General features: G+C 61.7%; 105 protein-coding genes, 4 tRNA genes and 3 rRNA genes (2 of these 112 only partly in view). 72 read left to right on the top strand and 40 right to left on the bottom strand.

All coding sequences use genetic code 11. From position 1 onward, the window contains the following. Positions 1-1063, top strand: the 3' portion of a protein-coding gene (locus tag QEN71_RS24255; protein WP_233471980.1) for a sugar ABC transporter ATP-binding protein. The gene continues 503 nt to the left of window position 1, outside the view; the window shows 1063 of its 1566 coding nt (coding positions 504-1566); its start codon lies beyond the left edge, outside the window; its stop codon occupies positions 1061-1063. 19 nt (positions 1064-1082) lie between these two features. After that, entirely contained in the window at positions 1083-2387 is a 1305-nt protein-coding gene (locus QEN71_RS24250) for an ABC transporter permease (protein WP_201654178.1), read from the top strand. A gap of 631 nt (positions 2388-3018) precedes the next feature. Here the strand turns inward: QEN71_RS24250 and QEN71_RS24245 are convergent. Genes QEN71_RS24245 through QEN71_RS24230 form a run of 4 tightly spaced genes read right to left on the bottom strand, consistent with a single transcriptional unit; the run spans position 3019 to position 5377 of the window. After that, complete coding sequence (locus QEN71_RS24245; protein WP_201654181.1) at positions 3019-3552, bottom strand: RDD family protein; 534 nt, start codon at positions 3550-3552, stop codon at positions 3019-3021. Between the two features lie 57 nt (positions 3553-3609). Next, the gene (locus tag QEN71_RS24240) at positions 3610-4368 is read right to left on the bottom strand and encodes a DUF3106 domain-containing protein (protein WP_201654184.1); all 759 of its coding nucleotides are present in this window, start codon (positions 4366-4368) and stop codon (positions 3610-3612) included. Between the two features lie 17 nt (positions 4369-4385). Continuing rightward, the gene (locus QEN71_RS24235) at positions 4386-4817 is read right to left on the bottom strand and encodes a DUF3619 family protein (protein ID WP_201654187.1); all 432 of its coding nucleotides are present in this window, start codon (positions 4815-4817) and stop codon (positions 4386-4388) included. Then, positions 4814-5377: an RNA polymerase sigma factor gene (locus QEN71_RS24230; RefSeq protein WP_028371308.1), complete on the bottom strand. Its 564-nt coding sequence runs from the start codon at positions 5375-5377 to the stop codon at positions 4814-4816. The genes QEN71_RS24235 and QEN71_RS24230 overlap by 4 nt, the downstream gene beginning before the upstream one ends. A 408-nt stretch (positions 5378-5785) precedes the next feature. Here QEN71_RS24230 and QEN71_RS24225 point away from each other — a divergent pair, with 408 nt between their 5' ends. The 7 genes from QEN71_RS24225 to QEN71_RS24195 all read left to right on the top strand — a co-directional run bounded on the left by QEN71_RS24225 (position 5786) and on the right by QEN71_RS24195 (position 14628). After that, a complete protein-coding gene (locus tag QEN71_RS24225; protein ID WP_201654190.1) occupies positions 5786-7549 on the top strand; it encodes an acetolactate synthase 3 catalytic subunit in 1764 nt (587 codons plus the stop codon). Between the two features lie 111 nt (positions 7550-7660). Continuing rightward, on the top strand, positions 7661-8152 hold the full coding sequence (gene ilvN, locus QEN71_RS24220; RefSeq protein ID WP_007588180.1) for an acetolactate synthase small subunit: 492 nt from the start codon (positions 7661-7663) through the stop codon (positions 8150-8152). A gap of 99 nt (positions 8153-8251) precedes the next feature. Continuing rightward, a complete protein-coding gene (ilvC, locus tag QEN71_RS24215; RefSeq protein ID WP_201654192.1) occupies positions 8252-9268 on the top strand; it encodes a ketol-acid reductoisomerase in 1017 nt (338 codons plus the stop codon). A 124-nt stretch (positions 9269-9392) separates the two neighbouring features. Then, complete coding sequence (locus QEN71_RS24210; RefSeq protein ID WP_201654195.1) at positions 9393-10031, top strand: phosphatidylserine decarboxylase; 639 nt, start codon at positions 9393-9395, stop codon at positions 10029-10031. 20 nt (positions 10032-10051) lie between these two features. Continuing rightward, positions 10052-10924, top strand: coding sequence for a CDP-diacylglycerol--serine O-phosphatidyltransferase (pssA, locus tag QEN71_RS24205; RefSeq protein WP_201654198.1), 873 nt, complete (start codon positions 10052-10054; stop codon positions 10922-10924). A gap of 573 nt (positions 10925-11497) precedes the next feature. Continuing rightward, entirely contained in the window at positions 11498-12637 is a 1140-nt protein-coding gene (locus tag QEN71_RS24200; protein WP_201654201.1) for an IS481 family transposase, read from the top strand. A gap of 440 nt (positions 12638-13077) precedes the next feature. Then, positions 13078-14628 (top strand): 2-isopropylmalate synthase, encoded by a 1551-nt coding sequence (locus QEN71_RS24195; protein WP_201654204.1) that lies wholly within the window; start codon positions 13078-13080, stop codon positions 14626-14628. A 121-nt stretch (positions 14629-14749) separates the two neighbouring features. On the opposite strand, the gene QEN71_RS24190 is transcribed toward QEN71_RS24195, so the two are convergent. Beyond that, positions 14750-15283: a hypothetical protein gene (locus QEN71_RS24190; RefSeq protein WP_201654207.1), complete on the bottom strand. Its 534-nt coding sequence runs from the start codon at positions 15281-15283 to the stop codon at positions 14750-14752. A 182-nt stretch (positions 15284-15465) separates the two neighbouring features. Between QEN71_RS24190 and QEN71_RS24185 the strand changes: the two genes are divergently transcribed. The 28 genes from QEN71_RS24185 (at position 15466) to QEN71_RS24050 (ending at position 42563) form a co-directional block, all read left to right on the top strand. Continuing rightward, a complete protein-coding gene (locus tag QEN71_RS24185) occupies positions 15466-16737 on the top strand; it encodes a branched-chain amino acid ABC transporter substrate-binding protein (RefSeq protein ID WP_201654210.1) in 1272 nt (423 codons plus the stop codon). Between the two features lie 159 nt (positions 16738-16896). Continuing rightward, positions 16897-17166 carry a 30S ribosomal protein S15 gene (gene rpsO, locus QEN71_RS24180; RefSeq protein WP_028369579.1) on the top strand — a complete coding sequence of 90 codons (270 nt, stop codon included), beginning with the start codon at positions 16897-16899 and terminating at the stop codon, positions 17164-17166. A 331-nt stretch (positions 17167-17497) separates the two neighbouring features. Further along, the gene (gene pnp / locus QEN71_RS24175; protein ID WP_201654213.1) at positions 17498-19636 is read left to right on the top strand and encodes a polyribonucleotide nucleotidyltransferase; all 2139 of its coding nucleotides are present in this window, start codon (positions 17498-17500) and stop codon (positions 19634-19636) included. Between the two features lie 127 nt (positions 19637-19763). Further along, complete coding sequence (locus QEN71_RS24170; RefSeq protein WP_201654216.1) at positions 19764-20780, top strand: NAD(P)H-quinone oxidoreductase; 1017 nt, start codon at positions 19764-19766, stop codon at positions 20778-20780. Between the two features lie 154 nt (positions 20781-20934). Then, positions 20935-21714, top strand: coding sequence for a triose-phosphate isomerase (tpiA, locus tag QEN71_RS24165; RefSeq protein WP_201654219.1), 780 nt, complete (start codon positions 20935-20937; stop codon positions 21712-21714). Positions 21715-21801: 87 nt separating this feature from the next. Next, entirely contained in the window at positions 21802-22194 is a 393-nt protein-coding gene (gene secG, locus QEN71_RS24160; protein WP_201654223.1) for a preprotein translocase subunit SecG, read from the top strand. Positions 22195-22306: 112 nt separating this feature from the next. Beyond that, a tRNA-Leu gene (locus tag QEN71_RS24155) sits at positions 22307-22391 on the top strand. 172 nt (positions 22392-22563) lie between these two features. Further along, positions 22564-22923 (top strand): NADH-quinone oxidoreductase subunit A, encoded by a 360-nt coding sequence (locus QEN71_RS24150; protein WP_028369574.1) that lies wholly within the window; start codon positions 22564-22566, stop codon positions 22921-22923. Between the two features lie 62 nt (positions 22924-22985). Beyond that, positions 22986-23465: a NuoB/complex I 20 kDa subunit family protein gene (locus QEN71_RS24145; RefSeq protein ID WP_006052903.1), complete on the top strand. Its 480-nt coding sequence runs from the start codon at positions 22986-22988 to the stop codon at positions 23463-23465. Positions 23466-23485: 20 nt separating this feature from the next. After that, positions 23486-24088, top strand: coding sequence for an NADH-quinone oxidoreductase subunit C (locus QEN71_RS24140; protein WP_201654226.1), 603 nt, complete (start codon positions 23486-23488; stop codon positions 24086-24088). A 9-nt stretch (positions 24089-24097) separates the two neighbouring features. Beyond that, positions 24098-25351, top strand: coding sequence for an NADH-quinone oxidoreductase subunit D (locus tag QEN71_RS24135; protein WP_201654228.1), 1254 nt, complete (start codon positions 24098-24100; stop codon positions 25349-25351). Between the two features lie 169 nt (positions 25352-25520). Next, the gene (gene nuoE / locus QEN71_RS24130; RefSeq protein ID WP_201654231.1) at positions 25521-26006 is read left to right on the top strand and encodes an NADH-quinone oxidoreductase subunit NuoE; all 486 of its coding nucleotides are present in this window, start codon (positions 25521-25523) and stop codon (positions 26004-26006) included. After that, the gene (gene nuoF, locus QEN71_RS24125; protein WP_201654233.1) at positions 26003-27331 is read left to right on the top strand and encodes an NADH-quinone oxidoreductase subunit NuoF; all 1329 of its coding nucleotides are present in this window, start codon (positions 26003-26005) and stop codon (positions 27329-27331) included. The genes nuoE and nuoF overlap by 4 nt, the downstream gene beginning before the upstream one ends. A gap of 95 nt (positions 27332-27426) precedes the next feature. Continuing rightward, positions 27427-29760 (top strand): NADH-quinone oxidoreductase subunit NuoG, encoded by a 2334-nt coding sequence (gene nuoG / locus QEN71_RS24120; protein ID WP_201654236.1) that lies wholly within the window; start codon positions 27427-27429, stop codon positions 29758-29760. After that, on the top strand, positions 29761-30825 hold the full coding sequence (nuoH, locus tag QEN71_RS24115; RefSeq protein WP_201654239.1) for an NADH-quinone oxidoreductase subunit NuoH: 1065 nt from the start codon (positions 29761-29763) through the stop codon (positions 30823-30825). It abuts the gene before it with no gap. A gap of 14 nt (positions 30826-30839) precedes the next feature. Next, complete coding sequence (gene nuoI, locus QEN71_RS24110) at positions 30840-31328, top strand: NADH-quinone oxidoreductase subunit NuoI (protein WP_012401389.1); 489 nt, start codon at positions 30840-30842, stop codon at positions 31326-31328. A gap of 174 nt (positions 31329-31502) precedes the next feature. Further along, positions 31503-32171, top strand: a complete 669-nt coding sequence (locus tag QEN71_RS24105) for an NADH-quinone oxidoreductase subunit J (RefSeq protein ID WP_201654242.1) — start codon at positions 31503-31505, stop codon at positions 32169-32171. 18 nt (positions 32172-32189) lie between these two features. Then, positions 32190-32495 (top strand): NADH-quinone oxidoreductase subunit NuoK, encoded by a 306-nt coding sequence (nuoK, locus tag QEN71_RS24100; RefSeq protein WP_007588140.1) that lies wholly within the window; start codon positions 32190-32192, stop codon positions 32493-32495. An 18-nt stretch (positions 32496-32513) separates the two neighbouring features. Next, positions 32514-34583 carry an NADH-quinone oxidoreductase subunit L gene (nuoL, locus tag QEN71_RS24095; RefSeq protein WP_201654245.1) on the top strand — a complete coding sequence of 690 codons (2070 nt, stop codon included), beginning with the start codon at positions 32514-32516 and terminating at the stop codon, positions 34581-34583. Positions 34584-34605: 22 nt separating this feature from the next. Then, complete coding sequence (locus QEN71_RS24090) at positions 34606-36099, top strand: NADH-quinone oxidoreductase subunit M (RefSeq protein WP_201654248.1); 1494 nt, start codon at positions 34606-34608, stop codon at positions 36097-36099. Positions 36100-36124: 25 nt separating this feature from the next. Further along, positions 36125-37603 carry an NADH-quinone oxidoreductase subunit NuoN gene (nuoN, locus tag QEN71_RS24085; RefSeq protein ID WP_201654251.1) on the top strand — a complete coding sequence of 493 codons (1479 nt, stop codon included), beginning with the start codon at positions 36125-36127 and terminating at the stop codon, positions 37601-37603. Beyond that, a complete protein-coding gene (locus QEN71_RS24080) occupies positions 37603-37899 on the top strand; it encodes a DUF2818 family protein (RefSeq protein WP_201654254.1) in 297 nt (98 codons plus the stop codon). The genes nuoN and QEN71_RS24080 overlap by 1 nt, the downstream gene beginning before the upstream one ends. Before the next feature lie 41 nt (positions 37900-37940). Next, positions 37941-38531: an NUDIX domain-containing protein gene (locus QEN71_RS24075; protein WP_201654257.1), complete on the top strand. Its 591-nt coding sequence runs from the start codon at positions 37941-37943 to the stop codon at positions 38529-38531. A gap of 246 nt (positions 38532-38777) precedes the next feature. Beyond that, positions 38778-39221 (top strand): DUF1178 family protein, encoded by a 444-nt coding sequence (locus tag QEN71_RS24070; RefSeq protein WP_201654260.1) that lies wholly within the window; start codon positions 38778-38780, stop codon positions 39219-39221. 55 nt (positions 39222-39276) lie between these two features. Next, positions 39277-40473 carry an acyl-CoA dehydrogenase family protein gene (locus QEN71_RS24065; RefSeq protein WP_201654263.1) on the top strand — a complete coding sequence of 399 codons (1197 nt, stop codon included), beginning with the start codon at positions 39277-39279 and terminating at the stop codon, positions 40471-40473. Positions 40474-40483: 10 nt separating this feature from the next. Then, positions 40484-41611: an acyl-CoA dehydrogenase family protein gene (locus QEN71_RS24060; RefSeq protein WP_201654266.1), complete on the top strand. Its 1128-nt coding sequence runs from the start codon at positions 40484-40486 to the stop codon at positions 41609-41611. A 32-nt stretch (positions 41612-41643) separates the two neighbouring features. Next, entirely contained in the window at positions 41644-42102 is a 459-nt protein-coding gene (locus QEN71_RS24055) for a MaoC family dehydratase (protein ID WP_201654269.1), read from the top strand. Further along, the gene (locus tag QEN71_RS24050) at positions 42099-42563 is read left to right on the top strand and encodes a MaoC family dehydratase (protein ID WP_201654272.1); all 465 of its coding nucleotides are present in this window, start codon (positions 42099-42101) and stop codon (positions 42561-42563) included. Before QEN71_RS24055 ends, QEN71_RS24050 begins: the two co-directional genes overlap by 4 nt. Before the next feature lie 24 nt (positions 42564-42587). Here QEN71_RS24050 and QEN71_RS24045 read toward each other — a convergent pair whose 3' ends face one another. From QEN71_RS24045 to QEN71_RS24020, 6 genes are all read right to left on the bottom strand, one after another. Then, positions 42588-43289 (bottom strand): glutathione binding-like protein, encoded by a 702-nt coding sequence (locus tag QEN71_RS24045; protein ID WP_201654344.1) that lies wholly within the window; start codon positions 43287-43289, stop codon positions 42588-42590. Positions 43290-43997: 708 nt separating this feature from the next. Next, on the bottom strand, positions 43998-45227 hold the full coding sequence (locus tag QEN71_RS24040) for an acyl-CoA dehydrogenase family protein (protein WP_201654275.1): 1230 nt from the start codon (positions 45225-45227) through the stop codon (positions 43998-44000). Positions 45228-45285: 58 nt separating this feature from the next. Then, positions 45286-46392, bottom strand: coding sequence for a phosphotransferase (locus QEN71_RS24035; RefSeq protein ID WP_201654278.1), 1107 nt, complete (start codon positions 46390-46392; stop codon positions 45286-45288). Positions 46393-46424: 32 nt separating this feature from the next. After that, on the bottom strand, positions 46425-47147 hold the full coding sequence (locus tag QEN71_RS24030; RefSeq protein ID WP_201654281.1) for a histidine phosphatase family protein: 723 nt from the start codon (positions 47145-47147) through the stop codon (positions 46425-46427). Continuing rightward, positions 47144-47932: an oxepin-CoA hydrolase, alternative type gene (locus QEN71_RS24025; RefSeq protein ID WP_201654284.1), complete on the bottom strand. Its 789-nt coding sequence runs from the start codon at positions 47930-47932 to the stop codon at positions 47144-47146. Before QEN71_RS24025 ends, QEN71_RS24030 begins: the two co-directional genes overlap by 4 nt. Then, positions 47932-49506 (bottom strand): 3-hydroxyacyl-CoA dehydrogenase, encoded by a 1575-nt coding sequence (locus QEN71_RS24020; protein WP_201654287.1) that lies wholly within the window; start codon positions 49504-49506, stop codon positions 47932-47934. Before QEN71_RS24020 ends, QEN71_RS24025 begins: the two co-directional genes overlap by 1 nt. A gap of 126 nt (positions 49507-49632) precedes the next feature. Between QEN71_RS24020 and QEN71_RS24015 the strand changes: the two genes are divergently transcribed. Continuing rightward, positions 49633-50280, top strand: coding sequence for a glutathione S-transferase family protein (locus tag QEN71_RS24015; RefSeq protein WP_201654291.1), 648 nt, complete (start codon positions 49633-49635; stop codon positions 50278-50280). Positions 50281-50386: 106 nt separating this feature from the next. Here the strand turns inward: QEN71_RS24015 and QEN71_RS24010 are convergent, their stop codons facing one another. Both QEN71_RS24010 and QEN71_RS24005 read right to left on the bottom strand, forming a co-directional pair. Next, a complete protein-coding gene (locus tag QEN71_RS24010) occupies positions 50387-51577 on the bottom strand; it encodes a pyridoxal phosphate-dependent aminotransferase (protein ID WP_201654294.1) in 1191 nt (396 codons plus the stop codon). Positions 51578-51651: 74 nt separating this feature from the next. Next, the gene (locus QEN71_RS24005) at positions 51652-52170 is read right to left on the bottom strand and encodes a putative toxin-antitoxin system toxin component, PIN family (RefSeq protein ID WP_201654297.1); all 519 of its coding nucleotides are present in this window, start codon (positions 52168-52170) and stop codon (positions 51652-51654) included. A gap of 57 nt (positions 52171-52227) precedes the next feature. On the opposite strand from QEN71_RS24005, the gene yaaA reads away from it, so the two are divergent. Further along, positions 52228-53010, top strand: a complete 783-nt coding sequence (gene yaaA, locus QEN71_RS24000) for a peroxide stress protein YaaA (protein ID WP_201654300.1) — start codon at positions 52228-52230, stop codon at positions 53008-53010. Positions 53011-53039: 29 nt separating this feature from the next. Then, positions 53040-54206: a M14 family metallopeptidase gene (locus QEN71_RS23995; protein WP_201654303.1), complete on the top strand. Its 1167-nt coding sequence runs from the start codon at positions 53040-53042 to the stop codon at positions 54204-54206. A gap of 141 nt (positions 54207-54347) precedes the next feature. Here the strand turns inward: QEN71_RS23995 and QEN71_RS23990 are convergent, their stop codons facing one another. The 4 genes from QEN71_RS23990 to QEN71_RS23975 all read right to left on the bottom strand — a co-directional run bounded on the left by QEN71_RS23990 (position 54348) and on the right by QEN71_RS23975 (position 58271). After that, the gene (locus QEN71_RS23990) at positions 54348-54989 is read right to left on the bottom strand and encodes a BspC domain-containing protein (RefSeq protein WP_201654306.1); all 642 of its coding nucleotides are present in this window, start codon (positions 54987-54989) and stop codon (positions 54348-54350) included. 210 nt (positions 54990-55199) lie between these two features. Further along, positions 55200-55874 (bottom strand): energy-coupling factor ABC transporter permease, encoded by a 675-nt coding sequence (locus QEN71_RS23985; RefSeq protein WP_201654309.1) that lies wholly within the window; start codon positions 55872-55874, stop codon positions 55200-55202. A gap of 93 nt (positions 55875-55967) precedes the next feature. Beyond that, a complete protein-coding gene (locus QEN71_RS23980) occupies positions 55968-56858 on the bottom strand; it encodes a LuxR family transcriptional regulator (protein WP_201654312.1) in 891 nt (296 codons plus the stop codon). A 198-nt stretch (positions 56859-57056) separates the two neighbouring features. Beyond that, entirely contained in the window at positions 57057-58271 is a 1215-nt protein-coding gene (locus QEN71_RS23975; protein WP_201654315.1) for a DUF2863 family protein, read from the bottom strand. Positions 58272-58489: 218 nt separating this feature from the next. Between QEN71_RS23975 and QEN71_RS23970 the strand changes: the two genes are divergently transcribed. The 9 genes from QEN71_RS23970 to QEN71_RS23930 all read left to right on the top strand — a co-directional run bounded on the left by QEN71_RS23970 (position 58490) and on the right by QEN71_RS23930 (position 71116). Further along, positions 58490-59611, top strand: coding sequence for an AI-2E family transporter (locus QEN71_RS23970; protein WP_223957915.1), 1122 nt, complete (start codon positions 58490-58492; stop codon positions 59609-59611). Between the two features lie 460 nt (positions 59612-60071). Then, positions 60072-61602: ribosomal RNA gene (locus QEN71_RS23965) — 16S ribosomal RNA — on the top strand. Between the two features lie 64 nt (positions 61603-61666). Then, a tRNA-Ile gene (locus QEN71_RS23960) sits at positions 61667-61743 on the top strand. A 59-nt stretch (positions 61744-61802) separates the two neighbouring features. Further along, positions 61803-61878 (top strand) — tRNA-Ala (locus QEN71_RS23955). 305 nt (positions 61879-62183) lie between these two features. After that, positions 62184-65064: ribosomal RNA gene (locus tag QEN71_RS23950) — 23S ribosomal RNA — on the top strand. A gap of 206 nt (positions 65065-65270) precedes the next feature. Further along, a 5S ribosomal RNA gene (gene rrf, locus QEN71_RS23945) occupies positions 65271-65384 on the top strand. The 16S, 23S and 5S rRNA genes sit together here with 2 tRNA genes alongside, the layout of an rRNA operon. Positions 65385-65853: 469 nt before the next feature. After that, positions 65854-66561: a translesion DNA synthesis-associated protein ImuA gene (gene imuA / locus QEN71_RS23940; RefSeq protein ID WP_201660006.1), complete on the top strand. Its 708-nt coding sequence runs from the start codon at positions 65854-65856 to the stop codon at positions 66559-66561. Next, entirely contained in the window at positions 66491-67960 is a 1470-nt protein-coding gene (locus tag QEN71_RS23935; RefSeq protein ID WP_201660008.1) for a Y-family DNA polymerase, read from the top strand. The genes imuA and QEN71_RS23935 overlap by 71 nt, the downstream gene beginning before the upstream one ends. Before the next feature lie 6 nt (positions 67961-67966). After that, positions 67967-71116: an error-prone DNA polymerase gene (locus QEN71_RS23930; protein WP_201660011.1), complete on the top strand. Its 3150-nt coding sequence runs from the start codon at positions 67967-67969 to the stop codon at positions 71114-71116. Positions 71117-71130: 14 nt separating this feature from the next. On the opposite strand, the gene QEN71_RS23925 is transcribed toward QEN71_RS23930, so the two are convergent. Together QEN71_RS23925 and QEN71_RS23920 are read right to left on the bottom strand one after the other, a co-directional pair. Then, entirely contained in the window at positions 71131-72045 is a 915-nt protein-coding gene (locus QEN71_RS23925) for a dTDP-4-dehydrorhamnose reductase family protein (protein ID WP_201660015.1), read from the bottom strand. 14 nt (positions 72046-72059) lie between these two features. After that, complete coding sequence (locus tag QEN71_RS23920) at positions 72060-72269, bottom strand: heavy-metal-associated domain-containing protein (RefSeq protein WP_201660018.1); 210 nt, start codon at positions 72267-72269, stop codon at positions 72060-72062. 134 nt (positions 72270-72403) lie between these two features. On the opposite strand from QEN71_RS23920, the gene cueR reads away from it, so the two are divergent. From cueR to QEN71_RS23900, 4 genes are all read left to right on the top strand, one after another. Then, on the top strand, positions 72404-72850 hold the full coding sequence (gene cueR / locus QEN71_RS23915; RefSeq protein WP_201660020.1) for a Cu(I)-responsive transcriptional regulator: 447 nt from the start codon (positions 72404-72406) through the stop codon (positions 72848-72850). Positions 72851-73111: 261 nt separating this feature from the next. Then, on the top strand, positions 73112-73258 hold the full coding sequence (locus QEN71_RS23910; protein WP_201660023.1) for a DUF3563 family protein: 147 nt from the start codon (positions 73112-73114) through the stop codon (positions 73256-73258). Positions 73259-73458: 200 nt separating this feature from the next. Then, positions 73459-73809 (top strand): hypothetical protein, encoded by a 351-nt coding sequence (locus QEN71_RS23905; protein WP_201660026.1) that lies wholly within the window; start codon positions 73459-73461, stop codon positions 73807-73809. 170 nt (positions 73810-73979) lie between these two features. Then, positions 73980-75014, top strand: a complete 1035-nt coding sequence (locus tag QEN71_RS23900) for an ABC transporter substrate-binding protein (RefSeq protein ID WP_201660029.1) — start codon at positions 73980-73982, stop codon at positions 75012-75014. Between the two features lie 9 nt (positions 75015-75023). Here the strand turns inward: QEN71_RS23900 and QEN71_RS23895 are convergent, their stop codons facing one another. Both QEN71_RS23895 and QEN71_RS23890 read right to left on the bottom strand, forming a co-directional pair. Then, the gene (locus tag QEN71_RS23895) at positions 75024-75869 is read right to left on the bottom strand and encodes a 23S rRNA (adenine(2030)-N(6))-methyltransferase RlmJ (protein WP_201660032.1); all 846 of its coding nucleotides are present in this window, start codon (positions 75867-75869) and stop codon (positions 75024-75026) included. 112 nt (positions 75870-75981) lie between these two features. After that, positions 75982-76953: a potassium channel beta subunit family protein gene (locus QEN71_RS23890; RefSeq protein ID WP_201660035.1), complete on the bottom strand. Its 972-nt coding sequence runs from the start codon at positions 76951-76953 to the stop codon at positions 75982-75984. Between the two features lie 215 nt (positions 76954-77168). Here QEN71_RS23890 and QEN71_RS23885 point away from each other — a divergent pair, with 215 nt between their 5' ends. Next, positions 77169-77966, top strand: coding sequence for a 3-hydroxybutyrate dehydrogenase (locus QEN71_RS23885; protein WP_201660037.1), 798 nt, complete (start codon positions 77169-77171; stop codon positions 77964-77966). Between the two features lie 26 nt (positions 77967-77992). Next, positions 77993-79246 (top strand): DUF3734 domain-containing protein, encoded by a 1254-nt coding sequence (locus tag QEN71_RS23880; protein WP_201660197.1) that lies wholly within the window; start codon positions 77993-77995, stop codon positions 79244-79246. Between the two features lie 96 nt (positions 79247-79342). Here QEN71_RS23880 and QEN71_RS23875 read toward each other — a convergent pair whose 3' ends face one another. Next, positions 79343-80542, bottom strand: coding sequence for an amino acid aminotransferase (locus QEN71_RS23875; RefSeq protein WP_201660040.1), 1200 nt, complete (start codon positions 80540-80542; stop codon positions 79343-79345). Positions 80543-80920: 378 nt separating this feature from the next. On the opposite strand from QEN71_RS23875, the gene uvrB reads away from it, so the two are divergent. The 6 genes from uvrB to QEN71_RS23845 all read left to right on the top strand — a co-directional run bounded on the left by uvrB (position 80921) and on the right by QEN71_RS23845 (position 87080). Continuing rightward, positions 80921-83014: an excinuclease ABC subunit UvrB gene (gene uvrB / locus QEN71_RS23870; protein ID WP_201660043.1), complete on the top strand. Its 2094-nt coding sequence runs from the start codon at positions 80921-80923 to the stop codon at positions 83012-83014. A 352-nt stretch (positions 83015-83366) separates the two neighbouring features. Next, a complete protein-coding gene (locus QEN71_RS23865; RefSeq protein WP_201660046.1) occupies positions 83367-83915 on the top strand; it encodes an iron transporter in 549 nt (182 codons plus the stop codon). Positions 83916-83984: 69 nt separating this feature from the next. Continuing rightward, the gene (locus QEN71_RS23860) at positions 83985-84320 is read left to right on the top strand and encodes a cupredoxin domain-containing protein (protein WP_201660049.1); all 336 of its coding nucleotides are present in this window, start codon (positions 83985-83987) and stop codon (positions 84318-84320) included. Between the two features lie 63 nt (positions 84321-84383). Then, positions 84384-85229 carry an FTR1 family iron permease gene (locus QEN71_RS23855; RefSeq protein WP_201660052.1) on the top strand — a complete coding sequence of 282 codons (846 nt, stop codon included), beginning with the start codon at positions 84384-84386 and terminating at the stop codon, positions 85227-85229. Beyond that, complete coding sequence (locus tag QEN71_RS23850; protein ID WP_201660055.1) at positions 85226-86635, top strand: 4Fe-4S binding protein; 1410 nt, start codon at positions 85226-85228, stop codon at positions 86633-86635. Before QEN71_RS23855 ends, QEN71_RS23850 begins: the two co-directional genes overlap by 4 nt. A gap of 37 nt (positions 86636-86672) precedes the next feature. Continuing rightward, complete coding sequence (locus QEN71_RS23845; RefSeq protein WP_201660058.1) at positions 86673-87080, top strand: GlcG/HbpS family heme-binding protein; 408 nt, start codon at positions 86673-86675, stop codon at positions 87078-87080. A gap of 276 nt (positions 87081-87356) precedes the next feature. Here QEN71_RS23845 and hemP read toward each other — a convergent pair whose 3' ends face one another. From hemP to QEN71_RS23825, 4 genes are all read right to left on the bottom strand, one after another. After that, complete coding sequence (hemP, locus tag QEN71_RS23840) at positions 87357-87629, bottom strand: hemin uptake protein HemP (RefSeq protein WP_201660061.1); 273 nt, start codon at positions 87627-87629, stop codon at positions 87357-87359. 142 nt (positions 87630-87771) lie between these two features. After that, entirely contained in the window at positions 87772-88263 is a 492-nt protein-coding gene (locus tag QEN71_RS23835) for an SRPBCC family protein (RefSeq protein WP_201660064.1), read from the bottom strand. Between the two features lie 63 nt (positions 88264-88326). Next, positions 88327-88725, bottom strand: coding sequence for an OsmC family protein (locus QEN71_RS23830; RefSeq protein WP_012401339.1), 399 nt, complete (start codon positions 88723-88725; stop codon positions 88327-88329). A 140-nt stretch (positions 88726-88865) separates the two neighbouring features. Further along, positions 88866-89738, bottom strand: a complete 873-nt coding sequence (locus QEN71_RS23825) for a pirin family protein (protein ID WP_201660066.1) — start codon at positions 89736-89738, stop codon at positions 88866-88868. Positions 89739-89859: 121 nt separating this feature from the next. On the opposite strand from QEN71_RS23825, the gene QEN71_RS23820 reads away from it, so the two are divergent. Next, positions 89860-90840: a LysR family transcriptional regulator gene (locus tag QEN71_RS23820; RefSeq protein WP_201660069.1), complete on the top strand. Its 981-nt coding sequence runs from the start codon at positions 89860-89862 to the stop codon at positions 90838-90840. 382 nt (positions 90841-91222) lie between these two features. On the opposite strand, the gene QEN71_RS23815 is transcribed toward QEN71_RS23820, so the two are convergent. Genes QEN71_RS23815 through QEN71_RS23805 form a run of 3 tightly spaced genes read right to left on the bottom strand, consistent with a single transcriptional unit; the run spans position 91223 to position 93159 of the window. Further along, the gene (locus QEN71_RS23815) at positions 91223-91642 is read right to left on the bottom strand and encodes an ExbD/TolR family protein (RefSeq protein ID WP_201660071.1); all 420 of its coding nucleotides are present in this window, start codon (positions 91640-91642) and stop codon (positions 91223-91225) included. 16 nt (positions 91643-91658) lie between these two features. Next, positions 91659-92390 carry a MotA/TolQ/ExbB proton channel family protein gene (locus tag QEN71_RS23810; protein WP_201660074.1) on the bottom strand — a complete coding sequence of 244 codons (732 nt, stop codon included), beginning with the start codon at positions 92388-92390 and terminating at the stop codon, positions 91659-91661. Between the two features lie 37 nt (positions 92391-92427). Next, positions 92428-93159 (bottom strand): energy transducer TonB, encoded by a 732-nt coding sequence (locus QEN71_RS23805; protein WP_201660077.1) that lies wholly within the window; start codon positions 93157-93159, stop codon positions 92428-92430. On the opposite strand from QEN71_RS23805, the gene QEN71_RS23800 reads away from it, so the two are divergent. Beyond that, on the top strand, positions 93068-93385 hold the full coding sequence (locus tag QEN71_RS23800) for a hypothetical protein (RefSeq protein ID WP_201660208.1): 318 nt from the start codon (positions 93068-93070) through the stop codon (positions 93383-93385). The genes QEN71_RS23805 and QEN71_RS23800 overlap by 92 nt on opposite strands. Before the next feature lie 35 nt (positions 93386-93420). Here the strand turns inward: QEN71_RS23800 and QEN71_RS23795 are convergent, their stop codons facing one another. The 6 genes from QEN71_RS23795 to QEN71_RS23770 form a co-directional block, all read right to left on the bottom strand. Then, positions 93421-93657, bottom strand: coding sequence for a (2Fe-2S)-binding protein (locus QEN71_RS23795; protein WP_201660080.1), 237 nt, complete (start codon positions 93655-93657; stop codon positions 93421-93423). 229 nt (positions 93658-93886) lie between these two features. Continuing rightward, on the bottom strand, positions 93887-94771 hold the full coding sequence (gene murI / locus QEN71_RS23790) for a glutamate racemase (protein WP_201660200.1): 885 nt from the start codon (positions 94769-94771) through the stop codon (positions 93887-93889). 111 nt (positions 94772-94882) lie between these two features. Then, complete coding sequence (gene bfr, locus QEN71_RS23785; protein ID WP_201660083.1) at positions 94883-95362, bottom strand: bacterioferritin; 480 nt, start codon at positions 95360-95362, stop codon at positions 94883-94885. A 170-nt stretch (positions 95363-95532) separates the two neighbouring features. Next, on the bottom strand, positions 95533-97056 hold the full coding sequence (locus tag QEN71_RS23780; RefSeq protein WP_201660087.1) for a fumarate hydratase: 1524 nt from the start codon (positions 97054-97056) through the stop codon (positions 95533-95535). Positions 97057-97116: 60 nt separating this feature from the next. Next, the gene (locus QEN71_RS23775) at positions 97117-97719 is read right to left on the bottom strand and encodes a TIGR00645 family protein (RefSeq protein ID WP_201660089.1); all 603 of its coding nucleotides are present in this window, start codon (positions 97717-97719) and stop codon (positions 97117-97119) included. 233 nt (positions 97720-97952) lie between these two features. Continuing rightward, a complete protein-coding gene (locus QEN71_RS23770) occupies positions 97953-98852 on the bottom strand; it encodes a DMT family transporter (RefSeq protein WP_201660092.1) in 900 nt (299 codons plus the stop codon). A 365-nt stretch (positions 98853-99217) separates the two neighbouring features. Here QEN71_RS23770 and acs point away from each other — a divergent pair, with 365 nt between their 5' ends. From acs to QEN71_RS23745, 5 genes are all read left to right on the top strand, one after another. Beyond that, entirely contained in the window at positions 99218-101200 is a 1983-nt protein-coding gene (acs, locus tag QEN71_RS23765) for an acetate--CoA ligase (RefSeq protein ID WP_201660095.1), read from the top strand. A gap of 147 nt (positions 101201-101347) precedes the next feature. After that, positions 101348-101713 carry a DUF4212 domain-containing protein gene (locus QEN71_RS23760; protein WP_201660098.1) on the top strand — a complete coding sequence of 122 codons (366 nt, stop codon included), beginning with the start codon at positions 101348-101350 and terminating at the stop codon, positions 101711-101713. Further along, the gene (locus tag QEN71_RS23755) at positions 101710-103728 is read left to right on the top strand and encodes a sodium:solute symporter family protein (RefSeq protein WP_201660101.1); all 2019 of its coding nucleotides are present in this window, start codon (positions 101710-101712) and stop codon (positions 103726-103728) included. The genes QEN71_RS23760 and QEN71_RS23755 overlap by 4 nt, the downstream gene beginning before the upstream one ends. A gap of 164 nt (positions 103729-103892) precedes the next feature. Further along, complete coding sequence (locus QEN71_RS23750) at positions 103893-104651, top strand: hypothetical protein (RefSeq protein ID WP_201660104.1); 759 nt, start codon at positions 103893-103895, stop codon at positions 104649-104651. Continuing rightward, positions 104644-105126 carry a hypothetical protein gene (locus QEN71_RS23745; protein ID WP_201660107.1) on the top strand — a complete coding sequence of 161 codons (483 nt, stop codon included), beginning with the start codon at positions 104644-104646 and terminating at the stop codon, positions 105124-105126. Before QEN71_RS23750 ends, QEN71_RS23745 begins: the two co-directional genes overlap by 8 nt. A gap of 163 nt (positions 105127-105289) precedes the next feature. Here the strand turns inward: QEN71_RS23745 and QEN71_RS23740 are convergent. Then, positions 105290-105380: transfer RNA gene (locus QEN71_RS23740), tRNA-Ser, on the bottom strand. Positions 105381-105438: 58 nt separating this feature from the next. After that, entirely contained in the window at positions 105439-105624 is a 186-nt protein-coding gene (locus tag QEN71_RS23735; RefSeq protein ID WP_201660110.1) for a hypothetical protein, read from the bottom strand. Between the two features lie 398 nt (positions 105625-106022). On the opposite strand from QEN71_RS23735, the gene QEN71_RS23730 reads away from it, so the two are divergent. After that, positions 106023-106310 carry a PAAR domain-containing protein gene (locus QEN71_RS23730; RefSeq protein WP_201660113.1) on the top strand — a complete coding sequence of 96 codons (288 nt, stop codon included), beginning with the start codon at positions 106023-106025 and terminating at the stop codon, positions 106308-106310. 26 nt (positions 106311-106336) lie between these two features. Here the strand turns inward: QEN71_RS23730 and QEN71_RS23725 are convergent, their stop codons facing one another. Next, a complete protein-coding gene (locus QEN71_RS23725; protein ID WP_233472120.1) occupies positions 106337-107251 on the bottom strand; it encodes an SGNH/GDSL hydrolase family protein in 915 nt (304 codons plus the stop codon). Positions 107252-107276: 25 nt separating this feature from the next. On the opposite strand from QEN71_RS23725, the gene QEN71_RS23720 reads away from it, so the two are divergent. Continuing rightward, complete coding sequence (locus QEN71_RS23720; protein WP_201660116.1) at positions 107277-107654, top strand: DUF2591 domain-containing protein; 378 nt, start codon at positions 107277-107279, stop codon at positions 107652-107654. A 21-nt stretch (positions 107655-107675) separates the two neighbouring features. Here QEN71_RS23720 and QEN71_RS23715 read toward each other — a convergent pair whose 3' ends face one another. Further along, positions 107676-107948, bottom strand: coding sequence for a hypothetical protein (locus tag QEN71_RS23715; RefSeq protein ID WP_201660119.1), 273 nt, complete (start codon positions 107946-107948; stop codon positions 107676-107678). A 225-nt stretch (positions 107949-108173) separates the two neighbouring features. Between QEN71_RS23715 and QEN71_RS23710 the strand changes: the two genes are divergently transcribed. After that, positions 108174-109811: an acyl-CoA synthetase gene (locus QEN71_RS23710; RefSeq protein ID WP_201660122.1), complete on the top strand. Its 1638-nt coding sequence runs from the start codon at positions 108174-108176 to the stop codon at positions 109809-109811. Between the two features lies 1 nt (position 109812). Here QEN71_RS23710 and QEN71_RS23705 read toward each other — a convergent pair whose 3' ends face one another. Continuing rightward, on the bottom strand, positions 109813-110358 hold the full coding sequence (locus QEN71_RS23705) for an Lrp/AsnC family transcriptional regulator (protein ID WP_201660125.1): 546 nt from the start codon (positions 110356-110358) through the stop codon (positions 109813-109815). A 158-nt stretch (positions 110359-110516) separates the two neighbouring features. Between QEN71_RS23705 and mdeB the strand changes: the two genes are divergently transcribed. Beyond that, positions 110517-112631, top strand: partial view of an alpha-ketoglutarate dehydrogenase gene (gene mdeB / locus QEN71_RS23700; RefSeq protein ID WP_201660128.1) — the 5' portion only. It continues 609 nt past the right edge of the window; only the first 2115 of its 2724 coding nucleotides appear in the window; its start codon is at positions 110517-110519; its stop codon lies beyond the right edge, outside the window.

Here is a 112631-nt window from a genome sequence, read left to right as displayed (position 1 = left end):
GTTGATCGAAATCGCGAAAGCGCTGCTTGCCGACGCGCGCGTGCTCATCATGGACGAGCCCACGTCCGCGCTATCCGACACGGAAACACAGGCGCTTTCGGTGCTGGTGCGCGCGCTGCGCGAACGCGGGATGGGCATCGTGCTGATCAGCCATCGCTTGCAGGAAGTGTTCGATCTCGCCGATCGCGTGACGGTGCTGCGCGACGGACGCCATATCGCAACGCTGCCGATGAGCCGCGTCGAATCGGCGGAACAGCTGGTGTCGATGATGATCGGCAAGAACTTCGTCGCGCCGCATCGCGAGTCCGGCGAAGTGCGTGCTGCGGCAGACCATTTGATTAGCGTGCGCGATCTGACGCTGCATGGCGAGCATCGTCCCGTGGTGGACGGCGTGTCGTTCGATGTGCGGCGCGGCGAGGTGTTCGGTCTTTCCGGACTGCTCGGCGCGGGCAAGACCGAGATACTCGAAACGCTGTATGGCGTGTCGCCGTATCGCGTGTCGGGCTCGATCGAAATCGGCGCGGGACGGCGCGCGTTTCGCACGCCTGCCCAAGCCGTCGAGGCAGGCGTCGCGTTCGTCACCGAAGACCGCAAGAAAGACGGGCTGATCGTCGATCAGTCGGTAGAGGCGAACTTCGTGCTGCCGAGTCTCGCGCATATCGACGGTTTTCCGTTCTATCGCCGACGCGCGATTGCAAAGCGCGTGGCTGCGCGAGCGTTGACGTCGAACGTGAAGCATGGCGGCGCGAGCGAACCTGTTGCGACATTGTCAGGGGGCAACCAGCAGAAGCTGATCATCGGCAAATGGCTGATGACGCAGCCCGCCATTCTGCTGCTCGACGAACCGACGCGCGGCGTCGACGTGGCCGCGAAAGCGGAAATCTATAGCCAGATCCTGCAGGCGGCGCGCAGCGGCTTGACGGTGGTGGTCGCGAGCTCGGAGATCGACGAACTGATGCTGATGTGCGACCGCATTCTCGTCCTGTGCGAAGGACGCGCGCGCGGCGTGCTCGAACGCGATGCGTTTTCCGCCGACGAACTCGTGAAGCTCGCGTCGCCCTGAACATGATGGAGCGGTGAACATGCTGAAGACCAACGAACACGCACTCGACGCGACGCCCAATGCGCAGCAGCTGCGGCGGCAACAGCGCCTGCGCGCGTGGCTCACGAACGTGAAGTACTACCTCGGACTGATCGTATTGCTTGCGCTCGGCGCGCTCACGTCGCCGCATGCGGCGGACGGCAGCAACATCTTCTTGTCGTCGGCGAATTTCTCCGATGTGTTCAGGCAGGTCGCGAATGTCGGCGTGATGTCGGTGGGCATGACGCTCGTCATCATCACGGCGGGTATCGATCTGTCCGTCGGTTCGGTGATGGGTTTCGGCAGTGTGCTGACGGCGATCCTGCTGACGACGCCCGGCAGCAACGCGGCGTCGTGGACAGCGCTCGCGCTCGATGCGATCAGCCTTTTCGCCGTCGTGTATATGGCGAGCGGAATGTTTGCGCGGCGGGGGCGGGGCGGTGCACATACGATGCAGATGTCGCCCGGTCTGCGTGACTCGGGGCATCGTGGCGTGCGCATGGCCGTCGCGGGAATCGTTGCGTTGCTGGCGTGTGTGTTCGCGTGGCATCAACTGCCGCAGAAGGTGTCGCTGCTGACGGTGCTGTGGATGGTGCCGATGGCGGGGCTCGCGATCGGCGCGCTCAACGGCTTCATCATCACGCGCGGGCGCATGCAGCCGTTCATCGTGACGCTCGCGGCGATGGTCGGCGTGATGGGTATGGCGCGGCTCGTCGCAGGGCAGGATACGGCCGTCTATTCGATTTACAGCGGCAGCAATGCGACGACCGACATCGACAATCTGCGCGCGTTGCTATTTGGCGTGGTGCCCGTGCCGGCGCTCTTTTTCATCGTGATCGCGTTGATTGCGGACTTCGTTTTGAACCGGACGGTGTTTGGCAAGTATCTGTATGCGATCGGCGGTAATGAGAAATGCGCGCGCATTTCGGGGCTCAAGGTCGATCGGCACAAGATCGCCGCGTACGCGATTTCGGGAATGCTCGCGGCGCTTGTCGGCGTTCTTTATGCCGCGCAGTATCGGCAGGGGAAGGCGGATGCGGGTGTCGGCTGGGAGCTTGATGCGATTGCGGCTGTAGTGATTGGCGGCACCAGTCTGATGGGCGGCGTGGGGAGGATTGCGGGGACCGTGGCGGGCGTGCTGATCTTCGGGTTTCTTGGGAATATCCTGCTGCTCAATAACATCGATAGCAATACGCAGTTGGTGCTCAAAGGGTTGATCATCGTTGTTGCTGTGTTCTTGCAGCAGACGCGGATGAATCCGCAGACTATGCTTGCCAGGGTTCGCGGGAGGCGTTCGCTTCCTTAGTGGTTTTTTGTCTGCGACGCAGTCGCCAGTCTTTGCGTTTTTGGTTTTTGTCTGCGGTGGCATCCGCGAATTCGTATCGGTGCTTCAGGCGTTGCCCCTGTGCGGGGCGGCACCTACTTTTCTTTGCAGCGGCAAAGAAAAGTAGGCAAAAGAAAGCCGCTTTTGTACCTCCGGTGCCCGCCAGAATGGCGCTGCGGCATGCCGCAGTTGAGCTGTCGCGCAGCGACCCCCGCACTCTGTAGAAAGCCCGCAGTTAACTGCGCACGGCGCGAAAACACACACACAGTCTGGAGCACATAACGCCGCAATCAACTGACGGCAATGCAAAAAAACGTGCTGACCGAATGTGCTCCAGGTGGATGTCATCTTTCGCGCCGCGCGCGTCTGACTGCGGGCTTTCTACGGAGTGTTTGCGTCACTGCGCGACAGCTCAAAGACCGTGTGCCGTGGCGTTATCCGGGCGGGCACCGGAGGTTTGAAGCGGCTTTCTTTTGCCTACTTTTCTTTGCCGCTGCAAAGAAAAGTAGGTGCCGCCCCGCACAGGGGCAACGCCTGAAGCACCGATACGAATTCGCGGATGCGAGAGAAAAGACCAGAATGGCGACTAGCGTCGCAGACAAACCAAAAAACCTCACCGACCAACGCTAACAACCTTGGTCCCCGCAATCCGATCATGCAAAAACTGCCGCCCGGCGCCGAGCCGGCCAACCCCGGCATACAGCACAAACCAGATAGCAGCCAGCACGAGCGTCTGCGGCACAGACAAACCGAGTAGAGGATGCAAAGCCAGCGGCGGCAAAAACCACAACCAGGCAAACACATACCGCAAGACAGCGCGTAAAACAGGCACTGAAGCGCCATCCCTGGCGCCCACAACCTGAAGCCGCCAGGTCTTCATCGGCAGTGTCTGTCCACCGTGCGTCCAGAACCACACGAAGTACACGCCCACCACCAGTCCGATCCACGCCGCGAGCCAGTTGTGATGCACGAGCCCGTTGCGCTGCTGCGTGAGCGTGCTGAACAGGTACCCCGCGAAGAACACGACGCCAAACAGCAGCACGCTTTCGTACATCAGCGTGGCGAGACGCCGGCGCACAGTCGGCACGGCAGGTTCTACGGATTCGGGTTGGGGCGGCACGGCTGCGGAGTCGACAGATGTGGACACGGGCGAGGCCTCGGTTGCCGTTGATGAGCCCGCACCTTGCAGGCTCGAAGGAAGAGATTATGAGCCGTTGAAGATGGACGGCGCGTCGGAAGGTGAGACGGGCGTCGGCGTCGCCGGAACGAAACTGCCGGCAGCAGGAATGGCAGGCGCGCCCTGCGCGGGCGCCGCGACGCCGGCGGAAGCACCCGCCGTCGCCGGCGGCACCGGCACGCTTGCGAGCTTGTCCTTGCCGTTCACGAGTCGGTTGATGTCCTTGATCTCGGACTTGCCCGAAGGCGGCGCGCTGACGACCGTCGGCCGACGCTTGTGCTCGCTGGCGGCGAGCTTCTGCTTCTGTTCCTCAGGCAACTGCTGATACGCCTTCCACGCGTTCTGGCGCGCCTCGCGCGGCAGTTCCTTCGACACCTGATAGTTCTCGCGCGCGACACGCCGCTGCTCCGGCGTCATGCGAACCCATTCGGCCATGCGCTCGTGCAGACGCTTCTGCGCTTCCGGCGTCATCTTCGGATAGCGCGACGCGATTTTGAGCCACTTGCGCTTGCGCTCTTCGCTGAAGCCGTCCCATTGCGCTTCGAACGGCGCGAGCGCGACATGTTCGGCATTGGTCAGCTTCGACCACGCGAGCGGGCTGGTGGAAATGGGCAGGCCCGGCAGTTCGACCGTCAGCGCCGGGGCAGGCGCTTTCGCGGGCGTGCCGCCCGCAGGCGCCGCGACGGGCGTGGGCTCCGGGTAGAAGCGCGGATAGGTGGCGGCGAATGACACCAGGGCTGCAATCACGCATCCGGACACAACGGCTAGGCCGCGCTTGTAACTCACCCGTCAACTCTCCCCGGTCAGTGGTTGTTGCGCGTCAGGTACGCGTTGAACCCGTGATCGAGATAGGCATTGAGCGGCAAGTCGTCGCTCAGCATGGCGGCGTCGATATCGGCGAGTTCGGCCGTGCGTTGATGGTCTTCCCACCACGCGATGCCCGCGAGGCCGATCACGAGCGCAAGCACGGGCCACGCGAGCGCGAGCTTGCGCAGGCGCGGCAGGCGGCGCGAGCCTTCCGGCTGCGGCAGGTGACCAAGCGTGCCGGCGCCGACGAACACGGGCGCAAACGCAGGCGCCTGCACGGCTTCAGGCTTCTTGCGAGCGAGGGCGGCACGGCGCGCGGCGGCAAGCCGGTCGGTCGTAGCGGGTGGAATACGGGCAGCGTTTTCGTCGAGCGCACGGCGAAGCTGCCGCGCAAACTCGATTTCTTTTGTTTCGAGAGCGGAGCTCATAGCGTGATTCCTTTGGCCTTGAGCGCATGCGCCAGCGTGTGCGTGGCTCGTGAGCAGTGAGTTTTCACACTGCCTTCCGAGCAGCCCATCGCGGCAGCAGTCTCAGCGACATCCATATCTTCCCAGTAACGCATCAGAAACGCCTCCCGTTGACGTGCCGGCAACTTTTGGATTTCGTCGTCGATCAGCTGCAGGACCTGTTCGCGCTCGAGCTGCTGCTCGCTGCTCTCGACACCCGTCGCGCCGTCCTGGCTTTCGAACGTCTCCAGCGGGTCGAAGTCTTCGTCGTCGGCATTGCCCAGCGACGAAAACAGGCTCACCCAGGTGTTGCGCACCTTCTGCCGACGGAAATAGTCGTGCATCGCATTCTGGAGAATACGCTGAAACAAAAGCGGCAGCTCAGCGGCAGGACGGTCGCCATATTTTTCGGCGAGCTTGATCATCGCGTCCTGCACGATGTCGAGCGACGCGTCATCGTCCCGCACGGCGTAGACCGTCTGCTTGAACGCGCGCCTTTCGACGCCCGCCAGAAAATCGGCGAGTTCCTTTTCTGATGCCATCCGTTGGGGGTCGGCGCAGCGAATGTGCGCGGAATCGGTCGAAAAATGTCGTAAAACTCGCGGATGCTAACAAACTTTCACCCGATCCGGGGGAAAACGCGGCAAGCGGGCGCCTTGCATCTGGCCTACAGCCGTATTTCCGCTCATCGAGCGACGACGGCGAAAGCCGCCCGTAAAACGGTCAGAAGTTGACGATGAAAGGGGAGTTGTCGTCAATCATGGAAATATTTGCTTGACCATCGGACGTATCGTAGATATCGTCTACGGTTCGCAACATAAGTGACTTGTCTCATTTGAGGTTGGCCCAAGAAGCCTTCCTGTCAAACTGGACGCGCCGCTTGAACCCGAGCCACAAGCCCGGCAGAGAGCACCCGATCAATTTTTTGCCGAAAATTCGAAAGGTGAACGATGAATATGCCCAGCGCGGAATTCTCCACGTCGGATACCACTCCCCATCACGAAGCTGACTCTATCGGCGCCACCGTGCTCATGAAGGCACTGGCAGACGAGGACGTCGAATTCGTCTGGGGCTATCCCGGCGGCTCGGTACTCTACATCTACGACGAGCTTTACAAGCAGGACAAATTCCAGCACGTTCTCGTGCGCCACGAGCAGGCCGCGGTTCACGCCGCCGATGCTTACGCACGCTCGACCGGCAAGGTCGGCGTCTGTCTCGTGACCTCCGGTCCCGGCGTCACCAACGCGGTGACGGGCATCGCGACGGCCTATATGGACTCGATCCCGATGGTCGTGATCAGCGGCCAGGTGCCGACTGCCGCGATCGGCCAGGATGCGTTCCAGGAGTGCGATACGGTCGGCATCACGCGTCCCTGCGTGAAGCACAACTTCCTCGTGAAGGACGTGCGCGATCTCGCCGCTACCGTCAAGAAAGCGTTTTACATCGCACGCACGGGTCGTCCCGGTCCGGTGCTGATCGACATTCCGAAGGACGTGTCGAAGGCGCCTTGCCAGTACGAGCCGATCAAAACGGTGTCGCTGCGCTCGTACAACCCCGTCACGAAAGGCCACTCGGGCCAGATCCGCAAGGCTGTCGCGCTGCTGCTGTCGGCAAAGCGTCCGTACATCTATACGGGCGGCGGCATCATCCTCGCGGATGCGTCGCGCGAACTGAACCAGTTCGCCGATCTGCTCGGCTATCCCGTCACGAACACGCTGATGGGTCTGGGCGGCTATCGCGCAGCGGACAAGAAATTCCTCGGCATGCTCGGCATGCACGGCACGTACGAAGCCAACATGGCGATGCAGCACTGCGACGTGCTGATCGCGATCGGCGCGCGTTTCGACGACCGTGTGATCGGCGATCCGGCGCACTTCTCGTCGCGTCCGCGCAAGATCATTCACATCGACATCGACCCGTCGTCGATCTCGAAGCGCGTGAAGGTCGACATTCCCATCGTCGGCGACGTGAAGGAAGTGCTGAAGGAACTGATCGAGCAACTGCAGACGGCCGAGCATGGTCCCGACACCGCGGCGCTCGCCGACTGGTGGAAGGACATCGAAGACTGGCGTTCGAAAGACTGCCTGAAGTTCGACCGCAAGAGCGAGATCATCAAGCCGCAATACGTGGTGGAAAAGGCGTGGGAATTGACGGACGGCAATGCCTTCGTGTGTTCCGACGTCGGCCAGCACCAGATGTGGGCGGCGCAGTTCTATCGCTTCAACAAGCCGCGTCGCTGGATCAACTCCGGCGGTCTCGGCACGATGGGCTTCGGCTTGCCGGCGGCGATGGGCGTCAAGATGGCGCATCCGGATGACGACGTGCTGTGTATCACGGGCGAAGGCTCGATCCAGATGTGCATCCAGGAACTGTCCACCTGCAAGCAGTACGACACGCCCGTCAAGATCATTTCGCTCAACAACCGCTATCTGGGCATGGTGCGCCAGTGGCAGCAGATCGAATACAGCAAGCGCTATTCGCATTCGTACATGGATGCGCTGCCGGATTTCGTGAAGCTCGCCGAAGCGTACGGCCACGTCGGCATGCGGATCGAAAAGACCGCTGACGTGGAACCGGCGCTGAAGGAAGCACTGCGCCTGAAAGATCGCACGGTGTTTCTCGACTTCCAGACCGATCCGACCGAAAACGTCTGGCCGATGGTTCAGGCCGGCAAGGGCATCACGGAGATGCTCCTCGGGTCGGAAGATCTATAACGAGCGCCTTCTCGCGCCGGCTTCGTCATGCACGTCTCCACAAAAGGCGAACGCGGACGAAGCGGCGTGGATCGCACGCATCGCATACATCGACATCTGGAAGAAGCGAACATGAGACACATCATTTCCGTTCTGCTGGAAAACGAACCGGGCGCGCTGTCGCGCGTGGTCGGCCTGTTCTCCGCACGCGGCTACAACATTGAAACCTTGACGGTGGCGCCGACCGAAGACCGTTCGCTGTCGCGCATGACCATCGTTTCCATTGGCTCGGACGACGTGATCGAACAGATCACGAAGCATCTGAACCGCCTGATCGAGGTGGTGAAAGTGGTCGACCTGACCGAGGGCGCCCACATCGAGCGCGAGCTGATGCTGATCAAGGTTAGGGCGGTCGGCAAGGAACGTGAGGAGATGAAGCGGATGTCGGATATTTTCCGCGGCCGCATCATCGACGTCACCGAAAAGACCTACACGATCGAACTGACGGGCGCGAGCGAGAAGCTCGACGCGTTCATCGAAGGGCTCGACGCCACCGCAATTCTCGAAACGGTCCGTACGGGCGGTTCGGGTATCGGGCGCGGCGAGCGCATCCTGAAGGTTTGACAGCAGTTCGATCGGAGCCGGGCGTTGCATCAGACGTCCGGTTCGACGCAACATACACACGCAGCTTTGAATTTTTCTGAATTTCGCCAAGGAACAGACATGAAAGTTTTCTACGACAAGGACGCCGACCTCTCCCTCATCAAAGGCAAGCAGGTCACCATCATCGGCTATGGCTCGCAAGGCCATGCGCACGCGCTGAACCTGAAGGAAAGCGGCGTGAACGTCACGGTGGGTCTGCGCAAGGGCGGCGCATCGTGGAGCAAGGCTGAGAACGCAGGTCTGACGGTCAAGGAAGTGGCGGAAGCCGTGAAGGGCGCCGACGTCGTCATGATGCTGCTGCCGGACGAGCAGATCGCCGAAGTCTACGCGAAGGAAGTTCACGGCAACGCCAAGCAGGGCGCGGCCCTCGCGTTCGCACACGGCTTCAACGTGCACTATGGCCAGGTGATCCCGCGCGCGGATCTGGACGTCATCATGATCGCGCCGAAGGCGCCGGGTCACACGGTGCGCGGCACGTACTCGCAAGGCGGCGGTGTTCCGCACCTGATCGCGGTCGCACAGGACAAGTCGGGCGCAGCGCGCGACATCGCACTGTCGTACGCAGCGGCTAACGGCGGCGGCCGTGCTGGCATCATCGAAACGAACTTCCGCGAAGAAACGGAAACCGACCTGTTCGGCGAACAGGCTGTTCTGTGCGGCGGTACGGTCGACCTGATCAAGGCCGGTTTCGAAACGCTGGTCGAAGCGGGCTACGCGCCGGAAATGGCGTACTTCGAGTGCCTGCACGAACTGAAGCTGATCGTCGACCTGATCTACGAAGGCGGCATCGCGAACATGAACTACTCGATCTCGAACAACGCCGAATATGGCGAGTACGTGACGGGCCCGCGCATCATCACGGAAGACACGAAGAAGGTGATGAAGGAAGTCCTGAAGGACATCCAGACGGGCGAGTACGCGAAGAGCTTCATCATCGAAAACCGCGCTGGCGCGCCGACGCTGCAATCGCGACGCCGTATCACGGCCGAGCACCAGATCGAGCAGGTCGGCTCGAAGCTGCGCGCAATGATGCCGTGGATCGCGAAGAACAAGCTGGTCGATCAGTCGAAGAACTAATCTGCCTGTTTTTCGCACTCCGGCGCACGAAATGCGCCGGAAGCGTCAAAAAGCCGTCCAGGTGTGCTGAACCCTGGACGGCTTTTGCTATCCTACGGTTTTCGAAAAGACTGAACCCAACCTTATGAATTACCCTCATCCGATCATCGCGCGCGAAGGCTGGCCGTTCATCGCCATCGCGGCCGTCGTTGCGTTGTTGATCCACTTCGTCGCAGGGTTCGGCATTGCCTGGATTTTCTGGCTGTTGCTCATCTTCGTCGTGCAGTTCTTCCGCGACCCGGCGCGCCCCATCCCGACGCAGGCCAACGCAGTGTTGTGCCCGGCCGACGGCCGCATCGTCGCTGTCGAAACGGCGCACGATCCCTACGCGAACCGCGAAGCGCTGAAGATCAGCGTGTTCATGAACGTGTTCAACGTGCATTCGCAGCGCTCGCCGGTGGATGGCGCGATCTCGAAGGTCGAGTATTTCCCGGGCGCGTATCTGAACGCTGCCGTCGACAAGGCGTCGACGGAAAATGAACGTAACGCAATCGTCATCGAAACGGCGAGCGGCGCGACGGTGACGTCGGTGCAGATCGCGGGCCTGATCGCGCGACGCATCCTCTGCTACGTGCGCTCGGGCGAGCCGCTGACGCGCGGCCAGCGTTATGGCTTCATCCGTTTCGGATCGCGCGTCGACGTGTATCTGCCCGTGGGCAGCCGTCCGCGGGTGTCGATCGGCGAGAAGGTGTCGGCGTCGTCCACGATTCTGGCTGAGCTGTAAAGCGGCACAGGGAGGGTTCGATGGCCGCATTCAAACCGCGTCGTCCTCGTAGCAGCGGTGCGCCGCAGCCGCGACCGTTCCGGCGCAACAAGCCACCCGTGGTCGCGGAATCCGTGATCGACAGCCGCCGTGCCGCGCGTCAGCAGTTTCTGCGCAAGCGCGGCATTTATCTGCTGCCGAATGCCTTCACGACGGCCGCGCTGTTCTGCGGCTTCTTCGCCGTCGTTCAGGCGATGAACGTGCGTTTCGAAGTCGCCGCGATCGCGATTTTCGTCGCGATGGTGCTCGACGGCATGGACGGGCGCGTCGCACGCATGACGCATACCCAGAGCGCGTTCGGCGAGCAGTTCGATAGTTTGTCGGACATGGTGTCGTTCGGCGTCGCGCCGGCGCTCGTGATGTATGAGTGGATACTGAAGGATCTGGGGCGGTGGGGCTGGCTCGCGGCGTTCGTTTATTGCTCGGGCGCTGCGCTCCGTCTCGCGCGATTCAATACGAATATCGGTGTCGTTGATAAACGGTTTTTTCAGGGTATGCCGAGTCCGGCTGCTGCTGCGTTGATCGCCGGTTTTGTCTGGCTTGCTACTGATAATCGCGTGCCGCTGAAACTTGTTTGGCTGCCTTGGGTTGCGTTTGCATTGACCATTTATGCCGGTGTCACGATGGTGTCGAACGCGCCGTTTTATAGCGGCAAGGCGCTGGATGTGCGACATCGTGTGCCGTTTGCGGCGATTCTGCTTGTTGTCGTCGCGTTCGTGCTGGTGTCTTCCGATCCGCCGTTGATGCTGTTTGGCCTCTTCGTGCTGTATGGGTTTTCCGGTTACGTGTTCTGGGGGTATCGCGTGGTGCGGGGAATGGGGAATCCTGCTCGGTCCTCGCAGCGGCCGGGGTAAGGGTTTGGGTTGATGCCTGCGGCGGCTTTTTTTCGCTGGCATCCGCGTTTTGCTTTCTGTGCTTCATGCGTTGCCCCTGTGCGGGGCGGCACCTACTTTTCTTTGCAGCGGCAAAGAAAAGTAGGCAAAAGAAAGCCGCTTCAAACCTCCGGTGCCCGCCTGGATAACGCCACGGCCCACGGTCTTTGAGCTGTCGCGCAGTGACGCAACCACTCCGTAGAAAGCCCGCAGTCAGACGCGCGCGGCGCGAAAAATGACATCCACCTGGAGCACATTCGGTCAGCACGTTTTTTTGCATTTGCCGTCAGTTGATTGCGGCGGTATGTGCTCCAGACTGTGTGGGGTTTTCGCGCCGTGGGCGGTTGACTGCGGGCTTTCTACAGAGTGCGGACGTCGCAGCGCGATAGCTCAAAGAACGTGTGCCGTGGCGTTATCCTGGCAGGCACCGGAGGTTCAAAAGCGGCTTTCTTTTGCCTACTTTTCTTTGCCGCTGTGTAAAGACTGGAGACATAGCTGACAGGTGTACAGGGACATGGTTGACACTTTCGGGTAATCAAACGCCCGGATTCAACCATGCCCTGGGAAGCAAAAAACACCATGAATCTCCGCGAAGAATTCGTCAGCCTGGCCGCCACACAGGCTCTGTCATTCAGCGAGCTATGCCGGCGCTACCGGATCAGCCGCCAGACCGGCTACAAGTGGCTGGACCGTCACAAGGCCGAAGGCCCCGGCGGGCTGGCCGACCGCTCCCGACGCCCGCACCACAGCCCCCTGCGCTCACCTGAACACATCGAAGCGCGGGTGCTGGAACTGCGTCGCGAACATGGCTGGGGCGGACGCAAGATCGAACGGCGCCTGAAGGATCTGGGCGAGACTGAGGTGCCCGCGCCCGCCACGATCACCGAAATCCTGCGCCGCCACGGGCTCATCGATGAACAGGCGTCGCAGCAGCGCCAGCACTGGCAGCGCTTCGAGCACGCGCATCCGAACCTGCTGTGGCAGATGGACTTCAAGGGCGACGTCCAGACGCTGAAGGATGGGCGCTGCATGCCGCTGACGGTCATCGACGATCACTCGCGCTACAACCTCGTGCTCAGCGCCTGCTCGCGTACGACCACACAGGTCGTGCAGGCCGCGCTTGAGCGCGCGTTCCGCTGCTACGGGCTGCCTGCGCGCATCAACACCGACAACGGCGCGCCGTGGGGCTCGCCCAGCGCGCCGGGGCAGCTCACCGAACTCGCGGTCTGGCTGATCCGGCTGGGCATCCTGGTGAGCTACAGCCGGCCGTATCACCCGCAGACCAATGGCAAGGACGAACGGTTTCACCGCACGCTGAAGGCCGAAGTGCTGGACCGGCAGGCCTTCAGCACACATGCGCACATGCAGCAGGCACTGGATCGCTGGCGGCACGTGTACAACGTCGAACGTCCGCACGAGGCACTCGGGATGGCCACGCCCATTACCCGCTACGCGTGCAGCCTGCGCGCGATGCCCGGGCGGGTGCCCGAGCCCGAATACGGCTGTGGCGATGAAGTCTTACGGGTCAATGCCAGCGGCGTGGTGCGCCTGCGCGGCCAGAAACTGAAGCTGTCGATCGCGCTCAAGGGGCTGCAGGTAGCAGCCCGCATGAGCGAGAAGGAAGACGGGGTGATCGAGATCTGGTTCGCCCATCAGCGGGTCGCCAAACTTGACCTGAAGGCACCCAAACCCTGACCATCAGGTGTCAACGATGTCCCCGTACATGTGTCAACCATGTCTCCAGTCTGTACACCGCTGCAAAGAAAAGTAGGTGCCGCCCCGCACAGGGGCAACGCCTGAAGCACCGGTACGAAATCGCGGATGCGAGAGAAAAGACCAGAATGGCGACTAGCGTCGCAGACAAACCAAAACCAAAAACCGCCCGCAGGGCAAACAATTGCACGATTTCAGGATTGCCGCTATAGTCGCTGGCATGGCACTTTCCAAGTTCCCCTTCCTGTCTCTTCAAGCCAGCACGCCGCTACTAGGCGAGCTAGCGCTAGCGCGCCTGCCGCGCTGATCGTTTTCGCCCTCCGTCTGCCTCGTTCGTCGTTTAGCGTCGCCAGCGGTCGCGGCGCAAACACTCGAATTCCGTTTTCCAATTCAAATTGACCGAATCCCCCCGGAGACCCGAGATGGCAGACAAGCTCATCATTTTCGACACGACCTTGCGTGACGGCGAACAATCGCCCGGTGCGTCGATGACGAAGGAAGAAAAGATCCGTATCGCGAAGCAGCTCGAACGGATGAAAGTCGACGTGATCGAGGCCGGTTTCGCGGCCAGCTCGAACGGCGACTTCGACGCGATCCACACGATCGCCGGCATGATCAAGGACAGCACGATCTGCTCGCTCGCACGCGCGAACGACAAGGACATCCAGCGTGCCGCCGACGCCCTCAAGCCCGCCGACCACTTCCGCATCCACACCTTCATCGCGACGTCGCCGTTGCACATGGAGAAGAAGCTGCGCATGTCGCCGGAACAGGTGTTCGAGCAGGCCAAGCTGGCCGTGCGCTTCGCCCGCAAGTTCACGAACGACGTCGAATTCTCGCCGGAAGACGGCAGCCGCTCGGACATGGACTTCCTGTGCCGCGTGCTCGAAGCCGTGATCGCGGAAGGCGCGACGACGATCAACATCGCCGACACGGTCGGCTACGGCGTGCCGGAACTGTACGGCAACCTCGTGAAGACGCTGCGCGAGCGCATTCCGAACTCGGACAAGGCCGTTTTCTCGGTGCACTGTCACAACGACCTCGGCATGGCCGTCGCGAACTCGCTCGCGGGTGTGCAGATCGGCGGCGCGCGTCAGGTGGAGTGCACGATCAACGGTCTCGGCGAGCGCGCGGGCAATACGTCGCTCGAGGAAATTGTGATGGCCGTGCGCACGCGCAAGGATTACTTCGGCCTCGATCTCGGCATCGACACGACGCAGATCGTGCCCGCGTCGAAGCTCGTGTCGCAGATCACGGGTTTCGTCGTGCAGCCGAACAAGGCGGTGGTCGGCGCGAACGCGTTCGCGCACGCGTCGGGCATCCACCAGGACGGCGTGCTCAAGGCCCGCGACACCTACGAAATCATGCGCGCGGAAGACGTGGGCTGGACCGCGAACAAGATCGTGCTCGGCAAGCTGTCGGGTCGCAACGCGTTCAAGCAGCGCCTGCAGGAACTCGGCATCTCGCTCGACAGCGAAGGCGAACTGAACCTCGCGTTCCAGCGCTTCAAGGAACTCGCGGATCGCAAGGCCGAAATCTTCGACGAAGACATCATCGCGATCGTCACGGAAGAATCGGCGGAAGCGCAGGAGCGGGAGCACTACAAGTTCGTGTCGCTGTCCCAGCACTCGGAAACGGGCGAGCGTCCGCACGCGCGCATCGCGTTTTCGGTCGAAGGCAAGGAAGTGATCGGCGAAGCGAACGGCAACGGTCCCGTCGACGCGACGTTCAACGCGATCGAAACGGAAGTCGGCAGCGGCTCCGAACTGCTGCTGTACTCGGTCAACGCGATCACGACGGGCACGCAGGCGCAAGGCGAAGTGACCGTGCGTCTGTCGAAGGCAGGCCGCATCGTGAATGGCGTGGGTACTGACCCGGATATCGTCGCTGCTTCGGCTAAGGCGTATATCTCGGCGCTGAACCGTCTGTATGCCGGCGCGGACAAGCTGAATCCGCAACGCGCAGAAATCTGATCGCCAGTTGCTGCGTGCAGCCGCAATGAAAAAAACCCCGCTGCGGCGGGGTTTTTTGTTGCCGTCGCGTTCGAAGAAAAGCCTCCTCATCAGGCGGCTTTTCTTCGAACGGCGAAGCAACTCAGAAGAGGCTGCGGCGATCCGGATCGTGCAGAGGATCTGGCGTTTTCTGCGTCAGACGCAGAATGCCCTGATCGTCGAAATAGAAGCTGTACATCATGTACCAGACGTTGTCTTCCAGATAGCGATACGTCCAGACTTCACGCTTCATCAGCGGGAAATAGTTCGTTTCGACGGGGCGACCGAAATTGACCAGCACGTCGTCGCGCGTCCATTTGCCGATTTCCGCGCGATAGAACTCGTTCGGCTGCAGCACCTGACGCACGTTCAGGATCTTGCCGGACGCGTCGATGTCGGCGGCAGTCGTGAATTCGCCCATCGGCTGCGTCGGCCACATCAGGCGCTTGCCGCCGTTCGGCAGATCGTAGACTTCGCGCGGCGGGCCGAGGCGGGCGACGATCGTCGATTGATCCGCGCCCGCCTGGTAGTTTTGCCACGGCTGCGCACATCCGGCGAGCACGAGAGCGCACGCGAGCGCGGCGAGCGCGCCGCGCGCCGGACGCACGGATCGCGCGGATGAGGGGCGGTTGAACATGACACCTCCGTAGGCGTTCGATGACTGGTTGTTATTGTCCTGACCAGATATTTTGACACGCGTTGCGTGAAAAGATTTGGGGCGCTTCGTGCGTCGGTGCGTGCTTTCGCCCGCGACGCGCTTGCTTGCGGGCCATGCGCCGTCCTATGATCCGCGCTTCGATCGACAGACGGGGCGTGCGGATGAAAGCAAAGTGGGCAAAAGCGGTGATGGCGGCGATGACGCTGGCAGTGGCGGCGATCGCGCATGCGCAGAGCGCGCCGACGGGCTCGCCGATCCGTATCGCGATGATCGAAGGCATGTCCGGGCCGTTTGCGAACGCGGGCGCGGCCGTCGAGCGGAATCTGCGCTTCGGTGTCGAAACGGTCAACGCACGCGGCGGCGTGAAGCTCGCGGACGGCGCGCATCCGCTGGAACTCGTCGTGCTCGACAGCAAGGGCAGTGCGGAAGAGGCGCTCGTGCAGCTGCGCGCCGCGGCTGACCGGCATATCGGTTTCATCACGCAAGGCAACAGCTCGGCCGTCGCCGCCGCGCTGCTTACCGCGATCGACAAGCAGAACACGCGCGAACCGGACAACCGTGAGCTCTTCCTCAACTATTCCGCCGACGATCCGGCGCTCACGAACGCGGCCTGCAGCTTCTGGCACTTCCGCTTCGACGCGCACGCGGGCATGCGGATGGACGCGCTCGCCGACGTGATCCAGCGCGACAAATCGGTGAAGAAGGTTTATCTGCTGAACCAGGACTACAGCTTCGGGCATGACGTGAGTACGTTGGCGCGCGCGGCGCTCGCGTCGAAGCGGCCGGATATCGGCGTGGTCGGCGACGAATTTCATCCGATCGGCCGCGTGAAGGACTTCGCGCCGTACATCGCGAAGATTCGCGCGAGCGGCGCCGATGCCGTGATCACGGGCAACTGGGGCAACGATCTCACGCTGCTCGTGAAAGCCGCGCGCGAGCAGGGCCTCGACACGAAGTTCTACACCTTTTACGGCAACAGTCTCGGCGCGCCGGCCGCGCTGGGCGACGCGGGCGTGAAGCGCGTGATCGCCGTGGCCGACTGGCATCCGAACGCGGGCGGCGCGGCGTCGGATGCCTGGTATGCATCGTTCCGTCAGCGCTTTCCCGCCGCGCAGGACGACTACCTCGTGCTGCGCATGCCGCTGATGATCGAAATGCTGGCCGCCGCGATGAACCGCGCGGGCAGCGCGCAGCCGGAAAAGGTCGCGAAGGCGCTGGAAGGAATGAAGTACGACAACGGCTTCCATGCATCGTGGATGCGCGCCGATGACCATCAGCTGATCCAGCCCCTTTACGTGATGGAAATGGACAAGGCGGGCACACCGGGCGTCCATTTCGACAACGAAGGCTCCGGCTACGGTTTCAGGACGGTGCTGGCGCTCGCCCCCGAGCGCACCGTTCCCGCCACGACTTGCCGGATGAAACGGCCCTGAAGACGTCACGCCGCCGCGATCGCGCTTTGCCAGACGGAAGGCCCGAAACGGCAGGGTTCGACGGATGCACGGGCTGTGCTACAATACGCGACTCGTTTTATTGTAACCCACGGCACGGCCCTTCTTCCGTGACCGCCTGTCGATTCAAAGGAAATCAACATGTCCGTAGCTGAAATCAAGAAATCCGACGTCGTCGCGCAATTCGCACGTGGCGCAAACGACACCGGCTCCCCCGAAGTTCAGGTCGCTCTGCTGACCACGCGCATCAACGAACTGACGGTCCACTTCAAGGCCCACTCGAAGGATCACCACAGCCGCCGCGGTCTGCTGCGCATGGTGAGCCGTCGCCGCAAGCTGCTCGACTACCTGAAGGGCAAGGACGCGGATCGTTACCGCGCTCTGATCGAGAAGCTGGGTCTGCGTAAGTAATCCGGCGCATCGGACTTTCTGTCAGCAAGATGCCTGTGTCAGTTCCGCTGATACAGGCATTTTGTTTTTCAACGGTGCGCTTCATGTGAAGTTTGTCGTTGAATCAACCCGCCGGTGCGCCGGTTGTGCCGCGGGATAAAACGAAACAAAGCACGAAACAAAGCCGGGCTTCAGGGTAGGGCGCTGTGTCATTCCAGCGGTTCGCGTGCAAGCGATGCATCCATCCACGTGATTCTCTGGAATGGCATAACACTCCTCTACCCGAAGGGCTCCGGTCCTGACGATGCCGCGCGCAGCTTTGCGCGGCATGACCAAAGATCAAGGAGGACAAATGTCTCTGTTTAACAAGGTCGTCAAAGAGTTCAAGTGGGGCCAGCACACGGTTCGCATGGAAACGGGTGAAATCGCCCGCCAGGCGGGCGGTGCCGTGCTCGTCGACATCGAAGATACGGTCGTGCTCGCGACCGTCGTCGGTGCGAAGACGGCAAAGCCGGGCCAGGACTTCTTCCCGCTGACCGTCGACTACATCGAAAAGACCTACTCGGCAGGCAAGATCCCCGGTGGCTTCTTCCGTCGCGAAGGTCGTCCGTCGGAAGGCGAAACGCTGATCTCGCGCCTGATCGACCGTCCGCTGCGTCCGCTCTTCCCGGAAGGCTTCTACAACGAAGTGCAGGTCGTCATCCACGTGATGTCGATCAACCCGGAAGTCCCCGCCGACATCCCCGCGCTGATCGGCGCGTCGGCGGCGCTCGCCGTGTCGGGTCTGCCGTTCAACGGCCCCGTCGGTGCTGCGCGCGTTGCGTACATCAACAACGAGTACGTGCTGAACCCGACCCGCTCGCAAGTCAAGGAATCGAGTCTGGACCTCGTCGTCGCCGGTACGGAACGCGCGGTGCTGATGGTCGAATCCGAAGCGGATCAACTGCCGGAAGACGTGATGCTCGGCGCTGTCGTGTTCGGTCACGAGCAGATGCAAACGGCCATCGACGCGATCCATGAACTGGTGCGTGAAGGCGGCAAGCCCGAATGGGATTGGCAAGCTGCGCCGAAGAACGAAACGCTGATCTCGCGCGTCAACGACATCGCCTACAACGAACTGCTGTCGGCGTATCAGACGCGCGACAAGCAGGCTCGCTCGACGAAGCTGAAGGAAGTCTACGCAGCGACGCAGGCCAAGCTGGAAGAAGAAGCGTCGGCAGCGGGCACGGCGGCGGCCGACAAGGCATCGGTCGGCAACGTCCTGTTCGACATCGAAGCGAAGATCGTCCGTTCGCAGATCCTGAACGGCGAGCCGCGTATCGACGGCCGCGACACGCGCACGGTCCGTCCGATCGAAATCCGCACGGGCGTCCTGCCGCGTACGCACGGCTCGGCGCTGTTCACGCGCGGCGAAACGCAGGCGCTGGTCGTCGCGACGCTCGGCACGAAGGGCGATGAGCAGATCATCGACGCGCTCGAAGGCGAGTACCGCGACCGCTTCATGCTCCACTACAACATGCCGCCGTTCGCGACGGGTGAAACGGGCCGCGTCGGCTCGCCGAAGCGCCGCGAAATCGGTCACGGCCGTCTCGCGAAGCGCGCGCTGGTCGCCTGCCTGCCGAGCGCCGAAGAGTTCGGCTACTCGATCCGCGTCGTGTCGGAAATCACGGAATCGAACGGTTCGTCGTCGATGGCATCGGTGTGCGGCGGCTGTCTCGCGCTGATGGACGCCGGCGTGCCGATGAAGGCGCACGTCGCGGGCATCGCGATGGGCCTGATCCTCGAAGGCAACAAGTTCGCCGTGCTGACGGACATCCTCGGTGACGAAGATCACCTCGGCGACATGGACTTCAAGGTGGCCGGTACGGCGAACGGCGTCACGGCGCTGCAGATGGACATCAAGATCCAGGGCATCACGAAGGAAATCATGCAGGTCGCGCTCGCTCAGGCGAAGGAAGGCCGCATGCACATCCTCGGCAAGATGACGGAAGCGGTTCCGAGCACGAACACGGAACTGTCCGACTACGCGCCGCGCATGATCACCATCAAGATCAATCCGGAAAAGATCCGCGACGTGATCGGCAAGGGTGGTTCGGTGATTCGCGCGCTGACGGAAGAAACGGGCACGACGATCGATATTTCGGACGACGGCGTCGTCACGATCGCGAGCACGAGTTCCGAAGGCATGGCGGAAGCGAAGAAGCGCATCGAGAACATCACGGCGGAAGTCGAAGTCGGTCAGATCTACGAAGGCACGGTGCTCAAGCTGCTGGACTTCGGCGCGATCGTCAACCTGCTGCCGGGCAAGGATGGTCTGCTGCACATCTCCGAAATCGCTAACGAGCGCATCAAGGACATCAACGACTACCTGAAGGAAGGCCAGCAAGTGAAGGTCAAGGTCATCCAGACGGACGAGAAGGGTCGCGTGCGCCTGTCGGCGAAGGCGCTCCTGAACGAAGCAGCACAGACGGAGCCGACGCCGCAGCAGTAACGCGGTGAAAGCGGGACGGCCGGTAGCGCAAAAGCGCGCCGGCCGTTTTTCATGTAGGGTGGATTGCAGTGCGAACGGGTTTTGTCTGACCGGTTTGCAGCGCTATCCAGACCTGGGAGAGACGACGATGAACGCAATCGAAATCACCGAATTCGGTGCGCCGGAAGTCTTGAAACTCGCTGAACGGCCGATGCCGGAGCCGAAAGCGGGCGAAGTGCTGATCAAAGTGGCTGCGTCGGGCGTGAATCGTCCGGACGTGTTCCAGCGCAAGGGCGGTTATGCACCGCCGCCGGGCGCGTCGGATCTGCCGGGATTGGAAGTGGCGGGTGAAATCGTCGGCGGAAATATCGACGACAAGCGCAATCCGTTCGGTCTGAAGATCGGCGACCGCGTGTGTGCGCTGATGGCGGGCGGCGGTTACGCCGAATACGCGACCGTGCCGCTGCTGCAATGTCTGCCTGTGCCGAAAGGCTTTTCCGATATCGAAGCCGCTGCGTTGCCCGAGACGTTCTTCACGGTCTGGAGCAATGTTTTTGACCGCGCGATGCTCGGCAAAGGCGAGGGCGGCGAAAACGAAACGTTGCTCGTGCAGGGTGGTTCGAGCGGCATCGGCGTGACCGCGATCCAGATTGCGCATGCGCTCGGTTATCGCGTGTTCGCGACGGCGGGCACCGACGAAAAATGTCGTGCGTGCGAAGAAATCGGCGCCGAGCGCGCGATCAACTACAAGACGGAAGATTTCGTCGAAGTCATCAAGTCGCTGACGAACGATCGCGGCGTCGATGTCATTCTCGACATGGTCGCGGGTAGTTACGTGCCGCGCGAACTGAAGGCGCTGGCCGATGGCGGGCGTCTCGTGGTGATCGCGCTGCTGGGCGGCGCGAAAGCCGAAGTGAATCTGAACGAGATTCTGCGTCGTCGGCTCACGGTGACGGGTTCGACGCTGCGTCCGCGGCCCGTCGAGTTCAAGGCGAAGATCGCCGCGCAACTGAAAGAGCGCGTGTGGCCGCATCTCGAAGACGGCACGATCAAGCCCGTGATCTACAAGGTGTTCCCCGCAGCGGAAGCGGCGCAGGCGCACGAGCTGATGGAGAGCAGCACGCACGTCGGCAAGATCGTCTTGAATTGGGGCGCGGGTGCTTGACAGCGCTCATTTAATTGAGTTTGACCCGGTCTGTCAGCACACAGTAAAATCGCATGTTTTGCGCGTTCTGCATGGTTTTTGCATGCAGACCGGGTACCGAGCGTCGACGAAGCGGACGCGCTCATCACCCGCACCACGATAATCGAGCGAGACGATGGCGAAACAACGAGCAAAACTGGTAGTCGGTAACTGGAAGATGCACGGTCGGCTTGCCGACAATCGCGTGCTGCTGCAAGCGGTATCGCGCGGTGCGGAAGATCTTCCTGAAGATGTGCGGGTCGGCGTGTGTGTGCCATGCCCGTATCTCGCGCAGGCGCAGACGCTGCTCGAAAGCGGCCGCGTCGCGTGGGGCGTGCAGGATGTTTCCGCGTACACGCAGGGCGCCTATACCGGCGAAGTCGCAGCTGAAATGGCTGCTGAGTTTGGTTCGACTTTCGCGATAGTCGGACACTCGGAGCGTCGTGCGTATCATCGCGAAAGCGCTGAGGTGGTGGCAGTGAAAACGCAGCGCGCGCTCGAAGCAGGTTTGACGCCGATCGTTTGCGTCGGCGAAACGCTCGAAGAGCGCGAGGGCGGCAGGACGGAGCAAGTTATCGGCGAGCAGATCGACGCTGTTCTCGAGACGCTGTCGGTTGAAGATGCGGTCCGCATCGTCGTCGCTTACGAGCCTGTGTGGGCAATCGGCACCGGCAAGAGCGCGACGGCGCAACAGGCGCAGGACGTTCACGCGTTTCTGCGCGCGCGTCTCGCGGCGAAGGGTGGCGATGCCGCCGACGTGCTGTTGCTGTATGGCGGCAGCGTGAAGCCGGAGAACGCGGAAGACCTGTTCAGCCAGCCGGATATCGACGGCGGTTTGATCGGCGGCGCGTCGTTGAAGGACAAGGATTTCCTGGCAATCTGCACTGCAGCTGTCGCGGCCACGGCCGCACGCTGAGCATCAAGGCAGAGTGCCCGGGCGAGGATGACCCATTGCGTGCAGCATGTCGTGCTGTGCGGTTAAATAAAGACTCAGGTGAGTGTGATGCTGTATTTGAAAACGTTGATCATTGTCGTGCAGTTGCTGTCGGCGCTGGGTGTCATCGGCCTCGTGCTGTTGCAGCATGGCAAGGGCGCCGACATGGGTGCGGCTTTCGGTAGTGGCGCATCGGGCAGTCTCTTCGGCGCGACAGGTTCTGCTAATTTTCTGTCACGTACCACTGCGATACTGGCAGCTGTGTTCTTCGTCACCACGTTGGCACTGACGTACCTCGGCGCGTATCACTCGAAACCTTCGGCAGGCGTGCTTGGCAACATGCCGGCAGCATCGGCGCCCGCAGCGGCATCGGGTGCTCCTGCTGCGTCGGCACCGGCTAATGCATCGGCTGCAGTCGCTGCACCTGCAGCTTCTGCGCCAGGCCAAGACGTGCCGAAATAAATTTTCGAGGAAAACACGTTTGTGCGTTGAACAAACTGTTTAACCGGGTTACAATTCAAGTCTTGAAGCGATTCGCGGGTTTTAGAAGTTGTTTTCCCGGATTGCAGACAGTGCCGACGTGGTGAAATTGGTAGACACGCTATCTTGAGGGGGTAGTGGCGAAAGCTGTGCGAGTTCGAGTCTCGCCGTCGGCACCAATGTTATCTAATGCCAGCCGCTTGCTTCAGCTTCGGCTGGCATTTTCACTTCTGGGGTGGTGTTTGCTGTGGGCTTTCAACATCAAGCATCCCGAAGTGTTTCGCGTCAGGGGTTGTTCACGGTAGTTTGCGTCTCCTGACGTTACTCAGAACCAACCGATTGAGGATAGCTTTGAACCTCGCAGCCTATTTCCCCGTATTGATGTTCCTCCTCGTGGGCACCGGTTTAGGCGTAGCACTGGTCAGTATCGGCAAGATCCTCGGTCCGAATCGACCGGACACCGAAAAGAACGCACCGTACGAGTGCGGCTTCGAAGCATTCGAAGATGCGCGCATGAAGTTCGACGTGCGCTATTACCTGGTCGCCATTCTCTTTATCATCTTTGACCTTGAAACGGCATTCCTGTTTCCGTGGGGCGTAGCTCTGCGCGATATCGGCTGGCCGGGTTTCATCTCGATGATGATTTTTCTGCTCGAATTCCTGTTGGGCTTTGCCTATATCTGGAAGAAAGGTGGCCTAGACTGGGAATGACGGGTTAATCGCCGGTGTGTATGGGTGGCGATGGCTCGCCGCCCGTCTGGAGTGGAAAACAAATGAGTATCGAAGGGGTCTTGAAGGAAGGGTTTGTCACCACCACGGCTGACAAGCTGATCAACTGGACGCGTACCGGTTCACTGTGGCCGATGACGTTCGGTCTCGCGTGTTGCGCGGTCGAGATGATGCATGCGGGCGCCGCCCGTTATGACCTTGACCGTTTCGGCGTGGTGTTTCGTCCGAGTCCGCGTCAGTCGGACGTGATGATCGTCGCCGGCACGCTGTGCAACAAGATGGCGCCTGCGCTGCGCAAGGTTTACGACCAGATGGCCGAGCCGCGTTGGGTGATCTCGATGGGTTCGTGCGCGAACGGCGGCGGCTACTATCACTATTCGTATTCGGTGGTACGTGGCTGTGACCGGATCGTGCCAGTCGATGTGTATGTGCCGGGCTGTCCGCCCACGGCTGAAGCGCTGGTGTACGGCGTGATCCAGCTGCAGGCGAAGATCCGCCGCACCAACACCATCGCCCGTCAATAAGCCCAAAGCCTCCCCACAATATGGCAAGCAAACTCGAGACCCTCAAAGCGAACCTCGAGGCGGCCTTTGGCGGCCGCCTGACGAGCATCACCGAATCGACCGGTGAGCTGACCATCGTCGTGAAGGCAGGCGATTACCTCGAAGTGGCAACGCGTTTGCGCGACGACGCAACGCTGCGTTTCGAGCAGCTGATCGACCTCTGCGGTATCGACTATCAAACCTACGGTGAAGGCGCTTACGAAGGTCCGCGTTTTGCCGCCGTCCTGCATCTGCTCTCCGTTTCGAACAACTGGCGCCTGCGCGTGCGCGTGTTCGCACCGGACGACGATGTGCCGCTGATCCCCTCGGTTGTCGAGATCTGGAATTCGGCCAACTGGTACGAGCGCGAAGCATTCGACCTGTACGGCATCGTCTTCGAAGGTCACCCCGACCTGCGCCGCATCCTGACCGATTACGGTTTCATCGGTCACCCGTTCCGCAAGGATTTCCCTGTCTCCGGTTATGTCGAGATGCGTTACGACCCGGAAGAGAAGCGCGTCGTCTATCAGCCGGTGACGATCGAGCCTCGGGAAATCACGCCGCGCGTGATCCGCGAGGATCGCTATGGCGGCCTGAAACACTAAGAGAACGCCATGGCAGAGATCAAGAACTACACGCTTAACTTCGGTCCGCAGCACCCGGCAGCGCACGGCGTGCTGCGCCTCGTGCTCGAACTCGACGGCGAAGTGATCCAGCGCGCCGATCCGCACATCGGCCTCCTGCACCGCGCCACCGAAAAGCTCGCAGAAAGTAAGACCTTCATCCAGTCGGTGCCGTACATGGATCGTCTCGACTACGTGTCGATGATGGTCAACGAGCACGGCTATGTGCTGGCAATTGAAAAGCTGCTCGGCATCGATGTGCCGATCCGCGCGAAGTACATCCGCGTGCTGTTCGACGAAGTTACGCGCGTGCTGAACCACCTGATGTGGATCGGCGCACACGCACTCGACGTCGGCGCGATGGCCGTGTTCCTGTATGCGTTCCGTGAGCGCGAAGACCTGATGGACGTGTATGAAGCGGTGTCCGGCGCGCGGATGCACGCTGCGTACTATCGTCCGGGCGGCGTCTATCGCGATCTGCCGGACGCAATGCCGCAATACAAGGCATCGAAAATCCGTAACGCGAAGGCGCTGTCGAAGCTGAACGAAACGCGTCAGGGCTCGCTGCTCGACTTCATCGAAGACTTCTTCAACCGCTTTCCGAAGTGTGTCGACGAGTACGAAACGCTGCTCACCGACAACCGCATCTGGAAGCAGCGTCTGGTCGGCATCGGTGTCGTGAGTCCGGAGCGCGCGCTGCAACTCGGCATGACGGGTGCGATGCTGCGCGGCTCGGGTATCGAGTGGGATCTGCGCAAGAAGCAGCCGTACGAAGTGTACGACCAGCTGGACTTCGACATCCCGGTCGGCGTGAATGGCGATTGCTACGACCGCTATCTGGTGCGCGTCGAAGAAATGCGTCAATCCACGCGCATCGCGAAACAGTGCATTGAATGGTTGCGTAAGAATCAAGGCCCTGTGATGACGGACAATCACAAGGTCGCGCCGCCGTCGCGCGTCGGCATGAAGTCGAACATGGAAGAGCTGATTCACCACTTCAAGCTCTTCACGGAAGGCTTCCATGTGCCCGAAGGCGAAGCGTATGCAGCCGTCGAGCATCCGAAGGGCGAGTTCGGCATCTATCTCGTGTCGGACGGTGCAAACAAGCCGTACCGCCTCAAGATTCGCGCGCCAGGTTATGCGCATCTGTCCGCGCTCGACGAAATGGCGCGCGGCCACATGATCGCCGACGCCGTGACGATCATCGGCACGCAAGACATCGTGTTCGGTGAAGTGGACCGCTAGCCGGGTCACATTAGCGGTATTCATCAAGGCGCGCGCTCCCGCAGCCGATAAAGCATGAGAAGCGGAGCGCGCGTCAAGCAAAGGAACGCCGGGTCTGTCGCAATACGCCGCAATACGGAGTGCGCGACAGGTTTTCGTTCGGTAGGAATTGAAAGAGTCGTGTCTGAAAATGATCTCAGCTGAAGGCCTGAAAGAAATCGATCGCGCGATCGCGAAGTATCCCGCCGATCAGAAACAGTCCGCCGTGATGTCGGCTCTGGCCGTCGGTCAGGAAGAGCTTGGCTGGCTGTCGCCCGAACTGATGCAGTTCGTCGCGGACTATCTCGGCATGCCGGCCGTCGCCGTGCAGGAGGTTGCGACCTTCTACACGATGTATGAGACGAAGCCTGTCGGCAAATACAAGATCACGCTCTGCACGAACCTGCCGTGCCAGCTCGGTCCCGATGGCGGTTCGGACAGCGCCGCCGAATATCTGAAGCAGAAGCTCGGTATCGACTTCGGCGAAACCACGCCCGACGGCAAGTTCACCCTCAAAGAGGGCGAGTGCATGGGCTCGTGCGGTGACGCCCCCGTGATGCTCGTGAACAACCACCGTATGTGCAGCTTCATGAGCCGCGAGAAGATCGACCAGCTCCTCGAGGAACTTTCGAAATGACGTCTTTACACGATCGTCACATCAAGCCGCTGATTCTCGCCGGTCTGAACGGCGACAACTGGCATCTTCAGGACTACGTCGAGCGCGGCGGCTACAAGCAGCTGCGCCGCATTCTCGAAGAAAAGATTCCGCCCGAGCAGGTGATCGCCGACGTCAAGGCGTCGGGTCTGCGCGGTCGCGGCGGTGCGGGCTTCCCGACGGGTCTGAAGTGGAGCTTCATGCCGCGCCAGTTTCCGGGGCAGAAGTATCTCGTCTGCAATTCGGACGAAGGCGAGCCGGGCACGTTCAAGGATCGCGACATCCTGCGCTGGAATCCGCATTCGCTGATCGAAGGCATGGCCATCGGCGCGTACGCGATGGGCATCACCGTCGGCTACAACTACATCCACGGTGAAATCTTCGAAGTCTATCGACGCTTCGAAGAGGCGCTGGAAGAAGCTCGTGCAGCGGGCTTCCTCGGCGACAACATCATGGGCTCGGGCTTCTCGTTCCAGCTGCATGCGCACCACGGTTACGGCGCGTACATCTGCGGCGAAGAAACGGCGCTGCTCGAATCGCTGGAAGGCAAGAAGGGCCAGCCGCGCTTCAAGCCGCCTTTCCCGGCGAGCTTCGGCGTGTACGGCAAGCCGACCACGATCAACAACACCGAAACGTTCGCAGCGGTTCCGTTCCTGTTGGAAGTCGGCCCGCAGAATTACCTCGAGATGGGTAAGCCGAACAACGGCGGCACGAAGATCTTCTCGATCTCGGGCGACGTCGAGCGTCCGGGCAACTACGAGATTCCGCTCGGCACGCCGTTCGCGACGCTGATGGAACTCGCTGGCGGCATGCGCGGCGGCAAGAAGATCAAGGCAGTGATTCCTGGCGGTTCGTCGGCACCGGTTATTCCGGGCGACATCATGATGCAAACCGACATGGACTACGATTCGATCGCGAAGCAGGGCTCGATGCTCGGCTCGGGCGCGGTCATCGTGATGGACGAGACGCGCTGCATGGTGCGCTCGCTGCTGCGTCTGTCGTACTTCTATTACGAAGAGTCGTGCGGTCAGTGCACGCCGTGCCGTGAAGGCACCGGTTGGCTGTATCGCGTCGTGCATCGTATCGAGCACGGTCTGGGCCGCAAGGAAGACCTGGATCTGCTGAACTCGGTTGCCGAGAACATCATGGGCCGCACGATCTGCGCGCTCGGCGATGCGGCTGCGATGCCCGTGCGAGGCATGCTCAAGCACTACTGGGACGAATTCGAGTATCACGTCGCCAACAAGCGTTGCGTCGTCGGCGGTCATGCCGGCGCGGCGGCGGTTTCGGAAACCGTCGCCGCATAAAGCGGAAGCACACGCGGGCGCCGCTGCTTCGCGGGGAGCGAAGCGGCGAGCGGGCGAACGATTGAGCGGTAACAGGTTAAGGAAGATTGACCATCATGGTTGAACTTGAAATAGACGGCAAGAAAGTAGAGGTGGCCGAAGGCAGCATGATCATTCAGGCTGCGCACAAGGTCGACACTTATATCCCTCACTTCTGCTATCACAAGAAGCTGTCGATTGCGGCCAACTGCCGGATGTGTCTCGTCGATGTCGAGAAGATGCCGAAGGCCGTGCCTGCATGCGCAACGCCGGTGTCGGCGGGCATGATCGTGCGCACGAAGTCGGAAAAGGCGGTGAAGGGCCAGCAGTCGGTGATGGAATTCCTGCTGATCAATCACCCGCTCGATTGCCCGATCTGCGACCAGGGCGGCGAATGCCAGCTGCAGGATCTGGCCGTCGGTTACGGCAAGTCGTCGTCGCGTTACAGCGAAGAGAAGCGCGTCGTGTTCCACAAGAACGTCGGCCCGCTGATCTCGATGGAAGAGATGTCGCGCTGCATTCACTGCACGCGTTGCGTGCGCTTCGGCGAGGAAATCACCGGCGTGATGGAACTGGGCATGCTCGGCCGCGGCGAACACTCGGAAATTACGTCGTTCGTCGGCAAGACGGTGGATTCCGAACTGTCGGGCAACATGATCGACCTGTGCCCGGTCGGCGCGCTGACCAGCAAGCCGTTCCGCTACAGCGCCCGTACGTGGGAACTGTCGCGCCGCAAGTCGGTGAGCCCGCACGATTCCGTCGGCGCGAACCTCGTGGTGCAGGTGAAGAACAACCGCGTGATGCGCGTTCTGCCGTTCGAAAACGAATCCATCAACGAATGCTGGATTTCGGACAAGGACCGCTTCTCGTACGAAGGCCTCAACAGCCCGGAACGTCTGACGCGCCCGATGCTCAAGCAGGGCGGTCAGTGGATCGAAACGGACTGGCAGACGGCGCTCGAATACGTCGTCAAGGGTCTGAAGGGCATCAAGGACGACCACGGCGCGAACGCGATTGCCGCACTTGGTAGCGCGCATAGCACGGTCGAAGAACTGTTCCTGCTCAAGCAGATCGCTCAGGCCGTCGGCACGCCGAACGTCGACTTCCGCCTGCGTCAGACGGACTTCGCGTCAGGCGCGAACGGCACGCCGTGGCTCGGCACGTCGATCGCGAATCTGTCGATGGTCGACAGCGCGTTCGTGATCGGCTCGTCGCTGCGTCGCGATCATCCGCTGTTTGCCGCGCGTCTGCGTCAGGCAGCGAAGAGCGGCGCGAAGATCACGCTGCTGCAAGCCACCAAGGACGACGCACTGATCCCGCAAGCCGCGCGTATCGCTGCGGCGCCGTCGGCATGGCTCGACGAGCTGGCTGGCATCGCGGCCGCTGTGTCGGAAGCGAAGGGCGTCGCGCTGCCGGAAGCCTTCGCGGGCACGACGGCATCGGATGCCGCGAAGCAGACGGCTGCTGCACTCGGCGCAGGCGAAACGCGTGTCGTGCTGCTCGGCAACGGCGCTGTCCAGCATCCGGAGTTCGCACGCATCCACGCAGCGGCTCAATGGATCGCAGACGCGACGGGCGCAACGCTCGGCTTCCTGACGGAAGCAGCGAACACGGTCGGCGCGCATCTCGTCAACGCATTGCCGGGCGAGGGCGGTCTGAACGCTCGCGAAGTGTTCGAACAGCCGCGCAAGGGTTACGTGCTGCTGAACCTCGAACCCGAATTCGATACGGCTAACCCGGCGCAGGCGCTGGCCGCGCTGAAGCAGGCGGAAATGGTTGTCGTGCTGTCGCCGTTCCAGACGGGCGCTGAATACGCCGACGTCGTGCTGCCGATCGCGCCGTACACGGAAACGGCCGGCACGTTCGTCAACGCAGAAGGCACGGTACAGATGTTCAACGGCGTCGTGCGTCCGCTCGGCGACACGCGTCCCGCATGGAAGGTGCTGCGCGTGCTGGGCAATCTGCTCGGCGCGTCGGGCTTCGACTTCGACACGGCGGAACAGGTGCGCGTCGCTGCACTCGGCGACGGCGATCTCACGCCGCGTCTGTCGAACAAGACGTCGGTGGCTGTCGCGCGCGGCAACGCGGCGAAGGCAGCGGAAGGCACGTTCGAGCGTATCGCCGATGTACCGATCTACCACGCCGACCCGCTCGTGCGTCGCGCGGAATCGCTGCATCTGACGGCAGCGGCACGCGCCGCGAACTCGGTCGGTCTGCCGGCCGCGCTGTTCGACAAGCTGGGTTTGAAGGAAGGCGACGCCGTGCGCGTTCGTCAGGGCGATCGCTCGGTGCAGGTTCCGGCCGTGCGTGATGCGAATCTTGCGGAGACGGTCGTCCGCGTGTCGGCGGCTACGCCTGCCGGTGCAGCGTTGGGCAGCCTGTTCGGTGAACTGGTGGTGGAGAAGGCGTAAATGACCTTGTTCGAATCGATCAACGCGGGCGGCGCCGAGATTCTCGGCGTGGCATGGCCCACCGTCTGGGCACTCGTGCGCATTCTCGTGGTGGCCGTCGCGATCCTGCTGTGCGTCGCTTACCTGATCCTGTGGGAACGTAAGCTGATCGGCTGGATGCACGTACGTCTCGGACCGAACCGCGTCGGCCCGGCAGGTCTGCTGCAGCCGATCGCCGACGTGCTCAAGCTGCTGCTGAAAGAAGTGATTCAGCCGACTCAGGCAAGCCGCTGGGTCTATCTGGTCGCACCGGTGATGGTGGTGGTCCCGGCGTTCGCGGTCTGGGCGGTGATTCCGTTCCAGGCAGGCGCAGTGCTCGGCGACATCAACGCAGGTCTGCTGTACGCGATCTCGATCTCGTCGGTCGGCGTGTACGGCGTGATTCTCGCGGGCTGGGCGTCGAACTCGAAGTACGCGTTCCTCGGCGCGATGCGCGCGGCGGCGCAGATGGTGTCGTACGAAGTGTCGATGGGCTTCGCGCTGGTCGTCGTGATGATGACGGCGGGCACGATGAATCTGTCGGACATCGTCGGTTCGCAAATGCGCGGCATCTTCGCAAGCCACGGCGTGACGTTCCTGTCGTGGAACTGGCTGCCGCTGCTGCCGGCCTTCGTCGTCTACTTCGTGTCGGGCATCGCCGAAACGAACCGTCACCCGTTCGACGTGGTGGAAGGCGAATCGGAAATCGTCGCGGGTCACATGATCGATTACTCGGGTATGGCGTTCGCGCTGTTCTTCCTCGCCGAGTACATCAACATGATCGTGATCTCGGCGCTGGCATCGATCCTGTTCCTGGGCGGCTGGAGCGCACCGTTCGAATTCCTGTCGTTCATCCCGGGCATTTTCTGGCTGGTCCTCAAAGTCTTCTTCCTGCTGTCGGTATTCATCTGGGTGCGTGCGACGTTCCCGCGTTACCGCTATGACCAGATCATGCGTCTGGGCTGGAAGGTGTTCCTGCCTGTCACCGTGATCTGGGTCGTGGTGGTCGGCTTCTGGATCATGTCGCCGTTGAATATCTGGAACTAAAGGGCGGACGAACCATGACCGCAATCCAAAACTTCTTCAAGACCTTCTTTCTGACCGAGCTGCTCAAGGGCCTCGCGCTGACGGGACGCTACACGTTCCAGCGCAAGATCACCGTGCAGTTCCCGGAAGAGAAGACGCCGATCTCGCCGCGTTTCCGTGGCCTGCATGCGCTGCGCCGCTATGAAAACGGCGAAGAACGCTGCATCGCGTGCAAGCTGTGCGAAGCAGTGTGCCCGGCGCTCGCCATCACGATCGAATCGGAAACGCGCGCGGACAACACGCGCCGCACGACGCGCTACGACATCGACCTGACCAAGTGCATCTTCTGCGGTTTTTGCGAAGAGAGCTGCCCGGTCGACTCGATCGTCGAAACGCACATCCTCGAATATCACGGCGAAAAGCGCGGCGACCTGTACTTCACGAAGGACATGCTGCTCGCAGTCGGCGACCGCTACGAAGCGGAAATCGCTGCGAACAAGGCAGCGGACGCGCCGTATCGCTAGTTCGGGCGATACAGCAGTTCGACGCCGCGCGGTCCGACAGGCATGAGACCGCGCGGCGCAGCCAGACCGCTCTGGCGCAGCGTCAAGTCATGCAGCAAGCACAGCAGTGCAATGCAGAAACGACGCGCGTCAAAGCACCAAGCCTGACGATGGCCTAACGATGAATCGGTAATCATGGACTTCACGACCGTACTGTTCTACATCTTCGCGCTACTCCTGACGGTGTCAGGGCTGAAGGTGATCACTTCGCGCAACCCGGTGTCGTCCGCGTTGTTCCTCGTGCTCGCGTTCTTCAACGCGGCCGCGATCTGGATGCTGCTGCAGGCCGAATTCCTCGCGATCCTGCTGGTGCTGGTGTATGTCGGCGCGGTGATGGTGCTGTTCCTGTTCGTCGTGATGATGCTGGACATCAATCTCGACGTGCTGCGACGCGACTTCAAGCGCTTCGTTCCGATGGCGACCGTGGTGGGCGCGATCATCGTGATCGAAACGGCGCTGATCCTGTGGCACGGCTACGGCGCAACGGTTCAACCCGTGCGTGACACGACGGCTGCCGTCGCGGGCGCCGCCGACTGGTCGAACACGCGCCTGATCGGCAAGATCATTTACACCGACTACATCTTCGCGTTCGAAGTCGCCGGCCTCGTGCTGCTCGTCGCGATCATCGCAGCGATTGCGCTGACCACGCGTCACGGCAAGGACAGCAAGCGCCAGCGCGTGTCGGATCAGGTCAAGGTGCGCCGCGAAGACCGCGTGCGTGTGGTCAAGATGGCGTCTGAGAAAGAGCATCTGGCCGAACCTGAAGCCATTACCGGCGACTCGGGCGCCGGCAAGAACAGCTGAGCTCAGGAGGAGAAAAATATGTTGTCACTTGCCCATTACCTCGTGCTCGGCGCGATTCTGTTCGCGATCAGCATCGTTGGCATATTCCTGAACCGTCGCAACGTCATCATCATCCTGATGGCAATCGAATTAATGCTGCTGGCGGTCAACACGAACTTCGTCGCGTTCTCGCATTATCTCGGCGATGTGCATGGCCAGATCTTCGTCTTCTTCGTGCTGACGGTTGCAGCAGCAGAAGCGGCGATCGGTCTTGCAATTCTGGTGACCCTGTTCCGTAGCCTCGACACGATCAATGTCGAGGATCTCGATCAGCTCAAAGGTTAACTTCAGGCACAGGCTGTTATGTCAACGACACTCAATGAAAACCTGTTGCTGGCGGTTGCGCTTGCACCGCTGGCCGGCTCGCTGATCGCGGGGCTGTTCGGCAATGCGATCGGGCGTGCCGGTGCGCACTCGGTCACGATCCTCGGCGTTGCGATTTCGTTCGTTCTTTCGTGCATCGTGTTCCTCGACGTGCTGCACGGCGGCAGCTTCAACGCCACCGTCTACGAATGGATGACGGTCGGCAAGGTGAAGTTCGAAGTCGGCTTCCTCGTCGACACGCTGACCGCGATGATGATGTGCGTCGTGACCTTCGTGTCGCTGATGGTGCACGTCTACACGATCGGCTACATGGCCGACGAAGAAACGGGCTACCAGCGCTTCTTCTCGTACATCTCGCTGTTCACGTTCTCGATGCTGATGCTCGTGATGAGCAACAACTTCCTGCAGCTGTTCTTCGGCTGGGAAGCGGTGGGTCTCGTGTCGTACCTGCTGATCGGCTTCTACTTCAAGCGTGAAAGCGCGATCTACGCGAACATGAAGGCGTTCCTCGTCAACCGCGTGGGCGACTTCGGCTTCATTCTCGGCATCGGCCTGATCCTCGCGTACGGCGGCTCGATGAACTACGGCGACGTGTTCGCGAAGAGCCACGAACTGGCGTCGCTGTCGTTCCCGGGCACCGACTGGGGCCTGCTGACGGTCGCGTGTATTTGCCTGTTCATCGGCGCGATGGGTAAGTCGGCGCAGTTCCCGCTGCACGTGTGGCTGCCCGATTCGATGGAAGGCCCGACGCCGATCTCCGCACTGATTCACGCGGCAACGATGGTGACGGCCGGCATCTTCATGGTGACGCGCATGTCGCCGCTGTTCGAACTGTCGGACTCGGCGCTGTCGTTCATCACGGTGATCGGCGCGATCACGGCGCTGTTCATGGGCTTCCTCGGCATCGTGCAGAACGACATCAAGCGTGTTGTCGCTTACTCCACACTCTCGCAGCTCGGTTACATGACGGTTGCGCTCGGCGTGTCGGCTTATCCGGTCGCCGTGTTCCACCTGATGACGCACGCGTTCTTCAAGGCGCTGCTGTTCCTCGGCGCGGGTTCGGTGATCATCGGCATGCACCACGATCAGGACATGCGCAACATGGGCGGCCTGCGCAAGTACATGCCGATCACGTGGATCACGTCGCTGATCGGTTCGCTGGCACTGATCGGTACGCCGTTCTTCTCGGGCTTCTACTCGAAAGACTCGATCATCGATGCCGTGAAGCTGTCGCATCTGCCGGGTTCGGGCTTCGCGTACTTCGCGGTCGTCGCGAGCGTGTTCGTGACGGCGCTGTACTCGTTCCGCATGTACTTCATGGTGTTCCACGGCGAAGAGCGCTTCCGTGGTCCGAAGCATCCCGACTCGCCGATGGGCGCCGAAGCGGCTGCGCATGGTCATAGCCACGGTCACGACGACCACGGCCACGGTCATGACGATCACCACGCTCACGAGCCGCACGAAACGCCGTGGGTCGTCTGGTTGCCGCTGGTTCTGCTGGCCATTCCGTCGATCGTGATCGGCGCGATCGCCATCGGTCCGATGCTGTACGGCGATTTCTTCCAGCACGGCGTGGCGTTCGAGAAGGTCATCTTCATCGGCGAAAACCATCCGGCGCTGCACGAGATGGCTGAAGAATTCCAGGGTTGGGCCTCGATGGGCCTGCACGCTGCGTCGGGCCTGCCTGTGTGGCTGGCGCTGGCAGGTGTGGTGGTGTCGTGGTTCCTGTACCTGAAGCGTCCGGATCTGCCCGCCGTGATCAAGCGTGGTTTCGGTCCGATCTACACGCTGCTGGATAACAAGTACTACATGGACAAGATCAACGAAGTCGTGTTCGCACGCGGCGCTGTGGCTATCGGCCGCGGCCTGTGGAAAGAAGGCGACGTCGTGGTCATTGACGGCATTGTCAACGGAAGCGCGCGCTTTATCGGCTGGTTTGCGAGCGTGATCCGTTTCCTGCAATCGGGTTATATCTACCACTACGCATTCGCCATGATCATCGGCATGCTGGGGCTCTTGACCCTGTTTGTAACGCTAGGCGGCAAATAAGAACAGGCTGGAGACACTTCTCATGCACACGACGTTTCCGATTCTGAGTATCGCGATCTGGATGCCGATAATTTTCGGCCTGGTGGTTCTGGCCATCGGTTCAGATCGCAATCCCGGTCCGGCGCGATGGATTGCGCTGATCGGGTCGGTGTTGAGTTTCATCGTGACGATTCCGCTTATCACGGACTTCGACACGAGTACGGCAGCATTGCAGTTCGAAGAAAAGGCTAACTGGATCGAGCGCTTCAACATCACGTATCACCTCGGCATCGACGGTATCGCCATGTGGTTCGTCGTGTTGACGGCGCTGATCACGGTGATCGTCGTGATCGCCGCGTGGGAAGTGATCACGAAGAACGTCGGCCAGTATCTGGCGGCGTTCCTGATCCTGTCGGGCATCATGGTCGGCGTGTTCAGCGCAGCCGACGGCATGCTGTTCTACGTGTTCTTCGAAGCGACGCTGATTCCGATGTACATCATCATCGGCGTGTGGGGCGGGGCGAACCGCGTGTACGCGGCATTCAAGTTCTTCCTCTACACGCTGATGGGCTCGCTGCTGATGCTGGTCGGCCTGCTGTATCTGTACACGCAGACGGGCACGTTCGATCTGGCCGCATGGCATGCCGCGAAGCTCTCGATGACGCCGCAGGTGCTGCTCTTTATAGCGTTCTTCCTTGCGTTCGCCGTCAAGGTGCCGATGTGGCCTGTCCACACATGGCTGCCGGACGCGCACGTGGAAGCGCCGACGGGCGGCTCGGTCGTGCTGGCCGCGATCATGCTGAAGCTCGGCGCGTATGGTTTCCTGCGCTTCTCGCTGCCCATCGCGCCGGATGCGAGCCATCTGCTCGCGCCCGTCGTGATCACGCTGTCGCTTGTCGCCGTGGTCTACATCGGCCTCGTCGCGATGGTGCAGGCGGACATGAAGAAGCTGGTCGCGTATTCGTCGATCGCGCACATGGGCTTCGTCACGCTCGGCTTCTTCATCTTCAACCAGCTGGGCGCGGAAGGCGCGATCGTGCAGATGATCTCGCACGGCTTCGTGTCGGGCGCGATGTTCCTTTGCATCGGCGTGCTGTATGACCGCATGCACTCGCGTCAGATCGCCGATTACGGCGGCGTCGTCAACACGATGCCGAAGTTCGCGGCGCTCGTGATGCTGTTCTCGATGGCGAACTGCGGCCTGCCGGGCACGTCGGGTTTCGTCGGCGAGTTCATGGTGATTCTGGCCGCTGTCCAGTACAACTTCTGGATCGCGTTCGGCGCGGCCGTGACGCTGATTCTCGGCGCGGCCTATACGTTGTGGATGTACAAGCGCGTGTACTTCGGCGCGGTTGTCAACGATCACGTGAAGAGCCTCGTCGACATCAACCGTCGCGAGTTCTTCATGCTGGCAGTCCTCGCGTTGTTGACGCTGTACATGGGCATCTATCCGAAGCCCTTTACCGAAGTAATGCACGTGTCGGTGGAAAATCTCCTGTCCCACGTTGCGCAGTCGAAGCTGCCGCTACCGCAGTAATGCGAAGCGGAGGAATTTAAAGATCATGCAAAACGCACCTATGACCGCCTTGTTACCCGACGCGCTGGTGATGGCCGCTATCGTCGTCGCGTGGCTCATCGACACGTTCGTTGGCCCGAACAGCCGCCGCACGACGTATTTCATCGCGCTGATTTCCACGGTCGTGGCCGGCATCTGGTTCGCCATCGATGCCTTCACAGCGGGCGCCGGGCCGCAGTATTTCTTCTCGCGCATGTACGTGGTGGATCCCTTCGCCAGCGTGATGAAGGCGGTCGTGTCGCTGGGCTACGCGATTTCGATCGTGTACTCGCGCAAGTATCTGGAAGACCGCGGCCTCTACGAAGGCAACTTCTTCCTGCTCGGCATGTTCTCGCTGCTCGGCCAGCTCGTGATGATCTCGGGCAACAACTTCCTGACGCTGTATCTCGGTCTGGAACTGATGTCGCTGTCGCTCTACGCCGTCATCGCGCTGCGCCGTGAAAACGCGCCGTCGAACGAAGCCGCGATGAAGTACTACGTGCTTGGCGCGCTGGCTTCGGGCTTCCTGCTCTACGGCATCTCGATGCTGTACGGCGCGACGGGTTCGCTCGAACTGAACGAAGTGCTGAAGGCGGTCGCGTCGGGACGCATCAACGACGTCGTGCTGCTGTTCGGCGTGATCTTCATCGTCGCGGGTATCGCGTTCAAGATGGGCGCCGTGCCGTTCCACATGTGGGTGCCTGACGTGTATCAGGGCGCACCGACTGCGATGACGCTGATCGTCGGCGGTGGTCCGAAGGTCGCCGCGTTCGCGTGGGGTCTGCGCTTCCTGGTGATGGGCCTGCTGCCGCTCGCCGTCGACTGGCAGGAAATGCTGGTCATTCTGGCCGCGCTGTCGCTGATCGTCGGCAACATCACGGGTATCGTCCAGCGCAACATCAAGCGGATGCTCGCTTACTCGGCGATCTCGAACATGGGCTTCGTGCTGCTCGGCCTGCTGGCCGGTGTGGTCGACGGCAAGACGGGCGCAGCGGCAAGCGCGTACGGCTCGGCGATGTTCTACAGCATCGTCTATCTGCTGACGACGCTCGGCTCGTTCGGTGTCGTGATGCTGCTCGCGCGCCGCGAGTTCGAAGCCGAATCGATCGACGACTTCAAGGGCCTCAATCAACGCAGCCCCGTGTTCGCGTTCGTGATGATGGTGATGATGTTCTCGCTCGCCGGCATCCCGCCGACGGTCGGCTTCTACGCGAAGCTTGCCGTGCTCGAAGCGACGATGAACGCCGGTCTCACGTGGCTCGCCGTGCTGGCTGTGATCACGTCGCTGTTCGGCGCGTTCTACTACCTGCGCATCGTCAAGGTGATGTACTTCGACGATCCCGTCGACACGACGCCGATCGCCGGCGACGCCTGCAAGCGCACGCTGCTCGCGCTCAACGGCGTGGCCGTGCTGGTGCTCGGCATCGTTCCGGGCCCGTTGATGTCGATCTGTCTCAACGCTATTTCGCATACCCTGCCGCTGTAATGTCGGCAGCGGGGTGGTTCATCGTGCTGTTGGCGCTCGTGGGCGCCAACGTACCGTTCCTGAACCAGCGCGTGTTCGGTGTCGTGCCTGTGCGGGCCGCCCGGAAAAGCGCGTGGATCAGGATCGGTGAACTGATCGTGCTGTATTTCATCGTCGGCGCACTCGGCTTCATGCTCGAAGCGCGCGCCGGCAACCGCTTCGAGCAAGGCTGGCAGTTCTACGCGATCACGTTCAGCCTGTTCATCGTTTTCGCCTTCCCGGGCTTCACGTTTCAATATCTCGTCAAACGGCGCTGACGGTTCCGGCCGTCGCGTCCTTTGCTGCAAAGAGGTCGCATATGGCAGAACTTCCCGATCACGACGCTGCACTCAAAGAGACCTGCATCACGAGCGAAGTCGCATATCAAGGGCCGTTCATGACGGTCAAATGCGACACGGTGCGACTGCCCGACGGCAAGCACGCAACGCGCGAGTACGTCAAACATCCCGGCGCGGTGATGGTGATTCCGCTCTTCGACGACGGCCGCGTGCTGATGGAAACGCAGTATCGCTACGCGATGGGCAAGGTGATGTACGAGTACCCCGCGGGCAAGCTCGATCCGGACGAAGATTCGCTGACGTGCGCGAAGCGCGAGCTGCTCGAGGAAACGGGTTACACGGCGCGCGAGTACGTCTACCTGACGCGCGTTCATCCCATCATTTCCTACTCGACCGAATTCATCGACATCTACGTCGCACGCGGTCTGACACCGGGCGAGCGCAAGCTCGACGACGGCGAGTTTCTCGAGACGTTCATTGCGAAAGTGTCGGACGTGGCCGAGTGGATCCGCATGGGCCAGTTGAGCGACGTGAAGACGATCATCGGTACGTTCTGGCTGGAGAAGCTGCTGTCGGGCGCATGGCCGGAGAACGCGCCGGAAGCAGGCTGAGGCGCGCAACGCGATTTTCGTCGTCGAACTTAAAACGGCAGCCTCGCGCTGCCGTTTTTCGTTTGTGAAGCTTGCCGCTCTATGGCCATTCTACCGTCGGCGCGTCGTGAGCCGACGCGCTAGAATGGCTGATTCCCGTTCGCCGACGTGCTGCTGCCCTTTACAAAAAGGCGCATACATTTTAACGAACGACCGTTCACAAAATGTCATTTTTGCGCTACACTCGTACGCAAGCCCTGATTCCACATGAAGGTCCTCGATCTACAGTGTCCGCATGATCATCGGTTCGAAGGCTGGTTCGCTTCGTCCGATGACTTCGAATCGCAGTTGTCCCGCAAGCTGGTCGAATGTCCAATTTGCGGTGCAACGGAAGTGAGCCGTTTGCCGTCGGCGCCGCGCCTGAATCTGTCCGGTGCGACGAGCGCGTCGAACGCTTCGAAGGAGAAGGCAGCTGCGGAGATTGGCGAACTGCAGGCGCACATGATGCGTGCAGTGCGCGAGGTGCTGGAAAAGACGGAGAACGTGGGCGACCGCTTCGCCGAGGAAGCGCGGCGCATTCATTACAACGAAGCGCCCGCTCGCAGCATCCGGGGTGTCACCACGCCGGAAGACGCACGAGCCCTCGTCGAAGAAGGCATCGATGTGATGCCGCTGCCTGTGCCCGCCGCACTGAAAGAGCCGCTGCAATAAGCCATTGCTTGCAGTGCTCCTGGCGGCGCAAGGCCGCGGCCAGGAGACACTGCGCATGGATCTGAATTATTCCCCCGCCGACGACGCATTCCGCGCCGACATTCGCGCCTGGCTCGAAGCCAATCTGCCGGACGCGTTACGCAACAAAGTTCTCAACCACAAACGTCTGAATCGCGACGACTACGCGAGCTGGCACAAGCTGCTCGGTAAGCGCGGCTGGTCGGTGACCGCATGGCCCGTCGAATTCGGCGGACCGGGCTGGAACGCGACACAGCGCCATATCTGGGACGAAGAGTGCGCCGACGTCGGCGCGCCAGGCGTGTTGCCGTTCGGTGTATCGATGGTCGCGCCCGTGCTGATGAAATACGGCAGCGAAGCGCAGAAACGTCACTATCTGCCGCGCATTCTCGACGGCACCGACTGGTGGTGCCAGGGCTATTCGGAGCCGGGCTCGGGTTCGGACTTGGCGTCGCTGCGCACGCGTGCCGAACGTGTCGGCGATCACTATGTCGTCAATGGCCAGAAGACCTGGACGACGCTCGGCCAGCACGCCGACATGATGTTCTGTCTCGTGCGCACCGACAGCGGCGCGAAAAAGCAGGAGGGCATTTCGTTCCTGCTGATCGACATGAAGACGCCGGGCATCACCGTGCGGCCCATCATCACGCTCGATGAGGATCACGAAGTCAACGAAGTGTTCTTCGAAGACGTGAAGGTGCCCGTCGAGAACCTCGTCGGCGATGAGAACCGTGGCTGGACGTACGCGAAATATCTGCTCGGCCACGAGCGCACGGGCATCGCGCGCGTCGGGCAGTCGAAGCGTGAACTCGTGTTCCTCAAGCAACTCGCGCTGAATCAGAAGAAGAACGGCAAGCCCTTGCTGCTCGATCCGCTGTTCGCCGCGAAAGTCGCGAACCTCGAAATCGAACTGATGGCGCTCGAAGTGACGGTGCAACGCGTGGTCGCGAATGAAGCGGGCGGGCGCGGGCCGGGACCGGAAGCGTCGATGCTGAAGATCAAGGGCACGGAAGTGCAGCAAGGCCTGACCGAGTTGATGTTCGAAGCGGTCGGCCCGCTCGCTGCGCCGTTCGACGTGCCGTTCCTCGAAGGCGAACGCGCGCACAGCATTGCGGGCGACGACGATGCCGCTCCGCTTGCCGCGTACTACTTCAACTACCGCAAGACGTCGATCTACGGCGGCTCGAACGAAATTCAAAAGAACATCATCGCGCAGATGATTCTCGGACTGTGAGGAGCGGCGCATGAACTTCAATTTCACCGACGAACAACAGCAATTCGCGGACGCGCTGCGCCGCTATCTCGACAAGCATTACGGCTTCGAAGCGCGGCAGGCGATCGTGCGCTCGGATGCGGGCATATCGAAAGAGCACGGTTCGGCCTTTGCCGAACTCGGCCTGACTGCGTTGCCTGTACCGGAAGCGCGGGGCGGCTTCAACGGCGGCACCGTCGATATGCTGGTCGTCATGCAGGAACTGGGGCGTGCGCTCGTCGTCGAGCCGTACTGGGCGACGGCCGTCGGCATCGAGGCGCTGAAGCTGTCCGGCACGGGCGAGGGCGACGATGCCGCGTTGCTCGAACGCGCGGCGCAAGGCGAGATCAGACTGGCTGTGGCATTTCACGAACCGGACGCGCGCTACGACCTGTTTTCGATCGACACGACGGCAACACGTCAGGGCGACGGCTATACGTTGAGCGGCACGAAATCGGTCGTGCAGCACGGCGCACAGGCTGATTTCTGGATCGTGCCCGCGCGCCTCGATGGCGAAGTCGCGCTCTTCGTCGTAACACGCGATGCAGCCAACACGCAGATCACCGACTACCGGACCATCGACGGCCAGCGTGCCGCGACGCTCGCATTCAACGCGACGCCCGCGCGCAAGCTCAACGGCAAACATGCGGGCGCTGCGGCGCTGGAGCATATCGCCGACTACGGCATCGTGCTGCTGTGCTCGGAGGCGATCGGCGCACTCGACGCCTTGAATCACGCGACCGTCGAGTACACGAAGACGCGTCAGCAGTTCGGCGTGCCGATCGCGCGTTTCCAGGCGCTGCAGCACCGGATGGTCGAGATGCTGATTCACGCGGAGCAGGCGCGTTCCGCGACCTATCTTGCGGCCGTGCGCTATAGCAGCATCGACGCCGACGAGCGCCGACGCGCGGTGTCGGCGGCGAAAGTGCGGGTGGGGCAGGCGGCGCGCTTCGTCGGCCAGCAGGCGGTGCAGTTGCACGGCGGCATGGGCGTGACGAACGAGGTTGCCGCCGCACATCTGTTCAAGCGTCTCGCTATCATCGAAACCACGCTCGGCGACGTCGATCATCACCTTGCGCGCTTTGCTGCGCTGCCGGGATTCGCGACGGCCGACGCCTGAGCGTCCGCCAACACATGCATACGAGGTGAAAGATGGGTTTGAGCTACGAGGATATGGAAGTCGGCACGACGTATGAAGTCGGCTCGCACACGTTCACGCGCAACGAGGTCGTCCAGTTTGCCGAGCAGTTCGACCCGCAGCCGTTCCACGTGAGCGATGCGGGCGCGGCCGCGTCGCCGTACGGCACCTTGATCGCGAGCGGCTGGCACACGTGCTCGGTGATGATGGGCATGCTCGTGCGCAACTCGCTGGCGGGATCGACGTCGATGGGGTCGCCCGGCATCGACGATCTGCGCTGGCTCAAGCCGGTGCGTGTCGGCGACACGATCCGCATGACCAACAGCGTGCTCGACAAACGCGTGTCGGCGAGCAAGCCGGATCGCGGCATCGTGTCGACGGAATGGCGGGGTTTCAATCAGCACGGCGAACTGGTGATCACCGTGCGTTCGAGGGCGATCTTCGGGCTGCGCAATCCGGGAGCGGCCGCATGACGCCCGAGCTGACGCTCGGCTCGGCAGATGATGTGCGTGCGCTCGTCGGCGAGTCGCCGCGCATGAGCGAGTGGGTTGAGATCGATCAGGCGAGCGTCGACCGCTTTGCGGTGGCGACGGGCGATCATCAATGGATCCACGTCGATCCTGAACGCGCAAAGCGCGAGTCGCCGTTTGGCGGACCGATCGCGCATGGTTTTCTGACGCTGTCGCTGATCCCGGCGCTGCTCATCGAGACGTTCCGTTTCGAGCAGCGCATGGGCGTCAACTACGGGCTCAATCGCGTGCGTTTTACGGCGCCGGTGCCCGTCGGCTCGCAATTGCGCGCGAGCTTCGGCGTCGCGAGCGTGACGGACGTCGAAGCAGGCGGCGTGCAGATCGCGTGGAATGTGACGCTCGAACGGCAGGGCAGCGAGCGGCCCGTGTGTGTCGCCGAGTTCATTACGCGGCACTATTTCTAGGCACGCTCGCCGCGATGCAGACGCTCAGTGCTTTGCGTACTGCGTCGCGCCGAACAGCATTTCTTTGGCCTTGTCGTCCATGAGCGGCACGCGCGCCGACGCCAGCACTTCGACGCCGCGTTGCACCGCGGGGCGCGCGGCGATTTCTTCGTGCCAGCGCTTCACGTTCGGGAAGTCGTCGATCTGCAAGCCCTGGTTTTGCCATGAGCGGGTCCATGGGAACGTCGCGATGTCGGCGATCGTATAGTCGTTGCCTGCCAGATAGCGCGTCTTGCCGAGTTGCGTATCCATCACGCCGTAAAGGCGTTTTGCTTCGTTCGTGTAGCGGTTGATCGCGTATTCGATCGGCTGCGGCGCGTAGACGCGGAAGTGGTGTGTCTGACCGAGCATCGGGCCGACGCCGCCCATCTGAAACATTAGCCATTGCAGCGTCTCGTAACGTGCTGCCGGGTCGGTGGGCAGGAATTTGCCCGTTTTCTCGGCGAGGTAGAGCAGGATTGCGCCTGACTCGAACAGGGCGAATGGTGCACCGTCTGCGCGTTTCGGGCCGTCATCGTCGACGATCGCAGGGATTTTGTTGTTCGGGCTGATCGCCAGGAATTCTTTGGTGAACTGGTCGCCTGCGCCGATGTTGATCGGGTGGGCTTTGTATTCGAGGCCCGTTTCCTCGAGCATGATGTGGATTTTGTGGCCGTTCGGGGTGGCCCAGCTGTAGATGTCGATCATCGATGGCTCCTGTTCCAGGGTTTTTTTGTCTGCGACGCTAGTCGCCATGCTTTTTGCTTTTTTGGTTTTTGTCTTTTTGCTGGCATCCGCGGTTTCGTATCGGTTTGCTAGCGTCGCCCCTGTGCGGGGCGGCACCTACTTTTCTTTGCAGCGGCAAAGAAAAGTAGGCAAAAGAAAGCCGCTTTTGTACCTCCGGTGCCCGCCAGGATAGCGCTTCAGCATGCCGCAGTTGAGCCGTCGCGCAGCGACGTCCGCACTCCGTAGAAAGCCCGCAGTCAACCGCGCACAGCGCGAAAACCCTCACACAGTCTGGAGCACATAACGCCGCAATCAGACCGACGGCAAACACACAAAAACAAGCTGACCGAATGTGCCCCAGGTGGATGTCATCTTTCGCGCCGCGCGCGCCTGACTGCGGGCTTTCTACGGAGTGTTGGCGTGGCTGCGCGACGGCTCAAAGAAAGTCCGCCGTGCCGTTATCGTGCCCGGCACCGGAGGTACAAAAGCGGCTTTCTTTTGCCTACTTTTCTTTGCCGCTGCAAAGAAAAGTAGGTGCCGCCCCGCACAGGGGCAACGCCTGAAGCACCGAAACGAACTCGCGGACGCCAGCGACAAAAAAAACCATCGCAGACAAACAAAAAAAATTACACCACAGTTCCCCAAACCCCGCTGACGCCCTGCCAACCAAAAACGGCAGCGCCAAAAAATTCAACCAGCCTGCTGCTGGGCATACTTGCCAAGCTCAATCTTGGCAATAGCATTGCGATGAACCTCATCGGGCCCATCAGCAAACCGCAGCCACCGCGCGGTGGTATATGCATAGGCAAGAGGAAAATCGTCACTCATCCCAGCCGCGCCATGCGCCTGAATAGCCCAATCAATCACAGTGCAAGCCATATTAGGCGCCACAACCTTGATCATCGCGATCTCACCGCGAGCGCCCTTGTTCCCGACGGTGTCCATCATGTACGCGGTCTTGAGCGTCAACAACCGCGCCTGCTCGATCAAGCAACGCGCTTCGGCAATCCGCTCCTGCGTGACCGTCTGCGCGGCAATCGGTTTGCCGAACGCAACCCGCTGCAAGGCACGCTTCGACATCAATTCGAGCGCACGCTCAGCCAGCCCGATCAACCGCATGCAATGATGAATCCTCCCCGGCCCCAATCGCCCCTGCGCGATTTCAAACCCACGCCCCTCACCGAGCAGCATGTTCGCGGCCGGCACGCGCACATCGTCGAGCGTGATCTCCATGTGGCCGTGCGGCGCGTCGTCATAACCGAACACCGTCAGCGGTCGATGCACGGTCACGCCCGCGGCGTCGGCCGGCACGAGAATCATCGATTGCTGCTGATGACGCGGCGCGTCCGGGTCGGTCTTGCCCATCACGATCAGCAGCTTGCAGCGCGGATCGCCCGCACCCGACGACCACCACTTGTGGCCGTTGATCACGTATGAATCGCCGTCGCGCACGATGCTCGTCTGGATGTTCGTCGCATCCGATGAAGCGACTTCCGGCTCCGTCATCAGAAATGCCGAACGGATCTGACCTTGCAGCAGCGGCTCCAGCCACTCGCGCTTGTTCTCGTCGCTGCCGTAGCGCTCGATGGTTTCCATGTTGCCCGTGTCAGGCGCGCTGCAGTTGAAGACCTCGGGCGCCCAAGGCACGCGGCCCATGATTTCGCAAAGGGGCGCGTACTCGAGATTCGTCAGGCCCGCGCCGCGCTCCGAGTCGGGCAGAAACAGATTCCATAGACCGGCATCGCGCGCCTGCTGCTTCAGGCTTTCCATCAGTTCTGTCGGCACCCACGCATTGCCCGCCTGACGGTTGCGCGCCACTTCAGCGGCAAACGCCTGTTCATTCGGATAGATGTGCTCGTCGAAGAAAGCGAGCAGCTTGTCGCGCAGTGCCTGAACTTTCGGGGTGTAGTCGAAATTCATCTTGCCCTCGTGGATGACGTGAAATCCGTGCTACCGGTTGATGCGCGGCACCGCCTGTTCAACGCACTTTCTGCGCGTAGCGCCACGCGAGTTCTGCCATCGGGCGAGCGCGGCGTCCTGCGTCGAGCGCCTGTTCGCTCGCTGCCGTGCCGTCGACGACGCGCTTCATGATCCCTTGCAGGATCGCCGCGATTCGGAACATGTTGTACGCGAGATAGAAGTTCCAGTCGCCGCGTATCGTCAGGCCGGTGCGCTCGCAATAGCGTTGCACGTACTGTGCCTCGTCGGGAATGCCGAGCGCGGCCCAGTCGAGACCCGCGATGCCGCGAAACTGCGCGGGATCGACGTGCCACGCCATGCAGTGATACGCGAAGTCGGCGAGAGGATCGCCGAGCGTCGACAGTTCCCAGTCGAGCACGGCGAGCACGCGCGGTTCATGCGGATGAAAGATCAGGTTGTCGAGCCGGTAATCGCCGTGCACGACGGAAGGGCGCGCGTTCGTGTCGGCGGGCATATGCTGCGGCAGCCATTCGATCAGACGATGCATCGCGTCGATCGGCTCCGTCTCCGACGCCTGATACTGCTTGCTCCATCTGCCGATCTGCCGCGCGAAATAATTGCCCGGCTTGCCGTAATCGGCGAGCCCGGCCTTGCCGACATCGACGGTATGCAGCGCGGCGATCACGCGATTCATCTCGTCATAGATCGCGCCGCGCTGCGCGGGCGTCATGCCGGGCAGAGACTGATCCCAAAGCACGCGGCCCTGCACGAACTCCATCACATAGAACGCGCGCCCGATCACGCTTTCGTCTTCGCACAGCGCGAGCATCGTCGCGACGGGCACGTCGGTGTCGCGCAGCGCATGCATCACGCGATACTCGCGTTCGATTGCATGCGCGGACGGCAGCAGTTTCGCGGACGGCCCGGGCTTCGCGCGCATCACATAGGAACGCGTCGGCGTGATCAGCTTGAACGTGGGATTCGACTGGCCGCCTGCGAACTGTTCGAGCGTCAACGGCCCGGCAAATCCGTCGACATGTTGCGCGAGCCACGCCGACAGCGCATCGATGTCGATGCGTTGCCGTTCGCTGACGGGACGCGTGCCTTCGAAGGCTGAATAATCGGTTTGCGTCGTCGATCCGGCTGGTGTCGCGTCGTGCGGCATGTCTCCTCCGTGGATGATCGAATGATCGACTGCTAGCTGCGCCTGCTCTGGATGAATTGCGCGTACAGCATTTCCATCGACGTATTGCGCACGTCGCGATGCAGCGGTGAAGGCGGCGAATGATTGATGAGCCGCACGACCCAGTCGCGCGGCGCCGCGCCGACGTCGAGTGCGTTGATGCAGCCCGTCGCCTGCGCGAGATGGCCGAAGAACGTGCGGCCACCCGCCGTGATCGCGTGCGAGAGAATCGCGCGATTGACGCCGCCGTGCAGCACGAGCAGCGCGACGTCCCACGATTCGTCTTCGCGCAGCGCCGTGAGCGCGGGCAGCACGCGATCGAACAATGCGCCGATCGTTTCGCCGCCGAGAAACTGCATGTCCTCCGCGACGATGCCGTCGAACCCGGCGAGAAAAGTCGCTTCGAGATCGGCGGCGGGAATCGAGCCTGGCTTGCCGCCGCGGATTTCTTCCCAGGCGGGTTCGATATCGATGGCGACTTCCGCGCTCATTTGCGCCAGCACGCGCTGCGCCGTTTCGACCGTGCGCGGCAAGCCGCTCGCGATCACGCGATCGAAGCGCACGTTCTGTTCGGCGAAAGCGCTGCCCGCGGCATCGGCCTGTGCGCGGCCGTTGTCGTTGAGCGGCACGCGCTCCGGGTCGATCGTCTTGCCGGACGTATCGAAGTACGTGACGTCGCCGTGCCGCATCAGATAGATGCGGCGGCGTTTCGGCAGCTGATAACCCGGCGTGCTCATTTGTAGTTGGGCGCGCGCTTTTCGAGGAACGCCGTGATGCCTTCGAGCCCGTCGCGATGATGCAGCGACGCGACGAAGCTGTCGCGCTCCGCGACGAGATGATCGGGCAGCGACTGTTCGCCCGCAGCCGCAATCAGGCCTTTGATGCGCGCCTTCGCATTCGGTGACACCTTGCCGAGATCGTCAGCCCACGTGATGGCCGCATCGCGCGCGGCGCCCGGTTTCGCGAGCCGGTTGACGACGCCGAGTTCGTGCAGACGCGGTGCGCCGATCGGCTTGCCTTCGATCAGCACTTCCGTCGCGATCTGACGCGGCAATACGCGTGCGAGGAACCACGAGCCGCCGCCGTCGGGCGTTAGACCGACGCGTGCATACGACATCACGAACTTCGCGTCGTCGGCGGCGACGATCAGGTCGCATGCGAGCGCGAGCGAAAAGCCCGCGCCTGCCGCTGCGCCTTCGACGGCCGCGATCACCGGCTTCGACGACGCCTGCAACGCGGCAATCCATTCGCCGAGCAGATCGATGCTTTGGGCCTGCACGGACGGATCTTTCGCGCGATTTTCGAGCAGACGGTTCAGATTGCCGCCCGCGCAAAAGAAGTTGTCGGCGCCCGTGATGACGATCGCGCCAATCGACGTGTCGCGTTCGGCCGTGTTCATCGCTTCGATGCCGGCCGCGTACATGTCCGGGTGCATCGCGTTGCGCGCGCCCGGATTCGAGAGGGTGAGCACGAGCGTCGATTCGCTTTCGGTCGGGCGGGAGGCGAGCAGTTCGGCGGCCATTACGCTTGCTCCTTATCGTTGTAATCGTTGTTGTCGGCGGCATCGCGTTGCGTGAGCGACATGCCGAGTTGTGCGCGGCGCGCGAGCCACGGTGAAGGACGATAGCGCGGATCGCCGAGCACGCTGAACATGTTGCGCAGAATGGTGAGGATGGTTTGTGCGCCGAGCGCGTCGCCGAGTGCGAGCGGTCCGCGCGGATAGCCGAGGCCGAGCGTCACGGCGAGATCGATATCTTCCGGCGACGCGATCTGACGTTGCGCAATGTCGCAGCCGATGTTGACGATTGTCGCGACTACACGCTGCGCGACAAAGCCCGTCGAATCGCGGATCACGGTGACGGGCACGCCGTCGTGCGCGAAGAGGGCGTGCGCGGTATCGCGTGCGGCGCGCGTCGTCGCGGGCGTGGTCATCAGCGTGCGGCGCTGCGCGTCGACGAGCGGAAAGAGCGTATCGATCGCGACGACGCGGCTTGCGTCCAGACCTTCGTCGACGGCAGCCGTCGTTGTGTCGAAGCCGAGCGGCGTGACGACGATCAAAGAATCGGCGGCGGGCGACGCGCCTTCGTCGACGGCGACGCCGGCCTTCGCGATCAGCGCGAGCACGGCATCGCGTGCACCGGGCACGCGCGCGCTGACCCAGACGCGCTTCGGAAGCTCAACAGGTGCAGGAAGTTCAGCAGGCGCTTGCTGCTTGCCGTCGACATACACATAAAAACCTTCGCCCGCCTTGCGCCCGATCAGACCACCCGCGAGCCGCGTGCCCGTGATCGGCGACGGCGTGAAGCGCGGCTCTTCGTAGAACTGGTGATAGATCGATTCCATCACGGGATGCGACACGTCGAGCGCGGTCAGGTCGAGCAGTTCGAACGGTCCGAGCCGGAAGCCCGCCTGCTCGCGCATGATGCGGTCGATGTCGACGAAACTCGCGACGCCTTCATCTGCGCAGCGCAAGCCTTCCGTGTTCATGCCACGGCCCGCGTGATTCACGATGAAGCCGGGCATGTCCTTTGCGCGCACGGGCGTGTGACCCATGCGGCGCGCGAGATCCATCAGCGCGTTGCCGGCGGCGGGATCGCTGCGCAAGCCGTCGATCACTTCGACGACCTTCATCAGCGGCACCGGGTTGAAGAAGTGATAGCCGAGCACGCGCGACGGGTCCGTGCACGCGGCGGCGATTGCCGTGATCGACAGCGACGACGTGTTCGAAGCCAGAATGCAGTCCTCGCCGACGATGCCTTCCAGCTCCTTGAAGAGCGCGCGCTTCACGTCGAGCTTTTCGACGATCGCTTCGACGACGAGATCGCAGTCCTTGAGTCCGTCGATCGCGTTGGCACCCGTCACGCACGCGAGCGCCGCGAGCGACCGCGAGCTGTCGAGCTTGCCTTTGGCGACGAGCTTCGAGAACGTGTCGGACAGATAGTCGCGCGCGGCGCCGATCGCGGCGGGGTTCGTGTCGTAGAGCCTGACGTTGAGGCCCGCGAGCGCGGCGATCTGCGCGATGCCGCGCCCCATCGCACCCGTGCCGACGATGCCGACAGTCTCGATGTTGTACTGGCGAGAGGTGTTCGATGACATGATGTGACTCACTCCATGATTATTCTAAAATAGTACGTCCGTTTCAAAGCCGCGCCGAACTGTCGTACTGGCAACGCGCGCTAAAACGGCAAGCGTCTTTCGACAACCATCCGCAGGAGACACCGGATGATCAAGCTGCATGGTTTTGCGCTGTCCAACTATTACAACAAAGTCAAGTTCGCGCTGCTCGAATTCGGCATTCCGTTTGAGGAAGTGTCCGTGCAGCCGAGCCAGGACGAGACGTTTCTCGAACATTCGCCGCTCGGCAAGGTGCCGTTCATCGTGACGGAGCAGGGCAGTCTGTGCGAGTCGCAAGCGATCATCGAATATCTCGCCGCTGCTTATCCCGACAAGGCGATCTTCTCGCGCGATCCGTGGGAAGCGGCGAAGGAACGCGAACTGATGACGTTCGTCGACGTGCATCTCGAACTGACCGCGCGCAATCTGTACAAGCAGGCGTTCTTTGGCGGCACGATCACCGACGCCACCAAAGGACGCACCGAGAAACTTCTGATCCATCACATTCGCGGCTTCAGGCGGCTCGCGTCGTTCACGCCGTATCTGCGCGGCGAGCGCTTCAGCGTTGCGGATGTCGCGGGCTTCGTGAGTCTGCCGCTCGTCGGCATGGCGACACAGGCCATTTACGGACGCGATTTTCTGCTCGATGTCGGTATCGACTGGAAGCCGTACGTGAAGGCGCTCAATGCGCGCCCGGCCGCGCAGCGCGTGACGGACGACCGCAAGGCGTATATGGACGCGCAAAAGAAGAAGTGAGCGGGCGGGGTGCCGATGTGCCTGCACGTTCGGCACACAAGCGCCGCAATGCTTCGCGCGCGATGGCGAAGAACCTCGGTTCGTTCGCAGCATCGCGCGCGCCATATCAGAGACGCGCCAGCCGTTCGAGCGCGGTGGCGAGCGTGTCCTCTTTCTTCGCGAAGCAGAAGCGCACGACGCCCGATTCATGCGGCTCGTGATAGAACGCCGACACGGGAATGGCGGCCACGCCGATTTCGCCCGTCAGCCATTGCGCGAATTCGGCTTCGGGCATGTCGCTGATGGCCGAATAGTCGACGCACTGGAAGTATGTGCCCGTGCACGGCAGCAGCTTGAAGCGCGATTGCGCAAGACCGGCTCGGAAGAAGTCGCGCTTCTTCTGATAGAACGCGGACAGATTCAGATACGGCGCGGGATCCTGCATGTAATGCGCGAGGCCCAGTTGCATCGGCGTGTTGACCGTGAACACGTTGAACTGATGGACCTTGCGGAATTCGGCCATCAACGGAGCGGGCGCGGCCACATAGCCGACCTTCCAGCCCGTCACGTGATACGTCTTACCGAAGCTCGACACGACGAAGCTGCGCTGCGCGAGTTCCGGATAGCGCGCAACGCTTTCGTGCGGCGCGCCGTCGTAGACCATGTGTTCATACACTTCGTCGGACAGGATCAGAACATTCGTACCGCGCACGATGTCTTCGAGCTTCTGCATGTCCTCGGCGCGCCAGACGGTGCCCGTCGGGTTATGCGGCGTGTTAATCAGGATCATGCGTGTCTTCGGCGTGATCGCAGCGGCGAGCTTGTCGAACGGAATCGCGTAGTCGGGCGCGTCGAGCGTGACGAACACGGGCTTGCCGCCCGCCAGTTCGATCGATGGCAGATAGCTGTCGTAGGTCGGTTCGACGACGATCACTTCATCGCCGGGATGAACGGCGCACAAGATCGCCGTCAGAAGCGCCTGCGTCGCGCCCGCCGTCACCGTGATTTCCGTCGTAGCGTCGTAGCGGCGGCCGTACAGGTTTGAGATCTTCTCGGAGATGGCCTGACGCAGCGGCGCGACGCCTGCCATCGGCGGGTACTGGTTGTGACCCTCGCGCATCGCGTTGGACACGGCATCGACGATACGCGGATCGCAATCGAAATCCGGAAAGCCCTGGCCCAGATTGACCGCGTTCTTTTCGACAGCGAGCGCGCTCATCACGGTGAAGATCGTCGTGCCGACATTCGGCAGACGGGACGGGAACGAAGGAGTCGTGGTGGTCATAGGCGTGGTCGTCGGATCGTGCGGTGCGTTCATGTCGATTGTAGGGAAAAACGGCTCGGCGGTTGTGCGGGCCGGGCGCGGAGATGACTGACTGCGCGTTGCGTGCGTCAGGCTTCTGTGGTTTCGTCTGCCGTCAACGCACATTCGACGACGAACGGCGCAGGCTGCGCAATGCGGAAACCGAAGTCGCGCGCGATCCGCTTCGCCAGCTTCAGCACCGCGCGATCCTTCGAAACGAGCCAGTTCGCCTGGGCCGCGTACGCGAGTTCGAGAAACTTCTGGTCGTCGCGGTCCTTGCATTTGGGCAATGGACGCGCGTCTTCAGCGGGCGCGGGCGGCGTGACCAGCGACGACAGCCGCGCGACCCTTGCCAGCGCGGCGGCCTTGTCGACGGCGCGCTTTTGGAACTGCGGATAGTCGAGCACGTGCGTCAGCTCGGCGAGACAGCGCGCGTCGATCAGCGCACGCAGCGTGCCGCGTTCGAGCGCGGCGAGAATGGGGCGCGTATGAGGATCGTCGAACACGAGAATGTCGATCCACACGTTCGAATCGAGCACGACGGAGGGCGCGGCTGCGTGATTCGCGACCGGCGCGTTCTGTTGGGGCAAGGCAGGGGTTTCGGGCATTCGTTACAATCTGGCTTTCGTCTTTGACCGCCAGGCACGGCGTGCCTGAAAGCCTCTATGATAATCGTTCTGTCGCCGGCCAAATCGCTCGACTACGAGACCCCGCCGCACGTCAAGAAACATACGCTCCCCGATTTCGTCGATGACGCCGCCGAACTGATCGGCGGTCTGCGCCGTCTGTCGCCGCAAGACATCGCCTCGCTGATGGACATTTCCGATCAGCTCGCGCATCTGAATTTTCAGCGTTACGCGGACTGGTCGCCGACCTTCGACGCGTCCAATTCGAAGCAGGCCGTGCTCGCGTTCAACGGCGACGTCTACGAAGGCTTCGACGCGAAGTCGCTGTCCGCGTCGGATCTCGACTACGCTCAACAACATGTGCGGGTGCTGTCGGGGCTCTACGGCCTGTTGCGTCCGCTCGATCTGCTGCAGCCGTACCGGCTCGAAATGGGCACGCGCTTCGAGAACAGCCGCGGTAAGGACCTGTACGCGTTCTGGGGTGCGCGCATCACGCAGGCGCTCAACCAGCAACTCGACAAGAAGAAGGCCGGTTCGCGCGCGCTGATCAATTGCGCGTCGACCGAATACTTCAAGTCCGTCAAGCCGAAGCTGCTCGCGGCGCCCGTGATCACGCCCGTGTTCGAAGACTGGAAGGGCGGCCGCTACAAGATCATCAATTTTCATGCAAAGCGCGCGCGCGGTCTGATGGCGCGCTACGCGGTGGAAAACCGTTTCGACACACCCGAACAGCTGAAGACTTTCGATTCCGAAGGCTATGCGTTCGATGAAGACGCATCGAACGATTCCACCTATGTCTTTCGCCGGCGCGTCGCGGACTGACGCGACGCCGAACCAGCAGGAACATCAACATGACGCTATCCATTACGAGCAATTTCGACGCAGGCGCGATCGAAGTTCTGTCCTGTGCGCAGGCCGACAACATCCGTTTGCGCGTGCGTCCGGACAGTCATGCCGACTTCGCGCAGTGGTTCTACTTCCGGCTGTCGGGCGGGCGCGGCGAGCGCTGCGTGATGACCTTCGAGAATGCCGCCGACTGCGCATTCGCCGAAGGCTGGCGCAACTATCAGGCATGCGCGAGCTATGACCGCGTGAACTGGTTCCGCGTGCCGACGTCGTACGATGGCCGCGTGCTGACCATCGATCACACGCCCGACTTCGATCGCATCTATTACGCGTACTTCGAGCCGTATAGCGAAGAGCGACATTCCGAATTTCTCGGCGCAGTCCAACAGATGCCGCATGCCGCGCTGACGGAACTGGGCAAGACGGTCGAAGGCCGGCCGATGTCGCTGTTGACGCTCGGCGCGCCGACGCTGCTCGACGACGGCTCGCTGAAGCCCAAGAAGAAAATCTGGATCATCGCGCGACAGCATCCGGGCGAGACGATGGCCGAATGGTTCGTCGAAGGTCTGGTGAAGCGGCTCGCGGGTTGGGGCGACTGGTCGGGCGACCCGGTCTCGCGCAAGCTCTACGATTACGCGGACTTCTACATCGTGCCGAACATGAACCCGGACGGCAGCGTGCACGGCAATCTGCGCACGAATGCGGCGGGCGCGAACCTGAATCGCGAATGGATGGAGCCGGATGCCGCGCGCAGCCCTGAAGTGCTGCTCGTGCGCGACGCGATTCATACGACGGGCTGCGATCTGTTCTTCGACATCCACGGTGACGAAGCGCTGCCGTATGTGTTCGTCGCGGGATCGGAGATGCTGCCGAGCTTTACCGAGCGGCAACGCGAGGAGCAGACGGCGTTCATTCAGGGCTTCCTGCGCGCGAGTCCCGACTTCCAGGACAAGTACGGCTATGAGGCGAGCAAGTATCGGCAGGATGCGCTCAAGCTCGCGTCGAAGTACATCGGCAACGAGTTCGGCTGCCTGTCGCTGACGCTCGAAATGCCGTTCAAGGACAACGCGAATTTGCCCGACGAACGCGTCGGCTGGAATGGCGAGCGTAGCGCGTCGCTCGGCGCGTCGATGCTACAGGCGATCCTCTGGCATATGGAGGCGTTTGCCTGAGTGCATCGACGCTCGATGTGTCGAGCCGTTGCAAAGGTATGTAAAAAAGCGAGGCCACGCGTATGCGTGGCCTCGCTTTTTTTGGTCGCGCGATGCGCCCGATTCGTGGTTCGAATCGGATATGCGCGGACATGCGCGGCATCAATGTTTCTTCTTGCTGCTGCTCTTGTTCGTCACGGCCTTGCCTGACGATTTGCTCGACTTCTTGTTGCCCGATTTGTTCGGCGAGCCCTTGGTCGATTTACCGGAACTCTTCTTCGAGCCCTTGCCGCTGACGGCGTGTTTGCCCTTCGCGCTGTGCGAGCCCGACGACGCGGCACTGCGCGCGCGCAACGGCGGCACGGGATCGTTCCAGCTGAAGGCGAGCATCTGCGCGCCGACATAGCCGCAACGGAACTTGAGCTGCGATGGATCGCCGCCCGCCTGCGGAATGCCGAGACCTTCGACAGTCACGATGCTGTCGACCTTGACCTTCTGCTTGCCTTCGTCGAACGAATCGTTCCACGGCGTGACGGCCGAGTGCGCGCTGTCGAACGAACTGGGCGGAAACTCGACGTGATCGAAAGCCGTCGATGTGCTCGCGACGAAGTTGCCATGCGCGGCACAATCCGCAACGAGCGGATCCGCGTGCATGTCGTTGATGAATTTGTTGACGAGGTCGTTGTGCTGCCCGAGTTGATCGGCAAAAGCGGGCAGCGCGCATGCGAGCGATGCGCTCGCCATCCACACCGCTAACCGGCCGACCAACCGCGGCAATCGGCGCGGTGCGTTAGTGCGATCCATCTATGTTTGATCAATGCTGCGAAGAGTTCAGGCACATAAGATGCCCGTCGGCAGGGATGAGTTCAATCCTGGCACAAATATTTTGTCGTGTCGTGGTGGGCTGGCTCGATGAGCGATATATCGGCGGATGATGCAGGGATGCGAACAAGCCGAACGACCCTTGCAGGCTGTTCATTGTTCCGACGACGACGCGCTGCATGCAGGCAACGATCAGGTACGCGGACCACCGAGCCGGTAGCGACGCACATCATACGTGGTGACCCACGCAGGACGATAGACGGCGATCAATGCTGTCGACATGCCCGTGAACCACGACTCGCCCGACGCAAGGAGGAACACGCTGAATGCATAGCCGGCCGGGATCACGGACATCGATCCGTCGGCGAGTGCAATATGCGTTGCCAATGCAACGGCTGACGCGACCGTGACTGCGATGGCGGGCGACACGAAGCCCTGGCCGAAGATGAACATGAAGAGATTGCGTGGCAGCCACGCGATGCTCGCGCGTTGCAGCAACGTGGACACACCGACGGGCACGGCGCCGAACACGAGGAACGTCAACGCGATGCCTTGCCATGGCGCGTCGAAAACGACGGCAGCGAGCCCCGTGACGATGGCCATTGCGATGAGCGCGAGCCCCCAGTCGAACAGCGTGACGACGAGCGTCGCGCCGAGCAGGTGTATCACCGTGCCGTCTTCGAGCCATGCGTTGGTCGCCCACAGCACCGAGACGGCGACGATGATAGCGAGCCACACATGTTGAAGCACGGGTTCCTGCAATCGCCTGAACGGGTTCTTCCAAAGCGCGAGCGCGAGCAGAGCCACAGCGGCGATCCAGCCACCGACAGCGACCCACAACGGAAGCGGTGTATAGAGGAAACCCATGTCTTCATATTACTCGTTGATTGCCGAAACGTGTGAGCGGATTCCATGCCAGCAAATGATTTATGTCGATTGACAGCAGATTCCTTTCGACCTTTACATCGCGCCGTCGTCGCGCTCCGGGCTCGGCCGCCGCGCGCCGTAGGGCACGGTTGCTTCGGCCGCCATCGGCAGTGCAGCGGAAGTGTCGTTGGCAGGCAACGGATAGCGGAAAGTGCGCTGCTTGCGTTGACGTAGCGGCGTGACGTTGACCGCCACGCGCGCCGGACGCGGGATGCGGTTCTGTCCGCTGCGCAGCACCTCGAGTTGCGCGGTGAGCCAGCCGTTGTAGATCGCGACGGCGGCGGCGCGGTTCGGTGCGCCGAGTTGCTGGAAGATCGTCGCCAGATGAATTTTCACGGTGCCCTCGCTGATGCCTAGCGCGCGAGCGATCATTTTATTCGTGCTGCCCATATGGACGCAGCGCATGATCTGTTCTTGCCGCGGCGAGAGACCGCCCGTCAGGCTCGGACGCTTCGTCGGCGCGACCAGATCGCGCGCGTGTGGATCGGCGAGCGGACGCACGCGTCTGTTCGATGCAGCCGACGCAGCCGACGCATTGAGCGACAGCGCATCGGCGGGGATGTAGTGCACGCCCAGCAAAACCATTTCGAGCGCACGCACGATCACGCGCGGGTCGGTCGAGCGTGGGATCACGCCGAGCACGCCTTTCTCGACGAACGAGCGCACATGAGCGGGAGAGATATCGTCGACCAGCACGGCGACGGGCAGACCCGGATGTTTGGCGAGCAACGCGCGGGCGTCGAGGGGCGACATCCAGTCCTCCCAGTCGATCAGCAACAGGTCGGGCTGCAGGCGGCGCAACATGCGCTCGGCCTGCGGCCAGTCCTGTGCTTCGCCGAACCCTGCCTGCCGGTCCACTTGCCGTAAAAGTGCCTTGAGTCCTTCCCTGCGTTCGGCGTCTGAGTTGAAAACTGAAAATCGCATGCGTTGCCTCCTGATCGAGCGGTCATGGCGGTGCGATGCCCGCAACGTTTTCGTCGTTGCGCAGCGATGCACCGTCGTATCGATGATGACAAATTCCTTGTCGGATGACCGCCTGTCCGAGTGGCATAGGACGAGTGCCATGAAAAAAGCCCCGCACGCGGCGGGGCTTGATTCGATGCAGGGAAAATTCTGAAGTGATCAGTGGAAATGCGGTTGAGCGGGCTCGGCATCTTCCGGCATTTCGGCGTGAACGATCTCACCGAGCGGATCCGCATACAGCGGGACGCCGCAGTCGTCGCAATATTCCGGCTCGAAGCGGCCTGCATGACGACGGATATCGGTGATGCCCGTCTCCTTCAGCAACGCAACGATGTCTTCGAGCGGACCTTCGGGCGACATCGCTTCCTGCGGTTCCTCGTCGATGCCCGGGTCGCCATTTTCGCGGCCGTACAGCGGCCACACGACGCCATAGATCACGTCGTTGCTGCCGCGGCGCGTGAAGCCGATGCGATATTCATCGATACGCCGCTCGCCGAAGCCCGCGACGACCGCGCGCAACTCGTCGGGCGTCGTGCCGATCGTGTCGAACAGATAGCGCACTGCCGTGCGGACGGTGTGCGGGCGCACGCGCTCGTCGGCGTCGCGGCAGGCCGAGTAGTAAGCGTCGGGCAGCAGGCATTCGAACTCGCAGCCGGGCAGCACGACGGCCAGATTGGCCCCGCCTTGCGTCGCCCATTGTTCGAGGCACTGGCCGCGCTCGATCCGCGAGCCGTGTTCTTCTTCCTGCCAGCGGAACACGGGTGCGCCGACGGGTGCTGCGACGACTGCCAGCAGGAAACGCGGGTCGGCCAGAATGGGCGACGTTTCCGGCAGTTCGCCGAAATTGATCTTCGCATTACTGCCCGCGACGGCCGCCTGGGCCAGCTGCTGCGCGAGACGCCACGTTTCGACGTGGTGACGCGGCAACTGGTCGATGCTATACATAAAGGGCGCCATCGCGACGCGGGTGTCGGCAGCCAGCACGTGTGCCTGCAGATGCGCGCGCAACGCGTCGGCGGCGTCGCCTTTCAGCGCGCCCGACGGAATCACATAGCGCGTCCAGGCCAGCACGGGCGCGGCGATCAGCAGCGCTTCGTACTGGACGCCGTCGTGCTCGACGATCAGCGACTCGCTATGCGTTTCGGCCATGTCGGCAAGGGCGCCGTAGGCGTCCGGATGATTCTGCTGAAGATGGTCGAGCGCGGCGTCGAGCGTCGTCTGGTTGCCGTTGCGGACTATTTTTGCGAGCAACCCGTCGAGCTTGGCTTCCCAGAAGCGGTCTTCGGTACGGCTGCCCGACGCGAAGAGCGCGAGCGACAGACCGACCAGCTTGTCGGCATCGGGAGGGAGACGTTTGGCGATTCGCGAGCGCATAAATCCGGAGGTTGTGTGCAGAGAACCATATATTCTAGTCGTTTCTTCGTCGACATATTATCGACACGCTCTGCTGGCAGCGATTCGTCTGCGGTGCGGGCCTGCTGGCCGTTGAAAGGCCCGCTCGCGGATGCGCTTTCGTCGCTTTCGCCTGAGCTTTCCTATACTCGTTCTGCAGAATGTCCGTCGGGATGGCGTGGTGTCGGGAGTGGCGCATGGTGAAGTCGGACCAACTGATCGAACGGCTGGCTGCCGTGTTCGCGTTGCTGCTGCTGGTCGGCGGCTCGCTGCTGGTGCTGGCGCCGTTCACGACCGCGCTGCTGTGGGGCGCGATTCTCAGCTATAGCTCGTGGGGCTTGTACTGCAAGCTGTCGGCGAGTCTGGGCGGACGGCGCAGATGGGCCGCGACGCTGATCGTGCTCATCATCCTGATCGTCGTGCTGGGTCCGTTCGTGTACGCGGGCTTTGCGCTCGGCGCGCATACCAAGGACATCACCACGTTCGTCCAGCATCTGATGGACGCGGGACTGCCCGATCTGCCCGACTGGGTCGCGCGGGTTCCCCTCGTCGGCTCGAGCATCGAGTCGTTCTGGGAGCGCGTGACCAGCAGCAATTCGGAAATGGTCGCGCAGTTGCGTGTGCTGGCCGCGCCGGCCGGCAAGTGGATTCTTGCTGCAGCGCTCGCCGTTACGCACGGTCTCGGATTGCTCGCGCTCAGCATCATCCTGACGTTCTTCTTTTATACGGGCGGCGAGGGCGCGGCCGCATGGCTCAACGCGGGCATGCGGCGCATTGCCGGCGAACGCGCCGACTATCTGCTGGCTTTGGCGGGCAGCACGGTGAAGGGCGTGGTGTATGGCATCCTCGGAACGGCGCTGGTGCAGGGCGTGCTGGCCGGTTTCGGCTGCTGGATCGCGGGCGTGCCGGCGCCCGCCTTGCTCGGACTCGCGACGTTTTTTCTGTCGGTGATTCCGGGTGGTCCCGTCGTGGTGTGGCTGCCCGCTGCGATCTGGCTGTATCACGGCGGCGAGACGGGATGGGCGATCTTTCTCGTGGTGTGGGGCGTGGTCGTCGTTGGTATGTCGGATAACGTCGTCAAGCCGATCCTGATCGGCAAGAGCAGCGACATGCCACTGATCCTCGTGATGCTCGGCATTCTCGGCGGCGCGTTCGCGTTCGGGTTTCTCGGCGTGTTCATCGGGCCGACGTTGCTCGCCGTGGCATATACGGTGCTGCACGACTGGACGATTGGTTCGCCTGAAGCTCGCGAGCTGACTGCGAAGACGGGCGGAAAGCTGCCTGATCCGGTGGCTCAGGTCGAGAAGACGCCGGAGAAATAATCCTCGAAAAAAACTTGCGTCACGCTCTTGTCATGAGGCGCGGGATGGCCTAAGATTCGCGTCCTCGTTCGGGAGCACGGTGTGGTGTGCGACAGAGCGGGGCCGCGACAGAAACGGCGCGGTGGTCGGGTCAGCAAGGTTTTTCAGGCGATGCTAAAAAAACCGGTTGACGAGACGAAAAAGGTTCTTCATAATCTCGTTTCTCTGCTGCTGACGCAGCAACGCGGTGAAAGCAAGGCGCTTCCTGCGGATGTTCTTTAAAAACTAACAGCCGATAAGTGTGGGTGCTCGATGGCGGCGCGCGGCGATCTTCGGGTCGCTGAATAGCGAAAGTAATCGAGTCTCACACGGAAGAAATTGAGGAAGGTTTGATGGAGTCGAAAGACTTGATCGAATCATCTGTCAGTGATTTTGAGTGAGCGACCGGGTTCGAAAGAGCCCGAAAAACAGTAACAGGTTTGAACTGAAGAGTTTGATCCTGGCTCAGATTGAACGCTGGCGGCATGCCTTACACATGCAAGTCGGACGGCAGCGCGGGGGCAACCCTGGCGGCGAGTGGCGAACGGGTGAGTAATACATCGGAACGTGTCCTGGAGTGGGGGATAGCCCGGCGAAAGCCGGATTAATACCGCATACGCTCGGGAGAGGAAAGCGGGGGATCTTCGGACCTCGCGCTCAAGGGGCGGCCGATGGCAGATTAGCTAGTTGGTGGGGTAAAGGCCTACCAAGGCGACGATCTGTAGCTGGTCTGAGAGGACGACCAGCCACACTGGGACTGAGACACGGCCCAGACTCCTACGGGAGGCAGCAGTGGGGAATTTTGGACAATGGGGGCAACCCTGATCCAGCAATGCCGCGTGTGTGAAGAAGGCCTTCGGGTTGTAAAGCACTTTTGTCCGGAAAGAAAACTTCGTTCCTAATACGGATGGAGGATGACGGTACCGGAAGAATAAGCACCGGCTAACTACGTGCCAGCAGCCGCGGTAATACGTAGGGTGCGAGCGTTAATCGGAATTACTGGGCGTAAAGCGTGCGCAGGCGGTTCGCTAAGACCGATGTGAAATCCCCGGGCTTAACCTGGGAACTGCATTGGTGACTGGCGGGCTAGAGTATGGCAGAGGGGGGTAGAATTCCACGTGTAGCAGTGAAATGCGTAGAGATGTGGAGGAATACCGATGGCGAAGGCAGCCCCCTGGGCCAATACTGACGCTCATGCACGAAAGCGTGGGGAGCAAACAGGATTAGATACCCTGGTAGTCCACGCCCTAAACGATGTCAACTAGTTGTCGGGTCTTCATTGACTTGGTAACGTAGCTAACGCGTGAAGTTGACCGCCTGGGGAGTACGGTCGCAAGATTAAAACTCAAAGGAATTGACGGGGACCCGCACAAGCGGTGGATGATGTGGATTAATTCGATGCAACGCGAAAAACCTTACCTACCCTTGACATGTACGGAATCCTGCTGAGAGGTGGGAGTGCCCGAAAGGGAGCCGTAACACAGGTGCTGCATGGCTGTCGTCAGCTCGTGTCGTGAGATGTTGGGTTAAGTCCCGCAACGAGCGCAACCCTTGTCCCTAGTTGCTACGCAAGAGCACTCTAGGGAGACTGCCGGTGACAAACCGGAGGAAGGTGGGGATGACGTCAAGTCCTCATGGCCCTTATGGGTAGGGCTTCACACGTCATACAATGGTCGGAACAGAGGGTTGCCAAGCCGCGAGGTGGAGCCAATCCCAGAAAACCGATCGTAGTCCGGATCGCAGTCTGCAACTCGACTGCGTGAAGCTGGAATCGCTAGTAATCGCGGATCAGCATGCCGCGGTGAATACGTTCCCGGGTCTTGTACACACCGCCCGTCACACCATGGGAGTGGGTTTTACCAGAAGTGGCTAGTCTAACCGCAAGGAGGACGGTCACCACGGTAGGATTCATGACTGGGGTGAAGTCGTAACAAGGTAGCCGTATCGGAAGGTGCGGCTGGATCACCTCCTTTCCAGAGCTAGCGTTTCAAAGTTGAGCGCTCACACTTGTCGGCTGTTGTTTGAAGACAGGCTCAGGGGTCTGTAGCTCAGTCGGTTAGAGCACCGTCTTGATAAGGCGGGGGTCGATGGTTCGAATCCATCCAGACCCACCAACGCCTTGTCTGGTGTGGTGATGATAACCCGCTGACATTCCTCTGTGCGCTGTATGACTGGGGGATTAGCTCAGCTGGGAGAGCACCTGCTTTGCAAGCAGGGGGTCGTCGGTTCGATCCCGTCATCCTCCACCAATTCCCAATGCACAGTGTTCTGCTGAAGCAGAAGACTTCGCATTGGCAATTGAGCCAGTCAGAGCGGTATCTGGCAGTAGCGGATATCGGCTGTCGTTCTTTAACAATCAGGAAGAAGTAGTAAAGAGATTCACGAAAGTGTACTTAGAGATGGGTGCATGAGTAGGTGAATCAGGGTTGTGATTGTATCGAAAGTATTTTTGAGTTCATCGAAAGACGAACCTGGAATACGGCACAACGCGAAAACTCAACCTGTAGCGGATGATCTTGCAGTGAGCAATCATTGGGAGACACACCCGTTATAGGGTCAAGCGAACAAGTGCATGTGGTGGATGCCTTGGCGATCACAGGCGATGAAGGACGCGGTAGCCTGCGAAAAGCGGAGGGGAGCTGGCAAACGAGCTTTGATCCTCCGATATCCGAATGGGGAAACCCGGCCCGAATGGGTCACCCGCAGCTGAATACATAGGCTGTGTGGAGCGAACGCGGTGAACTGAAACATCTAAGTAACCGCAGGAAAAGAAATCAACCGAGATTCCCAAAGTAGTGGCGAGCGAAATGGGACCAGCCTGTACTCTTTATCTTCGTTGTTAGCCAAACGCTCTGGAAAGTGCGGCCATAGTGGGTGATAGCCCCGTAGGCGAAAACAGCGAGGAAGAACTAGGTGTACGACAAGTAGGGCGGGACACGTGAAATCCTGTCTGAAGATGGGGGGACCATCCTCCAAGGCTAAATACTCGTGATCGACCGATAGTGAACCAGTACCGTGAGGGAAAGGCGAAAAGAACCCCGGGAGGGGAGTGAAACAGATCCTGAAACCGCATGCATACAAACAGTCGGAGCCTCGCAAGGGGTGACGGCGTACCTTTTGTATAATGGGTCAGCGACTTACATTCAGTGGCGAGCTTAACCGATTAGGGCAGGCGTAGCGAAAGCGAGTCCGAACAGGGCGATTCAGTCGCTGGGTGTAGACCCGAAACCAGGTGATCTATCCATGGCCAGGATGAAGGTGCGGTAACACGTACTGGAGGTCCGAACCCACTAACGTTGAAAAGTTAGGGGATGAGCTGTGGATAGGGGTGAAAGGCTAAACAAACCTGGAAATAGCTGGTTCTCTCCGAAAACTATTTAGGTAGTGCCTCGTGTATCACCTTCGGGGGTAGAGCACTGTCATGGTTGATGGGTCCATTGCGGATTACGTCGCCATAGCAAACTCCGAATACCGAAGAGTGCAATCACGGGAGACAGACATCGGGTGCTAACGTCCGGTGTCAAGAGGGAAACAACCCAGACCGCCAGCTAAGGTCCCCAAATATGGCTAAGTGGGAAACGAAGTGGGAAGGCTAAAACAGTCAGGAGGTTGGCTTAGAAGCAGCCACCCTTTAAAGAAAGCGTAATAGCTCACTGATCGAGTCGTCCTGCGCGGAAGATGTAACGGGGCTAAGCCATATACCGAAGCTGCGGATGCACATTTATGTGCATGGTAGGAGAGCGTTCCGTAAGCCTGCGAAGGTGCGTTGAAAAGCGTGCTGGAGGTATCGGAAGTGCGAATGCTGACATGAGTAGCGATAAAGGGGGTGAAAGGCCCCCTCGCCGTAAGCCCAAGGTTTCCTACGCAACGTTCATCGGCGTAGGGTGAGTCGGCCCCTAAGGCGAGGCAGAAATGCGTAGCTGATGGGAAGCAGGTCAATATTCCTGCACCAGTGTGAAATGCGATGGGGGGACGGATCGCGGAAGGTTGTCCGGGTGTTGGAAGTCCCGGTCGCTGCGTTGGAGAAGGTGCTCTGGCAAATCCGGGCACGGGATTCAAGGGCGTGGCGCGAGCTCCTTCGGGAGCGAAGCAATCGGAAGGGGTTCCAGGAAAAGCCTCTAAGCTTCAGTTTCACATTGACCGTACCGCAAACCGACACAGGTGGGCGAGATGAGTATTCTAAGGCGCTTGAGAGAACTCGGGAGAAGGAACTCGGCAAATTGGTACCGTAACTTCGGGATAAGGTACGCCCCTGTAGCTTGACGCCCCTGCGGGCGAAGGGTGAAGGGGTTGCAATAAACTGGTGGCTGCGACTGTTTAATAAAAACACAGCACTCTGCAAACACGAAAGTGGACGTATAGGGTGTGACGCCTGCCCGGTGCCGGAAGATTAAATGATGGGGTGCAAGCTCTTGATTGAAGTCCCGGTAAACGGCGGCCGTAACTATAACGGTCCTAAGGTAGCGAAATTCCTTGTCGGGTAAGTTCCGACCTGCACGAATGGCGTAACGATGGCCACACTGTCTCCTCCCGAGACTCAGCGAAGTTGAAGTGTTTGTGATGATGCAATCTCCCCGCGGCTAGACGGAAAGACCCCATGAACCTTTACTGTAGCTTTGCATTGGACTTTGAACCGATCTGTGTAGGATAGGTGGGAGGCTATGAAGCGGGAACGCCAGTTTCCGTGGAGCCGTCCTTGAAATACCACCCTGGTTTGTTTGAGGTTCTAACCTTGGCCCGTGATCCGGGTCGGGGACAGTGCATGGTGGGCAGTTTGACTGGGGCGGTCTCCTCCCAAAGTGTAACGGAGGAGTACGAAGGTACGCTAGGTACGGTCGGAAATCGTGCTGATAGTGCAATGGCATAAGCGTGCTTAACTGCGAGACCGACAAGTCGAGCAGGTGCGAAAGCAGGTCATAGTGATCCGGTGGTTCTGTATGGAAGGGCCATCGCTCAACGGATAAAAGGTACTCTGGGGATAACAGGCTGATACCGCCCAAGAGTTCATATCGACGGCGGTGTTTGGCACCTCGATGTCGGCTCATCTCATCCTGGGGCTGTAGCCGGTCCCAAGGGTATGGCTGTTCGCCATTTAAAGAGGTACGTGAGCTGGGTTTAAAACGTCGTGAGACAGTTTGGTCCCTATCTGCCGTGGGCGCTGGATATTTGAAGGGGGCTGCTCCTAGTACGAGAGGACCGGAGTGGACGAACCTCTGGTGTACCGGTTGTCACGCCAGTGGCATCGCCGGGTAGCTATGTTCGGAAGAGATAACCGCTGAAAGCATCTAAGCGGGAAACTCGCCTTAAGATGAGATATCCCCGGGGCTTCGAGCCCCTTGAAGGGTCGTTCAAGACCAGGACGTTGATAGGTCAGGTGTGGAAGCGCAGTAATGCGTTAAGCTAACTGATACTAATTGCCCGTAAGGCTTGATCCTATAACAGGTGTGTGTCGGCAGCCGTTAGTGCTTCAGCACTTATGGATGCCCCACCCTGCGCTGCGCGCAGGGTCTCGGAAGCACACTCAGGTTTGAGATCGATGTTGTGCCAACATAAACAACACATCCCACACTCTTTACGCTTCTTCCAGATTGGCTGTGGCGCCAGGTTGACTCCAACCCGCGCGACGCAGCAACCCGTCATGCCTGATGACCATAGCGAGTCGGTACCACCCCTTCCCATCCCGAACAGGACCGTGAAACGACTCCACGCCGATGATAGTGCGGATTGCCCGTGTGAAAGTAGGTAATCGTCAGGCTCCTTACCAGACAAGACCCCGCCCTCAAAAGCGGGGTCTTGCCGTTTGAGCAGGCCAATTTAGCGCCACGCTCTCCAGCACCCGTCGTCCAGTTCAGGCAATCAGGTTCAACACAGATCCTGTTTGCATCCCGGCTCGGCATGTGACGTCTTATCCAGGGCGTCTCCATATCTTCAAAAAATCTTTGCCGTATGCGGATGGAGTTCTCCGCGTCGGACTGCTCCAAGACTCAGTTGCTGGATCAACACCAGCTATCAATATCTTCAAACTGTTGCAGTGCTCTAACGCTGATGATGGCGTAAAGTCCAGCATCGGGGCCGCCAATCGATCGCATCTGATCGATCCCCGAAGCTAAAAATCCCGCCACGCAACACAACACCACCCTCAAACCGCTCTCAAAAAGGGCGCCATTCCCCTTCAAAATTCCGTGTAGGATACTGTACAAATATACAGGTATTTTCCTACGCCGATGTCAGTCGCCGCTTCCCGTGCCGAAGAGATTCACCCGTCGCTATGGCGAGCCTCGCAGCTCGCGCGCGGAGGGCGGCGCACGCTCGATACCGGCTATCCCGCGCTATCCACCGAGTTGCCCGGCGGCGGCTGGCCGATCGGCGCGCTGGTTGATCTGCTGGTCCAAACACCCGGCGTAGGCGAAATGCGTCTGTTGCGGCCTGCGCTGGGTTCATTGGGAGACCGGCCCATCGCGCTGGTGCAGCCGCCGCATATCCCGGACGGTTTGGGTCTCGATTACATCGGACTCTCGCTCGATCAACTGCTGCAAGTCAAAGCCCCCAAAAGTTCCGACGCCTTCTGGTCCGCCGAGCAGATCCTGCGCGCCGGCACCTGCGGCGCGTTGATCCTGTGGGCGCAGCACGCCCAAGCGTCGTCGCTGCGGCGTCTGCATCTGGCGGCGCAGTCGTCCGAGACGCTCTTCATCATGGTCCGGCCGCTCGCATCGGCTCAGGACTCGTCGCCAGCCTTATTGCGACTGGCGTTACGACCTTCGGCTGATGGCCTGATGGTCGACATCGTGAAACGACGAGGCCCAACACGCGCGGAGCCTCTGTCGATTTCTCTTCAACCCACACCCGTTCTGTTTTCCCGTCATGCGCGTCTTTCTCGCCGTCCACTTGCCGAAGTTGCCGCTCGAAGTCTTTCGACCGAGGTGGTCGCCTGAGCCCGCGCACGGCAGCGTCGTGCTGGAGAAAGACAAGGTCGCGATCGCCGACGGCGCAGCCCGAGCAGCGGGCGTTCGGCTCGGAATGAAGCGCGGTGGCGTGCTGACGCTGTCGCCGGAAACGGCCATGTACGAACGCGACATCGCGCGTGAGAGTGCCGCGCAACGCGAAGTCGGCATCGCGTTGATGAAATTTTCGCCCGATGTCTCGCTGCTCGACGAAGCCACCGTGCTCGTCGAAGTCGGCGGCAGCTTGCGGCTGTTCGGCGGATTGCTGTCGCTGTGTCGTGAGGCAAAGGCGATTCTCGACGCACTCGGCCTGACCGCGCGCATCAGCGCCGCGCCGACGGGGCAGGGCGCGTGGCTGCTGGCGAAGCACGGCAATCGCCGCGTGCTGCAACTCGCGTCGCTCGAACGCGTGCTCGAACCGTTGCCGATGTTCGCGGTGCCGGAGATCCGTCCGTTCGCCGACTGGTTCAGTGGATTGGGCTGCGAGTCGATTGCCGATGTGCGTCGTCTGCCGCGTGCCGGCCTGCAGCGGCGCTGCGGCGAGCATCTGCTGGATTCGCTCGATCGCGCGTTCGGCTCCGCGCCGGAACTGTTCGACTGGCTCGAGTTGCCGCCCACGTTCAGCGCGCGTCTCGAATTGCCCGATCGTCTGGAGCATGCAGACGGCGCCGTGTTTGCCGCGCATCGGCTGATCGTGCAGTTGTGCGGCTGGCTGTGCGCGAAGCAGTTGGCCGTGACGGCGATCACGCTGTCGTTCGAGCATGAGCGCGGCCGCGAAGCCATTGCGCCGACGTCGATCGACATCGCTCTGGGCGAGGCCGCGTGGCGCGAAGATCATCTGCTGCGTCTCGTGAAGGAGCGGCTGCATCGCCTCACGCTCGAGGCGCCTGCGATCGCGTTGCGGCTCGATGCATCGAAGGTCGACGCCGCCGAGCCCGCCACCGATCAACTTTTCCCTCAGCCGGGCGGTTCGCCAGCGGATCACGCGCGGCTGATCGAGTTGCTGATCGCGCGCAATGGCGAAGACAACGTGCTGCGCCCCGCGCCGACGGCCGACTATCGGCCTGAAATCGCGAACCGCTGGCTGCCCATCAATCACGCGGAAAAGAAAATCCAGTTGCCCAAAGGCTTGCCGCGACCGACGTGGATGCTGGCGACGCCCGTGCGTCTGCTGATGCGCGAACATCGGCCGTTTTACGGCTCTCCATTGAAGATCGCGTCGCCGGGCGAGCGGATAGAAGCGGGCTGGTTCGATGGCGCGCTCGTCACGCGCGATTACTTCGTCATGCAAGGCGAAGATCGCAGTTGCTATTGGGTTTATCGCGAGCGCGTCAGCAGTCGCGATGCCGAAGAGGAGCCGCGCTGGTTCCTGCACGGCCTGTTCGGATGACGCGCGATGGATACGACGTTCAATGTCCTGCCGGCTTACGCCGAACTGTTCTGCCTGTCGAACTTCACGTTTCTGCACGGTGCTTCGCACGCGGAAGAACTCGCCGAGCGCGCATCGCAACTCGGCTATTCGGGGCTCGCGATTACCGATGAATGCTCGCTTGCCGGCGTGGTGCGTGCACACGTCGCCGCGAAGGAAAAGGGCTTGCCGCTCGTCATCGGGTCGTACTTCCGGCTGCGCAATGCCGATGGCACGCCTGCGTTCGGCCTGATCCTGCTCGCGCAGAATCGTGAAGGCTACGGCAATCTGTCGGAGCTGATCACGCTTGCGCGCACGCGTGCGCCGAAGGGCGAATATCGGCTGACGCCACACGATCTGTCGCGGCCCGATCGCGAGAATGTGCATCTGCGCGGCATGCCCGATTGTCTCGCGATCCTCGTGCCCGATTTCCCGGCCAACGAAGAAGTGCTCGACGCGCAGATCGAATGGCTCGACGAAACGTTTCCGGGCCGCGCGTGGGTCGGGCTCGTACTGCATCAGCGCGCGATGGACGACATTCATCGCGGCTCGGTCGAATATGTCGCGAACAAACAGAACGTGCCTGTCGTCGCGTTGGGTCACGTCGTGATGCATGTGCGCTCGCGCAAGCCGCTGCAGGACACGATGACGGCGATTCGCGTTGGCCGGCCCGTGCACGAATGCGGCTACGAACTCGCGCCGAATGCCGAGCAGCATTTGCGCTCGCGTTTGCGGATCGCGAATCTGTATCCCGATCACACGATACGCGAGACGATCAGCGTGCTGTCGCGCTGCGCGTTTTCGCTCGATCAGCTTCGCTATGAATATCCCGATGAACTCGTGCCCGAAGGCCACACGCCGACCGCGTATCTGCGGCAGGAAACGTACATCGGCGCGCAGCAGCGATTTCCTTCGGGCATTCCGTTCAACGTGCAGGAGCAGATCGAGCACGAACTCGCGCTGATCGCGGATCTCGGCTACGAGCCGTACTTTCTGACCGTCTACGACATCGTGCGTTATGCGCGCAGCCAGCACATCCTGTGTCAGGGGCGTGGGTCGGCGGCCAATTCGGCCGTGTGCTATTGCCTTGGTGTGACCGAAGTCGATCCCGCGCGCGGCAACATGCTGTTCGAGCGTTTCATTTCGAAGGAGCGCGGCGAGCCGCCGGACATCGACGTCGACTTCGAGCATCAACGACGGGAAGAGGTGATTCAGTACATCTATCGCAAATACGGACGCGACCGCGCGGCCATTGCGGCGGCCGTGTCGACGTATCGGCCGCGCGGCGCATTGCGCGAAACGGGCAAGGCGCTCGGCGTCGATCCGCAGATCGTCGATACCGTCGCGAAGTCGCATCATTGGTTCGATACGAGTCACGATCTGCTCAAGCGCTTCGAAGAGTCGGGCCTCGATCCGGAGAAGCCGCTGATTCAGGCGTGGGCGCGGCTCGCGTCGCAACTGCTGAATTTTCCGCGTCATCTGTCGCAGCATTCGGGCGGCTTCGTGATCAGTCGCGGCAAGCTGACGCGGCTCGTGCCCGTCGAAAACGCGGCGATGGCCGATCGCTCGGTGATCGAGTGGGACAAGGACGATCTCGAGGCGCTTGGTCTCTTGAAGGTCGACGTGCTCGCGCTCGGCATGCTGTCGGCGATCCGGCGCACGCTGGATCTCGTTTCCCAACAGCGCGGCGAGATATTCGAGATGCAGCACATTCCGCCTGAAGACAAAGCGACCTACGACATGATCTCGAACGCCGATACGATCGGCGTATTCCAGATCGAATCACGCGCGCAGATGAGCATGCTGCCGCGTCTGCGCCCGAAGGAGTTCTACGATCTCGTGATCGAAGTCGCGATCGTGCGGCCGGGGCCGATTCAGGGCGGGGCGGTGCATCCGTATTTGCGGCGGCGGCAGAAACTCGAGCCCGTCAGCTATCCAAGCCCAGAGTTGAAGATCGCGCTCGAACGCACGCTCGGTGTGCCGATTTTTCAGGAGCAGGTGATGCAGGTCGCGATTCTCGCAGCGGGCTTCACGCCGGGCGAAGCGGATCAGCTGCGTCGCGCGATGGCCGCATGGAAGCGCAAGGGCGGGCTCGAAAAATACTACGACCGCATCGTCAACGGCATGCGCGAGCGTGGTTACGAGCAAAGTTTTGCCGAAGCGATTTTCGAGCAGATCAAGGGCTTCGGCGAATACGGTTTTCCGGAGAGTCACGCGGCGAGTTTCGCGCTGCTGGTCTACGCAAGCAGCTGGCTGAAGCGTCACGAGCCCGAGGCGTTTCTCGCCGCGATGCTCAACAGCCAGCCGATGGGTTTCTATTCACCGTCGCAACTCGTGCAGGACGCGCGTCGGCATGGCGTGATCGTGTTGCCTGTCGATGTGACGGTGAGCGGCTGGGACTCGACGCTCGAAACGGTGGAAGGTCGTGCGCGTCCCGCCGTGCGTCTCGGGCTGTCGCTGTTGCGCGGCATGAAGGACGGCGCGGCCGAACGCATCGAAAATGCGCGTGCCGTGCGGCCGTTCAGAAGCGTCCACGATCTCGCGCGCCGTGCGCAGTTGAACCGGCACGATCTGCATGTGCTCGCCGACGCGAACGCGCTGTCTTCACTGGCGGGCAACCGGCGCGAAGCGCTGTGGCATTCCGTGGCCGCCGTGCCCGACAAGGACATGCTGGCCGTCGCCGGCGTGCAGGACGATACGCCGGAACTTGGCGCGCCGTCGGAAGCGCAGGATATCGTCGCGGATTACCGCTCGGTGGGACTGACGCTCGGCCGTCATCCGCTCGATCTGTTGCGGCCCGTGCTGCTGGAACAGCGTCTGATGCCCGCGTCGGCATTGCGCAACTATCGCAACGGACGGCTCGCGCGCGGCTGCGGCATCGTCACCGTGCGGCAGCGGCCGGGCACGGCGAAGGGCGTGCTGTTCGTGACGATCGAAGATGAAACGGGTAACGTCAACGTGATCATCTGGCCGAGCCTGCTGGAGAAGCAGCGGCGGGAAGCGCTCGGCGCGTCGCTGCTCGCCGTGTACGGCACGTGGCAATGCGAAGGCGAAGTGCGGCATCTGGTGGCGCAACGGCTCGTCGATATGTCGCATCTGCTGGGCGGCCTGCAATCGACGAGCCGCGATTTCCACTGATTGCTAACCGTGCGCTAACCGCGCCACGGAAACCGCGCGAAAACCTCTCGGATCGCCGTATCGAACGGCGTGCGCTGACCGATGCCGAGTGCTTCGAGCCGCGACGAATCGAGATGACAGTTGTGCGGGCGCGGCGTGGCGTCCGTCGGCGTGTGCTGCGGCGTCAGCTGCGCGTCGATCTGCAAGGCGTTCGCGAGACGTTTAGCGATATCGTGCTTCGTCATCGGCTCGTCGCCGGACCATTGCACGGTGCCGCACACCGCTTCGCCGCGCGCGTGCCGCTCCAGCAACTGACGGACGACAATGGCGACGTCAGGCGTATACGTCGGATAGCGGATCGCCCACGCGTCCATCACGGCAGGTTTCGCTTCCGGCGACGTGCGCGCCGACGCGGCGATCGCGGGCACGAGACTCGTCACGGCCGATTCCCGCCAGTCGACGATCGGCCCGAACAGCAGCGGCAGGCGCAGCACGCAGCCGAGATCCGTCGTTTCGGCGAGCGCCTGTTCGCCTTCGAGCTTGCTGCGGCCATACGCGTTGACCGGCGACGGCGCGGCGTCGTAGCGATAGGGCGGCTTCGTGCCGTCGAACACGTAGTCGGTGGAAATGGACAGCACCCACGCGCGGTGCCGACGCGCAGCCGACGCGATCGCGCGCACGGCGTCCACGTTCAGCGCACGCGCGAGCGCCGGATCGTTTTCGCACACATCGGGACGCCGCTCGGCTGCCGCGATGACGATCGCATCGGGCCGCTCGCGCTCGATGAACCGATCGACCGCGTCGGCATCGCGAATATCGAGCTGCACGCTGTCCGGACTCTGGCGGCTGAAGGTCGTTTGCACGAGCTGCCAATCCCGCTGCTGTGCGAGTTCACCGACGATCGCGCGCCCCAGCAGACCCGATGCGCCAATAACGGCAACCTTGAACATGTGCGCGTTCCCGCTCAGTTGCCGGCGACGCCGACGACCGTGTAGCCGGCTTCGTCGATGGCGGCCTTGAGCGTGTCGACGGATGCGCCCGACTGGACGGCCACTTTGCCCGCCGGCAGATCGACCTGAACCTGCGCGCCTGCGTCCTGTTCCTGGATGGCGCGCGTGACGGCTGCGACGCAATGCTGGCAGCTCATGCCTTCTACCTTGAATTCGATGCTCATGCTTTTCCTCTGGCTGATAAGTCCTGCAACGGTTGAATTATGCCTGTCGACGGGCCATATCATGATTGACCTTCCCACAGTGGGAAGGTCAAGAATCATGCAACATATCGTGAAGGCAAAGTGGGGAACGAGCGATGAATATCGGTGAAGCGGCCCGCGCGTCGGGCGTGACGGCGAAGATGATCCGTTATTACGAGAGCGTGGGCTTGCTCGCGGCCAAGGAGCGCACGACGGCGGGTTATCGCGTTTACGGCACGCAGGAGGTTCATTCGCTGCGTTTCATCCGGCAGGCGCGGCGGCTGGGATTTCTGGTCGAAGACATCCGCAAGCTGCTCGCGCTGTGGAACGACCGGTCGCGTGCGAGCGCGGAGGTGAAGTCGATCGCATTGGAGCATGTGGCTGAGCTGAATCGCCGGATCGACGAATTGACCGAGATGCGCGACACGCTGACGCATCTCGCGGAGCATTGCCACGGCGACGACCGGCCGGATTGCCCGATCATCGAGAGCTTGGCGGCTGCCGATTCATTGGTTGATGCGCCGGATTGTCACGGCGACTGCAAAACAGTGCCGCAACGTTGAGATCAATCGGACTTCGTGCACATGTTTGGTGCGCTATGAGCGCTTAGTTTGACTGATTTCCAATGAATCTCGAAAAAAACTGCCAGAAATCAATGGTTTGATCGGTTATTCAACATGCACCATTCCAAATCGGAATGCACGGTATTCGTGCAATTCACTGGTAAGGTTGCACCGGAACGCTATAATTCGGGTTAACCCTTTTACGGGAAATCCCTGATGCCAAATTCACCGGGGGTTATTCACTGATCCTTGGAGTACATCATGTTTGCATTTTTGATCGAAAAGTTGAGCAACTGGTTTGAAACCGCTGAACGTAGCCGCCGTGAGGCTTACCTCGCAGCGTCGTCGGACATCGTCCAGCTCGAGCAGCGTATCCGCTCGCTCGAAACCAACGGCTACTCGCTGTAAGTTATTCGCCCCGGCTTGCGCGGCCTTTGTTGCCGCGAGCCCGAGTCGCGAGATCAAGCCCCGCCATGCGGGGCTTTGTCACATCTGGAGCTGGAGAGTTGCGCTACGCTGGCCGACACCGACTAGCCCAAACGCCTATGCCGCGGTAAGGTAAGATGTTTTCGCGATAACCGGCATTCCTACAATCATCCGGGGCGCCCATGTTTTCAGACCACTCGTTTCATCTGCTGCGATCCGCAGCGCTTGTCGTGCTGCTCGGGGCGGCATCGACGGCATTTGCTGCTTCGTCGACGAACCGGCAGCCGCTGATTCTCGACACGCAAGGCGGCATCAGTGACGGCCAGGGCGGCACCGTGCTGCAGACGGCGCCGCTGTCGCACAGCCGCATCGTCGAGGCGCAACCGATCGCCGCGCCCGAAGAGCTTGCCCCGCCGAACGGAGCGCCGCCTTACATCGTCGCGCCGTATATCCAGGTGCCGGGCGCATCGACGACTCCGTATCCCACTCCGACGCCGCAGCCGCGTCCGCGATACATTCCGCATTCGCAATAGACCAGCCGCGCCGACCGAAAGCCAAAGCGCTCTCACTATTCGGGTTTCGGCGCATGGCGCGCGCCAGTTCATCGAACGACAATCGTTGCGCGATCATCGCTCGCAGGTATGCACTCCATGCGTAACCGGTGCGGCGAGACGAACAATTCGAACAGAACAGGAGGCGACGAATGCGTAATCTGAGACTCCGCCATGCGGCGAGCGTGTGCGCGGCACTGCTGATATTGGCGACGCAACCTGCCATCGCGAAAGACACGCCCGAAAAACCAACGCTCACGATGGCCGTCGGCGGCTTGCCGGGTCTCTACTACCTTCCTGTTCTGACCGCGTCCCAGTTGGGCTTCTTCAAGGACGAAGGGCTCGACGTGACGCTCGAGGATTTTGCGGGCGGATCGAAAGCGCTGGAAGCGGTGGTCGGTGGAAGTGCCGACGTCGGCGCGGGCGCTTACGAGCACACGATCTTCATGCAGGCGAAAGGTCAGCACTACCGCGCGTTCGTGCTGATGGGCCGCGCGCCGCAGATTGCCGTCGCGGTCACGAAAAGCAAAGCCGATACGCTGAAGTCGCTGGCCGATTTCAAAGGCGCCAAAGTGGGCGTGAGCGCGCCGGGTTCATCGACCGATCTCGTGCTGACCGTCGCGCTGCGCAAGGCCGGCGTGCAACGCAACGACATTTCGGTGATCGGCGTGGGAAGCGGCGCGACCGTGATATCCGCGGTGAGCAATGGGCAGGTCGATGCGCTGTCGAACGTCGACCCGATGATGACGAAACTGCAGCGCTCAGGCGACATCAAGATTCTGGTCGATACGCGCACGGTGAAGGGCACGCAGGACGTATTCGGCGGAACGATGCCGGCGGCCACGCTCTACGCACCGGACAGCTTTATCCAGAAGAATCCGAAGACGACTCAGGCATTGGCGAATGCGATCGTGCGCGCGGACCACTGGCTTCAGACGGCAAGCGATGCCGACATCGTGAAGATGGTGCCCGCCGCTTATCTGCTCAACGACAAGGCTCTGTACATCGACGCCTTTCACAACGTCCGCGAAGCCTATTCGCCGGATGGCCTGATGCCCGCCGATGGCCCGCCGACGGCGTTGCGTGCGCTCGCTTCGTTCGACACGCGGCTCGACGCGTCGAAGATCGATCTGAAATCGACCTACACGAACGACTTTGCGCGCAAGGCGGCCGAGCAGGTCAAGTAAGCCGTATGTTCAGTCGCCGCGATGTTCGACCTTGAACGTCGCGGCCTTGTCTTCGCCGAGCGTCGCGACGAGCCAAGGCAGCGTTTCTTTCAACATCTTCGGCAGCGTGTAGGGCGGATTCAGAATGAACATGCCGCTGCCGAAGAGTCCAAAGCCATCGCTAGGCGGGCTGCTGACCGTCAGCGACACATGCAGCCAGTTCTTGTCCTGCAGCCGTTTCAACTGTTCAGGGAAGCGCTGCGATTCCGGTCGCGCGACCTGCGGATACCAGACGGCATACGTGCCCGTCGCAAAGCGCTTCAGACTTTCTTCGACGCAAGTCAGCGTGCGCGCGTAATCCCGCTTGTCTTCATAAGACGGATCAACGAGCACGAGCGCGCGGCGCGGCGCGGGCGGCAGTAGTGCCTTGATGCCATCGAAGCCATCGCCCGCATAGAGCATCGCGCGACGGCCCGCGTCGCGGAAGTTATGACGCAGCACGTCGATCTCGGTGCTGTGCAATTCGAACAGCCGCATCCGGTCCTGCTCGCGCATCATGCGCCATGCGAGATACGGCGAGCCGGGGTAGTAGCGCAACTCGCCGTCGGGATTCAGCGCCGACACTTCATCGACGTACTCGGCCAGCATCGGCGGCAAGTCTTTGCGCTCCCACAGTCTCGCGATGCCCGTTTCGAACTCCGCGGTCTTGGTCGCGTAGCCTTCCTTCAGCGAATAGACGCCGGCGCCCGCGTGCGTGTCGATGTACCAGTACGCCTTGTCCTTTTGTCCAAGGTAGCGCAGCAACTGCACGACGACGGCGTGTTTCAGAACGTCGGCGTGATTGCCTGCATGAAAAGCGTGGCGGTAACTGAGCATGGCGATGAAAGCGCGAGTGAAGGAGCGGGCGCGTATTGTACGCGACGGGGCGAGCCGAATCGCCGCGCAAGCGGGCTGCATGCCACGCCCGGCTCACGCGGCAACGCAAAGCTCACTGATAACCGTCGCCGACGATCGCTTCGATCCTCTCCTTGATTTCCGGCGTGATCTGCTCGGCCACGTCCTTGGCCTTCATGTTTTCCGCGATCTGCTCGACACGCGACGCACCCGTGATGATCGTGCTGACGTTCGGATTGGTCAGGATCCACGCGAGCGCCAGTTGCCCGACGGTGCAGCCGAGTTCGTCCGCGAGATCGCCAAGCTGATTGACCACGTTGTTCTTGCCCGAGTCGGTCAGTTCCTTGCGCAGCCAGTCGTAGCCTTGCAGTTCGGCGCGGCTGCCGGAAGGGATGCCATTGCGGTATTTGCCCGTGAGCAAACCGGACGCGAGCGGACTCCACGTCGTCAGGCCCAGACCGATATCTTCATAGAGCCGCCGATATTCCTGCTCGACACGCCTGCGATGGAAGAGGTTGTATTGCGGCTGCTCCATCACCGGCTTGTGCAGATGATGACGCTCGGCGATCTCATAGGCTGCGCGAATTTCGTCGGCGCTCCATTCGGACGTGCCCCAGTACAGCGCCTTGCCGCGCGTGATCATGTCGCTCATCGCCCACACCGTTTCTTCAATCGGCGTGTATGGGTCAGGACGATGACAGAACACGAGATCGACATAATCGAGTTGCAGACGCTTGAGCGAGCCGTCGATCGCGTTCATCAGATACTTGCGGTTGAGCGTGTGATACTGGTTGGGCGCTTCGTTGAGCCCCCAGAAGAACTTCGTCGAGACGATGTAGCTTACGCGCGGCCAGTTCAGTTCCTTCAGCGCTTCGCCCATGATCTCCTCGGACTTGCCGCCCGCATAGACCTCGGCGTTGTCGAAGAAATTCACGCCCGCGTCGCGCGCGGCCGCCAGCGATTCCCGTGCGGCGCTCCGATCCACCTGATTGCCGTAAGTCACCCATGAGCCGATGGACAGCTCGCTGACTTGCAGGCCGGAACGGCCGAGACGTCGGTAGTTCATCTACTTCTCCTTTTGTGAGTGTCGTAGCCGGAACCTCACACATTAATCCGAATCGGCAACTCGTGCCTTTGGGTGTGTAGTTCCCGTCGCTTCATGCACAATAGCGGAGTCGGCCGCAGTGCAGCAATCGACCGAACGGCATATGCCATTCAGCCAGCTTTACGATGCCTGCGCGCCATGTTGTCATTGCTCAATCAACTGCATGGAGGTTCTGGATGTCGTCATCGAATGAGAGTCTGAAAGGCAAGGTCGCCGTCGTCACGGGCGCGGCGAGCGGCATCGGCAAGCAGATCGCGTTGACGCTGTCGGCCGCGGGCGCCGCTGTCGCGATTGCGGACCTGAACCAGGACGGCGCGAACGCCGTTGCTGAAGAGATCAACAAGGCAGGCGGCAAGGCACTCGGCGTTGCAATGGACGTAACGAACGAAGACGCCGTCAACCAGGGCATCGACAAAGTGGCCGCCGAACTCGGCTCGGTGGATATCCTGATTTCAAATGCCGGCATCCAGATCGTTAATCCGATCGAAAACTATTCGTTCTCGGATTGGAAGAAGATGCAGGCCATTCACGTCGACGGCGCGTTCCTCACCACGAAGGCCGCGCTCAAGCACATGTACAAGGACGATCGCGGCGGCATCGTGATCTACATGGGCTCGGTGCATTCGCACGAAGCGTCGCCGCTGAAGTCGGCCTACGTGACGGCCAAGCACGCGCTGCTCGGTCTTTCGCGCGTGCTCGCGAAGGAAGGCGCGAAACATAACGTGCGCTCGCATGTCGTATGTCCGGGCTTCGTGCGCACGCCGCTCGTCGACAAGCAGATTCCCGAGCAGGCGAAGGAACTCGGCATCCCCGAGGAAGAAGTGGTCCGTCGCGTGATGCTGGGCGGCACGGTGGACGGCATCTTCACCACGGTCGAAGACGTCGCACAAACGGTGCTGTTCCTGTCGTCGTTCCCGACGGCTGCGCTCACGGGTCAGTCGTTCATCGTCAGCCACGGCTGGTACATGCAATAACCGATGTAAAACGCGAGGAGGTGATGATGGCGCAACGCGACTCACAACGTGGCGTGAAGCGGGCACGCGCCGGCGGCGCCGGTGCGGGGGAAAGCGAGCAGGCGGGCGCAGCGCCCGGCGTTCGCGCCAGTCATCACGCGACGCTGCCTCAGTACGAAACCATTGCGCTGATGCTGCAGGGCGGCGGCGCGCTCGGCGCGTATCAGGCGGGCGTCTATCAGGGGCTCGACGAGGCGGGCATTCTGCCCAACTGGCTCGCTGGCATTTCGATCGGCGCGCTGAACACGGCGATCATTGCGGGCAATGCGCCCGAACATCGCGTCGAGAAGTTGCGCGAGTTCTGGGAAACCATTTGCCAGCCGGCTTTTGGGCCGCCCGTGCCGCCGTCCATCGAACAGGCGCTCTTCAATTCGAACGATACGGTGCGCAAGGCGTTCACCGCGATGCAGGCGGTCGGCGCACTCGTCGACGGACAGAAGGGCTTTTTCACGCCGCGCTTTCCGCCGCCGCTGCCCGCTGTGTCCGTTCCGCCGCAAAACGCGAGCTACTACGACACCACGCCGCTCAAGGCGACGCTGGAGCGGCTCTGCGACTTCGAGCGGATCAACGACTCGAAGGAAATGCATGTGTCGGTGGGCGCCGTGAATGTGCACACGGGCAACTTCGCCTATTTCGACAACATGCACACGACGTTGAAGCCCGAGCACTTCATGGCGTCGGGCGCGTTGCCACCGGGTTTCGGTGCCGTCGAGATCGATGGCGAGTACTACTGGGACGGCGGGCTGATGTCGAATACGCCGCTCTACCAGGTTGCGCAAGCCAGTCCACGACGCGATACGCTGGCGTTTCAAGTCGATCTGTGGAGTGCGCTAGGGCCGGTGCCGGACAACATCACCGATGTGCAGGGACGTATGAAGGACGTTCAGTATTCGAGCCGAACGCGCCTCGTTACGGACATGATGCAGCACACGCAGCGCTTCCGGCATGTGCTGCGCGAAGTGCTTGAACGTGTATCACCCGAGCATCGCGACGACCCCTGGTGCAAGCTCGCCCAGGAACTGTCGTGCTCGAAGCGATACAACATCATGCACCTGATCTATCGCAACAAGGAATACGAAGGGCATTACAAGGACTATCAGTTCGGTTTGTCGACGATGCAGCAGCATTGGGAAAGCGGCCTCGACGACATCCGCAACTCGCTTGAGCAGCCCGGTTGGCTCGACCTGCCGGAGAACGACGCGGGGTTCGTCACGCACGACATTCACCGCGACCTGCGCTGACGGTCATCAATCGTCACGGCATGAAAAAAGGCGCTCACAAGGAGCGCCTTTTTTATTCACGATCAGACGGCGACTCGCGCCGTCACGCTCGCGAGATTACTTCAACACAGCAGCGACGGCGCTAGCCACGACGTCCAGGTTGCGCGTGTTCAGCGCGGCCACGCAGATGCGGCCCGTGCTGACGGCGTAGATGCCGAACTCTTCGCGCAGACGGTCCACTTGCGCTGCCGTCAGGCCCGAGTACGAGAACATGCCGCGCTGTGCGTTGACGAAGCTGAAGTCGCGGTCGATGCCCGCCGCCTTCAGACCTTCGACCAGACCATTGCGCATCGCGCGGATACGGTCGCGCATTTCGCCCAGTTCCGCTTCCCACGTCGCGCGCAGTTCGGGCGAGCCGAGCACGGCTGCGACGACTGCGCCGCCGTGCGTCGGCGGGTTCGAGTAGTTCGTGCGGATCACGCGCTTGAGTTGCGACAGCACGCGCGATGCTTCTTCCTTGCTGCCCGTGATGATCGACAGCGCGCCGACGCGCTCGCCGTACAGCGAGAACGACTTCGAGAAAGACGACGACACGAACACGTTCAGTTCCGATTGTGCGAAGAGGCGCACGGCGGCTGCGTCGGCGTCGATGCCGTCGCCGAAGCCCTGATACGCGATGTCGAGGAACGGCACCAGTTCGCGTGCCTTCACGACTTCGACGACCTGCTTCCACTGGTCGACCGTCAGATCGACGCCCGTCGGGTTGTGGCAGCACGCGTGCAGCACGACGACCGTGCCCGGCGCGTAGCTGTTGAGCGCCGACAGCATGCCTTCGAAGTTCACGCCGTGCGTTGCCGCGTCGTAGTACGGGTACGAGACGACCTCGAAGCCCGCGCTTTCGAACAGAGCGCGGTGGTTTTCCCAGCTCGGATCGCTGATTGCGACCTTCGATGCAGGGTTGACGCGCTTCAGGAAGTCCGCGCCGATCTTCAGCGCGCCCGTGCCACCCAGCGCTTGCGCCGTGACGACGCGGCCAGCGGCGATCAGCGGCGAATCGTTGCCGAGCAGGAGCTTCTGCACGGCTGCGTCATAGACGGCGATACCTTCGATGGGCAGATAGCCGCGCGGCAGCGCTGCATCGATGCGTGCCTTTTCTGCTTCGCGAACGGCGCGCAGCAGAGGAATCTTGCCTTCTTCATTGGTGTACACGCCCACGCCAAGATTAACCTTGGTCGTGCGCGTATCGGCGTTAAAAGCTTCGTTCAGGCCCAGAATCGGGTCGCGGGGAGCGAGTTCGACAGCGGAGAACAGAGACATGATGATTCGGCAGTAGTGAAAAGAGGGACGACTTCGGATGCTGCTAGGAACCGTATGCACCTTGAGGCGGCTGGGTTCGGAACTTGCGGCGGAAAATCCTGGCCCGGGTTCCGATGAGGCTTCTGACCAACGGCCGCGCTGGCGCGCAACGTGTCATTGTAGCGAATCTCACCGGGGTTTTCGGCATTCGAGCGGCCGGCGCGCGGATTAATTGCAATGAAAACAGCGATCTGGCGATGTTTTCATGCCGCGGCTGCATCAATCCCAACGTGGCAGCGGACGGACGCCGGCAGCCTTCGCGAGAGCCGGCGAGCCGTCAGCCCGCCCGTTCGCAAAACGCTAGAATAGTCGTTTGCTCCCGGCCGAGGTGCCGCTTCCATGTCCGAACATCATCTGAGTGAAGTCAACGACGCTCTCGACGAATCCAAATTCGTGACGTACGAGGGCTCCCCGTTCCGGCTCTATCAACCGTATCCGCCCGCGGGCGACCAGCCGACGGCGATCGAGACGCTCGTCGAAGGCGTGGAGGACGGGCTGTCGTTCCAGACGCTGCTTGGTGTGACGGGCTCCGGCAAGACTTACACGATGGCGAACACGATCGCGCGGCTGGGCCGGCCGGCCATCGTCTTCGCGCCGAACAAGACGCTCGCCGCGCAGCTGTACGCGGAGTTCCGCGAGTTTTTCCCGCGCAACGCGGTCGAGTACTTCGTCTCGTACTACGACTATTACCAGCCGGAAGCGTACGTTCCGCAGCGCGACCTGTTCATCGAGAAGGACTCGTCGATCAACGAGCACATCGAGCAGATGCGTCTGTCGGCCACGAAGAGTCTGATGGAGCGGCGCGATGTCGTGATCGTCGCAACGGTGTCGGCGATCTACGGTATCGGGAATCCGTCGGAATATCACCAGATGATTCTGACGCTGCGCACGGGCGACAAGCTGGGGCAGCGCGACGTCATCGCGCGTCTGATCGCGATGCAGTACAACCGCAACGAAGCCGATTTCCAGCGCGGCTCGTTCCGTGTGCGTGGCGATACGATCGATATTTTCCCGGCCGAGCACGCCGAAATGGCCGTGCGCGTCGAACTGTTCGACGACGAGATCGACACGCTCCAACTGTTTGACCCGCTCACCGGGCGCGTGCGTCAGAAGATTCCGCGTTTTACCGTGTATCCGTCGTCGCACTATGTGACGCCGCGTGAGACCGTGATGCGCGCCGTTGAGACGATCAAGTCCGAACTCCGAGACCGTCTTGAGTTTTTCTACAACGACGGCAAGCTCGTCGAAGCCCAGCGGCTCGAACAGCGCACGCGCTTCGATCTGGAAATGCTGCAGGAACTGGGCTTCTGCAAGGGCATCGAGAACTACTCGCGGCACTTCTCGGGCGCCGCGCCCGGTGAGCCGCCGCCGACGCTCGTCGACTATCTGCCGACGGACGCCATGATGTTCCTCGACGAGTCGCACGTGCTGATCGGCCAGTTGAACGGCATGTACAACGGCGACCGCGCGCGTAAGGAAAATCTCGTCGACTATGGCTTCCGGCTGCCGTCCGCGCTGGACAACCGGCCGCTCAAGTTCAACGAATTCGAGCGCAAGATGCGCCAGGTCGTGTTCGTGTCTGCGACGCCCGCCGATTACGAGAAGAAGACGGCGGGGCAGGTGGCCGAGCAGGTGGTCCGTCCGACGGGTCTCGTCGATCCGGAAATCGCCGTGCGGCCGGCGCGCACGCAGGTTGACGACGTGCTGGCCGAGATCAACGAGCGCGTGGCCGCGGGCGACCGCGTGCTCGTCACGGTGCTGACCAAGCGGATGGCGGAGCAACTGACCGAGTTCCTCGCCGATCACGGCGTGAAGGTGCGCTATCTGCACAGCGACATCGATACCGTCGAGCGCGTGGAAATCATCCGCGACCTGCGGCTCGGCACGTTCGACGTGCTGGTCGGGATCAACCTGCTGCGCGAAGGTCTGGACATTCCGGAGGTCTCGCTGGTCGCGATCCTCGACGCCGACAAGGAAGGCTTCCTGCGCGCCGAGCGCTCGCTGATCCAGACGATCGGCCGGGCGGCGCGTAACGTGAACGGCAAGGCGATTCTCTACGCCGACAAGATCACGGATTCGATGAAGCGCGCGATCGACGAAACCGAACGGCGGCGCGCGAAGCAGATGGCCTTCAACGAGGAGCGGGGCATCGTGCCGCGCGGCGTGGTTAAGCGGATCAAGGACATCATCGACGGCGTGTACAACGTCGACGAAGCACGCGCCGAACTGAAGGAGCAGCAGGTTCGTGCGAAGTTCGAAGACATGTCTGAAAAGCAGCTCGCCAAGGAACTGAAGCGGCTTGAGAAACAGATGATGGAGCACGCGAAAAATCTCGAATTCGAAAAGGCGGCTCAGATGCGGGATCAGCTCGCGTTGCTGCGTCAGCGCGTATTCGGCGCGAATGTCGGCGATCATCTGACGGGCACGAACTAGGCGGCAGGCCTGGAAGGCACGACGCGCGGCGGATTGTCGCCGCGCGCGTCGCCCGAAGCTGGAGCGGCCTACGCGCTGCCGTTCCGACAACTACCCTTAAGCTCCCCGTAAGACCCTGTTGCAGCAAGGCTTTCGAGGTTTCCACATTTGTTCTTCCCTTTGAACAGTGATAAACTGATTCAAGTATTGAGAATGGTTCGCATTACCGTTCGTTACTGCTTTCGCACTCGCGAGAGCGGCATCGGACGGTTCGCGAAGAACGGGAAGAACACGCGCATGCGAGACCGCTTCAACGCGCCTTTCCGAAGTCTGCTTTTCGTTGCTTCAGTCTAAAAAAATCAAAGGAGTTTCAATGCGCGTTTCGTCAATTCTGAGCGGCGGGGTAGCTGCCCTCGCTGCCGTAGCCGTCATGTCGGCATCGGCTGCCGAATATCCGATCGGCAAGCAGCAGATCCAGGGCGGGATGGAAATCGGCGCGGTTTATCTGCAGCCGATCACGATGGATCCGGAAGGCATGATGCGTAAAGCGTCGGATTCCGATGTCCATCTGGAAGCCGACATCCACGCAGTCAAGAAGAATCCGACGGGCTTCGCAGAAGGCGACTGGATGCCTTATCTGCAAGTGCGCTACGAACTGACGAAGCCGGGTTCGAGCTACGACCAGAAGGGCGATCTGATGGCGATGGTGGCCGACGACGGTCCGCACTACGGCGACAACGTCAAGCTCGCTGGCCCGGGCAAGTATCACCTGAAGCTGATCGTCGAACCGCCGATGCAAACCGGCCACATGGCGTTCGGCCGTCACGTCGACAAGGAAACGGGCGTGGGTCCGTGGTTCAAGCCGTTCACGCTCGAATACGACTTCACGTTCGCGGGCATCGGCAAGAAGGGCGGTTACTGATCGCCGCATCGCGATCTCTTGATGCAGTCAGCGGCGCGTAAGAGCGCGCCGCATTTTCAGGAAGGGTGCATGAGAATCAACAGGAAGATTGCCGCGTTCGCGATGGCGGCATCGTTAGTCGGCGGCGCGCACGCTGCCGAGGAAGCCGTCACGTTCAAGCTGGAAATGACAGACGGCAAGCTGACGCCGGCACGTATCGAAGTGCCCGCGGGCAAGCGCATCCGGATCGAAGTGAAGAATACGGGCAAGGGCGCGGCGGAATTCGAGAGCGTCGAGCTGCGCAAGGAAAAGGTTCTGGCGCCGGGCGCCGAATCGGTGGTCGTGATCGCGCCGCTCGATCCCGGCACCTACAAGTTTTTCGATGATTTTCATCAGCAGGCGCAGGGCGTGATCGTCGCCAAGTGACGTCGCGGCAACACGAGTCGTAATTCGGACGCGCGGCGTCCACTGAAGTAGCAGGAGGTTTCGATGGGTCAGGTAGTGTTCATCGTATGGCGGGAAAGCGTCGAGGCGCTGCTCGTCGTCGGCATTCTGTACGCGTGGCTGAAGAACGGTGACCAGCAGGCGCGGCACGGTTTGCCGTATCTGTGGGCGGGTGTCGCCGCCGGTATCCTGGCCGCGATCGGTCTGGGCGCGGCGCTGGTCGGCTTTACCGAAGTGCTGTCGGGCGATGCACAAGATTATTTTCAGACCGCGATGGTGCTCGTCGCATGCGTTCTGATCGTGCAGATGGTGATCTGGATGAAGTCGCATGGGCGCACGCTCAAACGCGACATGGAACAGTCGCTAAAGAAGAGCACGCAAAGCGCGAGTTGGTGGAGCATCGCCGTGCTGGTCGCGCTGGCGATCGCGCGTGAAGGCAGCGAGACGGTGATCTTTCTGTACGGCCTCGGCTTCGGCCAGTCGGGCCATGTCGAGACGAGCCAGATCGTGGCCGTGCTGATCGGCCTCGCGCTTGCGTTCGCCACCTTCTACCTGCTGCAGCTGGGCGGCAAGATTTTCTCGTGGCGGCTCTTCTTCCGCGTCACCGAAATCATGCTGCTGTTCCTCGGCGCGGGTCTGTTCCAGACGGGTGTCGACAAGCTGATCGACAAGGAAATCCTGCCGACGATCCTCGATCGCGTGTGGAATACGTCGATGATTCTCGACGACTCGAGCACGTTCGGCTCGCTCGTCGCGACGCTCACGGGTTACCGCGCGCATCCCGCGCTGATGAACCTGATCACGTATGCGCTGTACTGGGCTGTCGTGTGGTTCCTGATCCGCCGTTCGAAGCGCGCTCCGGCGCAGCAGACAGCAGGGCGCGCGGCATGAGCAGTGCAGTTGCAACCCGCCGCAGCCGGCTTGCAGAAGCCGGCCACTGGATGCAGCGCCACGGCGCTGTCATCCGCGGCATCCAGTGGGTCGTCGTTGGCGTCTATGCATTTCTGATTCTCGTGCCCGCGTTCACCGAACTGCCGGGCGACACGGCGCATCTGTGGAACAACCTGACGCTAGCCGCGCAGTTCGTGTTCTGGGGCATCTGGTGGCCGTTCGTGCTGCTGTCGATGGTGATGCTCGGCCGCGTATGGTGCGGCGTGCTGTGCCCCGAAGGCGCGCTCGCGGAGTTCGCGAGCAAATATGGACGAGGCTGGGCGATTCCGCGCTGGATGCGCTGGGGCGGCTGGCCATTCGTCGCATTCGGTCTGACGACGATCTACGGCCAGATGGTCAGCGTCTATCAATATCCGAAAGCAGTCTTACTAGTCTTAGGCGGATCGACCTTCGCCGCGATCATCATCGGATTGCTATACGGTCGAGAGAAGCGCGTCTGGTGTAAATACCTGTGCCCCGTCAACGGGGTATTTTCGCTTCTGGCGCGTCTCGCGCCGTTCCACTACAAGGTCGACGAGGAAGCGTGGCGCCGCTCGTACAAGGAAGGCGAGCACGGGCATCGCGTGATCCCGATCAACTGCGCGCCGCTCGTGCCGTTGCGCAACATGAAGGGCGCGTCGGCGTGTCATATGTGCGGCCGTTGCAGCGGGCACCGCGACGCGATTGCGCTGACGTGGCGCAAGCCGTCGTCGGAAGTCGTGGATCTCGGCGACAAGCAGGCGAGCGCGTGGGACACGGCGCTGATTCTGTACGGCCTGCTCGGCATCGCGATCGGCGCGTTCCACTGGACGGGCTCGCCGTGGTTCATCGACGTCAAGCAGTCGCTCGCGACGTGGCTCATCGATCACGACATCATGTGGCCGCTCGACACGAACGCGCCGTGGTTCCTGTTCACGCATTACCCCGAACAGAACGACGTGTTCTCGTGGCTCGACGGCACGATGATCATCGCCTACATCCTCGCGACGGGCGCGGTCTACGGCACGGCGCTGCTGGCGCTGCTGGCGGGCGCGACACGCGTGCTGGGCCGCTTCAACATGACGCGCCTGCATCATCTCGCGCAGGCGCTGATTCCGATCGCGGGCACGGGCGTGTTCCTCGGTCTGTCGGCGACGACGCTGTCGCTGCTCAAGGCCGAGCATGTGCCGCTCGACTGGGCGTCGGACGTGCGTATCGCGATTCTCGTGATCGCAAATGCGTGGAGCGCGTGGCTCGCGTGGCTGGTGACGGGCCGCTATTCGGCACGGGTTTTCCAGCGCGGGCTGTCGATGGTATGGTTCATGGCAGCACTGGCCGTCGTCGATAGCGCGTGGTGGCTGATGTTCTGGTACTGGCCGGCACACTGATCGGCGGCGCGCCGCGTACTGACTACGCGAGGCGCCTGTGAGAACCAAACCCGTATTGACCGACGAAGACGTCCGCTCCATGGCCGCCGCAGCCGAAGCGCATGCGGCGGCGAATCACTGGACCGTCACTGTCGCCATCCTCGACGATGGCGGTCACCTCCTCTATCTGCATCGAATGGACGGCGCTGCGCCCAGCACGGTCGACATGGCGACCGCGAAAGGGCGCACGGCGGCGCTCGGGCGTCGCGAGACCAAGGTCTACGAAGACATCATCAAGCAGGGGCGCATTGCGTTTCTAAGCGCGCCGCTCGCCGCGATGGTGGAGGGCGGCGTGCCGATCGTCGTGGAAGGCGAGACGGTGGGCGCAATCGGCGTGTCGGGCGTGAAGTCGGAGCAGGACACGGCGATCGCGCGCGCGGGCATCGCGGCACTCGTGTTGCACTGATATCGCACGCGGTTGCTTGTACAGCTGGCCGCCGCAAAAGACAGAAGCCGTGCAGATGGTTTCATCTGCACGGCTTCGTTTCGTCATTCGTCAAACGTCGCGCGATTCATGCGCACACGTTGTGGTGAGAACCAAAAAAGCGGCGTGGCTTGCTTCGACGGCTGGCTTGGTGTCTGCACGAAGGGGTCTAGATCTCGCGTGCAAGCCGTCGTGGCTGGCTAGTGCCCAACACCTCTCTGGGAGGTGGTCCCCACAATACCCGGTACTACTGCATCCTTACTTCGTCAGAATCAGCTTGCCCAATCGCGTGGCGCGCAGCTGATACGTCTCGCCGTTATGCACGATGCTCACATGGCTGCGGCCCTGGAGCAGCGCATCGCTACGCAGCACGCGTTCCGCCGACTCGGCAGTTTGCGCCGTATTGCCGCTGTTGCCTGCCTGACGTTCCGCAGGTGCCGTCGTCACCGATTTGGCCGGACGGCTGGTCGTGAGTGCCGCTGCTGCAGGGCGGCGCAGGCTGAGCGTGGAAGAGCGCGTCATGTTCGTCATGCTTGCCGTTAGTGTTCGTCGATTCGTTAGATTGATTCTAAATGATAACCATTCCCATTTACAAGGTTGAAGAATTAATCGATCTGAAGTTTTGATAGGCGAGGGGGTGTGCGCCGACCGAGGCCGGTCGGCGCACAGGCGGTTAGTGCAGCTGGTCGGGCGTATTGCGTGCGCTGACGTATTGGCGGATCAGCCGAACGGTATCGATATCCGACTCGCGATACGCCGATTTCACGATCTCTTGCGTCTGATGCGCATCCGGGTCGGTGTTGTCGTCGGCGGAGGGCAGGCTCGTTTTGTACTCGAAGCGCAGGAACAGCTGCAGTTCGTCGGGCTGCTCGATCGTCATCGTCAGCGAGCCGCCGACATAGTCCGCCGTCGCGTTGATGTCGTAGCGCACGCTTTCTTTCGGCGTGAGCGTGACGTGATCGCGCACGGTCGCGTGACCATAGTGCAGCTCGCGCTCCAGCGTGCTTTCGGTGCGCGCGAGGATCGAGCAGCTATCGAGGCCCATCACGAACAGCTGCGGCTGCTCTGCGCGCAGCACGAGACCTTCCCACAACTGCTCGCGCGTCATCGTTTCGACGAGCGGATTGAGGGGATCGTTGATCTGGATGAGATGTTCGAAGTTCAAGACGGCAGCTTCCTCTTAAAGCTCAAGGTTCACGCAGGTTCAAGCGCAGTTTCAAGCGCAGTTTCAAGCAACAGCCAAGCCCGTGCGGATCGAGATCGGATTGGTCAGGATCTTGTGCACGGGACATGCATTGGCGATTTGCAGGAGTCGTTCCTGCTGTTCGTCGGACAGATTGCCCGTCAGCACGATCTGGCGATCGATCGCCGTACCGTCGCCTTCTTTCTGCATCGACAGCGTCACGCGCACTTCGTCGAGCGGCCATCCTTTGCGCTGCGCGTACATCTTCAGCGTAATCGACGTGCACGCGCCGAGGCTCGACAGCAGCAGCGAATTCGGCGTCGGCGCGCGATCGCCGCCACCGAGCGACTCGGGTTCGTCGGCGAGCCATGTGTGCGCGCCGTCGTCGAACAGCACCTGAAAATTCGTCGAGCCGATGTGTGCGGTGACCTTCGTGTCTGCCATGCGCGCTCCTGTGCGGGACGTTGAATCGTAACGGGTGACGCCGCGCGGCGCAGGACGCGGCGCGCGGCTCGAATTGCTATTGTGAACGAATTTGCCGCGCTTCGCGGCTGAGTGTCGGCGCGCGAAAAAACGCCGCGATCTCAGTGCGTGATCTGTCCCATCCGACCCGCCTGATAGTCGATCACGGCCTGACGGATTTCGTCTTCCGTATTCATCACGAACGGGCCATAACGCACGACGGGCTCGTTCAGCGGCACGCCGCCGAACAGCAGCACATCTAGCGGCGCGTCGCCCGCGGCGATCGTCACCGTGTCGCCGTCGTTGTCGAACACGATCATCTGTTGTGGTCCGATTTCCAGCCGCTCGTCGCTATAAAAGCCGGTGCCCGACAACCCATACGCAAACACGCGATAGTCGCGCGGCACGGGATGCACGATCCGCGCGCCCGGCTGCAGCGTGAAATGCTGGTACAGAATGGGCGTGCGCGTTTCGATGGCGGCCTTCACGCCGAGCGCTTCGCCCGCGATCACTTTCACGCGCACCTTGCCTTCGTCCGAGGTCGCGACGGGAATGCCCGCCGACGGCATTTCCTGATAACGCGGCGCGATCATCTTGTCGCGCTTCGGCAGATTCACCCACAGCTGCAGGCCGTGCACGCGGCCGCCCGTCGCGACGAACGACGGATCGGGCATCTCGCTATGCACGACGCCAGCGCCTGCCGTCATCCATTGCACGTCGCCTGCGCGCAGCGTGCCCGAATGGCCCGCCGAATCCTTATGACCGAACTCGCCTTCAAGCACATACGTGACCGTTTCGAAGCCGCGATGCGGGTGATCGGGCGCGCCTTTCGCCTCGCCGGGCGCGTAGTCGACGGGGCCCATTTCGTCGAGCAGCAGAAACGGGTCGAAATCCATCAGCATGCGGGTCGGAAACGGCCGGTGGACGACGAAACCGCCGCCCTCAACCGTGCGTACGGACGGATACGTGCGTTCGATCGTGCGGGTCGCGCTCATCAAATCACCTCGAAAAATGGGGAATAGCACTGTTTCTGAAACATAGGGCTATTATATGGACCGCTTTTGGCCGTAACAGGCCGTCTGTCGCAATGGATTGTTCTGCTAGTGAAACGATGACATGAAGATCGACTCGCATAACCTGAACGACCTGATGTACTTCTCGCAGGTCGTCGAACACGGCGGGTTTTCCGCCGCCGAACGCGTGCTCGGCATTTCGAAGTCGCGCCTGTCGCGCCGGCTGACGGAGCTGGAGGCGTCGCTCGGCGTGCGCCTTTTGCAGCGCTCGACGCGCAAGCTCGCGCTGACGGAAGCAGGGCAGCTGTTCTACCAGCACTGTCAGGCGATGCTGTCCGAGGCGCAGGCGGCCGTCAACGTCGTGCAGCAACTGCGCGCGTCGCCGCGTGGCTCCGTGCGCGTGAGCGTGCCCGTGACGATCTCGCAGACCATCATGTCGCAGATCCTGCCGGAATTCATGCATCGTTACCCGGAAGTGCGCGTCGTGATGCGCGTGACGAATCGCGTCGTCGATCTGTTCGAAGATTCGATCGACGTCGCGCTGCGCGTGCGCTCCGAGCCGCCCGAGAACGCGAATATCGTCGTGCGGCCATTGTGGCGCACGCAGGCTATGCTGGTCGGCGCGCCGAGCCTCCTGAGCCAGAATGCGCCGCCGCTCGAGCCCGCCGATCTGAAGCGCTTCGAGACGCTCGACACGCCCACGGGCGACGGCCGTCACGTGTATCACCTGATCGCGCCCGACGGCACGCGCCACGCGCACGAGCATGAGCCGCGCCTCGTGTCGGCCGATCTGATGACGGTGACGGAAGCAGTGCTCGCGGGCGTCGGCATCGCAGCGCTGCCGGAGATGATGTACGGCGCCGCGTTGCGCAGCGGGCGGCTGTCGCCCGTGATGCCGGGCTGGACGCTGCCGTCGCCGCAGCTTTATGCCGTGTTCCTGTCGCGCCAGGGCATGGTGCCTGCAGTGCGGACCTTCGTCGACTATCTCGTCGAGATGCTCGATCCCGACACGGGCAAGCATATCCAGCAGGAATGTCCGGAGCGCGAGGCGAAGAATCTGCGCCTGAAAGCAGCGGTTGCCTGATGCATCGCGTATCAGCGTAGTCCCGAGCGGGCAGGGAATATCGTTTTTGCCATTTAAGCGCGGCCGGCGATGGATACTTTCAATGGCCGCAGGCTTGTACGAAAAAGCTCACAGGCTTATATTGAAATCCCTTCGCTAAGGAGCGTCCTATGCGAAAAATCACGGCCGCTTTGATAGTGAGCCTGATAGGGCTGACAGCGTTGTCCGTGTCGACCACGGCATTCGCATGTGGTGATCAGATCCAGAGCAGAAGCGACGGAAAATGATCCCGCCGCCCGAAGGCGCCGAGTGCGCATGAAAAAAGGCCTTCATCCGACGATGAAGGCCTTTTACTTTGGGCCCTGAAAAACAGGGCTTTTTCGATCAGACGAGGGCGGCGCGTTCAGTGCGCCTTCGGCTCCGTGACGAAGCCGATCTTGGTCAGTCCGCCTGCCTGCGCCGCCGACATCACCTCTGCAACTTTCTCGTACGCGACCTTGCGATCTGCGCTGAGATGCAGCTCAGGCTGCGGATTCTGCTGGGCAGCCGCGGCGATTTTCGCCTGCAGCACGTCGTCGGAAATTTTCTGCTCGTCCCACAGCAGATTGCCGTCGGCGTCGATCGAAACCGTCACCTGCGCGGGCTTCGTGTCTTCCTTCTGGCTGCTCGCGTGCGGCAGGTCGATCTTCACCGCATGGCGGATCACGGGGATCGTCACCATGAACACGATCAGGAGAACCAACATGACGTCGACGAGCGGCGTCATGTTGATTTCGTTCATGAGGCCGTCGTCTTCGTCGCCGGCGAAAGGGCTCATTGCCATCGCTATGTCTCGCTATTTAGTTGGCGCGGGTCGCGAGCCGAAGACCGTCTCCGCGTTTCGACGACGACAGGCGTGCGCCCGTGACGAAGAACGCATGGAGACCATGGGCAAAGCGGTTCAGCTTGCTGACGATACCCTTGTTGGCGCGCGTCAGTGCGTTGTAGCCGAGCACGGCGGGAATCGCGACGAACAGACCGAAGGCCGTCATGATCAGCGCTTCGCCGACGGGACCGGCGACCTGATCGATCGACGACTGACCCGTCGCGCCGATCGTCAGCAGCGCGTGATAGATGCCCCACACCGTGCCGAACAGGCCGACGAACGGCGCCGTGCTGCCGATCGACGCGAGGATCGCGAGACCCGCCTGCATGCGCGCGACGCTTTCGTCCATCGTGTCCTTCAGGCAGCGCGTGACCCAGTCGGACACGTCCATGCGGTCGTGCAGATGCGGTTGCGTCTGATGATGGTGATCGGCGGCTTCCTGGCCCGACAGTGCGAGCGCGAGGAACGGATTTTCAGCCGGCGACGACGTGTCGCGGCCGAGCTTCTTCACGCCGTCGGCGAAATCGTCCGAATGCCAGAAGGCCTTTTCGGCGTTCTTGGTGAGGCGGTTCAGGCGCATCACGTTCCAGCTCTTGACGACGATCACGCTCCACGACAGCACCGACATGATCAGCAACGCCAACGCGATGCCGCGTGTGACGAAATCCCCTTGTGCCCAGACGTGGGCAATACCGTAGTTCTGCATGGCAATTCCTTTTTTCTTTGAAATCTTTTTCAGCTGATCAGTTGTTCAGGCTGAAGTCGAACGGCTGAACGGCAGGCACGCGCGTCGCCTCGCCATCCACTACATAGGGCTTGCACGAACTGGAGCGGATAGCATCGAGCGCCGCCTGATCGAGGCGTTCATAGCCACTGCTCTTTTTCAGTTCGACGTTTTCGATCCGGCCGGACGCCGACAGGATGAACTGGACAATCGCCCGTCCCGTCTCGCCGCGCCGGCGCGACATCGCCGGATACGTCGGCTCGACGATGCTGCAGTTCAGATGCGACGCGTCTTTCGGCGCGGTGATCGACATCGTCGGCTTCGCAACGGGTGCGGCAGGCGCTGCGGGCGCAGCCGGTGCCGGAGGCGCGGGCGGTGCAGGAGCCGTTTCGGGCGCGCTGATCTCGTGCTGCGACGGCGCCTGGGCGACGGGCATCGGAGTCGGCGTGGGTTTGGGCGTCGGGCGCGGCTGCACCTTCGGCTTGACCTTCTGCACGGGCACAGGCTTCGGCGGCGGGGCCGATTCGATCGCGACGGGCGCGGCAGCGGGCGCCGGCGGCGGCAACAGCTCCGCCGTGATCGTGCGCTGCGTCTCGACGGGCACGGGCGGCAGCTCACGCACCGTGAAGGCGATAGCCAGCGCGACGACGTGAAGTCCGATGACGATTCCCGTCACCGTAGCGATACGCGGATTGATTCGGGCAGAAGCGTCCGGCGCGAAACCGGTTGGGAGAGAGGGCGTGGCCTGCATGGTCAGCGTGGCGGCGCGCCGTCGATGCAGCACGTCATGCGAAACAGCGTCATGTTCGGAATATCAGCAACGAGATACAAACGGTGGTCAGAAAACCGATCAGCAATTCCATTTCGAACTCCTCGAAGAATGGCGTCGCTGGCTGGTGTCGGACTGGCTTGCTGACGGCGGAAACAAAACAACTACGGCGCCCGGAACCGGCGCGCCTGATGAAGCGCTACGTTGAAACGCGGAGAAGTCCGGGAATCGTGGAATCCGGCTTCAGGCTGCCTTGCGTTCGTAGAAAGTCAGCGGCACAGCTTGCGTGTGATGCTCGACGCCGCAGTGGCTCGCGCAGACGCCGCTTTGTGCCATCACGTCCCGCACGGACTCCTCGCACTTGCCACAGCACATGGCGACGCCCAGCTCGAACTGGAGTTCGTCGAACGTGTCGATACCTTCGGCAATCGATGCACGGATTTTTCGGTCGGAAACAGACTTGCACACGCAGACAATCATGACAGCTCGCGATAGCTAACGTTAATGCGAATTATTATCATTTTGTTTGGGCCGTTTGGCAAGCGCCCGAGGCAAATTTTTGTAACAAAACCAGCCTGTTAGAAGGGTTTCAACCGGTGGGGAAACGACGTGGCGGCGCTTTTGCCGCTGGCCGAGGCGCGATTCATGCCGGACCCGCGCATCAAAATGACGCAGCGCAAAGGCCGCGCGAGACCGCCGTAGGTCGGTCTCAGGCGGCGTGCGAGTCCTGCGCGAGCGTGCGGCGCGACGGAATGTGCACGCGCTCGACGGGCGCGTCGATATCGAGCAGCCTCGCGGTCAGCTGTTTGAGATGCGCGCCGTCGCTGGTGGAGCAGAAGCGCGGCTGCGGCGCGGCGTCGCGTTCCGGCGAGCGCAGCCCTTGCTGATCGAGCACGCGCTCCAGTTGCCGGGCGATGGCGATGCTCGTGTCGATCAGCGTCAGCCGGTCGCCTGCGATGTCGCGGATCGCCGCGTCGAGAAACGGGTAGTGCGTACAGCCGAGCACCAGCGTATCGGCGCCCGCGTCGAGCATCGGCTGGACGTAGCTGGCAAGCAACGCACGCAATTCAGGCGATTCGATGTCGCAGCGCTCCACGGCTTCGACGAGCCCGAGGCCGGGCTGGCACAGAAAGCGGCAGTCGCTGGCGTAGCGTTCGAGCAAGCCCTGGAAGCGCGCGCTGCGCAGCGTGACGCGGGTCGCGAGAACGCCCGCCACACGCGACTTCGACTGCAGCGCCGCGGGTTTCACGCCCGGTTCGACGCCGATCAGTTGAATCGGCAGTTTTTCCCGCACCAGCGCGATCGATTGCGCGGTCGCCGTATTGCACGCGACGATCAGCGCCTTCGCACCCTGCGCGACGAGCCATTCGCCGATCGCGAGCGTGCGGTCCGCGATGAAATCGTCGTCGCGCTCGCCGTAGGGCGCGTACAGCGAATCCGCGACGTAGACGAGCGCTTCGTTCGGCAGCACCGAGCGAACCGCGCGAAGCACCGACAATCCGCCCAGACCCGAATCGAAAATGCCGACGGGCGCGCGCGGATCGAGCGTTGGCGACGAATTGGACACGGCAGAGGCGGGGGACGAAGCGATCATGGTTTCAACGGAAGCCATATAAGAAAATCCGCGCAGCGCTGCTTGAACGTTGCGCGGATCGGACCGCAGAAGTGTAGCAGGACTCGGGACGCTTCCTGCTCACGGTTTGTCTTATTCTTCCGGCGAACCCATCGCCGATTGCTGGTAATTCTGGATGCCGACCTTGTCGATCAGATCGATCTGCGTTTCGAGCCAGTCGATATGTTCTTCCGTGTCGTCGAGAATCGTCGTGAAGATTTCGCGCGAGATGAAATCGCGCACCGATTCGCAATAAGCGATCGCTTCTTTACACGTGCTCTGTGAAATCTGTTCGAGTTTCAAATCGCACTCGAGAATTTCCTTGGTTTCTTCGCCAATCAGCAGCTTGTGAAGATCTTGCAGATTCGGCAGGCCGTCGAGCATGAAAATGCGCTCGATCAGCATGTCGGCGTGCTTCATTTCACCGATCGATTCGTCGTACTCATGCTTGCCGAGCTTCTCCAGACCCCAGTGCTTGTACATCCGCGCGTGCAGAAAATACTGATTGATCGCGGTCAGTTCGTTCTTCAACTGGGCGTTCAGATATTCGATGACCTTTTTATCGCCTTGCATGATCTTTCCTTGTTAGTGCGGGTTTTCCCACAACAATAAACGCCTAAAAACCAAAAGCCAAGGACGAATATGGTTGTTGAGAATCATTCACGCAATTTAATTGTATTCGCGTGAACAATAAAAAAAGCCGGGACTATAACGTCCCGGCTTCCTTAAAACAAAGCAAATCTTCAGGCAGTCGCGACGGGAATCTTACCGATCTTCGCCTGCCATTCCTTCGGTCCCGTCTGATGAACGGAGGTGCCGTTCGAATCGACGGCGACCGTCACGGGCATGTCCTGCACGTCGAACTCATAGATGGCTTCCATGCCGAGGTCTTCGAACGCGAGCACCTTCGCGCTGCGGATCGCCTTCGACACGAGGTACGCCGCGCCGCCCACGGCCATCAGATACGCGGCCTTGTGCTTCTTGATCGCCTCGATCGCGACGGGACCGCGCTCGGCCTTGCCGATCATCGAGATCAGGCCCGTTTGCGCGAGCATCGTTTCCGTGAACTTGTCCATGCGCGTCGCCGTGGTCGGGCCTGCCGGGCCGACGGCTTCGTCGCGGACGGGATCGACCGGGCCGACGTAGTAGATCACGCGGTTCGTGAAGTCGACGGGCAGCTTTTCGCCCTTCGCGAGCATGTCGGCGATGCGCTTGTGCGCGGCGTCGCGGCCCGTCAGCATCTTGCCCGACAGCAGCAGCGTCTGGCCCGGCGTCCACGACGCGACTTGTTCCGGCGTAAGCGTGTTCAGATCGACGCGCTTGCTGGTTTCCGTGTTCGGCTGCCACGTGACCTTCGGCCATGCGTCGAGCGGCGGCGGCGTGAGCTTCGCGACGCCCGAGCCGTCGAGCGTGAAGTGCGCGTGGCGCGTGGCCGCGCAGTTCGGGATGATCGCGATCGGCTTCGACGCGGCGTGCGTCGGTGCCGCCATGATCTTCACGTCGAGCACGGTGGCGAGACCGCCCAGGCCTTGCGCGCCGATACCGAGCGCGTTGACCTTCTCGTGCAGTTCGACGCGCAGTTCTTCGATCCAGTCCTTCGGGCCGCGTGCGATCACGTCCTGAATGTCGATCGGGTCCATCAGCGATTCCTTCGCCATGACCATCGCCTTTTCAGCCGTACCGCCGATACCGATGCCGAGCATGCCGGGCGGGCACCAGCCTGCACCCATCGTCGGCACGGTCTTGAGAATCCATTCGACGATCGAATCCGACGGGTTCAGCATCGCAAACTTCGACTTGTTCTCCGAGCCACCGCCCTTGGCCGCGACCTGAACGTCAACGGTGTTGCCCGGCACGATCTCGTAGTGGATCACGGCGGGCGTGTTGTCCTTCGTGTTCTTGCGGCCGCCTTCGGGCGGCGACACGATCGACGCGCGCAGCACGTTGTCCGGGTTCAGATAACCACGGCGCACGCCTTCGTTGATCATGTCGGTGACGCCCATCGTCGCGCCGTCCCATCGCACGTCCATGCCGACCTTCACGAACACCGTGACGATGCCCGTGTCCTGGCAGATCGGGCGCTTGCCTTCCGCGCACATGCGGCTGTTCGTCAGGATCTGCGCGATGGCGTCCTTCGCGGCGGGGCTCTCTTCGCGTTCGTACGCGCGGCCGAGCGCCTCGATGTAATCGAGCGGATGGTAATAGCTGATGTACTGCAGCGAGTCCGCAATACTCTGGATCAGGTCTTCCTGTTTGATGACGGTCATGGCTAGCTCAGTGGGGCATTGTGGCGTTTGTTATGGCGACTGCTCGATAACGAGAGTCGCTCATGCGCCTTCAGGGGAGTTGGAAATCGTTGTGTGGTTGCCGTGTGCAGCGGGCTCGTGGAAATGCGCGGGGTGCGTATGCGTGGTCAGCCGGTCGACCAGCGCCATTACCAGCGCCGACACGAGGAACGTGACGTGGATGATCACCTGCCACATTACGGCCTGCTGCGAGTGTTTGTCGGGGTCGATGAAGGTCTTGAGCAGGTGAATCGACGAGATGCCGATCAGCGCCATCGACAGCTTCACCTTCAGCACGCCCGCGTTCACATGGTCGAGCCATTCGGGTTCGTCGGGATGACCTTCCAGGCCGAGGCGCGAGACAAACGTTTCATACCCGCCGACGATCACCATGATCAGCAGGTTCGAGATCATCACCACGTCGATCAGGCTGAGCACGACGAGCATGATGTTGGTTTCGTCAAGCGTCATTGCGTGCGTGACGAGGTGCCAGACTTCCTTCGCGAACAGCACGACGTAGACGCCTTGCGCGACGATCAGGCCCAGATAGAGCGGCACCTGCAGCCAGCGGCTCATGAAGATCACGGAAGGCAGAAGACGCATGCGGCGTGACTGGCCGGGTGAAGCGGGGCGTGGAGCGGTCATGAGTGGTCGGCGTAGTATTGGCGCTTCGAGATGACGATGGACGAATGACAGCGGGCACGGGCGCGCTCGCATCGACGACGGTGGATCACACGAAAAGCGAACGACCGAAGGTCAGGCGGCGCGGACAAAACCGGCCGGCGGAGCGCGTTGGGCGCGTTATTGTACAGCGTGATCCGTGACAGCCGTTCCGAGCCGCGCAGGGCTGCATGAACAGGCGCAACGGCGCGCGCAGGCTACGACGCCACGGGCGGCACGCGCCGCGCTTTCAGGCTGGCGAGCGCGATGCCCGCGACCACGCACGCAAGCGCCACGCCGTGCGCGAGCGTCGGCCGTTCGTCGAGAAACACGATGCCGTAGACGGCGGCCGCGACGGGCAGCACCGCGCTGAACACGCCCGCGAGACTGCCCGGCACGTGGCGGATGCCCTTCATCCACAGCCAGAACGAGAAGATGCTCGCCGACAGTCCATACCAGAGCACCAGCGCCCAGATGCTGGCGGGCACGCTCGCGTAATCGAAGGCGAGCAGCGACGACACGCCGAGCGGCAGCATCAGCAGCAAGCCGAACAGATGCGTGTATGCACAGATGTCGATGGGCGCGAGCGTCTGCGTGAGCCTGCGCGACAGGATGACGTAGAGCGATTCGCAGCAGACTGCGCCGAGCACCATCAGGTTGCCGGCAAACGAGCTTTCGCTGGATGCGCCTGCGCTCTGATCGGCATGTGCAAGATTGATCACGACCACGCCGACAATCGCGAGCGCTATGGACGCGAGCGCGCGGCCATCGGGCTTTTCCTTGAGGAAGATCCACGAGAACAGCGCGACGACGGCGGGTATCGTGCTGGTGATGACGCCTGCCGCGACGGCGCTCGTTCGATGCACGCCGTTGAGCATCAGCAGCGTAAACCCGAATGTGCCGAACAGCGCCTGCAGGAACAGATTGAGCCATTCGCCCTTTTTCACGCGGCGCAGCTTGCCGACGCGCAACAGCGGCCACAGCACGGCCATGGCGATCACGAAGCGCAGCAGAGCGAAGAGCGGAACGGGAACGAACGCGACAATCGATTTGCCGATACCGACGTTGCTGCCGACGAGCAGCATCGCGGCGATGAGGAACAGGGAATAGCGGTTCAACTGGAATCCATGCGGCGAGTTCAGTTAGCATTGTAAGAGGGCGCTAACAACGGTGCACAACCAGATGCGGGCGCAAGCCTTGCAACATGCCTGCATGACACCTGATAGCGCGTCGTGGAAACCTGGTGTTTTCGCCTATAAGCCGGTGGGCGCTCAGTAAGTGCGCGGTAAGTTGCAACGCTTATCGTGGGAAATGATCGAAGTTGATGAGTGCCCATGCCCGTGGGCACGAGGGTGGGAGACACGCCGCAGTCAGCACACGCGGCGCCACTACACGACATGGAGCGACGCGTTGCGCCTGACAAGGCCTGCATCGCGAGCGCATCAGAAAGGATTGACGTTTCATCTTCACCAAGGGGTAGTCGATGTCTGCGATTGAATCGGTTCTTCAGGAACGCCGCGTGTTTCAGCCTTCAGCCGAAGTGACGGCGCAGGCGACTGTGTCCGGCATGGACGCGTACAAGGCGCTCGTCGCCGAGGCGGAGCGCGATTACGAAGGCTTCTGGGGCAGGCTGGCGCGCGAAACGCTCAGCTGGAAAAAGCCCTTCACGAAGGTGCTCGACGAATCGAACGCGCCTTTCTACAAGTGGTATGACGATGGCGAACTGAATGCGTCGTACAACAGCATCGACCGGCACGTCGAAGCGGGCAACGGCGAGCGCGTCGCGATCATCTTCGAAGCCGACGACGGCACCGTCACCAACGTCACGTACAACGACATGCTGCAACGCGTGTCGCGCTTCGCGAATGCGCTGAAGAAACGCGGCATCAAAAAGGGCGATCGCGTCGTCATCTATATGCCGATGTCGGTCGAAGGCATCGTCGCGATGCAGGCGTGTGCGCGCATCGGCGCGACGCACTCGGTCGTGTTCGGCGGCTTCTCGTCGAAGTCGCTGAACGAGCGTCTCGTCGATGTGGGCGCCGTCGCGCTGATCACGTCCGACGAACAGATGCGCGGCGGCAAGGCGCTGCCGCTGAAGAACATCGCCGACGAAGCGCTCGCGATGGGCGGCTGCGAAGCGGTGAAGAGCGTGATCGTCTACAGGCGCACGGGCGGCAAGACCGGGTGGGACGACAAGCGCGATCTGTGGATGCACGAGATCACCGCGAGCGAGTCGGATCAATGCCCGCCCGAGTGGGTCGGCGCCGAACATCCGCTTTTCATCCTCTACACGTCGGGTTCGACGGGCAAGCCGAAGGGCGTGCAGCACAGCACGGGCGGCTATCTGCTGTGGGCCGCGCAGACGATGAAGTGGACCTTCGACTGGAAGCCGACGGACATCTTCTGGTGTACGGCCGACATCGGCTGGGTCACGGGCCACAGCTACATCACGTATGGCCCACTCGCGCTCGGCGGCACGCAGGTCGTGTTCGAAGGCGTGCCGACGTATCCGAACGCAGGCCGCTTCTGGGACATGATCCAGAAGCACAAGGTCACCGTGTTCTACACGGCGCCGACGGCGATCCGTTCGCTGATCAAGGCCGCCGAAGCCGACGCGAAGGTGCATCCGAAGAGCTACGACCTGTCGTCGCTGCGCATCATCGGCACGGTCGGCGAGCCGATCAATCCCGAAGCGTGGGTGTGGTACTACGAGAACGTGGGCGGCTCGCGTTGCCCGATCGTCGATACATGGTGGCAGACGGAAACGGGCGGTCACATGATCACGCCGCTGCCGGGCGCGACGCCGCTCGTGCCGGGATCGTGCACGCTGGCGCTGCCGGGCATCATGGCCGCCATCGTCGATGAAACCGGGCAGGACGTGCCGAACGGACAGGGCGGCATTCTTGTCATCAAGCGTCCATGGCCGTCGATGATCCGCACGATCTGGGGCGACCCCGAGCGCTTCAAGAAGAGCTACTTCCCCGAAGAACTGGGCGGCAAGCTCTATCTGGCGGGCGACGGCTCGGTGTGCGACAAGGAAACCGGCTACTTCACGATCATGGGCCGTATCGACGACGTGCTGAATGTGTCGGGTCACCGGCTCGGCACGATGGAGATCGAGTCGGCGCTGGTCGCGAATCCGCTCGTCGCGGAAGCGGCCGTGGTCGGTCGTCCCGACGACACGACGGGCGAAGCCGTGTGCGCGTTCGTCGTGCTGAAGCGCGCGCGTCCGGAAGGCGAAGAGGCCGCGAAGATCGCGGCGGATCTGCGCAACTGGGTCGGCAAGGAAATTGGTCCGATCGCGAAACCGAAGGACATCCGCTTCGGCGACAACCTGCCGAAGACGCGTTCGGGCAAGATCATGCGGCGTCTGTTGCGTTCGCTCGCGAAGGGCGAAGAGATCACGCAGGACGTGTCGACGCTCGAGAATCCGGCGATTCTCGATCAGCTGGGCGAGTCGCGCTGAGCTTGAGCCGCGCGTAAAGCGTTGAAGAGAATGAAGCGGTGCATCCGGTCTGGATGCGCCGCTTTTCATTGAGCTTCATGCGCACAAGCGAATCGTTGCACGGACAACCCCGATTGCCGATGCAACACGTTTTTGATAAACAGGCGCATGGCCGCGCCACACCACACCTCGCGACACACGATCAATCCCGTGCCCGAACCTCCGCCCGTGACGGAGGCGATGGCGCGCGCGCACGCGCGCTACTGGCGCTTTAACATCGCGTTGATCGCTACGTTGATGGTGATCGGCTTCGTCGTGTCCTTCGTCGTGCCGCTGATCGCGCGTAGTCTCGTGCAGATGCGCGTCGCGGGCTTCAGCCTGCCGTTCTATATGGGCGCACAGGGCGCGATTCTCGTATATCTCGTGCTGATCGCCGTCTACATCGTGCTGATGCAGCGCGCCGACGCGCAGCTCCAGCGCGTGCTCGAAGCGAGCGCGCAGAACGATTTCGCCGAGCGCACCGCCGACCGATGAAACTCGCGCATCGGCTGATCCGTTCGTATTCGCTCTACACGCTGGGCTTTGTCGCGTTCATCTATCTGCTCTGGCGTATCGAGGCGGTGAGCGGGCCGGGCATGTGGATCGGCTACGTGTTCCTGTTCGTGCCGATTGCCGTGTATGCCGTGATCGGCCTGCTGTCGCGCACGTCCGATCTCGTCGAATACTACGTGGCGGGGCGGCGCGTGCCGTCCGCGTTCAACGGTATGGCGACGGCGGCGGACTGGCTGTCGGCGGCGTCGTTCATCGGCCTCGCGGGCAGCATCTACGCGACGGGCTACGACGGCCTCGCGTACACGATGGGCTGGACGGGCGGCTACTGCCTCGTCGCGTTCCTGCTCGCGCCGTACGTGCGCAAGCTCGCGCGCTACACGATTCCCGATTTTCTCGGCACGCGCTTTTCGAGCAACGCGGTGCGCGGCCTTGCTGCGCTGTCGGCGATTCTTTGTTCGTTCGTTTATCTCGTCGCGCAGATTCAGGGCGTCGGGCTCATTGCGACGCGCTTCATCGGCGTCGACTTCGCGATCGGCATCTTCTGCGGGCTCGCGGGCATTCTGGTGTGCTCGTTTCTCGGCGGCATGCGCGCGGTGACGTGGACGCAGGTCGCGCAGTACATCATCCTGATCGTGGCGTTCCTGATTCCCGTGTCGATGATCGCGCACAAGGACGGGCTCGGCTGGGTGCCGCAACTGAGCTATGGCCGGTTGATGGAGCGCATCGAGCCGCTAGAGCGCAGCGTGCGCGATGCGCCGTTGGAGCAGGCCGTGCGCGACGACTACCGGATGCGCGCCGCGTTGATCCAGACGCAGATCGACAGCCTGCCGCAATCGTTCATCGACGAGAAGAGCCGTCTGACCGCGCAACTCGACGATCTCCGGCGGCATAACGGCCCGTTGCGCGAGATCGCCGATCTCGAACGGCGCATCGCGCGCTTTCCACGCGATCCGGCGATGGCGCAGATCGTGTGGGCACAGCAGCGCGACGAGATGATGCAGCGCGCGGCGGCGCCCGTGCCGATGCACGAACCGTTTCCCGCCGCGAATGAAGAAGAGCGGCGGCTGCATCAGCGCAACTTTCTATCGTTGCTGCTGTGTCTGTCGCTGGGGACGGCGAGCCTGCCGCACATCCTCACGCGCTACAACACGACGACGTCGGTGGCATCGGCGCGGCGCTCGGTCGGCTGGACGCTGTTCTTCGTCGCGCTGTTCTATCTGACCGTGCCCGTGCTTGCCGTGCTGATCAAGTACGAGATCCTGTCGAATCTCGTCGGGCATCGCTTTTCCGAACTGCCGCAATGGGTGATGCAATGGCGGCGCGTCGAGCCGTACCTGATCAGCATTGCAGATGTGAACGGCGACGGCATCGTGCGATGGAGCGAGATCCAGATGCAGCCCGACATGGTGGTGCTCGCCGCGCCCGAGATTGCGGGGCTGCCGTACGTGATGTCGGGGCTGATCGCGGCGGGTGCGCTGGCGGCGGCGCTATCGACGGCCGATGGTTTGCTGCTGACGATTGCCAATGCGCTCTCGCATGATGTGTACTACCACATGGTCGATCCCGAAGCGTCGAGTCAGAAGCGCGTGACGATCTCGAAGATTCTGCTGCTCGGCGTTGCGTTGTTAGCGTCGTATGTGGCATCGCTGAATGCGGGGAACATTCTGTTTCTGGTGGGCGCGGCGTTTTCGCTGGCGGCGTCGAGTCTTTTTCCTGTGCTCGTTCTAGGCGTGTTCTGGAAGCGCACGACGCGTCTCGGCGCAGTGGCGGGCATGGTGGCGGGGCTTGTGGTGTGCATCTGGTACATCGTGTCGACGTATCCGTTCTTCACGCAGCTGACGGGCTTCGTCGGACCGCGATGGTTTGGTATCGAGCCGATCAGTTCGGGCGTGTTCGGCGTGCCGGCGGGGTTTCTGGTGGCGGTGCTCGTGAGTCTCGTGGATCGGAAGCCGGATGCTTATACAAGGGCGCTGGTGGACTATATACGGCATCCGTGAGGGGTTGAGGGAGGAGTGCGAGCCGGGAAGCAGATAACTCCGCAAATCGGGACTGGATCGACGATGCAGGCGTGCAGATTGTCCCGCCACGTTGACGAAGCTTTTCAAAAAGGATTTGGCGCTGTGCTAGGTATACCCGCTCTGTCCAGTCGCGTGGAGGAAGGGTGGGTACAGAAATCAGGCTGGCGGATCGTTCGCTGACGTTGCGCCTTCGTCGCAATGCCTTCGTGCGGGACGCCGACAAACAGCGCGCCGCCGATGCCGCGAAAGCGTTTCTCGCCGATGCGTTCAGTTGGACCCGTGACGATGCGTTGATGCAGGAATTCTGCAGCCTTCTCGGGTTAGACGGCGAGAGGCCGGCGCATGCCGTGTTCAAGATCAGGCGTGCGATCGAGACGGGCGACATCGTGGCGATACCCGATCCTCCGCGTTATACAGGGACGGGGAGTGCCGGAAGCAGCAACCCCAAGCCTCCCGTTGCGACGTTCACACCATCCCAGCTCTTTAAGGGCGCGTCGCGAATCGCGAGCGCGGGCTCGTTCGTCAGCCCGTCTCTGTCGATGCTTCCAGCGAACGATTGGCTCTCGATATGGAATGCCAATCCCGGCGACGTGCTGCCCGATGGCCGCATTGCAACCCCGCTTGCAGGGTTCGCCGACACGGCCAGAACGGATCTCGGTAGCGCGCAGCCGTTCGGGTATGCGCCAGACGACGTGACGGGCGACGTTCAGGCGTTGGCGGGTGGAGAGGGTACGCCTCGAGGCAACCAGGCGCAGAACAGGCAATTCAAGGCTGTCGTCAGGGCCCTGGGGCTCGACCAGGACCAGGCGCAAGAGCTTCACCGGGAAATAAGCGGCCAGGGACTTGGATACCACGAGGTTCTGGAACGCGCGATCGATCTGTTCGGAGGCCGGAATGACTGATACGAGAGAAGAAATTAGCTGCCGCCTTTCCAGCATTGTTGGATTGGAGGTTAGCGTGGTTAGTCATGCGACGGACATGCTAACGCTGCACTTCGGCCCCATCAGACATTACGTCACTCGCCGCGGAACGCCTCTTGATGGCGGCGCGTGGGCGCTGCATATTCAATGCGACTGGCAGCTCGAAAACGCTGGCGTCGTGTTCGCCTCACGCGCCGATTTCAGCTCCGACGATGCCATAAGGCGAACTACCAATCGAATGCGCCAATTGCTCATCGAGTCGGGACGCGTTATCGTTAATGGGATTTCTGCCGGTACATCAGGTGGCGCGACGATTTTCTTATCGACTGGCGCTCGCATCGTCTTGACATCGGACGGCGTTGCGGACGAAGAAGACTGGCGGTTCTTCGCACCTGAAAGTGAGGCAAAGCATTTCGTGATCGAAGGCGGCAAGGTCGATCCGTGGTCACTATCGTGAGTCGCAGAACGCAAGCAACGGTACGTTCGTTGGACGCAAACGCGGACAGACGCGAAGATGGAGGCACACCGACAATCCGTTTGCGCTGAACCGGCTGGGAGGTTGCTGGGAAGGTTTTTGGCGATTGAACCCGATTGATTCAGGCGGTTCAAAAAAGGCGGGGTGGCGGAGAGAGGGGGATTCGAACCCCCGATAGGCTATTAACCTATACACGCTTTCCAGGCGTGCGACTTAAACCGCTCATCCATCTCTCCGGCGGGAGGCGCATTATAGCAGGACTCTGGCGCCCATGCCAGTTTGCTTTCTGAAGCCTCAGGAATTGCCGCGCTTCCCGAACCGCTCAGTACGCACGAGACAGTCGACCAACGCGCCCGCAAGCATCGAGAAGGGCGTCACGCCCCACAGCACGACGGGCCAGAATTCCATGCCGCCGAGCGCGCTCATGTCGAGGCACCACCACGCGACGAGTTCGACGCCGATCACCCAGACGAACATCATCGCGAGTAATCCCTTTACACATGGCATCGGCATGCGATTAAAGATTTTCCTCGCGATCAATTTCGTACCGCGACCATCCCTGCGTTCCTGCATGAAAAACCGTGCTCCTGATTACCGCTGGACTGCGATGATTCGATGCTGAAGTCACGACGACCTCAGCCAGCGCGCGATTCTATGGAGAGCACGAATCCACGATGTCAAAAAGGATCAACGGCAGACGAGACCTCGCGAGCGCTCATCGATTGCAACTTCCCAAAGACACTAAAAGAGCAATCAACCAAACGACTAAACGAATGCCCATTGCATAAAGAAAGCGGTTTAAACGACGTTTAAATCCGCTCGATTGGTTAATTCACCGATCTTTTGTAGAATCCGCGAATTCAACCGGCGAGCACATCATGAAGCGCTATCTGATCCTGAACGGCGACACGACGACGGCGAACGGCACGGTGCAAGCCGTGTCCACCACGATTCAACTCGCAGGGCGCGACGTCGCGCATGAAGGCGACAACGTGATGTGTCCCGCGTGCAAGACGACGGGCAAGATCCAGTGCGACGGTCCGCGCGAGGTGATGACGGCGCCCGACGGCCGGCACGCTGCGTTGAGCGACGATCTGTGCATCTGCGGATGCGAGCCGCATCCGAAGCTGGTCGCTTCGCAACAGACGTTTTCAGTGGGCGAATGAGCATGCGGCGCCCAACGCCGCATTGACTACCCGATCAGCTTCGCCACGATCGGCTCGATCACCTCGCGTTGCCGCTCGGCCTTGAGCTTATAAAGCGTATCGGTCGGATGAACGCCGTCGATCAGCAGCGAACGCCAGTCGCGCCGCGCACCGATCGGCGCATACTGCCGCACGAGTGCGAGCCCATAGCGTTTCGCCAGTTCATCGACGACGGCCACGTATTGCGGCACGACCGTCCTGTTCAGCGCGTAATCGACGGGATTGGGTTCTTCGAGCACGACGATGCGTCCCGCGCTGCGCGACTCCTCGATGAAGCGCATCAGTTGCGCGCGAAACGCCGCGGGCGGTTCCTTCACGTGATTGTCGGCGTCGTTGAGCGCGAAGTTGACGATCACGATATGCGCGGGCGACGTCGTCACCCAGCGCGAGTACGGTTGTCCATAACCATGCATGCCTCGCTCTCGATCGACGAGCGTCGCGCCCGGCACGCTGTTGTTCTGCACGATCACATGCGCGCCGAAGCGCGCCTGCAACGCAGCCTGAAGCAACGCGGGCGGATTGTTCGGCGATTGCCAGGACTTCGTGAAGCCGCTCGACGTCTGATAGCCCCACATCGTGGAGTCGCCTTGCGCATCGATGATAATCAGCCTGTGCGGGATTGCCATCGCATTTCCCGACATGTGGGGCGCGGCGTGCGCTGCGCTCGCCGTCGCAAGGCTGCCGATCAGTGCCACGAACAGCGGCCGGCAGGCGGCGCGGCGCGCAATGTGCTGGAAGTGGAAAGTCATGGATGCCCCGTGTCCATTCAGTTGACGGAACACGCCGCGCACGACACGCGCGGCGCCATCGCTCACGACAGATACCACGCCATAAATGACGCCGACGAGCACGTCATAAAGTGCAACACGAACTTGATGCACAATCAGTGCTGCGTTCGGCACACACCGATCTCCACGAGGAGCAGAGATGAGAGTTTCAGATCTGGAAGGCGCGTTACTCGATTACTGGGTTGCACGAGCGGACAATCTGCCGAAGCCGCACGTCGACGACGGCTTCTGCTGGATCGAAGAGGCCGCTTGCGACGGCGATCCCGCCCGCGCGCTCGACGCGGCCTTCGCGCCGTCGTCGGACTGGGCGCAATGCGGCCCGATCATCGAACGGGCGAGAATCCATCTGCTGCCGGCCGCGGCAGGCGATCATGCATCATGGACGGGCTCCGTTCCCGCCGGCGCGGGCACCATCGAACAGGCCGGCGCCACGGCGCTGATCGCCGCGATGCGCGCGTTCGTCGCGAGCCGTTTCGGCGATACGGTCGCCGACGAAGCCGACGTCGAAGCGCACTGAACGCCGCCGTCCGGCATCACATTAAAAGCATTCGAATACCACTTCGACCGTCTGGTTGCCTGCGCTGCGCACACCGTTCGTATGAATCTCGACGGTGTGCATCTGCTTTTGCTGGTCGCGGCAATACGCGTTCGCGTGCTTGACCCCCGCGTTGCGGATGCTGTTCCACGACGCGAAGGTGGTGCGTCCGCGGCTCGTGACCGAGAGGTAGCCGTTCTGCTTCCTGTCTACGCCCGACACCGCCGTGCAGGCGGCGAGCACGCCGATTCCGGCAAGCAGAATGCACTTCTTCATATTCCTCCCACAGTTGGGGCATTGTCGCGGGCGAGGGCCGCAACGGCAACTGGAAAAAACGCTAGCGGGGTTTGGCGTGGCGCGGCTGCTGGCCGGCGCACGCCGAGGCATTACATTACCCTTTCCGATGCGCGGACGGCTTGTCAGGGACTTCCGGGAGCGCCGATGGCGTGGTCGGCGGAGTAGCATGACAGGCAGCACATACAAAAAGACAAGGAGACACGGATGCTTCCCGCCGCCGATACCTACGACAGCCTCGTCGCCGCGTTTGAATGGCGCATTCCGCCGCACTACAACATCGGCGTCGATGCCTGCGACAAGTGGGCCGACGGCAGCGGCCGTCTTGCGCTGATCTGCGAGACGCGTGAAGGCGAGGCGACGCGTTATACCTTCGACGACCTCAAGTCGATGTCGGACCGCTTCGCCAATGCGCTGCGCAAGAGCGGCGTGAAGAAGGGCGATCGCGTCGGCATCTTTCTCGCGCAATCGGTGGAGACGGCGCTCGCGCATCTCGCCGTCTACAAGTGCGGCGCGATCGCCGTGCCGCTCTTCGCGCTGTTCGGTCCCGATGCGCTCGAATATCGTCTGTCCGACAGCGGCGCTGTCGCGCTCGTCACGGACCTGGGCGGCGCGCAAAAAATCGCTTCGGTGCGCGCGAGTCTTCCCGAGTTGCGCACGATCTTCTGCGTCGATATCGATGCTCCGGACAGCGCGTTGCAGGTCGAATCGTTCTGGTCCGCGTTGAACGATGCGCCCGCTGCCTTCGACGCAGAACCCACCTCCGCCGACGATCCCGCCGTCATCATCTACACGTCCGGCACGACGGGCAAGCCGAAGGGCGCATTGCACGCGCATCGCGTGTTGCTCGGCCATCTGCCCGGTGTGGAAATGCCGCAGGCGTTCTTTCCCAACGCCGCGCATCTGATGTGGACACCCGCCGACTGGGCGTGGATCGGCGGCCTCTTCGATGTGCTGCTGCCCGCGTGGCATCACGGCGTGACCGTGCTGGCGAGGCGTTTCGAAAAGTTCGACGGCGAGGCCGCGTTCGATCTGATGCAGCGTCACGCCGTCACGCATGCGTTCCTGCCGCCGACTGCGCTCAAGATGATGCGCGTCGTCGAGCATCCGGAGCGCTGGAAGCTGTCGCTGCGCGCAGTGGCAAGCGGCGGCGAATCGCTCGGGGCGGAACTGATCGAATGGGGACGGCGCGCGCTCGGCGTGACGATCAACGAGTTCTACGGGCAGACGGAGTGCAACGTGGTCGTGTCGTCGTGCGCGACGCTGTTCGAGCCGTGCTTCGGTTCGATCGGCAAGGTCGTGCCGGGCCATCGCGTGGCGATCGTCGATGACACAGGACACACCGTGCCGCGCGGCGAGCCAGGCAACATCGCGATCCACGCGCCCGACCCGGTGATGTTCCTCGGCTACTGGCGCAATGAAGCCGCGACGCGCGACAAGTTTCGCGGCGACTGGCTGCTGACGGGCGACATGGGTTTGATGGACGCGGACGGTTTCATTCGCTTCGTCGGTCGCGACGACGACGTGATTACGAGCGCGGGTTACCGGATCGGCCCGGCGCCCATCGAGGATTGCCTGCTGCGGCATCCTGCCGTTCGCATGGCGGCCGTGGTCGGTGCGCCCGACGCGCAGCGCACGGAGATCGTCACTGCGTTCGTCGTGCTGAATCCCGGCCATGAGGCGAACGACGCGCTCGTGCAGACGCTGCAGCAGCACGTGAAGACGCATCTCGCCGCGCACGAGTATCCGCGCGCGATTCATTTCGTCGACGCCTTGCCGATGACGGCGACGGGCAAGGTCATCCGCCGTGAGCTGCGCGATCGCGTGACGCCTGCGTCGAACTGATTCAGGCCCATTCGCGCGGCGCATCGTCCTCTGAGGCGAGCGTGAGTCCCGCGACGGGCAGCGGCAACGCCGTCTTGTAGCGCACCTGCTTGAGCGCGAAGCTCGAACGGATATTCGACACGCCCGGAATTTTCGTGAGCCACTGCACGATGAAGCGTTCGAGGCCCTGCATGTCGGGCACGACGACGCGCAGCAGATAGTCGGCGTCGCCCGTCATCAGATAGCACTCCATCACCTCGGGGCGTTCGCCGACTTCCTGCTCGAAGCGCCGCAGCGCATCTTCGACCTGCTTTTCGAGGCTTACCTGAATGAACACGTTGATACGCAGCCCGAGCGCTTCGGCATCGAGCAGCGTGACCTGCTGACGGAACAGGCCAAGCTTTTCGAGCGCACGCACGCGGTTGAAGCAGGGTGTCGGCGACAGGTTGACGGCGCGCGCCAGCTCCGCGTTCGTGATGCGCGCGTTCTGCTGAAGCTGCTGAAGAATCGCGATGTCGATGCGGTCGAGGCGCCGCGCCGCCGCGGCGGATCTGGCTTCGGAAGTCATAGGGTAAACATTCCATGTAGGGCCGGTTTATCGGAATAAATACACTATCCGAAAGCGCGAAGGCAAGCAAAAGAGACGCACATTTTGCGGATGGATGGGTAAGCTGGTTGGACGTTTTCGAGTCGCTTTTCACGTACGTTTTCAGCCGGAGTTGCGCCATGACGGACTTATCGAGCGGTGCCCGCCCAGTGCTTGCCTTGACGCAAGCACGCATCGACAGCGATCCACAAGAGACGGCCGAATGGCTCGCCGCGCTGGATGGCGTCGTCCAGCATGTCGGGCTGGAGCGCGCGCAATACCTGTTCGACCGGCTGGCGGCGCATGCGCTCGGCAATGGCGTGGCGACGGCGCGCGCGAATGTCACGCCGTACGCGAACACGATTTCCGTCGATCAGCAGCCGCCGTATCCCGGCGATCTCGACACCGAAGAAAAGCTCGCCGCCGCGTTGCGCTGGAATGCGCTCGCGATGGTCGTGCGCGCGAACCGCGCGTATGGCGAACTGGGCGGTCATATCGCGAGCTACGCATCGGCGGCCGATCTGTTCGAAGTCGGCTTCAATCATTTCTTCCGCGCCGCGAGTCAAACGGCTGAAGGGCACGGCGGCGATCTCGTCTATTTCCAGCCGCATTCGTCGCCGGGCGTCTATGCGCGCGCGTTCCTCGAAGGCTTTCTCGACGAGACGCATCTCGAACACTATCGACGCGAGATCGCAGGTCCCGGCCTGTGTTCGTATCCGCATCCGTGGCTGATGCCGGACTTCTGGCAGTTCCCGACGGGCTCGATGGGCATCGGGCCGATCAACGCGATCTACCAGGCGCGCTTCATGCGCTATCTGCAGAACCGCGGTCTGCTGAAGACGGAAGGCCGCAAGGTGTGGGGCTTCTTCGGCGACGGCGAGATGGACGAGCCGGAATCGATCGGTGCATTGTCGCTGGCGGCGCGCGAAGGGCTCGACAATCTCGTGTTCGTTATCAACTGCAATCTGCAGCGGCTCGATGGTCCTGTGCGCAGCAACGGCCGCATCATCGACGAACTCGAAGCGCAGTTCACGGGCGCCGGCTGGAATGTGATCAAGGTGCTGTGGGGCTCGGACTGGGATGCGCTGTTCGCACGCGACCGCACGGGCGCGTTGCTGCGCGCGTTTGCGCATACCGTCGACGGCCAGTTCCAGACCTTCTCGGCCAACGACGGCGCGTACAACCGCGAGCGCTTCTTCGGACAAAACCCGGAGCTGGCCGCGCTCGCCGCGCATCTGAGCAACGACGACATCGACCGCTTGCGGCGCGGCGGCCACGACGTGCGCAAGCTGCACGCGGCGTACGACCGCGCGCTGAAGCACGACGGCCAGCCGACCGTGATTCTCGCGAAGACGATGAAGGGCTTCGGCATGGGCTCGATCGGTCAGGGGCGCATGACGACGCATCAGCAGAAGAAGCTCGACGTCGAGCAACTGAAGGCGTTTCGTGACCGCTTCCGCTTGCCGTTGTCGGATGAAGACGTCGAGCAGCTCAAGTTCTACAAGCCTGCCCAAAACAGCCCGGAAATGCAGTACCTGCATGCGCGCCGGGCTGCCCTCGGAGGCTATCTGCCCAGAAGGCGGAAAGCGGCATCGCAGACACCGACCGTGCCCGCGCTGCCATCCTGGGGGCAATTCGCGCTGGACGCGAACGGCAAGGAAATGTCGACGACGATGGCCGTCGTGCGCATGCTCGGTAGCCTGTTGAAGGACGCGTCGCTCGGGCCGCGCGTCGTGCCTGTCGTCGCCGATGAAGCCCGCACCTTCGGCATGGCGAACCTGTTCCGCCAGGTCGGCATCTATTCGCCGCTCGGCCAGCTGTACGAGCCGGAAGACATGGGCTCGATGCTGTACTACCGCGAGGACACGGGCGGGCAGATTCTCGAAGAGGGTATTTCGGAAGCGGGCGCGGTGTCGTCGTGGATCGCGGCGGCCACGTCGTACAGCGTGCACGATCTGCCCATGCTGCCGTTCTACATCTACTACTCGATGTTCGGCTTCCAGCGTATCGGCGATCTGATCTGGGCGGCCGCCGACCAGCGCGCGCGAGGCTTCCTGATCGGCGCGACGGCAGGCAAGACGACGCTCGGCGGCGAAGGCCTGCAACATCAGGACGGCACGAGTCATCTGGTGGCATCGACGGTGCCGAACTGCCGCGCGTACGATCCCGCGTTCGCGTACGAAGTCGCGATGATCGTCGATGAAGGCATGCAGGAGATGATCGAACGTCAGCGTGACGTGTTCTACTACATGACC

The organism is Paraburkholderia sabiae (genome assembly GCF_030412785.1).
In the GTDB taxonomy this organism is placed as follows: Bacteria; Pseudomonadota; Gammaproteobacteria; order Burkholderiales; family Burkholderiaceae; genus Paraburkholderia; species Paraburkholderia sabiae.
This window is presented reverse-complemented; position numbering and strand designations above follow the sequence as displayed.

Excerpts from the sequence above, each read along its gene's own strand:
- QEN71_RS24250 (WP_201654178.1), top strand. The coding sequence starts at position 1,083 with ATGCTGAAGACCAACGAACACGCACTCGACGCGACGCCCAATGCGCAG.
- QEN71_RS24235 (WP_201654187.1), bottom strand. The coding sequence starts at position 4,817 with ATGAGCTCCGCTCTCGAAACAAAAGAAATCGAGTTTGCGCGGCAGCTT.
- QEN71_RS24230 (WP_028371308.1), bottom strand. The coding sequence starts at position 5,377 with ATGGCATCAGAAAAGGAACTCGCCGATTTTCTGGCGGGCGTCGAAAGG.
- QEN71_RS24225 (WP_201654190.1), top strand. The coding sequence starts at position 5,786 with ATGAATATGCCCAGCGCGGAATTCTCCACGTCGGATACCACTCCCCAT.
- ilvN (WP_007588180.1), top strand. The coding sequence starts at position 7,661 with ATGAGACACATCATTTCCGTTCTGCTGGAAAACGAACCGGGCGCGCTG.
- ilvC (WP_201654192.1), top strand. The coding sequence starts at position 8,252 with ATGAAAGTTTTCTACGACAAGGACGCCGACCTCTCCCTCATCAAAGGC.
- QEN71_RS24210 (WP_201654195.1), top strand. The coding sequence starts at position 9,393 with ATGAATTACCCTCATCCGATCATCGCGCGCGAAGGCTGGCCGTTCATC.
- pssA (WP_201654198.1), top strand. The coding sequence starts at position 10,052 with ATGGCCGCATTCAAACCGCGTCGTCCTCGTAGCAGCGGTGCGCCGCAG.
- QEN71_RS24200 (WP_201654201.1), top strand. The coding sequence starts at position 11,498 with ATGCCCTGGGAAGCAAAAAACACCATGAATCTCCGCGAAGAATTCGTC.
- QEN71_RS24195 (WP_201654204.1), top strand. The coding sequence starts at position 13,078 with ATGGCAGACAAGCTCATCATTTTCGACACGACCTTGCGTGACGGCGAA.
- QEN71_RS24190 (WP_201654207.1), bottom strand. The coding sequence starts at position 15,283 with ATGTTCAACCGCCCCTCATCCGCGCGATCCGTGCGTCCGGCGCGCGGC.
- QEN71_RS24185 (WP_201654210.1), top strand. The coding sequence starts at position 15,466 with ATGAAAGCAAAGTGGGCAAAAGCGGTGATGGCGGCGATGACGCTGGCA.
- rpsO (WP_028369579.1), top strand. The coding sequence starts at position 16,897 with ATGTCCGTAGCTGAAATCAAGAAATCCGACGTCGTCGCGCAATTCGCA.
- pnp (WP_201654213.1), top strand. The coding sequence starts at position 17,498 with ATGTCTCTGTTTAACAAGGTCGTCAAAGAGTTCAAGTGGGGCCAGCAC.
- QEN71_RS24170 (WP_201654216.1), top strand. The coding sequence starts at position 19,764 with ATGAACGCAATCGAAATCACCGAATTCGGTGCGCCGGAAGTCTTGAAA.
- tpiA (WP_201654219.1), top strand. The coding sequence starts at position 20,935 with ATGGCGAAACAACGAGCAAAACTGGTAGTCGGTAACTGGAAGATGCAC.
- secG (WP_201654223.1), top strand. The coding sequence starts at position 21,802 with ATGCTGTATTTGAAAACGTTGATCATTGTCGTGCAGTTGCTGTCGGCG.
- QEN71_RS24145 (WP_006052903.1), top strand. The coding sequence starts at position 22,986 with ATGAGTATCGAAGGGGTCTTGAAGGAAGGGTTTGTCACCACCACGGCT.
- QEN71_RS24140 (WP_201654226.1), top strand. The coding sequence starts at position 23,486 with ATGGCAAGCAAACTCGAGACCCTCAAAGCGAACCTCGAGGCGGCCTTT.
- QEN71_RS24135 (WP_201654228.1), top strand. The coding sequence starts at position 24,098 with ATGGCAGAGATCAAGAACTACACGCTTAACTTCGGTCCGCAGCACCCG.
- nuoE (WP_201654231.1), top strand. The coding sequence starts at position 25,521 with ATGATCTCAGCTGAAGGCCTGAAAGAAATCGATCGCGCGATCGCGAAG.
- nuoF (WP_201654233.1), top strand. The coding sequence starts at position 26,003 with ATGACGTCTTTACACGATCGTCACATCAAGCCGCTGATTCTCGCCGGT.
- nuoG (WP_201654236.1), top strand. The coding sequence starts at position 27,427 with ATGGTTGAACTTGAAATAGACGGCAAGAAAGTAGAGGTGGCCGAAGGC.
- nuoH (WP_201654239.1), top strand. The coding sequence starts at position 29,761 with ATGACCTTGTTCGAATCGATCAACGCGGGCGGCGCCGAGATTCTCGGC.
- nuoI (WP_012401389.1), top strand. The coding sequence starts at position 30,840 with ATGACCGCAATCCAAAACTTCTTCAAGACCTTCTTTCTGACCGAGCTG.
- QEN71_RS24105 (WP_201654242.1), top strand. The coding sequence starts at position 31,503 with ATGGACTTCACGACCGTACTGTTCTACATCTTCGCGCTACTCCTGACG.
- nuoK (WP_007588140.1), top strand. The coding sequence starts at position 32,190 with ATGTTGTCACTTGCCCATTACCTCGTGCTCGGCGCGATTCTGTTCGCG.
- nuoL (WP_201654245.1), top strand. The coding sequence starts at position 32,514 with ATGTCAACGACACTCAATGAAAACCTGTTGCTGGCGGTTGCGCTTGCA.
- QEN71_RS24090 (WP_201654248.1), top strand. The coding sequence starts at position 34,606 with ATGCACACGACGTTTCCGATTCTGAGTATCGCGATCTGGATGCCGATA.
- nuoN (WP_201654251.1), top strand. The coding sequence starts at position 36,125 with ATGCAAAACGCACCTATGACCGCCTTGTTACCCGACGCGCTGGTGATG.
- QEN71_RS24080 (WP_201654254.1), top strand. The coding sequence starts at position 37,603 with ATGTCGGCAGCGGGGTGGTTCATCGTGCTGTTGGCGCTCGTGGGCGCC.
- QEN71_RS24075 (WP_201654257.1), top strand. The coding sequence starts at position 37,941 with ATGGCAGAACTTCCCGATCACGACGCTGCACTCAAAGAGACCTGCATC.
- QEN71_RS24070 (WP_201654260.1), top strand. The coding sequence starts at position 38,778 with ATGAAGGTCCTCGATCTACAGTGTCCGCATGATCATCGGTTCGAAGGC.
- QEN71_RS24065 (WP_201654263.1), top strand. The coding sequence starts at position 39,277 with ATGGATCTGAATTATTCCCCCGCCGACGACGCATTCCGCGCCGACATT.
- QEN71_RS24060 (WP_201654266.1), top strand. The coding sequence starts at position 40,484 with ATGAACTTCAATTTCACCGACGAACAACAGCAATTCGCGGACGCGCTG.
- QEN71_RS24055 (WP_201654269.1), top strand. The coding sequence starts at position 41,644 with ATGGGTTTGAGCTACGAGGATATGGAAGTCGGCACGACGTATGAAGTC.
- QEN71_RS24050 (WP_201654272.1), top strand. The coding sequence starts at position 42,099 with ATGACGCCCGAGCTGACGCTCGGCTCGGCAGATGATGTGCGTGCGCTC.
- QEN71_RS24045 (WP_201654344.1), bottom strand. The coding sequence starts at position 43,289 with ATGATCGACATCTACAGCTGGGCCACCCCGAACGGCCACAAAATCCAC.
- QEN71_RS24040 (WP_201654275.1), bottom strand. The coding sequence starts at position 45,227 with ATGAATTTCGACTACACCCCGAAAGTTCAGGCACTGCGCGACAAGCTG.
- QEN71_RS24035 (WP_201654278.1), bottom strand. The coding sequence starts at position 46,392 with ATGCCGCACGACGCGACACCAGCCGGATCGACGACGCAAACCGATTAT.
- QEN71_RS24030 (WP_201654281.1), bottom strand. The coding sequence starts at position 47,147 with ATGAGCACGCCGGGTTATCAGCTGCCGAAACGCCGCCGCATCTATCTG.
- QEN71_RS24025 (WP_201654284.1), bottom strand. The coding sequence starts at position 47,932 with ATGGCCGCCGAACTGCTCGCCTCCCGCCCGACCGAAAGCGAATCGACG.
- QEN71_RS24020 (WP_201654287.1), bottom strand. The coding sequence starts at position 49,506 with ATGTCATCGAACACCTCTCGCCAGTACAACATCGAGACTGTCGGCATC.
- QEN71_RS24015 (WP_201654291.1), top strand. The coding sequence starts at position 49,633 with ATGATCAAGCTGCATGGTTTTGCGCTGTCCAACTATTACAACAAAGTC.
- QEN71_RS24010 (WP_201654294.1), bottom strand. The coding sequence starts at position 51,577 with ATGAACGCACCGCACGATCCGACGACCACGCCTATGACCACCACGACT.
- QEN71_RS24005 (WP_201654297.1), bottom strand. The coding sequence starts at position 52,170 with ATGCCCGAAACCCCTGCCTTGCCCCAACAGAACGCGCCGGTCGCGAAT.
- yaaA (WP_201654300.1), top strand. The coding sequence starts at position 52,228 with ATGATAATCGTTCTGTCGCCGGCCAAATCGCTCGACTACGAGACCCCG.
- QEN71_RS23995 (WP_201654303.1), top strand. The coding sequence starts at position 53,040 with ATGACGCTATCCATTACGAGCAATTTCGACGCAGGCGCGATCGAAGTT.
- QEN71_RS23990 (WP_201654306.1), bottom strand. The coding sequence starts at position 54,989 with ATGGATCGCACTAACGCACCGCGCCGATTGCCGCGGTTGGTCGGCCGG.
- QEN71_RS23985 (WP_201654309.1), bottom strand. The coding sequence starts at position 55,874 with ATGGGTTTCCTCTATACACCGCTTCCGTTGTGGGTCGCTGTCGGTGGC.
- QEN71_RS23980 (WP_201654312.1), bottom strand. The coding sequence starts at position 56,858 with ATGCGATTTTCAGTTTTCAACTCAGACGCCGAACGCAGGGAAGGACTC.
- QEN71_RS23975 (WP_201654315.1), bottom strand. The coding sequence starts at position 58,271 with ATGCGCTCGCGAATCGCCAAACGTCTCCCTCCCGATGCCGACAAGCTG.
- imuA (WP_201660006.1), top strand. The coding sequence starts at position 65,854 with ATGTCAGTCGCCGCTTCCCGTGCCGAAGAGATTCACCCGTCGCTATGG.
- QEN71_RS23935 (WP_201660008.1), top strand. The coding sequence starts at position 66,491 with ATGCGCGTCTTTCTCGCCGTCCACTTGCCGAAGTTGCCGCTCGAAGTC.
- QEN71_RS23930 (WP_201660011.1), top strand. The coding sequence starts at position 67,967 with ATGGATACGACGTTCAATGTCCTGCCGGCTTACGCCGAACTGTTCTGC.
- QEN71_RS23925 (WP_201660015.1), bottom strand. The coding sequence starts at position 72,045 with ATGTTCAAGGTTGCCGTTATTGGCGCATCGGGTCTGCTGGGGCGCGCG.
- QEN71_RS23920 (WP_201660018.1), bottom strand. The coding sequence starts at position 72,269 with ATGAGCATCGAATTCAAGGTAGAAGGCATGAGCTGCCAGCATTGCGTC.
- cueR (WP_201660020.1), top strand. The coding sequence starts at position 72,404 with ATGAATATCGGTGAAGCGGCCCGCGCGTCGGGCGTGACGGCGAAGATG.
- QEN71_RS23910 (WP_201660023.1), top strand. The coding sequence starts at position 73,112 with ATGTTTGCATTTTTGATCGAAAAGTTGAGCAACTGGTTTGAAACCGCT.
- QEN71_RS23905 (WP_201660026.1), top strand. The coding sequence starts at position 73,459 with ATGTTTTCAGACCACTCGTTTCATCTGCTGCGATCCGCAGCGCTTGTC.
- QEN71_RS23900 (WP_201660029.1), top strand. The coding sequence starts at position 73,980 with ATGCGTAATCTGAGACTCCGCCATGCGGCGAGCGTGTGCGCGGCACTG.
- QEN71_RS23895 (WP_201660032.1), bottom strand. The coding sequence starts at position 75,869 with ATGCTCAGTTACCGCCACGCTTTTCATGCAGGCAATCACGCCGACGTT.
- QEN71_RS23890 (WP_201660035.1), bottom strand. The coding sequence starts at position 76,953 with ATGAACTACCGACGTCTCGGCCGTTCCGGCCTGCAAGTCAGCGAGCTG.
- QEN71_RS23885 (WP_201660037.1), top strand. The coding sequence starts at position 77,169 with ATGTCGTCATCGAATGAGAGTCTGAAAGGCAAGGTCGCCGTCGTCACG.
- QEN71_RS23880 (WP_201660197.1), top strand. The coding sequence starts at position 77,993 with ATGGCGCAACGCGACTCACAACGTGGCGTGAAGCGGGCACGCGCCGGC.
- QEN71_RS23875 (WP_201660040.1), bottom strand. The coding sequence starts at position 80,542 with ATGTCTCTGTTCTCCGCTGTCGAACTCGCTCCCCGCGACCCGATTCTG.
- uvrB (WP_201660043.1), top strand. The coding sequence starts at position 80,921 with ATGTCCGAACATCATCTGAGTGAAGTCAACGACGCTCTCGACGAATCC.
- QEN71_RS23865 (WP_201660046.1), top strand. The coding sequence starts at position 83,367 with ATGCGCGTTTCGTCAATTCTGAGCGGCGGGGTAGCTGCCCTCGCTGCC.
- QEN71_RS23860 (WP_201660049.1), top strand. The coding sequence starts at position 83,985 with ATGAGAATCAACAGGAAGATTGCCGCGTTCGCGATGGCGGCATCGTTA.
- QEN71_RS23855 (WP_201660052.1), top strand. The coding sequence starts at position 84,384 with ATGGGTCAGGTAGTGTTCATCGTATGGCGGGAAAGCGTCGAGGCGCTG.
- QEN71_RS23850 (WP_201660055.1), top strand. The coding sequence starts at position 85,226 with ATGAGCAGTGCAGTTGCAACCCGCCGCAGCCGGCTTGCAGAAGCCGGC.
- hemP (WP_201660061.1), bottom strand. The coding sequence starts at position 87,629 with ATGACGAACATGACGCGCTCTTCCACGCTCAGCCTGCGCCGCCCTGCA.
- QEN71_RS23830 (WP_012401339.1), bottom strand. The coding sequence starts at position 88,725 with ATGGCAGACACGAAGGTCACCGCACACATCGGCTCGACGAATTTTCAG.
- QEN71_RS23825 (WP_201660066.1), bottom strand. The coding sequence starts at position 89,738 with ATGAGCGCGACCCGCACGATCGAACGCACGTATCCGTCCGTACGCACG.
- QEN71_RS23820 (WP_201660069.1), top strand. The coding sequence starts at position 89,860 with ATGAAGATCGACTCGCATAACCTGAACGACCTGATGTACTTCTCGCAG.
- QEN71_RS23815 (WP_201660071.1), bottom strand. The coding sequence starts at position 91,642 with ATGGCAATGAGCCCTTTCGCCGGCGACGAAGACGACGGCCTCATGAAC.
- QEN71_RS23810 (WP_201660074.1), bottom strand. The coding sequence starts at position 92,390 with ATGCAGAACTACGGTATTGCCCACGTCTGGGCACAAGGGGATTTCGTC.
- QEN71_RS23800 (WP_201660208.1), top strand. The coding sequence starts at position 93,068 with ATGACGATTCCCGTCACCGTAGCGATACGCGGATTGATTCGGGCAGAA.
- QEN71_RS23805 (WP_201660077.1), bottom strand. The coding sequence starts at position 93,159 with ATGCAGGCCACGCCCTCTCTCCCAACCGGTTTCGCGCCGGACGCTTCT.
- QEN71_RS23795 (WP_201660080.1), bottom strand. The coding sequence starts at position 93,657 with ATGATTGTCTGCGTGTGCAAGTCTGTTTCCGACCGAAAAATCCGTGCA.
- murI (WP_201660200.1), bottom strand. The coding sequence starts at position 94,771 with ATGATCGCTTCGTCCCCCGCCTCTGCCGTGTCCAATTCGTCGCCAACG.
- bfr (WP_201660083.1), bottom strand. The coding sequence starts at position 95,362 with ATGCAAGGCGATAAAAAGGTCATCGAATATCTGAACGCCCAGTTGAAG.
- QEN71_RS23780 (WP_201660087.1), bottom strand. The coding sequence starts at position 97,056 with ATGACCGTCATCAAACAGGAAGACCTGATCCAGAGTATTGCGGACTCG.
- QEN71_RS23775 (WP_201660089.1), bottom strand. The coding sequence starts at position 97,719 with ATGACCGCTCCACGCCCCGCTTCACCCGGCCAGTCACGCCGCATGCGT.
- acs (WP_201660095.1), top strand. The coding sequence starts at position 99,218 with ATGTCTGCGATTGAATCGGTTCTTCAGGAACGCCGCGTGTTTCAGCCT.
- QEN71_RS23760 (WP_201660098.1), top strand. The coding sequence starts at position 101,348 with ATGGCCGCGCCACACCACACCTCGCGACACACGATCAATCCCGTGCCC.
- QEN71_RS23755 (WP_201660101.1), top strand. The coding sequence starts at position 101,710 with ATGAAACTCGCGCATCGGCTGATCCGTTCGTATTCGCTCTACACGCTG.
- QEN71_RS23745 (WP_201660107.1), top strand. The coding sequence starts at position 104,644 with ATGACTGATACGAGAGAAGAAATTAGCTGCCGCCTTTCCAGCATTGTT.
- QEN71_RS23735 (WP_201660110.1), bottom strand. The coding sequence starts at position 105,624 with ATGATGTTCGTCTGGGTGATCGGCGTCGAACTCGTCGCGTGGTGGTGC.
- QEN71_RS23730 (WP_201660113.1), top strand. The coding sequence starts at position 106,023 with ATGAAGCGCTATCTGATCCTGAACGGCGACACGACGACGGCGAACGGC.
- QEN71_RS23720 (WP_201660116.1), top strand. The coding sequence starts at position 107,277 with ATGAGAGTTTCAGATCTGGAAGGCGCGTTACTCGATTACTGGGTTGCA.
- QEN71_RS23715 (WP_201660119.1), bottom strand. The coding sequence starts at position 107,948 with ATGAAGAAGTGCATTCTGCTTGCCGGAATCGGCGTGCTCGCCGCCTGC.
- QEN71_RS23710 (WP_201660122.1), top strand. The coding sequence starts at position 108,174 with ATGCTTCCCGCCGCCGATACCTACGACAGCCTCGTCGCCGCGTTTGAA.
- QEN71_RS23705 (WP_201660125.1), bottom strand. The coding sequence starts at position 110,358 with ATGACTTCCGAAGCCAGATCCGCCGCGGCGGCGCGGCGCCTCGACCGC.